A 115343-nucleotide genomic window follows, 5' to 3' on the forward strand; every position below is an offset into this window, starting at 1 on the left:
TTCTGCTGTAGGTCGCGTTCGGTCATGATGACCGTGACATGCGGCCTCACTCCGCCTTCAGCGGGCAGTCGGCCTTCGTCCAACGAGTGGGAGCAGATTTCGGCGAGTGCGTCGGCTTGGCGTTGGGGCAGGGTCTTGCGCTCATCTGCTTCTGGCAGGAGTGTGGCGAGGACGGCGCGTTTGATTTCTTCGAAGGATCCGGCGTCGAGGGTGCCTTTGATCCAGCCCCCACCGTCGGGGTTCGGGGTGAGCCACAGTTCGTTGAGCAGCTCGTCGCATCCGTCTTCGCCGGGTTCGGGTCCGTCTTGGTCGAGGTGGCTGATCAGCCAGTGCGCTTCGACGGCGAGTTGGTGGGGTGAGAGTGTGCGTGCCCATTCGGAGAATGTCTGCTCAATGCTGGTCCAGGCGCCGGGGTCCAATCGTCCGGCGGCGCGGCTGTTCAACACGATGTCGATGACTAGCCCATGGGCGGGGTCGATCTCATAGTCGGCCAACGCCGAGGCGGTACACGGCAGCTTCGGTGCAAGGGTTTCACCGGTCAATGTCACGGTGGGGAACACGTGCCTGGCCAGCCGGGTCACCTTGTACGCCTCTGCCGGTTTGATCTGCAGAATGTCGGCCACGGCGGCTTTGGCGACTACTCCGCGTTCGGCGAACTCGCCTTCGGCGTCTAGCCGGGAGATGAGGTACAGCTCGTTGTAGCGGGAGCGGCGTTGGATGTGGTGGCGTTCGTATTGCAGTCGGTCGATCAGTTCCTGACCCGCGCACGCGCTCAACGCCGACATCCCGTTTGGGGTGGCGGTGTGGAGCACGGTTTCGGTCATGACCCTATGGTCTCAGGGGGGTCTGACAGTTTTGCAGCAAAATCCGGGGTTCGAGCGAAAAAGTTTTAGAGAAGTTGAAGCCCCGAAGGTTGCGTCGCCGACGTACCCGACTACGGTCCCCGACCCGCGAGCCCAAAGGCGCAGGCTGCGAGCCTGCTAACTGGCTGTTGTCTCTGTTTAAAGATTGTTACTGCAAACAAATTTCCTCGCGAGCAGTCGCAGGTGTGGGACCAGTCGTGTTGTGTGTTCGCCGCATACTCCACCCTTGCTCCGCGATCCTGGCCTGCTTCTTGGTGTGGCCTGTCGTTGTCAATCCTTTACTTCGACCCTGCTGCATGTGCACCGGGTGGCTGCGTCGAAGCGCGAAGCGGGATTGACAACGACCGGCCACACCAAGAACGATTGATGGCCAGCGGGGGAAACAATTCAGCTGGCGAGAAAGTTGACCACCGACGGACTGGCGACATCCCGCCGCTCCTCGAAATACGCGTGCCGCGCCCCGGGGATCAGCTCAACCCGGCAGCGAGGGATCCGCGACGCCAGCAGCGGGGCGTTGGCGGACGGATTGAACCGGTCCGCATCCCCGTGCAGGATGAGCGTCGGCGCGGCGATACGGGGCAGCGCGTCCCAGGCGTCGTGCTCGGCGCTGGCCCGGAAATGCAGCTTCCGGGATCGGGCCGACATGTGCGGATCACCCAGCGTCCAGTATGGCCCGGGGTGGTCCGCCAGCCAGGCGGGCGAGTACATGAGCTCCAGCAGGAACTGGCGGCTCACCGCCGGGTCGGCGAGCTTGGCGCGGACCTCCGCGTCGCGCTCCAGTCCGTGCGTGCCGCCGGGTGACGTGCAGCCCAGCACCAGCGACCGCACCCGCCGGGGATGGTCCGCCGCGACCCATTGTGCGACCCGCCCGCCCATCGACGTGCCGTACACGTCGGCTCGGTCGATCCCCAGCTCGTCCAGCACCTCGATCGTGTCCCGGGCGAAACCCCGGGTGCTGTAGTGCTCGTCGGGTGCGTCGCTGTCGCCGGTACCCCGGTAGTCGAGGGTGATCGTCGTCCGGTACGGGGCGAAGTCCGCGCGCACGCCGTTCCACCAGTGGTGCGAGTTTGCCTGGCCGGCGAGCAGGAGCAGTGGTGCTCCCTCCCCGCTGGTCTGGTAGGCGATCCGGGCGCCGTCGGGGGCGAGCGCGAAGGACAACTCAGACCTCCGGGTAGCGGATGAAGAAGCCCTCGGCGACCGTGGCGGCGAATCGGATGATGCGGTCCGGCGGATAGTCCGACGAGTCTTCCAGCACCAGCCTGCCCGCCTCGCCCAGCAGACGCAGCAGCAGCCGGGCGAGCAGCTCGACGTCCACCTCGTCGGTGTGCTCGCGTCCCTGCAGGAAGAACCGGATGATCTCGGCGAACCGCACCGTGATCGTCTCCTCGGCCTGCTGCAGGTAGGTGTGCACCGGATCCGGGACCTCACCGATGGGCAGCAGGATCGCGCGCCACGTCGAGGGGCGTTCCGCTACGGCGGCGACCACCGCGCGGGTCCCCTCGACGAACCAGCGCACCGGGTCGACCGCGCCGGTCGGGATCGGGGTGGCCGACATGATCTGGTCGAGCGCGCACCTCGTCTCCCGGTCCAGCAGCGTGCGCAGCAGGTGCTGCGTGTCGGTGAACTGCGTGTAGAAGACCGGACGGGTGACCCCGCACAGCCGCGACACCGCATCGACCGAGACGGCGGCGACGCCCTGGCTGTTGATGATCTGCAGGGCGGCGTCGAGCAACTGCGTGCGCCGTTCGGCCGGCGGCATACGGCGTGCATACGAACGTTTTGCGGCCGGGGTCACCAGCGGAGCGTATCCCTCAACCCGACCTCACTCGTCAGCAAAGCTGCATTGATGTAGGAATCTTTACCCGTCAGCCTGTCGTGGCGAACGCGTCGAGGCCGGTCAGCTCGGCGGACAGCCGCCACAACCGGGCCGCCTGCTCCGGGTCGACCGCGTAGTCGAACACCCCGATGCTCGAACCGGCGACCACCGGACCAGCCGAGTCGGCGTGCGGCGCGGCGATGTCGCAGTCCTCGCAGTACACCCCACCCATGCCGTCCAGCCGGGGAGACGTCGCCGCCCACAGCTGGGTCGCCGCGCCCTGCTCGACGCTCTTGAACTGGATGAGCGCAGTGCCGTCCGCGTCGATCCAGCCCGAGTCGATCATCTCCTGGCGGGGCAGGTGGCGTTGCAGCGGCGTCATGATCCCGCCGGGATGCAGCGCGAACGCGCGAACTCCGCTGTCGCGCCCGAGCCTGTCGAGATGGACCGCGAACAGCACGTTGGCGGTCTTCGCCTGACCGTAGGCCTGCCACTTGTCGTAGCCGTGCTCGAAAGCCATGTCGTCCCAGCGGATGCCGCTGTGGCGGTGACCGGCAGAGGAGACCGCCACGACCCGCGCACCGCCGTCGACGATGGCCGGCCAGAGCCGGTTGACCAGGGCGAAGTGGCCGAGGTGGTTGGTGGCGAACTGAGCCTCCCAACTGGGGCCGACCCTGGTCTCGGGGCAGGCCATGATCGCGGCGCTGTTGATGACGATGTCGATACCGCGGCCGGTGGCGAGGAAGCCGTCGGCGAAGGCCCGCACGCTCTCCAGATCACCGAGGTCCAGCTCGGCGATCTCCACGTCAGCGATGCCGTCGAGCGCTTCCTTGGCCTGGTCGGGACGCCGGGCCGGTACGACGACGTGTGCGCCGGCAGCGACGAGCGCACGGGTCGTCTCGAGGCCGATGCCCGAGTAACCGCCGGTCACCAGCGCCAGCTTGCCGCTCAGGTCGATCCCGTCGAGCACGTCCCCGGAGGTGCTCCGCGCGTCGAATCCGGATCCGATCGGACGTTGTTGTGTAGTCACGGATTCGACGCTATGACTTTGAGTGCACTCACAGTCAAGGCGCGTGTGTGATCGCGGACTCGACGCAGCGCGCGATCACCCGATCGGCATTAATGTCCCACCGGGATCTGCTGAGGGGTGACCGTGCTGAAGTGGTTGACGACCAGTCCGTCCGTCGAGGACGAGGTGGCACCCCGGCTCGACGGGCCGGTGCCGCGCACGCTGGGCCTTCTGGATCAGGGCGCGTTCTGGGTCAACCTGGGGGTGAGCCTGCTCGGCTTCGCGGGCGCGCTCGCGGTGCTGCAACCGGCGGGCTCACCCGCCCTGACCATCGCGGCGGCCGTGCTCGCCACGGTGGTCGGGACGGTCATCGGCAGTGCGATGGTCGGGCTCTCCGCGATCCCCGGAGCCCAGACCGGCGCACCGGCGATGGTGCTGCTGCGCGGTCTGTTCGGCGCGCGGCTGTCCTCCGTGCCGACCGCGCTCAACGTCGTCCAGCTGATCGGCTGGGGGACCTTCGAGCTGGTGGTGATCGCGCAGGCCGGGCTGACGGCGTTCCCGTCGACGCCGAGGTGGGCGTGGGTCGTCGGCGCGGGGGTGCTGACCACGGTGCTGACCCTGCGCCCGCTCGGCATGTTGCGGCTGCTGCGCAGGGTCGTCACGATCGCGGTCGCCATCTCGGTCGCGTACCTGGCGTGGCACCTGTTCCGGCAGTCGCCGCCCGCCGGCGCGCTCGGCCAGGGCAGCTGGGCGGGCTTCTGGCGGGGTGCCGACGCGGCCATCGCGGTGGCCGTGTCCTGGATTCCGGTGGCCTCGGACTACTCGCGGCACGCACGCAAGACCGGTGCGGCGTTCACCGCCGCGACCGTCGGTTACGCGATCGCCCAGATCCTCACCTACCTGATCGGGCTCGCCGCGCTGGCGATGGTGGCGGGCGACGGGGACGCCGTGTTCGCGCCGATGCTCGCCGCGCCGTTCGGCCTGATCGCGTTCCTGGTGCTGGTGGTGCGTGAGACCGACCAGTCCTTCGCCAACGTGTACTCGACCGCGGTCTCGGTGCAGAACCTCGCGCCGCGCGCGGACCGGCGCGGACTGTGCCTGGGCATCGGTGCGCTGGTGACGGTGCTCGCGCTGCTGGTCGACATCAACTCCTACGCGGGCTTCCTGAGCGTCATCGGCTCGGTGTTCGTTCCGCTGCTGGGCGTCGGTGTGGGTGACGCCCTGGTGCGACGCGCGCTGCCTGCAGACCTCACGGTCACCGCACCGTCCCGCCCACTGATGTTGCTGGCCTGGCTGATCGGGCTGTGCGTCTACCAGCTGCTCAACCCCGGTGGCCTCGCAGGCTGGTCGGACCTGTGGCTGGGAATCCAGAACGGCATCGGCCTGGTCCCGCCGTCCTGGCTGTCCGCGTCGCTGACGTCCTTCGTCTGCGCGGCACTCGCGGCGGCAGCCCTCGCAACCCTGGAACGCAAAGGCTCGTGAGTGTTGAGTACGGCTATAGCCATACTCAACACTCACGAGGTCAGAGCACGTTCTCGGTACTGCTTCGGGCTGACTCCCCGGACCCGTTTGAACGCGGTGCTCAGCGCGAACGGGCCGCTGTAGCCGACCTGGTGGGCGACCGCGCCGACCGTCGCCTCCGGCTCACGCAGCAGGTCGGCGGCCATGGCGAGCCGCCAGCCGGTCAGGAAGCTCATCGGCGGCTCGCCGACCAGGTCGGTGAAGCGGCGGGCCAGTGCCGCTCGGGACACCCCGGTCTTCGCCGCCAGCGACGCGACCGTCCACTGGTACGCCGGATTGTGCTGCAGCAGCCGCAGCGCCCGCCCGACGACCGGGTCGGCGTGCGCGCGGTACCAGGCGGGCGCGTCCGCCTCGGGGCGGGCGAACCAGGTGCGCAGCACGCTGATCAGCAACAGGTCGAGCAGCCGGTCGAGGACAGCCTCCTGGCCGGGGTCGTCCTTCACGATCTCCTCGGCGAGCAGCGGCACCAGCGGTGACGACCACTCCTCGGCGCGCAGGATCACCACCGGCGGCAGCGCGCGCAGCAAGCTCCGGCCGATCTCGCCGTCGAGCTGGTAGGCGCCGATGAGCATCATGGTGCTGCCGTGTGCGCTGTTCCCCCAGGTCCGGGTACCGATGGCGAGCTCGTCGACCAGTTCGACGCCTTCGCTGGTGGTGCATACCTGACCGGGATGGATGACGATCTGCGGCGGCGTCGACGGATCGTCGCCGAAGACGTACGGGCCGTCCCACCGGGTCACCACGATGTCGCCCGCGTCCACCCGCCGAGGCTCGCCGCCCTCGGGCACTACCCAGACATGGCCGCTGGTCACCGCGGTCAGGCACAGCGGAGCCTCGTCCTTGATGTGCATCGACCACGGCGGTTCCATCACACAGCGCAGCAGGAACGCCCCGCGTGCGCGAGGTCCGTCGAGCAGCCCGGCCAGTGCGTCCATACTCTCGGCCCTTTCCGCGCGGAGTTTTTCTGTGACCACCCCCTCGGCTTCGCCGTCGGGGGTACTCCCAGAAAAACAAACCTCGTTCCTCGGTTGAGCGCGCGCTTGTTGTCGCCCTGGGAGCCGCCGTTCGGCTTGGGAGCGTGGGTGCGGACATTCACTGCCCGGCCTTCGCCGGAACTCCTTCGGAGACTCGCGGAGCCGACTTAGCTGTTGTTGCCCTTGCTGTTGTTGGCCTTGCTGTTGTTGGCCTTGCTGTTGTTGGCCTTGCTGTTGTTGGGTTGGGGGCAGTGTAGACGAACAGACATGTTTCTGGGTTGCTCAGCGATGTTTTGTCTCGTTTGTTGGCGGTTGACTCTAGGCATGACACAGAACGAACTGACCCTGGTAGTCGGCGGAACCGGCAAGACCGGCCGTCGGGTGGCACAGCGACTGACCGAGCGCGGGGTACCGATCCGGCTCGCCGCGCGGTCGACCGAACCGCGCTTCGACTGGGACGACGAGAGCACCTGGGCTCCGGTGCTGGACGGCGTCACGTCGATCTACCTGACCTACGCTCCGGACGCGGGCTTCCCTGGCGCGGCCGAGCTCATCGGTGCGTTCGCGCGGCGTGCGGTCGACGCCGGTGCTCGCCGGATCGTTCTGCTCACCGGCAGGGGAGAGGCGGGCGCGGAACGCAGCGAGGCGGCGGTGGCCGCGACCGGTGCCGACCTGACGATCCTGCGCGCCAGCTTCTTCGCCCAGAACTTCAGCGAGGACATGCTCATCGACCAGGTGCTCGCCGGCCAGGTCGCGTTCCCCGCCGACCAGGTCCGCGAGCCGTTCGTCGACCTGGACGACCTCGCCGACGTCGCGGTCGCCACGCTCACCGAGCCCGGCCACATCGGTCGCACCTACGACGTGACCGGCCCCGAGCTGCTCACTTTCGCCGAGGCCGTCGCCGAGATCGCCGCCGCCACGGGCAAGGACATCCACTACCACCCGATCAGCGGGCAGGAGATGCAGGCGGGCCTGACGGAGGCGGGCCTGCCCGCCGACTTCGCAGCACGGCTCGTCGAACTGTTCGCCGAGGTCCTCGACGGCCGCAACGCAACACTCGGCGACGGCGTGCACCAGGTTCTGAACCGCACCCCCCGCACCTTCAGCACGTTCGCCAAGACCACCTTCACGCCCTGACCCACCGGCACGAATGTGGCTTTAGGGACGTTCAATGTCCCTAAAGCCACATTCGTGCCGCCTGGTGGTGGTGAGGGGCGGGGTCAGACGGTGGTGGTGCGGATCGCCTGGAGGATGTCGGCGGGTTCCGTGCGGGTGCCGTAGTCGGGGTGGACGTCGATCCAGCGGATCGTGCCCTCGGCGTCCACCAGCACGACCGTCGGCATCGGCAGTGTCCAGGTGCCGTCCGCGTTGACCTCCGCGAGGTTCATGCCGAGGCCTTCCTGGGCGGCCTTGGCATCGGGCGTCGGGGCATTGAGGATGCCCAGCCCGGCGCCGAGCTGGTTGCCGGGGTCGGACAGGACCGCGAAGCTCAGCTCGTTCGACTCGGCGACGGTCAGCGAGCCGTCCGGCTTCTGCGGGCTGACCGCGATCAGCGTGATGCCCAGCCTGTCCAGCTCAGGGACGAGTTCCTGCTGGTAGGCACGCAGCGCGACGTTGCAGTACGGGCACCACGCGCCCCGGTAGAAGACCAGCACGGACGGGCGGCCACCCGCGGTCTCGGCCACGGTGGTCGGTGCGCCGTGAACGTCAAGCAGGTCGGCCGAGGGCAGCGGTGAACCGGGCTTCGACACACCGGCGGGCACCCCTCCCCGGGTGAGGAGCGCGCGGTTCTCATCGAACGCGGCCAGCGCCTCGGCGGGCAGTGCGGGTCCGAGCTGGGCCTCCATCGCGGCCACCTGCTCGGCGAGCGACGTCGGTTCGGTGCCTGCGGTCATCGAGATGCCTCCACCAAATTTTTGGATTAAACGATCCACTCATCCTCTGTGCAACGTTCTGGATTGTCAACTCCAGAAACTGGGTAAACTGACAGGGTGAGTGACACCGCGATCGCCGCCGAACCGCCGGGGCTGACCCGCAAGGGCCGGGCCACGCGGGCGAGGATCGTCGAGGCGGCCGCGCGGCTGATGTTCGAGAATGGTGTGACCAGGACCAGCATCGACGACGTCCGGCAGGCGGCCGGCGTGAGCAGCTCGCAGCTGTACCACTACTTCGCCGACAAGCAGGAGCTCGTGCGTGCCGTCGTCAGGCACCAGGCCGACGAGGTGCTCGCCGCGCAACAACCGCTGCTGAGCAACCTGGACAGCTTCGAGTCGCTGCGGATCTGGCGGGACGCGATCGTCGACCTGCAGCGCAACCGGAACTGCGCGGGCGGCTGCCCGATCGGCTCCCTGCTCCCGGAGGTCGCCGAGGTGGACGCCGTGGCGCGAGACGGCCTCGCGGACGGCTTCAGCCGGTGGGAACACGCCATCTCCCGGGGCATCGCCGCCATGCGCGACCGGGGCGAGCTGCGTGCCGATGCCGATCCCGAACGGCTGGGCCTCGGCGTCCTCGCCGCGCTGCAGGGCGGCCTGCTCCTCACCCAGGCCCGTCGCGACACCGAGGCGCTCTCCGCCGCGCTCGACCTCGCTCTGGATCACCTGCGGACCTACGCGACGGATGGAGTGGCCGGCGCATGAGGGCTCCCCGGAACCATCGCGTGTCAGCCACTCTAGGGTTGATCGGATGAGGGTCGAGAGCGGCGACGGTGCGCGGCTGGGCTTGCGCGAGCGCAAGAAGCTGATGACCCGGCGCGCGATCCTGGATGCGGCGGAGTCGATGTTCGCCGAGCGCGGGTACGACAACGTCACGGTCGTCGAGATCGCCGACGCGGTGAACATCGCGCCGAAGACGGTCTTCGTGTACTTCCCGTCGAAGGAGGACCTGGTCTTCGACGGCGAGGACGACATGAGGGCGCGGGTGGTCGCCCGGATCCGCGACCGCGCTCCCTCGGAGACACCGCTGCAGGCGATGGCCGGACTGCTGCGTCAGATGATGTCCGAGTCGGGGTCGCAGGCCGTCGAGAAGATGGCCCGGATGCGGCGCACGGTGCGCGGCAGCGCGGGGCTGCAGGCGCGCATGTGGCTCATGTGGGAGCACATCGAACAGGAGCTCGCGGTCGCGCTCGCCAGGGAGTGCGGGGAGGACGAGCACGCCCCGTGCTCGCGGGTGGTCGCCGCGCAGCTCGTGCTGATCTTCCGGCTGCTCGCCTCCGACGAGGTGCTCGGCTACGTCCGCTCCCGTCCGCAGTCCGAGCAGCGTGCGGCCCTGGAAGAGTGGCTGGAGACGTCGATCGAGATGGTCGGCGGCGGGATCAGCAGCTACCCGTCCTGAGCTAGTGTCCTGAGTCGCAAGTTCGTGTGCTGAGTCCGGTGATCCAGATGTCGTCTGGCAAGGCGCCGGAGGCAGCTCGTACCGGGGTACTTGCAACGACGGCGCCGCCGCCAGGCGGCATCTGGGCGCCGGAATCAGTGCGCGAACTTCCGACTCGGGACACTAGCCCCAGCCCAGCTCGTGCAGGCGGTCGTCGTCGAGGCCGAAGTGGTGGGCGATCTCGTGTACGACGGTGATCAGCACCTCCTCGACGAGCTCCGGTTCGTCGGCGCACATCGCCATGAGCGGCTCGCGGTAGACGGTGATGCGGTCCGGTAGTGCGCCGCCGTAGTCGCTGGTGCGCTCGGTGAGCGGGATTCCGTCGTACAGACCGAGCAGATCAGGGTCCTCGGGGTGGGCGTCCTCGGTCAGCACGGCCACGTTGTTCATCGCCTCGGCCAGTCCTTCGGGGACCTGGTCCAACGCCTCGGCGACCAGCTCGTCGAAGCGCTCGGCGGACACGACGACACCACTGTTCTCACTGTTGATGCGGCGAATCTATACCTGTTCGCGCTGCTTGCGACGCGCGCGGGAGGCACGCAGGTTGGCGGCGTTCCCGCACACGTGCACGTCGTGCCAGACCCCGCTGTTGTTGCGGGACCGATCGAAGAACACCGTGCCGCACGTGCCGTTGCGGCAGCTCTTGAGCCGACGCCAGGTGTCGTGCTGGTGCGCGAGATAGATCTCGCCGAGCACCGCGGAGACGACCCACGCGGCGCCGTCACCGTCCGGCGACGAGGTGAGCCGGCCGTCGCCGCTGAGGGCCAGTCGTAGCGCGCCGTGCGCGGCGGGCGCCTCGACGTCCGGCTCGCCTGCGACGATCCGCTTCAGCTGGGAGCGCAGGACGCGTAGCGCGTCGAGGTCGTCGCGGCCGAGCGGGATTCGGGTCGGTTCGGTGCCGGTCTGCTCGGCCCACAGTGCGACGGCCTGGTCCAGCCAGTTCTGCGCGGTCGGCGGTTCGTCGAGCAGGTCGGGGGACGACACGACCGGGACCGTGTTGAGCAGCTCCTGGACCAGTACCAGGCCCGCGGGGGCAGGAGCGATCCCGAAGCGGGCGCTCGCCAAATCGGACATACCCATAGCGTACTCGCTTATGTCGCACGACACAGTGTGCAGACAGAAGTAAAAGCGCTACGGTTATGTCATGACGACTTCTGGAACCGCACTCATCACCGGCGCCTCCTCAGGGATCGGCGCCGTGTACGCCGACCGACTCGCCCGCCGCGGCTACGACCTGGTCCTGGTCGCGCGCAATCAGGAACGGCTCGACGCGCTCGCCGCGAAGCTGGCCGAGCAGACCGGTCGCACGGTCGACGTACTGGTCGCCGACCTCGGCAAGCCCGAGGGCGTGGCGGCCGTCGAGCAGGAGCTGCGCACCAACTCCGCGCTGACCCTGCTGGTCAACAACGCCGGCATCGGCGCGCTCGGCCCGCTGCTGGAGACCGACGTCGACCTCGCGCAGCGGATCATCGAACTGAACGTCACGGCTCTGACCAGGCTCAACTACGCGGTGGCGCCTCAGTTCGTGGCGCGCGGCGCCGGCGCGGTCATCAACATCGCCTCGGTCGTCGGCGTCGTGCCGGAGATGCTGAACGGTGTGTACGGCGCGTCGAAGTCCTACGTGCTGGCACTGACCCAGTCGATGCACAAGGAGCTCGCCGACCAGGGCGTGCAGGTGCAGGCCGTTCTGCCCGGCGCGACCGCCACCGACTTCTGGGCGATCGCCGGTAACCCGGTGGAGAACCTGCCGGAGACCATGGTGATGTCGGCGCAGGACATGGTCGACGCCGCACTGGCCGGCTTCGACCAGGGTGAGCTCGTGACGATCCCCGCGCTGCAGGACGTCACCCAGTGGGAGGCGCTGGAGTCGGCACGCCAGACCCTGGCGCCCAACCTGTCCGTCACCACCCCCGCCGCCCGCTACCGCACCCCGGTCACCGCGAGCTGACCCCGCCGCGCTCGGCTGCGTCCTCGCAGAGCCTCATGTCGCGTCGCAGACACTGCAGTGTCTGCGACGCGACACGACGCTCTGCGACGCGATGTGGACGGTGGGGTCGTGCGGGGCGCGGAGCTACCTGTTGTCGGGCTTCTGGTGCTGGTGCTCGTCCTGGGTGTGGTTCTGGTCCTGGTTGTGGTGCTGGTTCTGGGGTGCGCCGTGGTGGGACGGGGCGGTGGTCACCGTGGTCGGCACCGTGACGGTGGTGGTCGTGGAGGTGGACCCGCTGCCCGAGTCGGTGTCGCCGCTCGAGGTCGTATCCGGAGCCGGTGTCGGGGCCGGCGTCGCCGAAGCGGTCGGTGACGCGGATTCGGACGAGGTGTCCGCCGGGGTCGACGAACTGTTGTTGCAGCCGGCCAGGAGCGCGAGCAGCCCACCGGCGAGGAGCAGCGACGCTGTGTGATGTCTCATGCCCCGCCCAACGCCCGGCCGGGACAATGGGCGCGGTCGCGCACCGCCCCCGGCCTAAGCATCGCCTCAATATTGGCAGGGTTCTCTCAGCTGCCCCGGCGAAGCCCGCTCCAGCTACTTCTTCTGGCGGCGACTACCGCCGTGCCAGTCCTGGGAGACGCCGACCTCGTCCTGGGAGACCCCGAGCGCGGGCAGCTGCGGCAGCTCGCGCAGGCTGCGCTTCAGCTCGGCGAACCCGGGGAACCGGGCCAGCCCGATGACGTGGTCCCACAGCACGGCCGCCTGCTCGTCGGACGGCAGCCTGCTGATCACCGGACCGAAGAACGCGACGCCCTCGGGCGGCTGGAAGTGCAGGATCGGTGTGCCGACGTCCTTGCCGGTCAGCGACAGCGCCTCGTCGGTCGAGGCCTGGATGGTCGGGTCCCATGACGAGTCGTCGAGTGCGTCGGCGAGCCCGATGGGCAGATCGACCGAGGTCAGGATCGGTTCGACGAACTCCCGCGTGCCGCGCGAACCGGCGCTGCCCTGCTCGTCCTTGGGCGTCTCGAAGATGTGCGCGCCGTAGGCCTCGTACAACGCGGCGACGGCGTCGGCGCCTTGCTCGGCGGAGGTCCGTGCCGCGACCCGCAGCAGCCGCAGCCCGGCGGTGTGGCCCGCCTCGTACTCCGGCGGGAAATGCGTGTCGTAGTCGATGTGCGCGTTGAGCTGGCGCAGCGAGATGAACCGCCAGTCGACCGTGTAGTCGCGCTGCGCCTGCACCTGGCGGACCCACTTGCTGGTCATCCAGGCGAACGGGCACACCGGATCGAAGTAGAAGTTGATGTCCGCATCGGCCATGGTTTCAGGCTAGGCCGTAAACGTCAGTCCTGCCCGGGAGCCGTGAGTGGCGAGTGGTCCTCGGAGACCACTCGCCACTCACGGCGTCAGATCTCGTCCCAGCCGTCGACCTCGGAGGGACGGCGCGGGCCGGGGCCGATGTACTGCGCGGACGGCCGGACCAACTTCGCCTCGCGCTTCTGCTCCATGATGTGCGCCGACCAGCCGGCCGTACGGGCACTGGTGAACATCGCGGGCATCATGTGCGGCGGGACCTCGGCGAAGTCGAGGATGACCGCCGCCCAGAACTCGACGTTCGTCTCGATGGGGTGGTCGGGACGACGTTCCCGCAGCTCCTTCAACGCGGCCTGCTCGAGCGCCACCGCCACCTCGTAGCGCGGTGCCTTGAGCTCCTCGCAGGTGCGGCGCAGCACGCGGGCACGCGGGTCCTCAGCCCGGTACACCCGGTGCCCGAAGCCCATGAGCTTCTCCTTGCGGTCCAGGATGCCCTTGACCAGCGCGGTCGGGTCGTCGCTCTTCTCCGTCTCGGCGATCATCGGCAGGACCCGCGCCGGCGCGCCGCCGTGCAGCGGTCCGGACATCGCGCCGATCGCGCCGGACAGCGACGCCGCGACGTCCGCGCCGGTGGAGGCGATGACCCGCGCGGTGAACGTCGAGGCGTTCATGCCGTGCTCGGCGGCCGACACCCAGTAGGCGTCGATGGCCTTGACGTGCGCCGGGTCCGGCTCGCCGCGCCACCGCACCATGAACCGCTCGGTGATCGTCTTGGCCTGGTCGATCCGGGACTGCGGAACGGCCGGGATGCCGATGCCGCGCGCGGACTGGGCCACGTAGGACAGCGCCATGACCGAGGCCCGGGCCAGCTGTTCGCGGGCGTCGGAGTCGCTGATGTCGAGCACCGGCCGGTAGCCCCAGTACGGGGCCAGCATGGCCAGCGCGGCCTGCACGTCGACCCGCACGTCACCGGTGTGCACCGGGATCGGGAACGGGTCGGCCGGCGGCAGGCCCGGACCGAACCTGCCGTCCACCAGCAACGCCCATACGTTGCCGAAGGTCACCTTGCCGACCAGATCCTCGATGTCGACGCCTCGGTAACGCAGGGCGCCGCCGTCCTTGTCCGGTTCGGCGATCTCGGTGCGGAAGGCGACGTGGCCCTCCAGCCCGGATTTGAAGCCCGGCGGCGGAGGGGGTACCTCCGAGCCAGTTGCTGACGATTGTGACAACCCGGCCGTTCCGTTCGTGGCGGAGCCGGCGCTGGCTGCGTTGGTCACGGGGTCCTCCTCGTAGGTCCCTACACCGGTGCGGGGACCGTTGTGCACACCTGCACTGGTAGGTCGTCTGGTGAGGCCGAGACTAGGCCGCAATCGCGTCGATGGCAGAGCAAAACGCGTCACACTCCGGTGAAAGGCCAGCTCGCGCCAGGTGAACGCACACTAACCAAGGTTAAGGATCACTAACAAGACGTGCGCGGAGCAGGTACACGTTGTAGGGACCCCACTGCGACATGGCGAAGTAGATGTCGTCGCCGTCCAGCGCGCCGGGGTGCAGGTAGCCGCCGTACAGTGCGGGGTAGTCCTGCCCGGAGACCAACGTCTCACCGTCGCTCCACGGACCGGTGACCTCGCGGGCGGCGCGCAGCACGATCCGGCCGGCGCGGTCGTCCAGGTGCACCATGAGCCACAGGCCCAGACCCCGGTGGAACGCGACGGACAGCTCGCCGCACGGCCCCGCCGCGACCGGCACCGCGCGCCGCACCCGGGTGCCCCAGCCCTGCCCGGTCCAGTACTCGTAGCGCTTCGGCTCGCCGACCTGCGTCGGCTCGACCCTGGCCAGGTGGACGTCGCCGAACCGGCCGTTGCGGGTACCGAACAGGTAGACCCAGCGATCATCGCGGGTGAACGCGCCCATCTGGAACGGGTTGCGTCCCAGCAGCGTGTTGCGCCAGCGCGCCGAGCGCCGTTTCGTCCAGGTCTCGCCGCCGTCCACGGAGTGCGCGATGCCGCCGTAGTTGGTGCGCCACCCGCCGGGAACGCCCCACATCATCACCGACATGTAGTGGAGGTACTGGACGCCGTCGACCGCGATGCCCGCCGTCGGGATGACGGTCGACTCGATCCAGCGGCGCCGGTCCTTGGGCAGGATCTCGGCGGCGTGCCCCGGCCGGTCGCAGATCGCCGACTCCAGCACCAGCCCGTCCTCCGGACGGTCGCCGCTGCACCGGACCAACACGTTGCGCCGGTGGTCGGCGGTGCGCAGGCCGGCGCCCGGACCGCACCAGCCCTCGCCGTAGGTGTCCCCGAACACGGCGAACAGGCCGCCCTCGCCGTCGTCCCACAGAATCCCTAGGTCGGTGGCGAGGAAACCGAAGCGGCTGCCGGTGCGGTTGGGCGAGTCCTCACCGGTGATCGCCGCGATCAGCTCGGGCCGGCTCGGGCGCACGATGGGCGCGGTGGTCATGTGCTGTCGATATCACATTCGTGCTGTGTAAACGAACGCTAGCGCGCGGGGCCCTTCCACACCTACGGTCAGTAACCCGGGGCGGAGAGGTGGCACAACCATGTCGGTTGATCGGATGGAGAGTCGCGCGGTGGCGGCCGAGACGTCGTTCGACGCGGGGGATCTGGCGGCGACCTGGCACGAGCAGCTGCACAACTGGCTGGCCGATGCGGTCGAGGCGCAGCTGCCGGAACCGAACGCGATGGTGCTGGCCACCGCGGACCTGGACGGCGCGCCGTCCAGCCGCAGCGTCCTGTGCAAGACGATCGATCAGCGCGGCATCGTGTTCTTCACCAACTACACCTCGGCCAAGAGCCGCGACCTGCGCTCCAACCAGCGCGCGGCGGTGACCTTCCCCTGGTACGGGCTGCACCGTCAGGTCAACCTGCGCGGCACGGTCACCGAGGTACGCCAGTCCGAGTCGGAGGCGTACTGGGCGACCCGCCCACGCGGTTCGCAGCTCGGTGCGTGGGCGTCACCGCAGTCGGTGATCATGTCCAGCCGCAAGGCGCTGGACGACTCCCTCGACGCCGTGACGCATCGCTACGCCGACGCCGAGCAGATTCCGCTGCCCCGGCACTGGGGCGGCTGGCTGATCCGTCCGGAGCGGGTCGAGTTCTGGCAGGGCCGCCCCAACCGCATGCACGACCGCCTCGCCTACGACCGAACCGCCCACAACAACTCCTGGACCATTCACCGCCTGGCCCCCTGACCCCCTCGCCCACCCCACCTCACCCGCGAGTCGGTCCCCTCAGCACACCGAGTCGGGCGTTTCGGCACCGCGAGTCGGGCGTTTCGGCACCGCGAGTCGGGCGTTTCGGCACCGCGAGTCGGGGGATTGGGCACCGCGAGTCGGGGGATTCCGCGCCCACAGCTACCGCGCCGAGTTGGTCCAGAGCTCCACGAGGTGCGTCCGGGGCGGCAGATCGGAACCGGCCGGGTTGGTCCGCGCGGACACTCGCACGTGGTACGGCTTGCCGGGCTCGATCGACAGCCGGGGGAACCCGGGAAGCTTGCCCTCTTGCGGGAACACCGTCACGTGCATGCCGGTGGCGATGAGCTTCGCGTCCTCGACCTGGTCCCACTCGCCGCGATCGGCGGGCCCGGGAGGAGCGCCGAGCACCCGCACGGTGACGCCGACCGGCCCCGAGCTGACACCGGTCGGGATCAGCGCGCCACCGTCCGAGCTGGGAATGATCATCCGGCCGGGCTCGACGTGCGACGGCGGCAGCCCCGAGCTGCCGTCCTCGCACAGGCAGTAGAAGCCGTTCTCCAGGGTCAGCGTCGCGTCGTGCTCGGCGGTGACGTTGCTCGGCCAGCTCAGCCGCCGGGTCTGTTCCAGGTCGGCGAACGGAAGCGGGAACCGCAGCGAGCCGCGCAGCACGATCGGCGGCGGCGCGGACACGTCGACGAGCGTGCCGGGGGGCGAGCTCCAGTACGCGAGCAGCGCGGCACGCTCGATCGACGTCATGGCGTGCGTCTCGCTCGTGACGAGCGTGTACGCCGTCGAAGGGCTCGACGGATCGGGCAGCAGCGCGACCAGCGCCGCGCCACATGCCGCCGCGGTGACGATGGCCCGTGCCGAATGCATACCTCTCCCGAAACGCGTGTCTGAACGGATCAACGCGCGACGGGCCGGGATGATGCGCAGCCGGTAGTGGCTATGAGAAGTGCCACCGAGCGATGGCTCAGCGAGGTGGGTCGAACGGGCACCAGGGCTGGGTCCGAGGGTCATGCGCGGGACCGCAGTAGCTTTTCGTCGTCGATTGGACCTCGCCACCGCGGACCTGAAGGACCAGGATCTGCTTGTCCCTCGGCACCCGTCGCTCGTTCTCGCCACCGAAGTCGATGTAGCCCGAGGCACCGCGAATCCCGCGAGGAGCGGTGATCGACGAGATCTGGCGCCACACCGCGGTAGGTGAGATCGGGATGCTCTGCCGACCGGATCGCAGGTGCTGTACCGAGGTGATGAACGTTTCCGCCGCGTCGAAGGCCAGCGCCGCATACCCGTCGAGCGACCGATCGGCCGGATTGTCGGTCGGGAACATCCGTCCGTAGCTGTTGTAGAAGTCCAGTTCGGGGCTTGCTGAGGCCTGGCTCGGCGTGGTCACCGCGAACGCCACGTAGTCGAACGGAACCGACGGGTACTGCCTCCGCGCCACAGGATTGGCCGCGTGGCGTGTCGTGTCGTCGTCGGCGAGAATCCGCGGTGTCGTGAGGCAGTTCCTCGCGGATGCCAGGAACTGGCCGAAGTCCGGCGCCGGCCTTCCCGCGTAGAACACCAAACCGGGATGACCGCATGAGTCGGTGCCCGCCTGGTTCGCGTTGGCCACATGCCGATCCGCATCGGTGAGCGAACCCGGTGAATCGCTGCCGTCCGGGGTGAACGACACACGCTCCACACTGAACCCGTGTCCGCTGAACGCCTCGGAAGCGTCAGCCGCCAGATTTCTGCTGTAGAGATCCGCGCTGTTGTCGGAGAAGTAGATGCGCACCGAACGGGCCGGCACATCCCCCGGTGGCGTGTGCGCATCGGCATAGGCCGCGGCGACTGCTGCTTCGCGTCTGTTCTGCGGCGCGATCTGGTAGTACATCAGCATCTCGTCGGCGAAGCTGTCGGTGGAGATGGTGACGGCGATGGTCGGAACACCGTGATTCGCGAGTGCATCGACCGTGTCCGAGGTGGCCTGGTAGCTCTGGTTGAGACCGACGACGCCGACCAGTGTCGGGTCGGCCGAGGCGACCGATCCGATCCATGCGGCGACCTGCACACCGTTGGCCATGCGCTGGCCCGCGTTGGCGAAGATGACCTTCACCAGCGGCTCGGTGCTCGCAGTGGCGTCCAGCTGACGGCGCTGTGCCACCGCCATGCCCTTGAGCCCCTCGCTCTCGGCGGCCAGAGCGCCGGTGTTCGGTCCGGTCACGCTGAGCGCGCCCAGGTACACCAGTGTGACGATCGGCCGGGCGGGTTGCTGGTCGTGCCGGTCGTCCACCTCGTCGTTGAGGGCATGGACCAGCTGGTTGAGGCTCCGTGCCGAGTCGTCGAGCGGGCTGAACAGCACGGTCAGGTCATCGGACACCCCGACGCATTCGTCATTCGCCCAGGCCACTGTTGGACTCAGCCCTGGCCAGCTCAATCCATTGCCGCAATGTGTCTGGCTCCACCAGAGGTAGCTGAACGCGCCCGCCGCGACCAGGAGCCCGGCCGTCCCGAGGCGGGCGGTCTTGCGGAGGTGGGGTTCATGCGGGGCGACGATCGCCGGTGTCGCGGCGAGACGTTGCCGCAGCGGGTGTCGTTGTTCGGGGGTCTGAGGTGGCGGCGGGACCTTCAACGGCAGGAACCACGCGGCTTGACCTTGCTCACGCAACGCTTGATCCAGCGTATTCGTCCAGGCCTGGTACGCGACATCGGCGGCCGCGACCGAATCGACGGTGGCAGGCATCGTCGCGAACGGGGGCACGCGGAGGCTCTCGGTGATCACCAGCAGGGGATCGGCGAGCTGCGTGCGGTTGCGTACCTCGTTGATCGCCCGCAACAGCTGGTAGCCGCCGTTGCGGCGGGTGATGTTGCTGATCGCGAGCAGACAGCAGGTTGTCCTGCGCACGCCGAGGAACCGTTTGACTGGGCTGCGGTAGGCGGCCCGGAGGTCCTCCATGAACGAGTTGACCAGGAACAGCAGTGTGGTCTCCGGCTTGTGCGGCCAGTCGTCCCTGGTGAGTTCCAGCATGACGCCCAGAGCGTTCCCCGCGCGCCGAGGAGCGATCGCTTGCGGGCGCATGACCCACCGGTAGTAGCCGCTGAGCAGCGGAATCCTGCCGCCGACCCGGGCCCGGTAGAGCAGCGCCATGAGCGGGATGGTGGCCGCCCGCAGCCAGGCCGGGATCGCCAGGTCGTTCGGAATCTCGGGGAGCCGATAGCGATCGCGGGTGCGCAGCGAGGATCGCAGTGCCCGTTCGCGAGCCGACTGATCCACGTGTGCCGGCGTGATCTGCTGGTCCATCAACCAGCTCAGCAGCGCGAACCTGCGGAACCGGTGAACGCGCTGCCGTCGATCGTTCGTCCCGCCGAGCTGTTTGGCCAGAGCCGTGAGCACCTTTCTGACCTGTGTGACGTCGTCGACCGTGACCTCCATCGGCCGCTCCTGTGACGGAGGGTTCCTGAGGTCGAGGCTCAGCACCTTGTTCACCTCGAGGCCGGAGGCGATGCGGGCACGGATCGAGGGCAGCAGCTCGGGTTCGTGGTCATCGCGGATGAGGCAGATCAGCGGCCGGTTCGGCTCGCCCTTGGCCGGTATCGGATAGAGCTGTGCCAGCAGCTTCATCAGCGCCGCGTTGCCCTCGAACAGCAGTGCGTCGTCGTCGGACGCCGTCATGTCGCCCCGCTCTGAACCTCGATGGGAGATGCCCGACTCCTTCGTCACCAGACCGTCACTCAGAGTGATGTTATCATCGTGAGTGATATACATCTCGCCTAACGGGTGGATCTGTTACCGAATGATCGCCACGGCCCTTATGAGCAGCGCCACCGACCTTGCCGGTGAAATAGGTAGTTCGGCGTGCTAAGTCTTGTCGCGTGACAGAGCCAGAGCCGGAACCCGAGCCCTCACCCCAGTCGAACCGCCCGCCGGTGTCGCGCGGCAGGCTCGCGGTGATGGCGTCGAGGGCCCGCGACGCGCTCGCCGACACCACCCCGCTGCGGACCCTGGAGTTCCGCAGGCTGTGGCTTGCGGGTGTGGTCACCACGATCGGCGCGCAGATGACCGTGGTCGCGGTCCCGCTGCAGATCTACAACCTCACCGGCACCTCGGCCTACGTCGGGCTCACCGGCCTGTTCGGGCTGGTACCGCTCATCGTGTTCGGCCTGTGGGGCGGCGCGATCGCGGACGCGATGGACCGCAGGACGTTGCTGCTGATCACCGGCGCGGGCATCTCGGTGACGTCGTTCGCGCTGTGGGCGCTCGCGGTCACCGGCGTCGGGTCGGTGTGGGTGCTGCTGATCCTGTTCGCCGTCCAGCAGGGCATGCTCGCGGTCAACCAGCCGACGCGCAGCGCCGTGCTTCCCCGGCTGCTGCCCGCGCCGCAGCTGCCGGCGGCGAACGCGCTGAACATGACGGTGTTCCAGTTCGGCGCGATCGTCGGCCCGGTCCTGGCGGGTGCGTTGATCCCGTTCATCGGGCTGTCCACGCTGTACCTGATCGACTCGATCGCGCTGCTGGCCAGCCTGTGGGCGACGTGGCTGCTGCCGAAGCTGCCGCCGACGCCGGGGGAGGACGGTCTGCGTCGGACGGCCGGCCTGCGCGACGTGATCGCGGGCTTCAAGTACGTCGCGACGCAGAAGATCCTGCTGGTGTCGTTCCTGGTCGACATCGTGGCGATGGCGTTCGGCATGCCGCGCGCGGTGTTCCCGGAGATGGCCGAGCGGACGTTCCACGACCCGCCCGGCGGCGGCATCGCACTGGGTTTGCTGTACGCGTCGATCGGCATCGGTGCGGTTGCGGGCGGGCTGTTCTCCGGGTGGCTGCACCGGGTTCGGCGCCAAGGCGTCGCGGTGACGATCGCGATCTGCGTCTGGGGCATCGGGGTGGCCGCGTTCGGGATGCTGCACGCGCTCTGGCTCGCCGTGCTGTGTCTGGCGGTCGGTGGCGCGGCGGACCTGGTGAGCGCGGTGTTCCGCTCGACGATGCTGCAGGTGGTGGCCACCGACGAGATGCGCGGCCGGATGCAGGGTGTGTTCATGGTGGTCGTCGCGGGTGGGCCTCGGCTCGCGGACATCTGGCACGGCTACGCGGCGGACGCCGTCGGCCCCGGGCCCGCCTCGGCCGCCGGGGGTGTGGCGGTGGTGGTCGGCACGATCATCGTGGTCGCGCTGCTGCCGGCGTTCTGGCGGTATCGGGCTCCTGTGAGTGGGTCCTGAGGGGGCTGGGTTCCTCCGTCCCCGGCTCCAAGGCATCTCGGCTTCGCCGTCGACTCGTGAGTGGCAAGGGCGCCTATAGGCGCCCGGATCACTCACGACGAAAAGCGTGTCGTGAGTGCTCCGAGCGCCTACGCTTCGCGCCGCTTCGCGGTAGACACCCTTGCCACTCACGAAAGGTTGCTGAGAACATCTCAGGATGGGTGATCAGGCGGTTGTGGAGCCGGAGAGCAAACCGGAGCTGAAACGGGCCATCGGCCCGAAGCTGCTGCTGTTCTTCGTGGTGGGGGACATCCTCGGTACCGGCATCTACGCGTTGACCGGTGACGTCGCCGCGCGGATCGGCGGTGCACTGTGGGTGCCGTTCCTCGCCGCGTTCGTGGTGGCGTTCCTGACCGCGTTCAGCTATCTGGAGCTGGTCGGCAAGTACCCCGGCGCGGGCGGCGCCGCGCTGTTCACGCACAAGGCGTTCGGCGTCCAGTTCCTGACGTTCATGGTGACGTTCACCGTGATGAGCTCGGGTGTGACCTCGGCGGCGTCGGCGGCCAAGGCGTTCGGCGACACCTACCTGAAGCAGTTCGCCACGCTGCCGCTGTGGCTGGTGGCGTTCGTCTTCGTGGTCGGTCTCGCGCTGATCAACTTCCGGGGCGTCGGCGAGTCGGTCAAGGCCAACGTGGTGCTCACCTTCATCGAGCTCGGCGGCCTGATGATCATCATCGTGGCCGGGCTGTGGGCGATCGGCAGCGGTCAGGGCGACGCGAGCCGGCTGGTCGAGGTCGACACCTCGGACACCGGTGTGCTGCTGTCGATCACGGCGGCGACGTCGCTGGCGTTCTTCGCGATGGTCGGTTTCGAGGACTCGGTCAACATGGCGGAGGAGACCAAGGACCCGGTCAAGATCTTCCCGAGGGCGATGCTGGTCGGCATGGGTATCGCCGCCGCCGTCTACGTGCTGGTCGCGATCGTGTCCTCGATGCTGGTGCCCGCGCGTGAGCTGGCCGCCGCGAAGAGCGGCGCGCTGCTGCACGTGCTGCAGGTCAGCGCACCCGGCTTCCCACTGCAGCTGTTCGGGGCGATCGGTCTGCTCGCGGTCATCAACTCGGCGCTGATCAACATGCTGATGGCCAGCCGGTTGCTGTACGGCATGGCGAACGAACGCATCCTGCCCAACTTCTTCGGCACGGTGCACCCGACGCGGCGCACGCCGTGGGTCTCGATCCTGTTCACCAGCGTCATCGCCTACATCCTGGTGATCAGCGTGGACCTGAGTGTGCTCGGCGGCACGACCGCGTTGCTGCTGCTCGCGGTGTTCACCCTGGTCAACGTCGCGGTGCTGGTGCTGCGCAAGGACAAGGTCGAGCACCGGCACTTCCGTGCACCGACCTGGGCGCCGATCCTGGGTATCGGACTGTGCGGATTCCTCGCGACGCCGCTGTCCGGTCGTCCGGCGAGTCAGTTCCTGATTGCCGGCATCCTGCTGGGAATCGGTGTACTGCTCTGGTTTGTCAACTACCTTGTTGTAGGGCGTATCAATTTCAATCCGGAGCACGTGGGCAAAGAATGACCCGGGCGAGTGGTCGCCCGGGTCATCATTCAGTGCGGAGCTGCCCTAGATCAGCACACTGTTTTGGTCTTGCGCCATTCCCCCGGGCCATCGCCTCTGGAATCGATTCGCGCACCGTTACGCCATTCCGACAACACACGCAGACAGCCGACCGAGTCGAGCTCCCGTGCGGTCACCGCGACGGAACCGTGTGGCCAGTCGCTCGATCGCGTGCGAGCATGGCTCTCGGCTGTGCTGCGCTCAGCGGACAGGATTTCGATCTCGCCGACCTGACCCCATGCCTGAGTGTGTACCCCGTAGATAACCATGTCTTGAACTCCCCCGAGTCTTAAGAGACAGTAAACCCAGGGTAGCAGGATCTTGGCAATACAACAGAATAGTTCAGCCCACTCAGCGAAAGTTCGCTTCGTACCGGAACTCGTACCGATCGGCAACACCGAGCGCTTCACGCACTTCGATCGCGGTACCGGTGGTGTCGTATCCGGTGCGGAGTAATCGGGATACCGGTAAACTGCGCGGGATTCCGAGTTTCGCTGCTTCTCTCTCGGTGGGCAACCGGGAGGTGATCTCGTCGACCGAACGCTCCATGGTGCGGCGGATCGGGCCGTCCGGGTCCTCGATGAGCGCGAGAATGCCGCCCGGGACCGGCTGGGCCTCGGCGATGGCCGTGCCCTCGGCGATCGCCAGTGGGAAGTAGCGGTCGCTGGTGCCCATCAGATCGCCGTTGACCACCAGCAGTTCTCCGCGCAGGACGACGTCGGCGTGCGGCTCGATGTCGAGCCGTTCCGCCACGTAGTCGGGCGCCTTCACCACGCTGACTGCGTCGAGCACCAACTCGGGATGGTGGCCCTGCTCCTCGAGCTGTTCGATTAGCCCGGGACGGCCCGAGCGACGCCGGTCGCCGCGCAGGTGCATGCCGCCCATGCTCAGGTGCACCGGAGGCAGGGACCGGACGAACGAGCCCTGGCCCTGCCGGGTGACGACCAGTCCCTCCGACTTCAGTACGGCCAGCGCTCTGCGGACCGTCGGGCGGCTCGTGTCGTACTTGCTGGCGAGGCTCCACTCCGAGTGGATCCGCGAGCCGGGCGCGAGGTTCCCGCTGAGGATCTCCGAGCGCAGATCATCGACGATGCGGTGGTAGGGGAACCCCGGGTCTGGTCGCGGTGGCACGCGGTGACCGTAGTACTCGCGAGTATGTTTTGCCGTCCTTGACTCGCCAATAGTGGTGGCCGCAACTATCAACGCTGGTATGCGCAACTATTCGCGCAATCGTCCGTACGGCTCTCGACTTGGTCACGCTCGGTTGTCAGACTCCGATCATGTCGAGTACCCGAGTGGGCCCGTGATCGTCGTCGGCGGCGAGGCGCTCGTCGATCTGGTGCCGGGCCCGGACAGCCATGACCCGAGCGGTCCGCTGCTGCCGCGCTGGGGTGGCGGTCCGTACAACGTGGCGATCGCGCTGGGCAGGCTCGGCGTGCCGGTGCGCTTCCTGTCCAGGGTGTCGACCGACCCGTTCGGCAGCGCGATGCTCGAGCGTGCCGAGCGCTCCGGCGTCGACATCTCGCTGGTGCAGCGCGGCGACGAGCCGTCGACGCTCGCGGTCGTCGGGCTCGAACCGTCCGGTTCGGCGCGGTACGGCTTCTACACCGAGGGCACGGCGGACCGGCTGATCGTCGACCCGGGCCCGCTGCCCTCGGACACGCGAGCGGTCGCGCTCGGGACGTTGTCGATGGTGCTGGAGCCCGGCGCCTCGGTGTACGCGAAGGTGCTGCGCCGGGAGGCCGACGCGGGCCGGGTGATCAGTCTCGATCCGAACATCCGTCCCGACCTGATCACCGACCCGGACGCCTACCGGGAGCGGTTCCGGTCCTGGCTGCCGTCGGTGAGCCTGCTGAAGGTGTCCGACGAGGACGCGGAATGGCTTCACATGGCTCACCCGAAAGAGTGGCTGGACGCCGGCGTCACAGCGATCATTATCACTCGCGGAAGCGAAGGGCTGAGCGTCGTGACGGCGGCCGGCAAGATCGACGTTCCGGGCGTCCCCACAGTGGTTGTCGACACAATCGGTGCTGGTGACACGGCTCACGCCGCGCTCCTGGCCAGGATTTATGCCCATGGTGCGCTGAGTAGGGACGGGCTCGCGGCACTGTCCGAGGAGGCGTGGCACGACGTCGCGGGGTTCGCCGCGAAGGCCGCCGCGCACACCGTTTCAAGGGCCGGGGCGGAGCCTCCGACGGCCGCCGAGCTCGACGCCGCGAAGCTGTGAGTGAAGCAGACCCGGGGATCCAGGCACTAGTTTGTCGCTGAAACCAAGCGTCATCCGAGTGTGAGAGGGAACCTCCACATGTCTTCTTCCGAGGGCGACACCGCCCGCGAGACCGCCGTACTGCAGTACCCGGGCGGCGAGCACGAAATGAGCGTGGCGAAGGCCACCGAGGGGTCCTCCGCCGTCGAACTGGGCAAGCTGCTGGCCAATACCGGCCTGGTGACCCTGGACAACGGCTTCGGCAATACCGCCGCCTGCTCGTCGGAGATCACCTACATCGACGGCGACGCCGGCATTCTCCGCTACCGCGGCTATCCGATCGAGCAACTCGCTGAGCACTCGACGTTCGCCGAGACCAGCTATCTGTTGATCTACGGCGAGCTGCCGACGGCCGCCGAGCTCGAATCCTTCAAGACCAAGATCAGCCGGCACACCCTGCTGCACGAGGACCTCAAGCGGTTCTTCGACGGCTTCCCGCGCGACGCGCACCCGATGCCGGTGCTGTCCAGTGCCGTCTCCGCGTTGTCGACCTTCTACCAGGACGCACTGGATCCGTTCGACGAGGACGCGGTCGAGCTGTCCACCATCCGGCTGCTGGCCAAGGTCCCGACGATCGCGGCGTACGCGTACAAGAAGTCGATCGGCCAGCCGTTCCTGTACCCGGACAACTCGCTCGGCGCCGTGGAGAACTTCCTGCGCATGACGTTCGGCTTCCCCGCCGAGCCGTACGAGGTGGACCCGGAGCTGGCCAGGGCGCTCGACGTCCTGTTCATCCTGCACGCCGATCACGAGCAGAACTGTTCGACCTCGACGGTGCGGATGGTCGGCTCGTCGCAGGCCAACCTGTTCGCCTCCATCTCGGCGGGCATCAACGCGCTGTTCGGGCCGCTGCACGGTGGCGCCAACCAGTCCGTCCTGGAGATGCTGACCCGCATCAAGGAGGTCGAGGAAGGCGACATCGACAAGTTCATCGCCCGGGTCAAGGACAAGGAGAAGGGCGCCCGCCTGATGGGCTTCGGGCACCGGGTCTACAAGAACTACGACCCGCGCGCGAAGATCGTCAAGCAGAGTGCAGACGAGGTGCTCAAGAAGCTGGGTGTGTCCGACCCGCTGCTGGACATCGCCAAGTCCCTGGAGGAGCGCGCGCTCGCCGACGACTACTTCATCGAGCGCAAGCTGTACCCGAACGTCGACTTCTACACCGGGTTGATCTACCGGGCGATGGGCTTCCCGACGAAGTTCTTCACCGTGCTGTTCGCCCTCGGCCGGATGCCGGGCTGGATCGCGCACTGGCGCGAGATGATGGCCGACCCGCAGACGAAGATCGGCCGTCCGCGCCAGCTCTACACCGGTGCCGCCGAGCGCGACTACCTGGCCATGGAGAAGCGCTGACACCCCCTGTGAGCGGCAGGTGGTTCTACCGCGAAGCGGCGCCGTAGGCGTAGCAACCCTGAGCACTCACGACACGCTTTTCGTCGTGAGTGCTCAGGGTTGCTATAGGACCACTTGCCACTCACAGGAGCTCTTATGGACACCGCTGTTGTCTGGTTCCGCCGCGATCTGCGGCTGAACGACCACGCCGCGCTGCTCGCGGCGGCGGACGCCGCCGGGTCCGCGCTCGCGCTGTTCGTGCTCGACGAGCACCTGCTCGGGCCGTCCGGCGCGCCCCGTACGGCGTTCCTGGCCGGCTGCCTGCGTGCGCTGGACGAGTCCCTGGACGGGCGGCTGCTGGTCCGCCGGGGCGATCCGGTGACCGTCGTGCCGGAGGTCGCGCGGGAGATCGGCGCCCGGACCGTGCACATCAGCGCGGACGCCGGTCCGTACGGCCGCGAACGTGACGCCCGGGTGGCGAAGCAGCTGCGTTCGCACGACGTCGAGCTGGTCACCACAGGTTCGCCGTACGCGGTCACCCCCGGACGGGTGCGCAAGGCCGACGGCGAGCCGTACCGGGTGTTCACACCGTTCAAGCGCGCGTGGCTGGAGCACGGCTGGCGCGCGCCGGCCGATACCTCCGCCGACACCCTGACGTGGCTCTCACCGCCCTCCGGGGGCCGCGCGGAGCTGCCCTCGGTCGACTGCGCGATGGAGCTGCCGGAGCCCGGCGAGCAGGCCGCTCAGGCCGCCTGGCGGCGGTTCACCGGCAACGCACTGGCCGACTACGACCATGCGAGGGACCGCCCCGGGATCGACGGCACCTCCCGGCTGTCCGCCTACCTGCACTTCGGCTGCCTGCATCCGCGAACCCTGCTGGCCGACCTCCCCGAGGGCGTCTCGGCGGAGACGTTCCGCTCGGAGCTGGCCTGGCGCGACTTCTACGCCGACGTCCTCTGGCACCGCCCCCGCACCGCGAGGTACAACGCGGACCGCCGGTTCGACCAGATGCCCTGGGACTCCGGCGACGAAGCCGACGCGCTGTTCGACGCCTGGTGCGCGGGCCGCACCGGCTACCCGATCGTCGACGCCGGAATGCGCCAGCTGCTCGCCGAGGGTTGGATGCACAACCGGGTGCGGATGATCGTGGCCAGCTTCCTGGTCAAGGACCTGCACCTGCCGTGGTGGCGCGGTGCGCGGCACTTCATGCGCAACCTCGTCGACGGCGACCTGGCGTCGAACCAGCACGGCTGGCAGTGGACGGCCGGCTCGGGCACGGATGCCGCGCCGTACTTCCGGATCTTCAACCCGACCAGCCAGGGCGAACGCTTCGACCCGGACGGCGAGTACGTGCGCCGCTACGTCCCCGAGCTGCGCGAGGTGTCCGGCCGAGCGGTCCATCAGCCGTGGAAGCTACGCACGAGCGTCGAGGGCTACCCGGAGCCGATCGTGGACCACGCGGCGGAACGCAAGGAGTCGCTGGCGCGCTACGAGTTCGTCAAGACCGGTTCGGCCTGACGTTCCCTGGCCCGCCACATCCGGTCGATCACCACACCCGCGACGATCCCGATGAGCCCACCGAGCGCGTTGGCCAGGAAGTCGGTCGTCGAACACTGTCGGCCGGGGACCACCGTCGCCTGGCTGATCTCGATCGCGGCCGGCAGCAGGACGACCAGCAGCGCCGGCCAGACAGCGCGCCTGCTGGCCACCACGAGCGCACAGCCGAGGGGGAACAGCATGCCGACGTTGAGCAGGCTCTCCATGCTCCCGCCGACCTTGGACGCGGAGTCGGCGACGTCGCCGAGGGTGCTCGGCAGGCACTGCTCGAGGGTCTTGTAGTTGCCGTACCAGCCGCGCGGCGACAGCGTCATCGCCGAGGCACCGGCGAGCGACAGCAGCGCGATCAGGGTCGGGAACGAACGCCACCCCAGCGATCTGGCGAGCGGCCGCCAGATCAACAGGGCCACCACCAGCCCCACCAGCAGGAAGATCGGAGTCCATTTACTGATCGGAACAACCCGCCGCAGATGATGCGCGGCCTCGAAAATGGTGACCATCGTGGCTCCATTTTCCCGGCCGGCCGCTGAGACCGCCTCAGTGGGGGCCGTCCCAAGATGAGACACCCGGCCGGCCGTGGCGGCGCGATCATCGCCAGCGTGGACACCTCGAACGAGAGCTACAACCCGTGGACCGTCGTGAACCTGGTGTTCCACCATCTCGCCGACGCGGGCCTGCACCCGACGTTCAGCGAAGCGGGCGACCCCGGCGCGCACGCGGCAGAACTGTTGCGCGCGCTCGGCATCGAACCGGCCGCCGAGGGCAACCGTCAGGACTTCGAGCGCAAGACCGACGAGCTGGCCCGCATCCGGGCCGCGATGTTCGGTGAGTCCTGACTCGCCGGTAGCCGGTCGACGACGCATACTCGTTGGTGAGCTGAGAAGATCTCTATATTATAGAGCGGCTCACCTGATGGGGTGATGGTTTCCGAAAGGGACTGTCTGGCGGGGCTTGCCGCGGCAGTTTGCGAGGGATGCGCATTGAGGGGGACACGTCGATGAGCAGCGCGACGGCGGTGTGCGCGCTGCACGACTGCGACAATCCGATCCCCGACGACGCGGCCGGTTCGGCCCGTCGGTACTGCTGCGCGGCACACCGCAAGATCGCTCGCAAACACCGCAGAGACCTGGAGGCGCTCGCCGAGGCGCTCCCGGCGCAGCAACCGGCCGGCGGTGTCCCACACGATCCGCCGACCGAGCCGATCCCGATCGGGTCGTCCGAGGCAGACGCGTCGGCGCGACGGGTCGTGCCCGCGCCCAAGCCCCGGTGGTTCCGCCGGGGCACCCAGCCGTTCGCCGCGCGAGGGGTCAAGCAGAGCCGCCTCCGCCCGTCGCCACCACCGTTGCCCACCCAGCCCGAGTGGTTGCGCCCCGCCGAGGAGGCCGAGGCCGAGCTGCCCGCCGCGCTCGCCCCGCCGCGGGCAGCCGCTCCGCCGCCCGCGCCGCCGAAGCCCCGCCCGTCCAGGGCCGAGCCGGCGGCGTCCCCGTGCTCGCCGTCGCCGTCACCTGTCACGAAGCCGGAACCGGTTGACCGGCAGGCGCCGGTGGCCGAGCCGATCGATGCCGAGCCCGAGCCGCCTGTCGGCGAGCCGGAGGCAATCGAATCGGCTGAGGCGCTCGGGGTACCCGAGGTCGTCGAGCAGGCGCCCGTCGAGGAAACTGCGGCACCCGACATCGCCGAGTCCCCGGGATCTCCCGAGCATGAGCCGGAGGTCGTTCCGGAGCAGATCGAGGTCGAGCAGCCTGAGTCGGCCGACGTGGCAAGAAATGCTGAACCGACGGCTCAGGTGGAGCAGCAGCGAGTCGATCCCCGGCAGGGACAGTGGACGGCGCCTTCCGTCGGGTTTCTCGAGGAGCTGACCGCGCAGCCCGCCCCGGCGCCCCGTCGCACGAAGAAGGCGGTCAAGGCCGCGAAGCGAGAGAAGCTGGAGCAGCGCGCCGAGGCGAAGAAGAAGCTGGAGAAGCCGGACACGCCGACGTACGTGGCGAAGCCTGTCGCTCAGAAGCTGCCGCAGGCAGTCGTTCAATTTGCCTGGTTGATGCAGATGCGGGAAGCGCTGCTTGCCGCGCTGCACAGTCTCTCCAGTAACCGGCTGCGGTCGGTATTGACCACGATCGGCATCATTGCCGGTGTCGCCTCGGTGATTGTCCTCGTCGCGATGGGAGACGGGATGACCAAGGGGTTCAACGACCAGTGGAGCCGGTTCGCCACTCAGATCACGATTAAACCAATTACCGGTCCCGTGGCGACCAGCAAGGCACCGCAGCATCTCACCGATGCGGACTTGAAGGCACTCCAGAACCGTCGCAAGGCGCCGGACGTCGTCATGCTGTCACCCGCTGTGGCCAGCAACTTGGTCATGGTGTCGTACGGTCAGCAGAAGGCTAGCGACCAGCTGTTCGGCATCGTCGGCAACTACCTCGAATTGGCGAACCGGCACATGATCGCTGGCACCTGGTTCACCGACAAACAGATGAATGCCACTGTTCGCCAAGCGGTCATCGGGCCGGAAGTAGTCAACCAACTGTGGGGCCCGAGTACCGATCCCAACTCGCTGATCGGCCTGCCGTTGCGAGTCGGGCACAGTACATTCCAGATCCAGGGCGTGGTCAACTCCGACGGCCAGAGTGACAACGTAATCATGGTTCCGCTCGAAGCGGCTCGGGCCTACGTTGTCGGCAACAACGGCGACAAGCTGGATGTCATCATCGCCAGAGCTAGCAGCACCGAGACGGTGAAGACCGCTGAGTCCCAGATTTACCAGATTCTCGATGAGCAGCACCATGTACGGGAGAGCACCGACCGGGACTACGCCGTCAATGATTTCACTAGTATCCTGCAACAGCAGATGTCGTCGATCAAGTTCATGTCGTTGTTCATCATCGCGGTCGCTGCTATTTCGTTGTTCGTCGGCGGTGTCGGCGTCGCCAACATCATGTTGGTGGCGGTGACCGAGCGGACCAGGGAGATCGGTATCCGCAAGGCAATCGGTGCGCCTCGTCGAGCGATTATGCGCCAGTTCCTGAGCGAAGCGGTGATGCTGACGTCCTTGGGCGGTGTGGTCGGTGTCGTGCTCGGCGTCGTGTTGTGCAAGGTCGGCGAGGTGGTCATACCGAAGCTCTGGCCTCCTGATCCGGCTTCGCTCACTCCTACCCCACTTCCGTTGCTGAGCTTGGAGCCGGTCCTGATCGCATTTGCGGTCAGTGTGGTGATCGGTCTGCTTGCCGGTGGCTACCCGGCATACCGGGCATCTCGTCTGCGCCCAATCGAGGCTCTGCGCTTTGAGTAGTACAGCTCGTCACATCTTTTCGACGACGATAAGAGATTTTAACAGGGCATGTGCTGGTGTATAACGTATGATCGTCTCGCTCAGTGATGAACATTTCATCGATCTCGTCGATCAAAGGAGGCAGTTATATGCTCCGTCGCACTGTGATTGGGCTGGTCGCCATTGCGTTTAGCCTGATTATTCTCAGTGGCACGGCTTCAGCGGCGACATCCAGCCATCTAGCTGGTGTGGTTCCTACGCCTCACGGTACATGTGACAAGCCGGAAGGTTCATCTTGTCCGGAGGGAACCCAGCGGCCTCACAACAACACTTACGATCACAAGAGCGGTCAGGTCAACCCCGACGATCCGGACTACGATAAGAGAAACAACGATAATTGACAAAAATGGACTGTAGCTGGATTGAATTCGACGAAGCTACAGTCCATTTTCGTAGAGTCGACAGTGTGTCAGCTGCCGTTTCCACTATCTCCACAGTTTCCGTTTCCGTCGGCTCCGCAGCCTTGCCGTCCACCCGGGCTTCCGCCCGGGCCAGAACCGTTGTTTCCAGTGCCGTCATCGCCGTACGAACCGCCGGGACCATCGGCGGGGCCGTCCTTTACTGGCCCGGCCACAACCATGCTCGTGCTGCCGGCAGTCAGGGTGGGGCTATGGGCAGCGATCGAGGCTGATCCGGAGCAGGTGAACGCAACGATCGCTCCCGCGGCGACAGTTGCTCTGGCGATGGGGAACATGCATTTCCTCCTGAAGCTGAACAACGGTTTGGTGTAGGCTGATCCTACATCGGGTCCGCGTGCTGCCAGGTGGTTTCAGGTGAATTGGCCAGCCTCGTCTGCACAATGAGGAAGATTCTGTAGTCGCGGATCCGGCAGAAGGTGGTTGCCCGTACACCCGCGAGGAGTTGGGTGCTTCTGCATCGATGGTTAGGAGAGCTGTTCGCCGCCATGATCGAAGTCAAGGTGCCTCCCTTTCGCACGGCGGCGATCTTATTCGACGAGCCAAAGGCGAGATATCCCATCTCGAAGTGGCTTCACGCCTCTTGCGCCGCGACTCCGGAGGCTCCCGAGAGCTCGACCGCCCGGTATCTCGTCGAGGTTCAGCGCTTTTTCGGTGGAGCTGCCCCAAGGGCGATGATAGGTGGTGTCTTCCAGGTCGACAGTGGAGATGGTGTCCGATATCGAGTCGGTATTGGCGATCCCGTCTTCGTCGCGGATGAGGCTCGGCGTTCTTGTCCCAGTGGGCTGTGGAGTCAATCTTTCGCGCCAGGGTTACCGGCAGAGTACGCGCAAGCGGTGTGTGATGGCATAGTAGGACATGAGGGTCGGCTTCTTCCCACAGGTGAATTAATCGTGGACCGAGCTGGCTTCGACGTCGCTGAGTCGTCTAGCATGGTATTTCGACAAGCTGCCGAATTGCTAAGAGTGGCCGTAGCTTCTTCGTTGCAAGGTGCTGATGTCAAAGCTGAGGTGCGAGCGTCTATGGAAAATTGGTGAGAGTTACAGGAGTGGCTCAGCGAGGGGCTGACTGTGAGGGGCGTGGCTCAGAAGCCATCGCCCTATGTTTGGTTGGAGAAGCGAGGTGGATTGGCCTACGGATCTGACGGTCGACGGCCCGTGCGATGACGTTAGTTACATTCACTCTGGCCAATTGAGCCCGAATGGATGAAATGCACTGGCGATGGTCCAGGCGGTGGGATGATGATTCCGTAGTCGCGGATCTTGCGGTATATGGTTGCATCGCAGCACTGCGTTTCGAATGAGTACGTGCCCGTGTCACAGGGGGAGTGGTGTCGGTGAGTAAACGGTGTGCCGGTGTGGCGGCCAAGCTCGCTGTGCTGGTGGTGTCGCTGGCGACCGCGGTGCAGGGACCTGTGTCGATCGGACACGCGACTGACCCGGGGTCGGTTCGGGTCCAGCTGGTCGCGTCGCTGGCTCCTGCCGCTCCCGGGGATGGCCCCGGCGCCAATGGCGGACAGGCCGATCCGGTGCCGAAGCCCAAGGGAGGCTCCGCGTCGGACGCGAAATCGTCCTCCGGGCCGGAGGTGAAGAAGGACGAGCCGAAAACAACTCCGGCGACGGACAAGGACCCCGGAAGCGGCAACGTAGGCACTCAACCGGAGGGCGCGAACCCGCCGAAGACGGAGCCCACCCAGAACACGGGCGGCACACGACCCACGCAGGCGCCGGCAGCGGTCCCGAGTACCGCGCCTCAGTCTGGGGCGCCGCCCCCGAACTCCGCGCCCACCAGCAACGTCGCCCATGCACCGCAGCCTCCGCCGCAGTCAGCGCCATCCGCTGCGTCGGTCGCGCCGCCGCCACAGGAACCGAATGCGACACCGACCGGCACGGTCCCCGGCCAGCCCTCGACCGATCCGCTGGTGGCGAAGGCCGGGCAGCGACTGCCCGACGGACAGCAGGTACTGGGAGTCTCTCCGAAGCCTCTGGATCCGGAAACGGCCAAGGTACTGAGTGGGCTGCCCAAGGACCGGCCCACGGACCTGTCGTCCACGAAGGTCGACGGGCCAGCCCGCAACGCCTTGGTACTTGCCGAGGACGGGAACGTCGGCAAGGTCAACTCGATGATCGACAAGCTCGGCGGGCCCAACGCCGAGGTACGCCAGACGCCGCTGGTGCTGCAGGACAAGGACGGCAACACCGGCTCGGCCACGCTGTTCACCCTCAAGGGCGCCGACGGCAAGGACTACATCGTCGACGGCCAGGGCGCGAAGTACTCCGGGATGCAGGACTACCTGGAGAACAACCAGCTCTCCGAAGACTGGACCATGGTCCGTCCGGCGAACCCGGGTGCCGACGGTCCGCAGGACCTGGTGACGGGCGCGGCCCACGTGGTGTCCGACGGCGAGAAGACCGCGAGGGCGATCGATGGGGTCGCCGGTCCGCTGGCCGCCGCCGGTGACGGGCTGGTGCTCGGCGCCGGCGCGGTGACGGCACTCAGCGGCGGCACTGCCGCTCCCGGGACAGTTCCCGCCGCGGCCGTGGGCGAGACCATGTCCATCATCGGTGGCGGCTGGTCGAGCGCTCGCGTCCTGAACCAGATGGTCAACGACGTGGAGCACGGTCGCGACGTCGACCCAGAACAGCTCATGGACCTCGTCAGCTCCGCCGCGGTACCAGGTGCCGGAAAGCGACTGCTGCGACATACCGAAAGTAGCGCGCCTGACTTGCCCAAGGGGCCACTCGCGCATGATCCAAAGTCTGCGGCGCCGTCGAGTCAACAGACACCTGTTACGGCCGCGCCAAACCCGTCTGCTAGCAGACTGAACACAGGCGCGGGCGGCGTGCCACCCGCTGGAGTCAAGCCTGGCTGGCAATCACGACCAGCGGATAATGGTAAAGGGACCGTCTATCAAGATCCTGCTCGTGCTGGAGTGGACAATGGAAATCAGGTCCGTGTGATGGACCCAGGTGCTGACCGACGCTATCCTGATGGATACGTTCGTTTCTACAATAAGAATAATCAGCCAGTGGGTCTTGATGGAAAGCCGGGAAATAACGCGCACACTCATATCCCGCAGAGGTCTGACGGTTCTTACGATCTCCCGCAGGGGTGGTAGTCGTGGAGATAGAACTGCGTGGCGAGTCCATTAGTAAGGTTCAGGCGGACTACACCCTGTACCTGTACGTCACTGGGGGTTTTGGCATATCAATTGAGTCTGAGTTCGTGTTAGTGGGCAGTGAAGAGAAATTCAGTTTAGCCCCAGGCAACTTCGAAGCTGGAGGGCATATATCAAGCCTGGTGGGAGTTCCAATAGCTGCTTGTTCAGTCGACGAAGTGCGTGGGGGTCTGTGTGTCGAGTTTGTGAACGGCAGTACCATCGTCGTAGCGGCTGACGACGAGTACGAGTCCTGGAACTTGACTGGGCCACAGGGGCTACGGATCGTCTGCATGCCGGGAGGTGAACTCGCATTCTGGTCTTCCACCGCTTAAATGGAAGCCGCTGTGCGAGATTCCAAGTATAGAGTTTTACCGCGATAGCTTCCCAATAGATTCGGAGTGGCTCGATGAGCTTGTACGAGGTCAAGAGCAAGCGGGGTGTTCTGCTGTCCGTTCTGCTCGTCCTCCTGGCGATCGTTCAGGCCTGGGTGATCTACCGGGGTCTGGTCGTGTGGAACCTGCTCGTCAGCCACGGCAGAGATGGCTGGGTACTCCCGCTGGTCGGCGCAGCCCTCGCCGCGCTCGCCCTCGTCGCGATTGTCGGTGTCTGGTTCTGGCGACGCTGGGCCGTGTACCTCTTGGCCGTGGTTGTGGTGATCGGGGTCGTGTCCGACGCGTGGTTCGGACTCGCTTCGTTCGCCTTGTTGATCAGGCTGGTCCTGCTCGGTCTTCTCGCCTGGCTGATTCGCTCGCGATGGCGGTCATTTCGGTAGCTGTGACTCCGGGTGAGACTCATCTGGACTGGAAGAAACCGGTATTCCCTGACGGCGGTTCAATCATTGCTGGAGCGCTGTTCACTTCGACGGCGGGACGACGATTCCGTAGTCGCGGATCTTGCGGTAGATGGTTGCTCGGGACATGCCCAGGTGGCGGGCCGCCTCGGCGCGGTTGCCGTCCGTGCCCTTGAGGCACGAGATGATCGCGTCGCACTCGATGGATTCCAGCGGGGTCAGGACTCGGCGGGCGGTGGCCTGGACCTCGGCTGGCAGGTCGGCGAGGGTGATGGTGCCGGTTCGGCGGAGGGCGACGATTTTGCGGATGATGCGGTAGAGCTGTTCGACGTTGCCGGGCCAGCGGTTGCGCATCAGGACACGCATCGCGTCGGGGCCGCAGCGCAGGCTTGCGCCTCGGGTGAGGCGGGAGATCAGCTGGGGGACCAGCTCGCGGACGTCGTCGAGGTGGTGGCGCAGCGGCGGGACCACCACCGAGCCGGGGAACCTGCTGACCAGAGCTTCCAACGCGCCGTGGACGGGGCCGGTGCCGGTTCTGATGGCGACGACCCATTGGTTGCTGTTCGGGCCGAACAGGGACAGCAGGTCGGCCAGGTCGGTGAGGACCTGCTCCGGCAGCTGGTCCACGTGGCGCAGGATGATCGTGCCCTCGCCGGCGGTCAGCTCCTCGCTCACCGACTCTAGCCACGACGCGGGGTCTTCCATCGTTGCGGCGTCGAACAGGCGCAGGTGTGCCGCGGGGGTGTTCGCCAGGTGCGTCGCGCGGGCCACCGCGAGCTTGCCGACGCCGGGTTCGCCCTCCAGCAGCAGCCACTCCTTGGACCGGAAATGTGTCTGTACCTCCTGGCAGCATCTGGTCCACAGCGCGCCGCTGCCCACGATTCCGGGCAGTGGGGCCGCCGCGGTCAGCAACGGCACCGCGGGTGACCCAGCCGTGGGAGGCGCGAACAGGTAGACCTGCAGCACACCACCGATGACCGAGCCGTCCGACCAGCTCGGTTTGCAGTGCACGCGTGCCGCCGCGCCGGTCGGTAGCGGCACGCTGAACTGGACGGGCTTGCCGGAGCTGAGCGCGTCCGAGGCCATGCCGAGCAGCGTCGTCTGGTCGCGTGGGTCGATGAGCTGGCGCGCGGCGTCGTTCATCATCACCAGGTCGTTGCTGATCGCCAGCACGGGGCCCCGGTTGCGTTGGCACGTCGCCAGGTAGTCCTGCAGCAGGGCCAGCTCGCGGCGACCGGTGTGCTCAAGCAGTGCTTCCTCGATGCGCCTGGCGATCGTCGAGACCGCCGCGACCATCATGTGGTTGGCGTCCGCGCGCCAGCACGTCAGGTCGACGACGCCGAGGACCTTTCCGCTGGTCGGATGGTGGATCGGGGCGCCGGCGCAGGCCAGCTCCTCCAGGTTCTCCACATAGTGCTCGTGCCCGAACACCTGGGCCGGGCCGCGGCCCTCCAGCGCGGTGCCGATGCCGTTCGTGCCGACGAACTCCTCCGCGTAGGAGAACCCGGGCGCCAGCGACACCCGGTCCAGGTGGTGGCGCAGGCGGGAGTCGTGTGTGCGCCGGTCCAGGACCACACCCTCGGCGTCGGTGAGGATCAACGACACGGGCTCGCCGGAGAACTGGTTGTCGGTCTCGGCGAGGATCGAACCGGCACTGTGGGTCAGCGATGACGAGCGTTCCGGATTGGGCGCGAACGGCAGCTCGAAGTGGTCCGCCGAGACACGGTAGTCCCGGGACCGGACCCAGGACGCCAGGATCGGTTCACGCACGATGCCGGGCTCGACGTCGGAGAAGTTCAGGAAACACTCGCGAGCATGCGCCAGCGCCCTGCTGTGCGCCGGTCGTGCGGTCGGTCGGTATCCGGGCCGTGGTGGTGTGGACGCGTCTGCCAAGCCGGGTTGCCTCCTCGCCAGCTTCGTCGGTGACGTGATGAACGCGCTTGAGTTCACGTCGAGGGCAACCAGCTCGACGCTACTCCGGCGATGTGACCAACGGTAGAGGTCAGAAGCAGCCTCTCAGTGTCTCATGTTGAGACCACGAGCCTCCCCGTCGCCCGGTGTGATCCGTAGCACGGCAACAAAAACGGGTGAGGAGTGACCATGAGTCGCCAGAGCGTGGCAAAGGCTCACCAGAAGATTCAGGAGCTCTCCTGGGAACCGATGTACCACACCCCGTACCAGAAGTACGGGACCGATTACACGTTCCAGAAGGCCCAGAAGAAGGACCCGCTCAAGCAGGTCCTTCGATCCTATTTCCCCATGCAGGAGGAAAAGGATCACCGGGTCTACGGTGCGCAGGACGGCGCCATCCGGGGAAACATGTTCCGGCAGGTGCAGGAACGGTGGTTGGAATGGCAGAAGCTGTTCCTCTCGATCATTCCTTTGCCTGAAATTTCAGCTGCGCGTTCGATGCCGATGCTCTTCCACACGGTGCCGAACCCGGAGCTGCACAACGGGCAAGCCATCCAGATGATCGACGAGGTCCGGCACAGCACCATCCAGCAGAACCTCAAGCGCCTGTACATGAACAACTACATCGACCCGGCAGGCTTCAACTCCAGCCTGCGCAACTTCCACAACGACTACTGCGGCACCATCGGCAGGCAGTTCGCGGAAGGCTTCATCACCGGTGACGCGATCACCGCGGCCAGCATCTACCTGACGATCGTGGCCGAGACCGCGTTCACCAACACGCTCTTCGTCGCCATGCCGGCGGAGGCGGCCGCGAACGGTGACTATCTGCTTCCGACGGTGTTCCACTCGGTGCAGTCCGACGAGTCGCGGCACATCTCCAACGGTTACGCGACGCTGCTGATGGCATTGTCCGACGAGGGCAACCACCAGCTGCTGGAACGCGATCTCCGGTACGCCTGGTGGAACAACCACGCCGTGGTCGACGCCGCTATCGGAACGTTCATCGAGTACGGCACGAAGGACCGCCGCAAGGAACGCGAGTCCTATGCGGAGATGTGGCGTCGGTGGATTTACGACGACTACTACCGCAGCTACCTGGTGCCCCTGGAGAAGTACGGTCTGGTCATTCCGCACGATTTGATCGAGGAAGCCTGGAACCGTATCTGGAACAAGGGCTACGTGCACGAGGTCGCGCAGTTCTTCGCCACCGGCTGGCTCGCCAACTACTGGCGGATCGACGCGATGACCGACGAAGACTTCGAATGGTTCGAATACAAGTATCCGGGCTGGTACGACAAGTACGGCGCATGGTGGGAGAACTACAGCCGCCTCGCCACGCCGAACGGGCATCACCCGATCGTCGCGGAGAACGTCGACTACGTGTACCCGAACCGGTGCTGGACCTGCATGGTTCCCTGCCTGATCCGGGAGGACATCGCGACCGCCGAGGTCGACGGTGTGCACCGGACCTACTGCAGCGAGCCGTGCAAGTGGACCGACGTCACCGCGTTCCGGCCGACCTACCAGGGCCGGGAGACGCCGAACATGGGCAGGCTCGTCGGGCAGCGTGAGTGGGAGACGCTGTACCACGGCTGGAACTGGGCCGACGTCGTCGAGGACATGGGATTCGTGCGGGACGACGGCAAGACGATGGTCGCCCAGCCGCACCTGAACCTCGACCCGAAGAAGATGTGGACCACCGACCACCTGCGTCGCATGGGTCCGCTGCAGAGCCCGAACGTCCTCTTCAACGAGATGACCGACGAGCAACGCACCGCCTTCATCGACGACTACCGCCGCCAAGGCCCAGCCGGCCGTCCGGCCCCGGCCACCCCGTGAGTGATGAGTGGTTCCACCGCGAAGCGGCGCCGAAGGCGTAGCTCTCCTTGCCACTCACGACACGCTTTTCGTCGTGAGTGGCAAGGAGAGCTATGGGACCACTCAGCACTCACGAGCCCGACGACGAAGGAGGAGGGCAGATGAAGCACGTGGTCAGGTTCGAGCCGGTCGGCGTGGAGATCGAGGTCGATGAAGATCAGACGATCCTGCGGGGCGCCGCCGAGCAGGGCGTCATGCTCATGCACGGCTGCAAGGAAGGGCAGTGCGCCGCGTGCAAGTCGTTTGTCCTCGACGGCGAGCTCGACGACATCGATCACGACAAGTACTCGACCTTCGCGCTGCCGGACTACGAGAAGGACGAGGGCTACACGCTGCTCTGCCGGGCACACGCCTACGCGGACCTGACGATCGAGCTGCTCAACTACGACGAGGAGATGATCAGGTCAGGGTTGCCGATCGTGGATGCCACCGCCGAAGTGGTGTCCAACGACGCGGTGACGCACGACATGCGTCATCTGGTGCTGCGCCTGAAGGAGCCCACCGAGGTCAAGTTCTTCCCGGGGCAGTACGTCGACATCGTGGTACCCGGCACCGAGGAACACCGCTCGTTCTCGATGGCCAACACCTCCAGCAGGGAGAGCGGGCTGCTGGAGTTCGTCATCAAGATCTATCCGGACGGGCTGTTCTCCCAGTTCATGCAGGACAAGCTCAAGGTCGGTGACGAGCTGGCGCTGAGCGGGCCGTTCGGGGTGTTCACGCTGCGGGAGAGCCACGACAGCCCGCTGGTGTTCGTCGGCGGCGGGGCGGGGATGGCACCGATCCTGTCGCTGCTGCGGTCGATGGCGGAACGCGGCATCACCCGCAGGGCCCGGTTCTATTACGGCGCTCGGACCAGGGCCGACCTGTGCTTCGAAGAGGAGCTTCGCGGACTCGAAGCACAGCTGGCGGACTTCCGGTACGTGCCGGCCCTGTCCGAACCCACGGATGCCTGCGCGTGGGAGGGCGAGACCGGGCTGATCACCGACGTGGTCAAACGGCTGGAGAGCGACTGCACCGGGCGGGACGCCTACGTCTGCGGGCCGCCGCCGATGGTGGAGGCGGCGATGCCGCTGCTCGCCGGGCTCGGCGTCGACGAAGCACGGATCTACTTCGACAAGTTCACCACCACCGGCGAGACCGGGCAGTGACAACTCAGGTAGCGAGGAGAACGGACAGATGACCACCACGGAGGAACCTGCCGTCACACGCAGTGTGCCGAAGGTCCAGCACACCGACGCCGAGGCGGGCGCGAAGGAGTTCCCGGACTCGAACGCGCGCCGGTACAACTACTTCTCGCCGCAGAAGCGCAAGCAGACGCACTACGAGGACGTCACCGTCGAGGTCCAGCCGGACCCGAGGCACTACCTGTCCCAGGGCTGGATCTACGGATTCGCCGACGGCTCCCGGGGCTACCCGCTGACCTGGACGAAGCTCAAGGCGTGGGGCGTCGACGAGCCGGAGCCGGTGCGCGGCATCGGCACCGGTGGCGGCGGCAAGGACCTGGTGTGGCCCGCGCACGGCTGGCACGAGTTCCGCGATCCCAACGAAGAGTGGGAGATGACCTTCTACCGGTACGGCGCGAACGTCGTCCGGCAGGTCAACCAGAACATCGAGAACGCGAAGCAGGCCAAGGCGTTCGAGCAGTGGAACCCGAACTGGATCCGGTTCGTGGAGAGCCACGTCGGCGCGTGGATGCACGTCGAGCACGTCCTCGGGTTGTACGTGTTCAGCCACGCCAACCGCTCCGGCCCGACGAACATGCACAACACCGCGATCGCGGTGAACGGCATGCACAAGATCCGGTTCGCCCAGGACCTCGCGCTGTACAACCTGACGCTGACCGAGGAGATCGACGGGTTCGACGGTGCCGCGCACCTGGAGGCGTGGAACGCCGACCCGACCTGGCAGGCCACCCGCAAGGTCGTCGAGGCGCTGACCGCGATCGAGGACGACTGGGGCGAGTCGATGTTCGCCGCGAACATCGTGTTCGAGCCGCTGGTCGGTGAGCTGTTCCGCAGCGGGCTGGTCCAGCAGGCCGCTGCGGGCAACGGCGACTTCATCACCCCGACCGTGGTGGGCGCGGGTGAGTACGACTACTCGCAGCGTGACCTGCGGATGAGCATCGCGATGTTCGCGCCGAGGGTCAGCGACAAGGAGTTCGCCGGGCACAACACGGAGATCATGAACGGCTGGCTCGCCAAGTGGGTGCCGCTGTGCCTGGACGCGGCCCGCACAATGCAGCCGCTGTGGTCGCTCACCGACTTCAAACCGCCCCGGTTCGAGGACGCGCTCGACCGGGCCAAGAACCGGTTCACCGGAATCCTGTCCGAGCTGGGCCTCGACGCACCGAAGGAGCTGGCGCAGTGACCGCGTTCAAGACAGACAGAACAGCATCGAACATGTGCGGCTTCACCCTGATGAACAACCAGGTGGGAGCGGTCATCGCGGAGGTGCTGCGGCCGCTGGAGAACGTCACGGTGAGCCCGCTGCCCTCGATGATCCGGGTGGACGCCACGGGCCGGTTCGACCTGGTCTACGCCGAGGTCGACGAGGCGGCAGGCGAGGAGGAGGGCTGGTTCGACGCGGCCGAGTTCGAGGAGAACATGTCGACCCACTACGGGCGCATGATCCACGAGGACGACCGCACGATCATGTTCGCCAACCCGGAGGACGCGGCCGAGTACATCGGCTTCGACCTGCAGGCCCGCTGACTCCCGTGAGTGGCAATGGGCCCTACCCCGAAGGGGCGCCGAAGGCGTAGCAACCCTCGGCACTCACGACACGCTTTTCGTCGTGAGTGCCGAGGGTTGCTATAGGACCCATTGCCACTCACGGGTACTAGACGCAACCACAGGGAGGAGCGCCAGTTGAAGGCCGTAAGGCTGCACGCATACCACGAGCCGCCACGGATCGAGGACGTCGAGGAACCCACGATCGAGGGTCCGCTCGACGTGATCGTGAAGATCGGCGGGGCCGGCGTGTGCCGCACCGACCTGCACATCATCGAGGGCCAGTGGGCCGACGCGATGGGGCCACGGCTGCCTTACACGATCGGCCACGAGAACGCGGGCTGGGTGCACGAGGTCGGTCCTGGCGTGACCAACGTGGCGCCCGGCGACACGGTGATCCTGCATCCGCAGCCGAGCTGCGGGCTGTGCCTCGCCTGCCGGTCGGGCCGGGACATGCAGTGCGCCGACGCGTTCTTCCCCGGCCTGTCCGACAACGACGGCGGAATGGCCGAGTACCTGCGCACCAGCGCGCGAGCGTGCGTCAAGCTCGACCCGAGCACGAAGCCAGCGGACGTCGCAGCGCTCGCGGACGCCGGAATCACGGCCTATCACGCGGTCCGCAAAGCGGTCCCGCAGCTGTATCCGGGCACCACCGCGGTCGTGCAGGGCGCGGGCGGGCTCGGCCACATCGGCATCCAGACCCTCGCCGCACTGACTGCGACGAAGATCGTCGTGGTCGACCGCAACCCCGAGGCGCTGGCGCTGGCGAAGGAGATCGGCGCCGACGAGACGGTACTGGCCGACGGCACCCACATCGACGCCGTCAAGGACCTGACCGGCGGAGACGGCGCGAACGTTGTGTTCGACTTCGTCGCCGAGCAGGGCGCGGAGAACGACGCGTGGGCGATGACCGCGCCCGCCGGCTACCAGTACGTCATCGGCTACGGCGGCGAGTTCCGGGCGCCGACGCTCGACTTCGTCGCGGGCGAGAAGAACGTCATCGGCAACATCGTCGGCACCTACAACGACCTCGTCGAGCTCATGGTCCTCGCGCAAGCAGGCAAGGTCACGCTGCACACGAAGCAGTACCCGCTGGACAGCGCACTGGAAGCGCTGAACGACCTAGACAACGGCCGGGTCCGCGGCCGAGCGATCCTCGTCCCGTAGGGGGAGACACACATGGCCAAGGAACTCCGTTTCGACGAAGAAGCCCGTGTCCTGCTGCAGGCCGGTGTCGACAAACTGGCTGACGCGGTCAAGTCCACGCTCGGCCCGAAGGGCCGCAACGTCATCCTGGAGAAGATCACCGGGAGCCCGGTGGTCACCAACGACGGTGTGACGATCGCGCGCGAGATCCACCTGAAGGATCCGTTCGAGAACATGGGCGCGCAGCTGGTCAAGGAAGCGGCGATCAAGACCAACGACGTCGTCGGTGACGGCACCACGACGGCCACGGTCATCGCGCAGGCGATCATCCGCGAAGGCATGAAGGCGATCGGGACCGGCGGCAACCCGGTGCTGGTCAAGCGGGGTATCGACCTCGCGGTGGGCACGCTCGTGCGGCGGCTGCAGGAGGTCGCCCACGAGGTTGCGACCGAGGAGGACTTCGCGCACGTCGCGGGCATCTCGGCGAACGACGACCCGATGGTCGGCACGGTCATCGCCCGCGCGCTGCACACCGTCGGCGAGACCGGGATCGTGACCGTCGAGGAGTCCGCGCAGCACGGCATGAGTGTCGACTTCGTCGAGGGCTTCGAGTTCGACAACGGCTTCATCTCGCCCTACCTGGTGACCGACCCCGGCAGGCTCGAAGCGGTCCTGGAGGACCCGTACATCCTGCTGACCAACGAGAAGATCACCCAGGTCCAGCAGCTGATGCCGGTGCTCGACAAGATCATGCGCGACCCGAGGCCGCTGCTGATCATCGCGGAGAACGTCGAGGGAACCGCGCTGAGCATGCTGGTGCACAACCACGTGAACCGGACGTTCCAGGCGTGCGCGGTGCGCGCGCCCGGCTTCGGTGACCGGCGGCTGCACAAGCTGGAGGACATCGCGGCGATCACCGGTGGCAAGGTGCTGAGCAAGCACGCCAGCTTCACACTGCAGACGATGACGCTGGAACACCTCGGCCGCGCGGAACGGGTTCTGGTGACCGACAACAGCACCGCGATCGTCGGCGGCGCCGGTTCGACCGACGACCTGGCGTTCCGGGTCACCCAGCTGAACTCCGAGCGCAACCGTGCGCAGTACGGCATCGACGAGGACGTGCTCGCCGAACGGATCGGCGCGCTGACCGGCAAGATCGCGGTCATCCGGGTCGGGGCGCCGACGCCGGCCGAGCTGAAGGAGCTGCAGCACCGGGTGGAGGACGCGCTGTCCGCGTGCCGCGCCGCCATGGCGGAGGGCATCGTCGCCGGTGGCGGGGCCGCGTTGGTCCACGCCGAACAGGCTCTGGATGCGCTGGAGCTGACCGGGGACTACGCGATCGGCGCGGACATCGTCCGCAGGGCGCTCACCGAACCGGCGTACCTGATCGCCACCAACGCCGGCTACTCCGGTCAGGAAGTGGTGGCGAAGATGCAGGCCATGGACGTCGACGAGGGATTCGACGCCCTCGAAGGCCGCTACGGCAACATGCTGGAGATGGGCATCATCGACCCGCTGCGGGTGGCCCGCTCCGCACTGCAGAACGGCGCCTCGGTCGCCGGCCTGCTGCTCACGACGAACTCGCTGATCGCGGAGGAACAAACCCCCTGGGGTGGCAGCGCGTCCCTGATGACCGAGTTCGGCCCGCTGGACGAGGGCCTGAAGCAACCCTCACCCGACTCCAGCACCCCGCAGTCCCTCGGCCTCGGCCCAGCCGTCGGCTGATCCCCTTACCCACCTCCCGCGGTGGCACGAATGTGGCTTTAGGGACGTTCAACGTCCCTAAAGCCACATTCGTGCCGTTGGGGGTGCGGGGTGGGCGGCGTCTGCGCCTGCGCATGGGGGGACGGCGAGCTGCGGCGCCGACGCCGAACCGCCGTGGCCCGCGGTCCTTGGTGGCACCAGCAGTCACACTGGCAGCGCCTCGCAGAGCCTGATGTTGCGTCGCAGACACTGCAGCGTCTGCGACGCGACATCACGCTCTGCGAAGTGGTGTCAGTGGCGGTCAGCGGTGGCGAGGAAGGTCTGCCACTGGGTGGCGGTGAAGGTCAGGATCGGGCTGGTGTCGCCGATCTTGCTGTCGCGCAGGAGCACCGTGCCGTCCGGTCGGACCGCCACCTCGACGCAGGCCTCGTTGTCGTCGCTGTGGCTGCTCTTGAACCAGGTCAGCAAGGGACCGGCCTCCTCGGCGCATCGTCATGAGACCGCCTTGGCGGCCTCCATGATGATACGTCGGGAATCCTCCGGGCTGGCTGCTGCCGCACGCAAGCGGTCGAACGCGACCAGCGCGCGTCGCTGGTCTCGGGGCTCTTCCACCTCGTGGACCGAGCTGATCCCGCCGCTGAACACCAGCGGGTCGCCCGCTTCGAAGTGCAGGATCATGAAGGTAGTACCCATCGGCGGGCGCTCCGTGGCCGTGAACGGCAGGATCTGCACGTCGATGTTCGGACGCTCGGACTGATCGACCAGGTGCAGCAGCTGGGCCTGCATGATGTCGGGGCTGCCTACCTGACGGAGTAGCGCGCCCTCGCTCAGCACGGTCCAGAGCCTGAGCGGCTTGTCTCCTCGGCGGAGCGCGGCCTGGCGTTGCTGGCGCAGCTCGACTCGCTGTTCGAGCTGGTCCTCGGTGTCCTCGCGGGCCGACTGGCGCATGATCGCCCTGGTGTACGGCGGGGTCTGGAGCAGGCCGCAGATCAGTTCCAGCTGGAACTCGTGTACCTCGGTGGCGGAGGCCTCGAACGGGATGTAGTTGTTGCCGAGGACGTTGCGGTAGGGCTCCCACCAGCCCGGGGTCCTGGCCTGTCTCACCAGTTCCACCAGCGCATCGGCCACTCCCGGTTCGGCATCGAGCATGTCGCAGAGAAAACGCACGTCCCGGCCGAGGATGGGGCCCTCGCCGTTCTCCACCCGGCTCAGCTTCGCGATCGACCACTCCATCGCGGTCGCGACATCGGACAGGGTGCGGCCGGCCTCGGAACGCAGCCGACGTAGCTCCAGGCCGACCCGGCGCTGGGCCACGGAGTTCTTCAGTGGTGGTGGCATCGCGGGCAAGCATGCCCGAGAACCTCTAGATCACACAAATAATCGTTCACAATCGCACACGTTTTGGAATTTGCGGATCTTGTGCAACTCTATATCAAGCCGTCGAAGGGACGGCCTGGTCACTGGGGGGATCCATGAGCACGCCGGCCGAGATTCAGCGTGGTGTCGCGGAGTTGCTGGCCGAGCACCATCCGGACACCTGGCGGTATCTGTTGGCCAAGCACATGCCGGATGAGACGGGACACTGTCAGGGATGTCGGACGTCGTCCCGGGGTGCGCCGCTGTCGCCGTGCAACCTCTGGGTCGTCGCGGAGATGGCCCAGTGGATCGCCTCCGGCGCTCGGGTGAGGCCTTTCGACTGATCACTTGCCCTCGTTGGGCGTGACGTTGGTGAACCTCGCATCGATTCGATCCGGTGTTCGCCTAGGCTGAGCTGTGTGAAATCCGAGTCCGAACAGCGGTACTCGGCGGCGATCGAGGACTATCTCAAGGTGATCTACGCGTTCGAGGAACGCGAAGACGGTGAGATCACCACCTCCCGGCTGGCCGAGCGAATGGGCGTGTCCGCGTCCTCGGTGTCGGGCATGGTGCGCAAACTGTGCGAGCTGGAGCTCCTCGAACACCCCAAGTACGGCAACATCGCGTTCACCGACACCGGGCGCGGCGTCGCTCTGGGCGTGGTGCGGCGGCACCGGCTGATCGAGCTGTACCTGGTCTCGGCGCTGGGCTACGGCTGGGACGAGGTGCACGACGAGGCCGAGGTACTCGAACACGCCGTCTCCGACCGCATGCTGGACCGCATCTCGGAGCGGCTCGGCAACCCCCGGGTCGACCCGCACGGCGACCCGATCCCGAGCAAGGACGGCAGGCTCGAACCCTGGGACGCGCAGCGGCTGTCGACCGTCGAGCCCGGTCTCGGCGGGCAGTTCGTCAGGGTCGACGACGTCGATCCCGGCATGCTGCGGCACCTGACCTCGGAGGACATCAGCCTCGGTGAGCGTCTCGAGGTTCTGGAGCGCGCGCCGTACGGTGGCTCGTTCGTCGTGCGGGTCGGCATCGAGCCGCACTGCCGGACCCGGCAGCTCGGGCCGGAGCTGGTCGAGGCGATGTGGGTCCGTATCGATGCCTGAGTGGCCCACCTAACCTTGTTGTTCGCCGCTCCGCATCTTAAAGTTAGGCATGGCGAAACCGGCGATCGACGCGGAGCCGAGTGCACTGACCCAGATTCGTGCGCGCGGTCGCGTACGCGGGCCCGTGGCACTGCTCGGCCCGGCGTTCGTCGCGGCCGTCGCCTACGTCGACCCCGGCAACTTCGCCACCAACTTCACCGCCGGCGCCCAGTTCGGCTACACCCTGGTCTGGGTCATCGTGCTGGCCAACCTGATGGCGATGCTGGTGCAGTACCTGTCCGCGAAGACCGGCGTCGCCACCGGTAAGGACCTGCCCGAGCTGTGCCGCGAACACTTCCCCCGCCCGGTGTCCCGGGGCCTGTGGGTGCAGGCGGAGCTCATCGCGATGGCCACCGACCTCGCCGAGTTCGTCGGCGCCGCGGTCGGGCTGAACCTGCTGTTCGGCGTGCCGCTCTTCCCCGCCGGGCTGATCACCGCCGTCGTCGCGTTCGCCATCCTGGCCCTCGAACAGCGTGGCTACCGGCGCTTCGAGCTGGCGATCGTCGCGCTGCTCGCGCTCGTGTTCTTCGGTTTCCTGTATGACCTGCTGACGGTCGGCACCTCGGTCAGCGGCGTCGTGTCCGGCCTGGTGCCGAGCTTCTCCGGCAGTCAGAGCGTCGTGCTGGCCGCCGGGATCATCGGCGCCACGGTCATGCCGCACGTCGTCTACCTGCACTCGGCGCTCACGAAGAACCGGGTGGCCACGCGCAACGATGCCGAACGCCGCGAGGTGATGCGCTACCAGCGGTTCGACGTGTTCGTCGGGCTCGGCATGGCCGGCCTGATCAACCTGTCGATGCTGGCCATCGCCGCGTCGCTGTTCCACGCCGGCGGGCACACCGAGGTCGACTCGATCGAAGCCGCGCACGCCGGCCTCGGTCAGCTCATCGGCGGCGGTGCCGCACTGGCGTTCGCGATCGCGCTGCTGGCCAGCGGGCTCTCCTCGTCGAGCGTCGGGACCTACGCGGGCCAGGTCGTCATGCAGGGCTTCATCCGCCGCCGCATCCCGCTCTACCTGCGCCGCGGGCTGACGATGCTGCCCGCGCTCGTCGTGCTCGGCCTCGGGCTGCCGACCACCGACAGCCTGATCGTGTCGCAGGTCGTGCTGTCGTTCGGCATCCCGTTCGCGCTGGTGCCGATGGTCCTGCTGACCCGTCGCCGCGACGTCATGGGCGCACTGGTCAACCGTCCGATCACGACGTTCGCGGCATGGGTGATCGCGGCGCTCATCATCGCGCTGAACGTCTACCTGATCGGCGACACGATCTTCGGCTGAGCTCGGCGCCTCTTCGGATTCCCGGGCGTGACGAAACGCTTGCGCAACGTTGTCGACAATCAGCGGTGTCGATTGTTTACAATGTTCTCACTTAGCGAGAACCTGCAGGTAGCGGCCCCATTTACCCTGTTCACGTGCATGGTCAGCGGTTGCGGTCACCCGTTCGAGGCCCTACCGTCCCCGGGAAACAGGGGAGAGGGACCACAACATGAGCACACCAGAGGCGGCGGGCACGGCGACGGAAGTCGACGAAGCCACAGTACGTAAGGCGGTCGGTGCGGCCGCGATGGGAAATCTCGTCGAGTGGTTCGACTACGGGATTTACAGCTATGTGGCGGTGTACATCGCCAGCCAGTTCTTCCCGGGTGGCGACCCTGAAAAGAACCTGGTGCTGTCGCTCGCGCTGTTCGCGGTGGCGTACCTGGTGCGGCCGATCGGCGGCACGATCCTCGGTCCGCTCGGCGACCGGATCGGTCGCAAGAAGGTCCTGTCGCTGACGATCATCGTGATGTCCGGCGCCAGCTTCCTGATGGGCCTGCTGCCGAACTTCCCGACGGTCGGCTGGCTCGCACCGATCCTGCTGGTGGTCCTGCGCCTGGTGCAGGGCTTCGCCACGGGCGGCGAGTACGGCGGCGCCGCCGCGTTCATCGCCGAGTACGCGCCGGACAAGCGGCGCGGCTTCTACTGCAGCTTCCTCGAGCTCGGCACCACCGGCGGGTTCGTGCTCGCGGCCGGCCTGGTCACCGCGATGCAGGTCGTGCTGCCGCACGACGACATGAACTCCTGGGGCTGGCGCATCCCGTTCCTGATCGCCGGGCCGCTCGGCCTCATCGGCCTGTACCTGCGGAACAAGCTGGAGGACACCCCGGCCTTCCAGCAGCTGGAGCAGGAAGCGCACGTCGCCGAGTCGCCGCTGAAGGAGCTGCTGGTCAAGCACTGGCGCCCGATCGTCCGGTGCTTCATCCTGGTGCTCTTCTACAACGTCGCCGTGTATGCGGTCATGTTCTACATGCCGTCCTACCTGGAGGTGACGCTCAAGATCCCGGCGACCCAGGCGCTGCTGTACATCCTGGCGATGATGGTGGCGATCATGATCGTGATCATCCCGGTGGGTGCCCTGTCCGACCGGATCGGCCGGAAGCCGATCATCGTGACCGGCTGCGTCGGGTTCATCCTGCTGTCCTACCCCGCCTACCTGCTCATGGGCCAGGGAACGTTCGGTGGCACGGTCGGCGGTCTGGTGATCCTGGCGGCGCTGCTGGTGATGCTGCTCGGCACCATGTCGGCGACGCTGCCCGCGCTGTTCGACACCGACGTCCGGTACGGCGGGTTCTCGATCGGCTACAACCTCTCGACGTCGATCTTCGGTGGCACCGCGCCGGCGATCATGTCGGGTCTGGTGGTCAGCCTGAACTCGCCCGCGCTGCCCGGCGTCTACATCGCCGTGGCCGCGGTGATCTCGCTGCTCGGCGTGCTGTCGATCAAGGAGAGCGCCGGTAAGCCGCTCCCGGGGTCCTCGGCGAACGTGCTGAAGGAGAAGTCCGCGGCGGCCTGAGCCGCACGACCTGCTCCGGGCCTCGTCGATCCTGTCGGCGGGGCCCGGAGTCGTTTTCGTCAGCGGTCCGGTTCGTCGGTGAGCAGGCCGTCGGAGTCCGCCGGTTCGCCGCGCAGCTCACGCGCGGTGAGCTGGTCGACGTCCGTGCAGCGGACCGGGACACCGTCGACCAGCAGGGGCAGACGGATCGAGGTCTGCCCGAGGTAGGTGTGCGGGCGGTCGACCACTGCGCCATCCTCGGTTCGCACCGTGCCGGAGCGCAGCCGGGCCAGGCGGTAGCGGATACCCCGGCCCTCGCAGCGGTCGAGCACCGCGAGCTGGTCCGGGGTCGCCAGCCAGAGGGAATGCCGTTCCCTGGTGCCGGGCATGGCGGCGAGTGTGGCCGGGCGTTGACCGTCGCGGACCCGAAAACCCGAAGCCCAGACCGCCGCCACGTCCTCGACGACGACGGTCAGCACCACCACCGGACCGGACAGCCCGAGGGACTCCCGCAGCCAGGTGATCTTCGAGGGGCAGCGGTTCGAACCGTAGGCCAGCACCGGCAGCCGCCCGGCCACGGGAACGGCGTCGCGGGCGGCGAGCCACTCGTCGAGACCGTCCGGCCCGGTGCGCCAGCCCGACTCGCGGTGCCGCAGCGGATACCCGACTCCGTCGAGGTGGACGAACGAACAGTCCGGCACCGCGCCCGGGTACGGATCCGCGGGAAACGTGGCATCGGGGAAGGGGCGCACCCGGATAACGTAGGCAAACGATGACTGGACTGCGGAGTGCACCGTTCCGACTGATGCTCGGGTTGTCCGTGCTGGCCTTCGGGGGGTACTCGTTACTGCTGTCCGTCGTCCCGCTGTGGGCCGCGCGCGGCGGGGCGGGCGCGGCGGGTTCCGGCGCGAGCACCGGCGTGTTCATGCTGCTCACCGTGCTGACCCAGCTGGTCGTGCCGTGGTTGCTGAACCGGGTGGGACACGGCTGGGTGCTGGTCGTCGGCATGGTGCTGATGGGTGCGCCGACGCCGGGGCTCGCGTTGTCGCCCGAGCTGGTGCCGGTGCTGCTCATCTCGGCGGTGCGGGGGATCGGGTTCGGGTTGCTCACCGTGTCCGGCAGTGCGCTGGTCGCCGAGCTCGTGACGCCGGCCGAGCACGGCCGCGCGTCGGCGCGCTACGGGCTGGCGATCGGGTTGCCGCAGCTGTTCCTGCTGCCGGTCGGGGTGGCGCTGGTCGAGCGGGTCGGGTTCAGCGCGGTGCTGATCGCCGGTGCGTCGCCGCTGCTCGGGCTGCTGGTGATGCCGTTCCTGCGGGTGCCCGCGCCGTCGGCGACCGCGCCGGTCCTCGCGCCCGACGAGCTCGTCCCGGCCGGGTCGTGGGTGCGCGCGGCCGTGCCTCCCGTGCTGGCGCTGACCAGCTGTTCGCTCGCGCAGGGCGGGGTGGTCACGTTCGTTCCGCTGGCGGCGGCCGGACCGGGGGTCGCGGTGCCGATCGCGCTGTTCGGCATGTCCGGCGGTGCCGTACTGGGTCGGTTGCTGTGCGGTGAGCTGGTCGATCGGCGTGGGCTGGGCGGTCGGCTGCTGCGGCCGGGGGTGCTGTGTGTGCTGGCGGGCATGCTCGTGGTGATGTTCGCCGCCGGGCAGCCGGGTGGGCTCGCCGGGACGGCGCAGGCGCTGGGCGCGGTGCTGGTCGGCGTGGGTTTCGGTCTGGTGCAGAACGACTCGATGGTCACCCTGTTCGCGGCCGCCGGTCGTCGCCGGTACGGCACCGCGAGCGCCTGGTGGAACATCGCCTACGACGGCGGTACCGGCATCGGCGCGGTGGGCCTGGGTGTGGTGGCGGAGCTGGCCGGCTACCGTGCGGCCTTCGGCACCTCGGCGCTGATCCTGCTGCTGACCGCAACCCTGGCCCTGCGCCCCCGCCGTCCCCAATCCTGACCCCGCGCACCGCGTCGCCCGCACCCCGCGCACCTCGCGCCCACGCCGCGCACCTCGCGTGCACGCCGCGCACCGTGCACACCGCGCGGTGTGGACGCGGGGTGCGCGGTCACGCGCGCGCGGGTTCACGCACCGCGTCGCACGCACCCCGCGCACCTCGCGCCCACGCCGCGCACCTCCCGCACGCCGCGCACCTCCCCCGCTCACGCCGCGCATCTCGCGTGCACGCCGCGCACCGTGCACACCGCGCGGTGTGGACGCGGGGTGCGCGGTCACACGCGCGCGGGCTCACGCACCGCGTCGCCCGCGGTGCGGTGCAGGCGCAGGATGTTCAGCAGGGCGGCCAGCACCAGCAGGGCGAGCAGGGCGAAGTCGACGCGGAACGCATCCGACGGCGTACCGCTGAGCAGCGTGCCGATCCGCAGGCCCACCGCCGCCACCGCGACGCCGAGCCCCATCGCGGTCTGGGTCAGTGCCGACGCGAGCGTGTTCGCGTGCCGCATCATCGAGTTCGGGATCTCGGAGAGCGTCAGGATCGCGACACTGCCCAGCCCGACCGAACGGGCCACCCCGCTGACGAACACCAGCGCGGCGATGACGACGAGCGGTGTCGTCGCGCTCAGCGCCGCGCAACCGGCCATGGTGAGGGCGAACAGCACCGAGGACGCGATCAGCAACCGCCGCAGCCCGAACCGGTTGACCAGCGGGTTGACCAGCGGTTTGATCGCCACGTTGCCGATGAACACGAACAGCACCACGGCACCGGAGAACACCGGGCTCCAGCCGAAGACCTCCTGGAAAAGCAGCGGCAGCAGAAACGGAACTGCCATGACGACCATGAAGATCAGCGATCCGCCGAGCGCCGCGACCCGGAACGTGGGCACCCGCAGCGGGCTCAGGTCGATCAGCGGGTACGCGGTGCGCCGCAGGTGGGCCACCGCGGCGACAAGCAGGACGAGTGAGCCGACGCCGACACCGGTCGTGACCGGGGCTGATGCACCGTCGTCCGCGATCAGGTGGCCCGCGTAGCTGAGCCCGCCCAGGCCGAGGCCGGTGAGCAGCAGCCCGATCCAGTCCAGCGGCGCGCGTTCGGCGGCGACGGTGTCGGCGAGGTTGAGCCGCCATGCCGCGACGAACGCGAGCACGCCCAGCGGGATGTTGATCCCGAACATCCATCGCCAGCTCGCGTACGTGGTGATCAGGCCGCCGACCAGCGGCGCAATCACCGGCGCGATCAGCCCCGGCCACAGCACGAAGGACATGATCTTCGGGATGTCCTTCTTCGCGGCGCCCGACATCACCACGATGCGGCCGACCGGCACCATCATCGCGCCGCCGACGCCCTGCAGCACCCGCGTTGCGACGAGCTGGGTGAGGTTCGTGCTCACCGCGCAGCCCAGCGACGCGACGGTGAACACGGTGATCGCGGCCATGAAGATCCGGCGCGCACCGAACCGGCTGGTCAGCCACCCGCCGAGCGGGATGAACATGGCCAGCGCGAGCAGGTAGGCGGTGAGCACCATGCTGGTCGCGACGGGCGTGACGTGCAGTGATGCGGCCAGTGCTGGCGCCGAGGTGGCCACGATCGTCGTGTCGATGTTTTCCATGAAGAAGCAGCCCGCGACGAGCAGCGCGGTGCGACGGAGATGCGTATCTATCACGTCATTCAGGTTCCGTCAGCCAAATGATGCGCACAAGTTCCGTGTTGTTCTGTCAGACTTGCGTCTGATGCAACTCCCAGACATGAACCTGCTGCCCGCGCTCGACGCGTTGCTGCGCACCGGCAGCGTGTCCGGGGCCTCGGCCGAGCTGATGGTGTCCGCGTCCGCGATGAGCCGCACACTCGGCAGGTTGCGCCGGGTCACCGGCGACCAGCTGCTGGTTCCGTCCGGGCGCGGGTTGACCTTGACCCCGCGCGCCCGTGAGCTGCAGCCCCGCGTCACCGCTGCGCTGGCCGAGGCACTCGCGACGCTGCGGCCGCCGGAGCCCGCCGACATCGCGTCGGTGCGGCGGGAGTTCGTCGTCCGGTCCAACGACGGGTTCACCCTGCTCGCCGGGTCCGCGCTGACCGCGAAGATCGCCCGAGAGGCACCGGGCATCCGGTTGCGCGTCGTGCCCGAGGGCGACGAGGAGCCCGCCGACCTGCGCGAACGCATCGATCTGGATGTCGGCGCGATGCCCGAGCTCCCGCCCGACGTCCGCTCCACGTTCCTGCACGAGCACCACTACGTCGCGCTGGCCCGCCGCGACGCCCCCTATGCGCGTGAGCCGCTGACGGTCCAACGGTTCGCCGCGCTGCCGCACCTCACGGTGTCCCGCCGGGGCCGGGCGTTCAGCGTGGTCGACGACCGGCTCGCCGAGCTGGGACTGTCCCGGACCGTGCTGGCCACCGTGCCGACGCTGAGCTCGGCCTGCTTCATGGCGCTGGAGTCCGACGTGCTCGCGCTGCTACCCGGCGAGTTCGCCGCCCAGATCAGCAGGCACCTGCCGCTGACGATCCTGGAGATCCCGCTGAAGCTGCCCGCCGTGCGGATGGAGATGGCCTGGCACCTGCGAGTGGACGCCGACCCCGCCCACCGCTGGCTGCGCGAGAGCCTCGTCGAGATCATGACCGGGGCCGTCAGGTAGCCCTCAAGCATGATCACCACGGGCTCATGGCTGTTTTTCGGCCGAGAATTAGCCATGAGCCCGTGGTGATCTTGGATATCGTCGGACGTGAACTTGGCTGCTTCGGCGAGCATCCCGCGTTCGGGCAGGTAGTTTGGTCCGCATGATCGACCGCAAAGACGCCGGAGATGTCGCCGTACTCAGCCTGGTGAACGGGCAGGTGAACATCATGGACACCGCCCTGCTGCGGGAGATCACCCAGGTGTTCACCGACCTCGCCGCCGACCGGCCGGCCGCGGTGGTGCTCACCGGGTCCGGGCGCGCGTTCTCGGCGGGCGTCGACCTGCGGAGCTTCCTGGACGGCGGGGCCGCGTACACCAAGGAGTTCCTGCCGGCGCTGAGCGAGGCGCTGCTGACCGTGTTCACCGCCGACTTCCCAGTGGTCACGGCCGTCAACGGGCACGCGATCGCCGGTGGCGCTGTGCTCGCCGCCTGTGCCGACGCCCGGGTGATGGCCGAGGGCAAGGGGCGGATCGGCATCCCGGAGGCGATCGTCGGAGTGGCGTTCCCCCGCGTGGCGCTGGACGTCATGGTGCACGCGGTCGGCCCCCAGGTGGCCAACCGGCTCGTCTTCGGCGCCGACCTGCTCGCCCCGGCCCAGGCGCTCGCGCTGGGGCTCGTCGACGAGGTCGTCGACGCCGACACGCTGCTGGACCGGTCCGTCGAGGTGGCCACCCGGCTCGCCACCGCGATCCCGGCCGACACGTTCACCCTCACCAAGCGGCAGCTGCGCCGTGACACGGTGGACCGCATCGCGCGCTACCGCGTCGACGAGGACGTCGAGGTGGAGCAGCTGTGGAACGTGCGCAGCCAGGACGGCTGGACCGCGTCCTACCTGGAACGGGCCACCAAGAAGTAGGTCAGAAGAGCGGATCCGGTTCGCCGAGTGCGTTCCTGATCAGGTCTGGAATCTCGCGCTTCGTGTGTTCCTTCGCGTGCACCACGACGTAGACGGTGCGCCCGTTGGTGCACACCTCGGCGCCCGGCTCGGCGCTGCGCCGGACCTGGAAGTCGAGCACGAAGCTGGTGCGCCCGAACCGGGATGCCGACACGTTCACCACGATCGGGTCACCCCAGCGGACACCGGCCTTGTAGTCGATCTCCGAGCGGACCAGCTGGACATCGAAACCGGCGTCCAGCATGGCCTGGTACGGCAGCCCGCCATGGTTGAAGAAGCCCGCCATGGCTTCGTCGAAATAGGTCAGGTACCAGCCGTTGAACACGACGCCCTGGGCGTCGACCTCCATGTACCGCACGGTCACCGGGAAGCTGAACACATCGTCAACCCTATGCGGCGAGCTACACCAGCACCGCTTCGCAGAGCTTCGTGTCGTGTCGCAGATGTCGCGACATCTGCGACACGACATCAAGGTCTGCGAGGTCGTACGGCAGGCCTTTGCGCGACCCGCCCGGGTGGGTCAGGGACGTTCGGCGAAGCGTTCGCGGATGTTGCGGTTCACCGCGCGGCCGAACGCCGTCATGACGCCCTGCACGGTCAGCGGCTTGATCCGGAGGAGCATCTCGCGCATCCTGGTCCGCTCGGACGCCGGTTTGCCCCGGTCGCGGTAGGGCTGCAGGACCTCCTCCTGGAACAGCTCCATCAGTCCGTCGGCCAATGCACTGGTGTGCTTGGTGATCAGCTCGTGTGAGCGGCGCAGCGTCTCCGGCGGGTAGCCGAGATCGAGCAGCGCCAAGGTGGGGGTCAGGGTTGCGGCACCGTGCAGGATCACCGTGTCGTCGCGACGCTCGATCGTGCCGAGCACCTCGAGTGAGGTCACCTCGTCGTCGGACAGGATTCGCCCGGCGCGTTCGTGCAGCTCATCGAGGGTGATCTCGTCGAGTGACTCCGGAATCCACGGTGTCAGCAGCGCTCGCTGCAGCATGAGCGTCTCCGCGCCGACCGACTCGGGCAGCCGCGCCAGGTATCCCTCGATCGCGGCAAGGGTGAACCCCAGCCCGGACAGTTCCGCAACCAGCTCGAGGCGGGCAAGATGGTCCGGGCCGTACAGGCCGACCCTGCCGCGCAGCATCGGCGGCGGGAGCAGTCCCTTACCCGCGTAGAAGCGAATCGTGCGCACGCTGACCCCGGTGCGGCCGGCCAGTTGGTCGACGGTCAGCAGCGGGTCCGCGTTAGGCGCTTCGGTTGAGGCATGGGTCACGTTGAGGCAGCCTAGCTGGTGCTTGACCTATATGACAGCGTTACTGTAACAAAGAAGTCGAATGCAGAGTCGCACCCGAACCGGGAGAGATTTCCAATGAGTGGTTCCGCTGGGGGCATCCCCGAGGCGTACATCTACGACGCGATTCGTACCCCGCGCGGCCGGGGCAAGGCCTCCGGTTCGCTGCACGAGGTCAAGCCGATCTCGCTGGTCGTGGGGCTGATCGACGAGATTCGGCGACGCTTCCCCGAGCTCGACACGAACACGATCGACGACCTGGTGCTCGGCGTCGTCTCGCCGATCGGCGACCAGGGTGGCGACATCGCCAAGACCGCCGCGATCGCGGCCGGCCTGCCCGACACGGTGGCCGGCGTACAGCTCAACCGGTTCTGCGCATCCGGCCTGGAGGCCGTCAACACCGCCGCGCTGAAGGTCCGCTCCGGCATGGAGGACCTGGTGCTCGCCGGCGGCGTCGAGTCGATGTCCCGCGTCCCGATGGGTTCCGACGGCGGCGCCTGGGCGATGGACCCGGACACCTCCTACGAGACCGGCTTCGTGCCCCAAGGCATCGGCGCCGACCTGATCGCGACCCTCGAGGGGTGGTCGCGTGAGGACGTCGACACGTTCGCGGTGGAGTCGCAGACCCGCGCCGCCAAGGCATGGGCGAACGGCTACTTCGCCCGTTCCGTCGTGCCGGTGAAGGACCGCAACGGCATCACCGTGCTGGACCGCGACGAGCAGGTCCGCGCGAACGCCACCCTGGAGACGATGGGCTCGCTCCAGCCGTCCTTCGCGATGATGGGCGAGCAGGGCGGTTTCGACGCCGTCGCGCTGCAGCGCTACCACTGGGTCGAGAAGATCAACCACGTGCACCACGCCGGCAACTCGTCGGGCATCGTGGACGGCGCGTCGCTGGTCCTGATCGGCAACGAGGCCGCTGGCAAGGCCGCCGGGATCACCCCGAGGGCCCGCATCCTGGCCACCGCGGTGTCCGGTGCCGACCCGACGATCATGCTGACCGGCCCCGCGCCGGCGAGCCGCAAGGCGCTGGCCAAGGCCGGTCTGACGGTCGACGACATCGACCTGTTCGAGATCAACGAGGCGTTCGCCGCCGTCGCGCTGCGCTTCATCAGGGACATGGGCATCTCCCACGAGCAGACCAACGTCAACGGTGGCGCCATCGCCATGGGCCACCCGCTCGGTGCCACCGGCGCGATGATCGTCGGCACCCTGCTCGACGAGCTGGAGCGCCGCGACCAGCGTCGCGGCCTCGCCACGCTGTGCGTCGGCGGCGGCATGGGTATCGCCACCATCATCGAGAGGGTCTGAAGGTAATGAGCGAGAAGGCCGTGCGCTGGGAAAAAGGCGCCGACAACATCGTCGTGGTGACCCTGGACGACCCGGGCCGCAGCGCGAACACCATGAACGACCGCTACAAAGAGGCGATGGGTGAGTGCATCGACGCACTCGTCGCCGACAAGGACAACATCACCGGCGTCATCCTCACCTCGGCGAAGAAGACCTTCTTCGCCGGTGGTGACCTGGAGAGCCTGGTCAAGGCCACTCCTGCGGACGCCCCCGAGGTGCTGACGAACGTCACCGAGGTCAAGGCTCAGCTGCGCAGGCTGGAGACCCTCGGTCGCCCGGTCGTCGCCGCGATGAACGGCACCGCGCTCGGCGGTGGCCTGGAGATCGGCCTTGCCTGCCACCACCGCATCGGGCTCGACGCGCCCGGCGTGATCTACGGTCTGCCCGAGGTCACGCTCGGCCTGCTGCCCGGTGGCGGTGGCGTCGTGCGCATCACCCGCCTGCTGGGCATCGCCAACGGCTTCATGAACGTCCTGGCCCAGGGCCAGCGGCACAAGCCGGCCAAGGCACTCGAGGTCGGCATCATCGATGAGCTGGCCTCGTCGAAGGAAGAGATGCTGGAGAAGGCCAAGGCCTGGATCGCGGCGAACCCCGAGGCGGCACAGCCGTGGGACAAGCCGGGCTACAAGATCCCCGGCGGCGCGCCGTCCAACCCGAAGCTCGCGTCGATCCTGCCCGCGTTCCCGGCGAACCTGCGCAAGCAGCTCAAGGGTGCGCCCATGCCGGCGCCGCGCAACATCCTCGCGGCCGCCGTCGAAGGCGCGCAGGTCGACTTCGACACCGCCATCAAGATCGAGGGCCGCTACTTCGTCGAGCTGGTCACCGGCCAGGTCTCGACGAACATGACCAAGGCGTTCTTCTTCGACCTGCAGGCGATCAACAACGGCAAGTCCCGCCCGGACGGTCACGACAAGTGGCAGCCCACCAAGGTCGCGGTGCTCGGCGCCGGGATGATGGGTGCGGGCATCGCGTACGTGTGCGCGCTGTCCGGCTGGGAGGTCGTACTCAAGGACGTCTCCCTCGAAGCGGCCGAGAAGGGCAAGGAGTACTCCGAGAGCCTGGTCGCCAAGGGCGTCAAGCGCGGCAAGACCTCGCTGGAGAAGGGTGAGGCGCTGCTGCAGCGGATCACCCCGACCGACGACTACAACGACCTCGCCGGCGCCGACGTGATCATCGAGGCGGTCTTCGAGTCGGTCGCGCTCAAGCAGGAGGTGTTCCGGGAGGCGATGAAGGTCGTCGAGCCGGACGCGCTGCTGTGCTCGAACACCTCGACGCTGCCGATCACCGAGCTGGCTGCCGGCCTGGACCGTCAGGGCGACTTCATCGGCCTGCACTTCTTCTCCCCGGTCGACAAGATGCCGCTGGTGGAGATCATCCGGGGTGAGAAGACCTCGGACGCGGCGCTGGCCAAGGCGTTCGACCTGACGATCGGCATCAAGAAGACGCCGATCGTGGTCAACGACAGCCGGGGCTTCTTCACCAGCCGGGTCATCGGCACCTTCATCAGCGAGGGCGTCGCCATGCTCGCCGAGGGCATCGACCCGCAGACCATCGAGCAGGCATCCTCGCAGGCCGGCTACCCGGCCCCGGTGCTGCAGCTCATGGACGAGCTGACCCTGACCCTGCCGCAGAAGATCCGCAAGGAGACGCGCGCGGCGGTCGAGGCGGCCGGTCAGAAGTGGAACGAGCACCCGTCCGAGGAGATCATCGACCGGATGGTCGACGAGTTCGGGCGCAAGGGCAAGAGCACCGGCTCCGGGTTCTACGAGTACGCCGACGGCAAGCGGGCCGGCCTCTGGTCGGGTCTGCGGGAGAAGTTCGGGGCGACGAACCACGACGTCGACCTCAAGGAGCTCTCCGAGCGGATGCTCATCATCGAGTCCCTGGAGACCTGGCGCTGCGTCGACGAGGGAGTGCTGACGACGGTGCCGGACGCCAACATCGGGTCCATCTTCGGCATCGGCTTCCCGCCCTGGACCGGTGGTGTGCTGCAGTACATCGACGGCTACCCGGGCGGTAAGGCCGGTTTCGTGGCCCGCGCCGACGAGTTCGCCACGAAGTACGGCGAGCGCTTCGCCGTGCCGGACTCGCTGCGCAAGGCGGCTTCCGAGTCAGCCGCGGCCTGATCGAAGCCGTGAGTGGCGAGTGGTCCCATAGGACCACTCGCCACTCACGGGGTTTTTTCGCGGTCCGTGGGGAGGGCGCGCTGTTCCGGCAGTTCGGCGGTGCCCGGCTCGGGTAACTCGCCGTGGCCGTTCTCCGACGCTCGGTGCTCGGTGTTCTTCCAGCTCAGGCCGACGACCTCGATGGCAACGGCCGCGACCGAGCTTTCCCGGCGTCTCGCCTGGTCCCGCAGCATGCGGTAGGCGGCGTCCAGATCGATGTGATGGCGCTCCGCGAGCAGCCCCTTGGCCTGCTCGATCGGACGCTGTGAGTCCAGCGCGGCGGACAGCTGACTGACCATCGTCGCGGAGTAACGGTAGGCCTCGGCGTCGTGCAGTGCCGCGCCGAGAACGTCGGCGAGCGGTCGCAGCTCGCGGAGCAGCTCGTCGGACAGCGATTCGAGGTCCGCGCCGAACAGCTGCAGACAACCGACGAGCTCGCCGACGGCACGCAGCCCCACGGCGGCGGTGACCGGTAAGCCGACCCGTCCGGCGGCTTCGGCGAGCACGGTGCGTGCCTCGGTCAGATCCACCGCGGCCGCCGGTCGCCCTGAACGCAGCGCGGTCAGGCCGGCGTCCTCCCCGAGCTGGTGGACCAGCCGGGTCAGCTGCTCGGCCTCCGGGTGCGAACCGGCGACCTCACGCACCACACCGGTGGAACTGTCCAGGATCAGCGCGCCACACCCGACCAGTCCGCACAGCTCGGTCAGCTCGATGCAGATCTGGCGCAGGAGAACAGCCGTGTCGCACTCGGTCGCCGGGGTCCGCGCCACATCGAGGACCAGCTCGGTGAGCCCGGCGCGGATGTGCCTTGGCTCGGGCCGGGCCGAGGCGGTGGCCGGCGACGGGGGCGTCGGCTGGGCGGGCATCCGAGTGTCCTTTCCGGCGCCGGGGAAGTCGGCTCTGTGCAGACGTCTGCTCGAAAGCGAACCCCAATAATGACGGACGGTAAAGGCCTGACTGCACGGCGCGCGACGCGATCGAGCAATATCACCCGCTCGGGCCAATCAGTCTCACAGTCAGGTTAAGGACGTTCTCAGGGAGCGCGGATCCCGTTAAGCTCCCGTGCCCACCGACGGCGGCGAGGTCCGTACCTGGCTGGCCAAGGCGAACAGGCGCATCGTGGCGCTCTCACACAGGTCGATGTGGCACTGGGTCGCCGCGGAAGCCTCGACCGGATCGCCGATCCGGTACGCGGTGACCAGCGGCCGGTGGATGTCCTCCAGCATGAACTCCAGCGGCTGCCCGGCGAGGAGGTTCATCGCGTGCCTGACCCGCTGGCCGAACTCCCACCAGAGCGGACCGATCGTCCGCAGATCCCAGTCGTTCGCGGCGGGAGCGATCAGGTCACGCAGGAACTCGTATTGGGCCTGGTAGGCATCGTCCGCGCTGACCGGTCGACCGTGGAAGCGGACGATCAGCGCCTCGATGCGATCGAGGCTGTCGGGTGTGTGCATCCGGCACGCGCGGGCCGCGAGCGGTGGTTCGATGAGCCGACGTAAGCGGAACACCCCGTGCGACTCGGCGCAGATCCTCGGGTCGACGGAGCCGCCGAGGCTGGCACCGTGGATCACTCTGAGGGCAGGGTTCGCCATGTGCGCACTCCGCTCGTCGTTTCTGGAGGCCGGGTGCGCTGGGGGAATCAGCGCACCCTAAGTTGACGTTATTTTCCGTCACGCCTGTCGATAATCCTGAGTTAGGATATAGCGCTATGTCAAGTTCATCGGGTCGAGGGCCTGGCAGGCCGAGGAAGATTCCGGCCGATGAAGTTCATGAGCTGGTCCTGAACACGGCGCGAAGGGTGTTCGGCGACGTGGGGTTCTCCGCCGCGACGATCGACGGCATAGCGAGAGCTGCCGGTGTGAGCCGGCAGGCGATCTACGAACACTTCAGTTCCAAGGAGGCGCTGTTCGACGCGGCGGTGCGGGATTCGTTCGCCTTCGGTGCCGAGGTGCTGGCCGCCGCCGACCGTGAGCTCGATCCGACCGCGCGGGACTGGCCATTGCGTCGTTACGCGGTCCTGGTCGAGTTCAGTCTGGCGAATCCGGAGCACGTGCGGTTGATGCGGGAAGCCGGGCGGGTCGGACATCCGGGGATGGCGAAAGCCCTCCAGGCGGAAGTCGAGAGCAATGCGGCCGGACTGCGGGCGTACTGGCGCAGTCAGGGCATCGAGCTCGACTCGGGGCACTCTCCGCAGCTGATCGCCAGACTTGCGGGAGCGCTGGCCCGCGCAATGCTCGACCAACGATGGGAAGGCCCGCAGCCGAGCGCCGCGGTCGTGGCGGAGATGGTGACCGTGTTCACCTCGGGCGGGATCGACACGCTGCTCAAGCACGGCTCGGCGGCACTACGTGCGCTCGGTTGAGCTGCTGTGACGGTCCGCGACTGTGCGTGATGTCGACCGAGGAGGACGATACGCTGCGGTTAAGGTGGTGCGGTGTCGAGTTCGCCGCGTCGCGGACCGGGGCGTCCTCGCAAGCTGCCGTCCGAGGAGCTTCGGGTCGTCGTGTTGGACGCGGCACGGGGCGAGTTCGCGCGGACAGGTCTGTTAGCGACCACGATCGAGCAGGTCGCGGCGACCGCGGGAGTCACCAGACAGTCGGTCTATGAGCAGTTCGACGACAAGCAGGCTCTGTTCGACGCCGCACTGGCCAGCACGATCGGTGCCGCACGGGTGATCGTGGAGCGCCTCGAGTCCGCTCACGACAGCCGGGCGAAGAACTGGGCACTACATCGCTACACCAGCAAGTTCCAGTTCGAGCTGGGTTACCCCGAACATGCGCGGCTGATCCGCGAGGGTGGGCGGATGCGACATCCCGCGGTGATCGAGTACCGACGGTGGGAATATGAGCGAGACGCCGAGGCATTGCGCCGGTACTGGGCGCACCGAGGCGATGACATGGCCGAGGGGCGGATGCCGGAGATCCTGGCTTCGGTTGCCCCCTCGTTGGTGCGGGCGATGCTCGAGATGCAGTGGGAGACCGAGCGTCCGGACCCTGAGACGATGGCCGAACTGCTCGCGTTGTTCAGCGCTGGCGGGGTACGCAGCCTGGTCAGGCATGCGCCGAATGTGATCACCGCCCTCAGCTGAGCGCGGTCCAGCGTGGCGGCCTTCTTGACGCGACGCATGCCTGGGGTCTACAAACATACTGTCGGTATGACCGTGATTCCTGGCCTGCAGCGACGAAGGTGAGGGCCCGATGTCGAGCTCAGCAACCGAGCCGTACGTGTTCAACCCGTTCGCGCCCGGATACGCCGAAGACCCGTACCCGCACTTCGCCCAGCTGCGCACCGTCGACCCGGTGCACGAACACCCGCTCGGCTTCTGGATCCTCGGTCGCTACGCCGACGTCAACGCGCTGCTGCGCTCGAAGCACTCGGTCGAGGACCGCAACGCGGGCGACAGCCTGCTGAACGAGGCACGCAAGGCCGCCGCCGGCGAGGAGTACGGCCGCAGCTTCTCGCGGTCGATGCTGGACCGCGACCCGCCGAGCCACACCCGGTTGCGCAGGCTGGTGTCGAAGGCGTTCACCCCGAGGGCCATCGACGCGCTGGAGCCCCGGGTGGTCGAGCTGGTGGACGCCGCGCTGGACCGGATCGAGCGGGGCATCGCCGAGGCCGGCCAGGCCGATCTGGTCGAGGAGCTCGCCTACCCGCTGCCGTTCACGGTCATCTGCGACATGCTCGGCATGCCCGACACCGACCACGCCCGGCTGCGTGAGCTGGCCGGCACGCTGGTCCGTTCGCTGGAGCCGGTGACCGACCCCGACCTGCTGGCCGCGATCGCCGCCGCGGGCCGGGAGCTGGACGAGCGGATCGCCCAGGTGATCGTCGACAAGCGCCGCTCGCGGGGAGACGACCTGCTGACCGCCCTGATCCGGGCCGAGGACGACGGCGACACACTGACCGACGACGAGCTGGTGGCCCAGGTGGTGCTGCTCTACGTCGCCGGTCACGAGACGACGGTCAACCTGATCTCGAACGGCACGATAGCCCTGCTGCGCAACCCCGCCCAGTTCGCGCTGCTCGCCGGCCGGCCGGACCTGGACGCAGGTGCCGTCGAGGAACTGCTGCGCTACGACAGTCCGGTGCAGCAGTCGAGGCGGATCATGCTCGCGCCGTACGAGGTCGGTGACAAGGTCATCCCGGCCGGCGCGTTCGTCCTCGCCGGGCTGGCCTCGGCCAACCGGGACCAGGACTTCTTCGGACCGGACGCGGACGAGCTGAAGCTGGACCGGGCCAACGCGCGGTCCCACCTGTCCTTCGGCGGCGGCCCGCACCACTGTCTCGGCGCGTCGCTCGCCCGCCTCGAAGGCCGCGTGGCGCTCGGTCGCCTGGTGCGCCGCTTCCCGAAGCTGGAACTGGCGGACGACATCACCTGGAACGGCAGGGTCAACCTGCGAGGCCCCAACGCCGTCCCTCTCACCACTCGCTAGCCGCCCGCCGCATCCCCGCGAGTCGGGGTTCTCGGCACATCGAGTCGGCCGTTTCAGCACACGGACCTTCCCGGTGGGAAGAAGGTCGGAAGTAGTTCGGAAGCGGCCCGGTGTGTTGTTTCTGAGATGGCGACCACCGGCTTGCGACCGATCACCGATCAGTACCCGCCGCGCCGTTTCGAATGCATCTCGCTCAATGCGGTAATCGATTTCTCCGGCAGGGCGGAACGAGCCGGAAGCGGCGGGCCGACTCGCGGTATCAGTGTCAGGTATGAGTTATGTATGAGTTCATCTACGGTCAAAGTGCCTAGTTGAACTCTTTAAAGTATCCTGAAACCGCTGATTGAGCGGGTGTAGATCGCGCCCGACGTGCTGCCGACCGTCCATTACGTTGACACCTGGGTGAATTCTGTCCCGGGTCGCCTGAGCGGTGGGCATTCGTTGTGCACAAGCTGTGAACTGTCTGTGCGGCAGTTGTTTTCCGCTGTGTCCAGAACTTTATCCCGGGGAGAATTGACATGTCTGACCAGCGTGTGTCGGTGGCGCCTGCCCACGACCCGGAGCAGGGTGTGGCGGCCGTCGTCGCCCCCTATTCCGCGGGGGCCTTCTACGTCACCGAGTTCGCCCGTCGCGGCTGGACGTGCGTGGCCGTCGTCGAGCCGGACGACGTCATCCCGCCGCTGTACCGAGGCGCGTTACGAGCGGAGGCATTCGAGTCCGTCGTCGTGCATGCCGGTGACGTCGCCGCGACGGCGGCCCGGTTGCGCGAGCTGGGAGTCGGGGCGGTCGTGGCGGGCACCGAGATCGGCGTGCCGCTCGGTGACGCCCTGTCCGCGGCGCTCGACCTGCCCGGGAACGACCCGGCCCACAGCGACTCGAGACGCGACAAGGGCGCGATGGTGGAGGCGCTGCGCGCCGCGGGGGTGCCGGCGATCCCGACGCTGCGCACCAGCGGGCTCGCTGAGGCCCTCGACTGGGCACACGACATCGGGACCAGGGGATACGTCGTCAAACCGGCGGACAGCGCCGGCAGCGACGGGGTGGCGTTCTGCCGGAGCCGGGCCGAGCTGGAGGCCGCCTGGCACGCGATCCACGGCCGGGCGAACGCGATGGGCGGCAGCAACGACGCCCTCGTCGTGCAGCGGCAGGTGCACGGCATGCAGTACATCGTCAACACGGTCAGCGCGGCCGGGCAACACATGGTCGCCGAGATCTGGGCCGACCATCGCATCCAGACCCCCGACGGTCACGGCGTGTACGACCGCACCGCGTGGCTGTCACCGGAAGAGGACCCGGAGCTCCACACGCTGCTCGCGTCCTACGTGCGCGAGGCCATCACCGCGGTCGGCGTCCGGTTCGGACCCGCACACAGCGAGGTCATGCTCACCGAGACCGGGCCGATCCTGATCGAGACGGGCGTCCGGCCGGAAGGACCGGTCAACCCGGACGCCGTGACGCTGGCCACCGGCACGCACCACGTGCGCGCGGCCGTCGACGCCGTCGTCTCCGGGCGGGTGGTCCCCGATCAGGAGCCGAGGACTCTGCGTCACGCGTGTCGGGTGACGTTGTGCGCGCCGTACGACGGAACCATCGACAGCGCCGCGTGGGCGAAGGTCCTCGACCTGCCCGCCGTCGCGGGCACACTCGACCATGTCACCGGTGGCAGCCCGGTACGCACCACCGTCGACCTGCTGACCAGCCCGGACTCGATCTACCTCGTCGGCGATCGGGACGTGATCGAGGACAGCTACCAGGCGATCCGGGAGCTGGAACGCAACGGCTCGCTCTACCGGCCGGCGGCGGGCTCGTGACGACCACCGCGCGGTCCATGCCCCCGGCGATCTGGGTTCTCGTCGGCGGACAGATGCTGATCCGCGCCGCCGGCTTCGCCTACCCGTTCATGACCTACCTGCTCGACGGCCGCGGCTACGACGCCGACACAACCGGATGGGTGCTGGCGACGTTCGGCGCCGGCTGGGTGGTCGGGCAGGTGCTGTGCGGCTGGCTGGCCGACCACATCGGCAGGCGCACCACACTGCTCGCCGCGATGTCGTTGTCCGTCGTCGTGCTGCCGGTGCTGGGCATGGCCGAGGGACTGCCGGTGTTGCTCGTCGGAGCGTTCCTCGCCGGGGTGATCTACGACGCGGCGCGGCCGGTGATCAGCGCGGCCGTCGCGGCGATGGTGCCGGACGACGAGGGCCGCGCGTGGATCAACGGATGGCGCCACTTCGCGCTGAACGTCGGTGTGGCGGTCGCGGGGGCGGCCGGAGGCCTGCTCGCCGGACCGTTCGGCGTGCCGACGCTGTACCTGGTCAACGCCGCTGCCTGCGCGGTGTTCGGGCTGATCGTCCTGCGGTTCGTCGAGGCGGACGTGCCCGGCAGGATGTCGCGCGACAGCCGGGGCGCCGGTCCGAGGGCGTTCGCGGACGTACGGCTCTGGTTGGTGCTGCTCGGCTCGGTCGGGGCGCTCGTGCCGGTGACCGGGATGTTCTCCGCCCTGCCACTGCTGATGACCGCCGACCACCTGCCGTCGGTGGACTTCGGCGCCGTGCAGGTGGCCAACGCGGTGACGGTCCTCGTCCTCACCCCGTTGATCAACCCGTGGCTGAGCAGGCGGGCCACGTCCGCGCGGCCGATGGTGTGGGAGGCGGCGGCGGGGTCGCTCGTCATGGGCACCGCCATGGGCGCGGTCGGGCTCGCCGACAGCACCCCCGGGTACGTGCTGGCGGTGGTGCTCAGCATCCCGGGCGAGGTGGTGTGGTTCGTAGCCATCTCCGACGTCCTCAACCGCATCGCGCCTGAACGCCTGCGCGGTCTCTACAACGGCCTGTGGGGGATGACGCTCGCGTGGGCCGGAGTGCTGACCCCGCTCATGGCGGCGTGGGCGTTCGACCACGGCGGCAAGGCGATGGTCGGCGCGTCCATCGTGGCCGCGGGCGTGGTCGGTGCCGTCTGTTGCCTGCCCCTGGCCCGCCCGCCACGTTCTTCTTCCTCCGCCTCCGGGGCGGAGAAACAGGCGCATCCCACCCAGCCCCGCGAGTCGGGCGTCTCAGCACACTGAGTTGCGCGCCCGAGCACACGCCCGCTGACGAATCCCCCGACTCGTCCTGCCAAATCCCCCGACTCGCGGTGGGGTACGGCGGTGCGCGAGTCGGGGGTCTCAGCACACTGAGTTGCGCCTCCCGACACATGGCCGCTCACGCGACCTGCAGCTCGCGGGATGGAAGCCAGCGGCTCCTGGTGCTGGGGGGCGCGACTCGCGGTGCTTGGGGGCCGACTCGCGCTGACGGAATCGGCGACTCGCGGGGTGGAAGTCAGCGGCTCATGGAGCTGCGGGGCGGGACTCGCGGTGCTTGGGGGCCCGACTCGCGGGGCGGAATCTAGCGACTCGCGGAGCGAAATCTAGCGACTCGCGGGGTGGAAGCCAGCGGCTCATGGTGCTGCGGGGCGCGACTCGCGGTGCTTGGGGGCCCAACTCGCGGAGCGAAATCTAGCGGCTCGCGGGGCGGAATGTAGCGACTCGCGGGGCTGAGGGGAGCGACTCGGGGTGCTGGGAGGACCGACTCGCGGGTGGGGGCGTGGTTAGGATCGTGGCGGTGGAGCCAAGCGCGCGTCGGCCTAGCCCGGGGTCACCCGCCTCGTTGAAGGAGGCGAACCACGCTCGGCTGATCGAGGCGCTCCAGTTCGCCGGGACCATGACCCAAGCCGACCTGTCCCGCTTCACCGGGCTCGCGCCGTCGACGGTGTCGAACATCGTCCGCGAGCTCAGCGCCTCCGGGCTGCTGCGTGTCTCCCCGACGGTCAGCCGGGGCCGTACCGCGCAGGCGGTCCGCCTGTCCCGGGGCGCGGGCGTCCTGGTCGCGGCGGACTTCGGGCACCGGCACCTGACCGTCGCCGTCGCCGACCTGGCCTATGAGGTGCTCGCCGAGCACCGGATGGAGCTGGACTGGGATCACCGGGTCGACGACGGCCTCGACGCGGTGCAACGCATCCTGTCGCGACTGTTGACCGAGCTGGAGATCGACCGTGAGCTGGTGGTCGGCCTCGGCATCGGGCTGCCCGCGCCGATCGACTCGCGCACCGGGCAGGTCGGCGCGCCGTCCCAGCTGCCCGGCTGGGTCGGGGTGGACGCCGCCGCGGCCGCCACCGAACAGCTCGGCGTACCGGCCAGGGTGGACAACGACGCCAACCTCGGCGCGCTGGCCGAGGACCGGTGGGGCGCGGGTCGCGGCGCGGAGAACGTCGCGTACGTCAAGCTGTCCGACGGTGTCGGCGCCGGGCTGGTCATCCGGGGCGAGCTGTACCAGGGCTCGATCGGGACGGCCGGCGAGATCGGGCACGTCACGATGAACGAGTACGGCGCGCTGTGCCGCTGCGGCAACCGGGGCTGCCTGGAGATGCTGGTCGGTACCTCGGCGCTGCTGGCGCAGCTGGCGCCGAACTACGGCACCGACCTGACGATCGCCGACGTGGTGCGGATGGCACGCGACGGCAACGTCGCCTGTCATCGAATTCTTGAAGACGCAGGCCACCATATCGGGGTTGCTGTCGCCAACCTGTGCAATGTGTTCAACCCCGACCGGGTCATCATCGGCGGCGAGCTGGCGCAGGCCGACGATCTTGTGCTCGGTTCGCTGCGCCGTACTCTCAACCGGCAGGGCATCCCGAGCGCCGCGCAGGCCGTCGACCTGGTGCTCGCCGAGCTGGGCGCGCGTTCACACCTGCTCGGCGCCTTGGTCATCGCCTCAGCCGGTGCCTCCCCCTCGGTGCTGGCCGCCGGGAAGCTCGCCGGCCGGTCGCCCGATGGGGTCGTCGGGGTGCCGACACCGTAGGTCTGTGTTCGACTTCTGTCGGTTTCACTCGAATGCAGTTACAGTTCGACCGCCTCTTAGCGTTCAAGTCTTGTTTTCAAGGTGTGATGGCAACCACACTGAAGGGTGAGCGCGTCGGGCTAGATCAAGGAGGATCGTGATGGCCACGGTTTCGGACGGCGGAACGCAGCAGACCGGGGAGGGGATGCCGCACGTCGGCCGCGTCATCCTGGTCACCGGCACCGCCGCGTTGGGTGGCTTCCTCTTCGGTTACGACACCGCGGTGATCAACGGTGCGGTGAAGGCGGTCGGCGACTTCTTCCACGCGAGCGCCTTCATGCTCGGCCTCGCCGTCGCCATCGCGCTGATCGGCGCGGCGATCGGCGCCTGGTTCGCCGGCGGGCTGGCCGACCGGTTCGGCCGCATCCCGGTCATGCTGGTCGCCGCCGCGATGTTCCTGGTCAGCGCGCTGGGCTCGGGATTCGCGTTCACCATCTACGACCTGGCGTTCTGGCGGTTGATCGGTGGGGCGGGCGTCGGTGCCGCGTCGGTCATCGCTCCCGCCTACATCGCCGAGATCTCTCCGGCGCGGCTGCGCGGGCGCCTCGGCTCGCTGCAGCAGTTCGCCATCGTGATCGGCATCTTCGCCTCGCTGCTCGTCGACTACGCGCTGGTCCTCGGCTCGGGTTCGGCGGCGGCGCCGCTGTGGTTCGGGTTGGAGACCTGGCGCTGGATGTTCTTCTCCCTCGGCGTCCCGGCGCTGCTCTACGGCGGTATGGCGCTGACCATCCCGGAGTCGCCGCGCTACCTGGTCGCCAAGCAGCAGCTCGGCAAGGCCGGTGAGGTCCTGCGCCGCTACGTCGGCGGCAACACCGAGGCGAAGATCGCCGAGATCGGTCGGAGCCTGGAGGGCAAGCAGCAGCACGCCGGGTTCTCGGTGTTGCGCAAGGCGGGCGGTGGGCTGATGCCGATCGTCTGGGTCGGCATCCTGCTGTCGGTGTTCCAGCAGTTCACCGGCATCAACGTGATCTTCTACTACTCCAACGTGCTGTGGCAGGCGGTCGGGTTCACCGAGCAGGACGCGATGTTCACCAGCGTCATCACCTCGGTCACCAACATCCTGACCACGATCATCGCGATCGCGCTGGTGGACCGCGTCGGCCGCAAGCCGCTGCTGCTGGTCGGCGCCGCGGGCCAAGGGCTTTGCCTGCTGATCATGGCGATCACCTTCGGCATCGCCCCGGTGGTCGACGGGGTCCCGCAGCTCGGCGGGTCCGGGATCGTCGCGGTGCTGGCCGCCAACCTGTACGTGGTGTTCTTCGGCTGCTCGTGGGGCCCGGTGGTCTGGGTGATGCTCGGCGAGATGTTCAACAACAAGATCCGGGCGATGGCACTGGCCGTCGCGGCGTCCGCGCAGTGGGTGGCCAACTTCGTCGTGTCGACCACGTTCCCGCCGCTGTCGAGCGTCGGCCTCGGACTCGCCTACGGGATTTACACACTGTTCGCTGTACTGGCCACGCTGTTCGTGATCAGGTTCGTGCAGGAGACCAAGGGCAAGGAACTCGAGGAGATGGTCTGAGTCATGGGTCTGGTCATCGGGGTCGACATCGGGGGAACGAAGGTCGCGGCGGCTGTCGTCGACGAGAACGGCGCGATGATCGAGAAGATGCGGGTGGACACCCCCGGGCAGACCGCGGGCTCGGTGAACGACGCGATCGCCGAGCTGGTGTGGAAGCTGCGCGAGCGCCACGAGGTGGAGGCCGTCGGCATGGGCGCGCCGGGCTTCGTCTCGGCGGACCGGTCCACCGTGCTGTTCACCCCGAACCTGCCGTGGCGCGAGGAGCCACTCGGCGCGGAGATGACCGAGCGGCTCAAGCTGCCGACGATCGTGGAGAACGACGCGAACTGCGCGGCGTGGGCGGAGACCCGGTTCGGCGCCGCGCAGGGCAGCGACGACGTAGTGCTGCTGACCATCGGCACCGGGATCGGCGGCGGCATCGTGCTCGGCGGGCAGCTGCTGCGCGGCGGGTTCGGCATCGCGGCGGAGATCGGCCACATGAACGTGGTGATCGAGGGCGGGCTGCGCTGCGGCTGCGGCAACAAGGGCTGCTGGGAGCAGTACGGCAGCGGCAGCGCACTGATCCGGGACGCCCGCGACTTCGCACGGCACTCGCCGTCGATGGCCCTGCGGATGCTGGAGCTGGCCGGCGGCGACCCGGACAAGATCACCGGCCCCGAGGTGACCCAGGCGGCCCAGGAGGGCGACGCGGCCGCGCTGGAGCTGTACCGGGTTCTCGCCGGCTCGATCGGCTACGGCATGGCCGACCTGGCCGCCGTCCTGGACCCCTCGGTGTTCGTCATCGGCGGCGGGGTCGCCGATGCGGGTGAGCTGCTGCGTGAGCCGGTGGAGAAGGCCTTCCTGGAACGTCTCACCGGACGCGGCAGACGCCCGCTGCCGAAGGTGGTCATTGCGCAACTCGGCGGCGAAGCGGGCATCGTCGGAGCCGCCGACCTGGCACGCTTACCGAGCTGAGTTTTTCTACGGCTGGAGTGATCGAGATATGGCTGTTGACCCTCGCGCCGGAACGCCGGCACGACCGGAGGATCTTGTCGACCTCGACGAGCTGAACGCCGCCTACTACGACCTTCGACCCGATCCGGCGATCGCCGAGCAGCGGGTCGCCTTCGGTACCTCCGGCCATCGCGGGTCGTCGCTGGCCACGACGTTCAACGACGACCACATCGCCGCGACCAGCCAGGCGATCTGCGAGTACCGGGCCAGGGTCGGCACGACCGGGCCGCTGTTCCTCGGCCGCGACACCCACGCGCTGTCCGAACCGGCGTGGCGGACCGCGGTCGAGGTGTTCACCGCGAACGACGTCACCGTGCTGGTCGACTCGGCGGACGGGTTCACCCCGACCCCGGCGGTCTCGCACGCGATCCTGCGGCACAACAGCTCCGGCCCGTCGGCGCGCGCGGACGGTGTCGTGGTCACGCCGTCGCACAATCCGCCGCGCGACGGCGGGTTCAAGTACAACCCGCCCAACGGCGGCCCGGCCGACACCGACGCCACCGGCTGGATCGCCGACCGGGCGAACGAGCTGCTCAGCGCCAAGCTCGCCGGTGTCCGCCGGATCTCGATCGAGCGGGCCCGCGCCTCGGACGACCTGGTCGGCTACGACTTCCTCGGTCACTACGTCGACGACCTGCCGGCGATGGTCAACCTGGACGCGATCCGCTCCGAAGGTGTCCGGATCGGGGCCGACCCGCTGGGTGGCGCCTCGGTCGCCTACTGGTCGGCGATCGCCGAGCGCTACAAGCTCGAGCTGACCGTGGTGAACCCGGCCGTGGACCCACAGTTCGGGTTCATGACGCTGGACTGGGACGGCAAGATCCGGATGGACTGCTCGTCGCCGTACGCGATGGCCTCGCTGGTGTCGCGGCGCTCGGAGTTCCAGATCGCCACCGGCAATGACGCGGACTCCGACCGGCACGGCATCGTCACCGCCGACGCCGGCCTGATGAACCCGAACCACTTCCTCGCCGTGGCGATCGACTACCTGTACCGCAACCGCGAGGGTTGGTCACCCACGGCGGGCGTCGGCAAGACGGCGGTCAGCTCGTCGATGATCGACCGGGTCGCCGCTGACCTGGGCAGGCGGCTGGTCGAGGTCCCGGTCGGGTTCAAGTGGTTCGTGCCGGGGCTGATCAGCGGCGACATCGGGTTCGGCGGTGAGGAGAGCGCGGGCGCGTCCTACCTGCGCTCGGACGGCTCGGTGTGGACCACCGACAAGGACGGCATCATCCTGGCGCTGCTCGCCTCGGAGATCCAGGCCGTCACCGGACGCAGCCCGTCGCAGCACTACGCGACGCTGACCGAACGGTTCGGCGAACCGGCCTACGCGCGCATCGATGTGGCGACCACCCGGGAGGCGAAGGCGCGGCTGGGCAAGCTGTCCGGCAAGGACGTCACCGCGACCGAGCTGGCCGGCGAGCCGATCACCCAGCGGCTCACCGAGGCACCCGGCAACGGCGCGGCGCTCGGCGGGCTCAAGGTGGTCACCGACTCGGGCTGGTTCGCCGCCAGACCGTCGGGCACGGAGGACGTGTACAAGGTGTACGCGGAGAGCTTCAAGGGCCCGGACCATCTGGCCCAGATCCAGACCGAGGCGCAGCAGGTCGTCACGGCCGCGCTGGGCGGCTCTTCATGAGGGCGGTCACCGTAGCGTTGGGTGGGTATTCATGAAAATTGGCCTGTTGACCAGGGAGTATCCGCCCAACGTCTACGGCGGCGCCGGGGTGCACGTCGACTTCCTGGCACGTGAGCTGCGCCCGCTCGTCGATCTCACCGTGCAGTGCTGGGGCGAGACGCGGGAGGGCGCGCACGGGCACTCGCCGAGCTCGGCGATGGCCGGGGCGAACCCGGCGTTGGCGACCCTGTCGATCGACCTGTCGATGACCGCCGCCGTCGCCGACCGGGAGCTGGTGCACAGCCACACCTGGTACGCGAACATGGCCGGCTACCTGGCGAAACTGCTGTACGGCATCCCACACGTGGTCACCACGCACTCGCTGGAGCCGCTGCGGCCGTGGAAGGTCGAGCAGCTCGGCGGTGGCTACGCGCTGTCCTGCTGGGCGGAGAAGACCGCGATCGAGAACGCCGACTCGATCATCGCGGTGAGCCACGGGATGCGCTCGGACATCCTCACCACCTATCCCACGGTCGATCCGGGCAAGGTCCACATCGTGCCCAACGGCATCGACTCGACCCTGTACGCCTACACCGACAACCGCGACGCGTGGACGAAGCACGGGCTGGACCCGGACCGCCCGACGGTGCTGTTCGTCGGGCGGGTGACCAGGCAGAAGGGCGTTCCGCACCTGGTGCGGGCGGCCGCGTCGTTCCGTCCGGAGGCGCAGCTGGTGCTGTGCGCGGGTGAGCCGGACACCCCCGAGCTGGGTAAGGAGTTCCGCGGTCTGGTCAGTGACCTGCAGGCCAGCAGGGACGGCGTGCACTGGATCCAGGAGATGCTGCCGCGCGACGAGGTGATCCAGCTGCTGTCCGGCGCGACCGTGTTCGCCTGCCCGTCGGTGTACGAGCCGCAGGGCATCGTGAACCTGGAGGCGATGGGCTGCGAGACGGCGGTCGTGGCCAGCGACGTCGGCGGCATCCCGGACGTCGTCCGCAACGGCGTGACGGGGCTGCTGGTGCCCTACACCGAGTCCGATCCGCGTGGTTTCGAGGCGACGTTCGCAGAGCGGGTCAACGACCTGCTGGACAACCCCGAGGTGGCCCGCGCGATGGGTCAGGCGGGGCGGCGGCGCGCGGTCAAGGAGTACGGCTGGGACGCGATCGCGGCCCGCACCGTGGCGATCTACGACAGTCTCGCACTGGGAAGCTCAGAAGGGGGAAGCTGATGCCGTCTCGGCCTCGCGTACTGGGGATCGTGCTCGCGGGCGGGGAGGGCAAACGGCTGATGCCGCTGACCCTGGACCGGGCCAAGCCCGCCGTCCCGTTCGGCGGCGTCCACCGGATGATCGACTTCGTGCTGTCCAACTTGATCAACGGCGGCATCCACAAGATCGCTGTGCTGACCCAGTACAAGTCGCACTCGCTGGACCGGCACATCTCCACCGCGTGGCGGCTCGCGTCGCTGACCGGTGGGTACGTGACGCCGGTCCCGGCGCAGCAGCGGCGGGGCCCGCACTGGTACCTGGGCAGCGCCGACGCGATCTACCAGTCGATGAACCTGATCAAGGACGAGTCGCCGGACATCGTCGCGGTGTTCGGCGCGGACAACGTGTACCGCATGGACCCGTCCCAGATGATCGACCAGCACATCATGTCCGGCGCCGGGGTGACGGTCGCCGGGATCCGGGTGCCGCGCGCCGAGGCCAGTGCGTTCGGCGTGATCCACACCGACGACGGGACGGTCATCTCGTCGTTCCTGGAGAAGCCCGCCGACCCGCCCGGGCTGCCGGACGCGCCGGACGAGTCGTTCGTGTCGATGGGCAACTACGTGTTCTCCGCCGACGCGCTGCGTGAAGCGCTCGAGCTGGACGCGGGTGACTCGGAGTCGCGTCACGACATGGGCGGCAACATCGTTCCGCAGCTGGTCACCCGGGGTGAGGCCGGCGTCTACGACTTCAGCTCCAACGTCGTGCCCGGTGAGACGCCGCGTGACCACGGCTACTGGCGTGACGTGGGGACGATCGACGCCTACTACGAGGCGCACCAGGACCTGATCTCCACGCACCCGATCTTCAACCTGTACAACGCCGACTGGCCGATCTTCGCCCTGCCCGCGCAGCGTCCGCCGGCGAAGTTCGTCAACGGTGGCACGGCGCAGGAGTCGATGGTCAGCGCCGGCTGCATCGTGTCCGGTTCGCAGGTGGTCAACTCGGTGCTGTCACCCGGCGTCTACGTCGAGCAGGGCGCGGTGGTGCAGGACTCGGTGTTGGCCGACGGTGTGCGGGTCGGCGCAGGAGCGGTGGTCCGCAGAGCGATCCTGGACAAGAACGTCGTGGTCCCCCCAGGCGCCCACATAGGCGTAGACCTGGGCAGAGACCGAAACGCCTACCACGTGAGCGAAGGCGGAATCGTGGTCCTGGGCAAGGGAGCAACAGCCGTCCGATAACCCACGTGAGTGGCAAGGGCGTCTACCGCGAAGCGGCGCCGAAGGCGTAGACGCTCGGAGCACTCACGACAGCTTTTCCGTCGTGAGTGATCCGGGCGCCTATAGGCGCCCTTGCCACTCACGAGTCGACGGCGAAGCCGAGATGCCTTGGAGCCGGGTACGGGCTAAGCCGGGTACGGGCGAAGTCGGGTACGGGCGAAGTCGGGTACGAGGCCGAAGGAACAGGTAAGTGAGCGCAGAAAGTGTGTCAGTAACCGCTTGAGGGTGCTTTTATAATGTCGCGGACGTAAACTGGCTGGTGTGACGTGTGCGGGTGGCAGTCCTCTTGGCTTGCGTGAGCGTAAGAAGCTCATGACCAGGCAAGCCATTCTGGACGCCGCGCACGAGATGTTCGATGCACGTGGCTTCGACAACGTGACCGTCGCCGAGATCGCCGATGCGGCGAACATCTCGGCGAAGACCGTGTTCGCCCACTTCCCGTCCAAGGAGGACCTCGTCTTCGACGACGAGGAGGAGCTGCGCGACTCGGTCCTGTGCTCGTTGCGTCAGCGCGCGCCGGGGCAGTCGCCGTTGCAGGCGCTGGTCACGCTGCTGTCGGAGATGGTGCCCGAGACGGTGTCCGAGACGATCACCCACCTGAGCCGCCTGCTCGGACCGGTCGCCAGCAGCACGACCCTGAAGTCGCGGCTGCGGTTGTTCTGGGACCAGCTGGAGCACGACGTGGCCGAGCAGCTCGCCGAGGAGCTCGGGGAGCGGGCTGACTCGCCGCGTCCCCGGATCGCTGCTGCTCAGCTGGTGCTGGTCTTCCGGATGCTCGCCTCCGAGGAGCACCTCGGCTATCTGCGCGCGAACCCTCGGCAGAGCTCACGGGACGTGTGGCTGGAGGCGATGGTCGACCTGGTCGGCGGCGGGATCGCGGACTATCCGGCGAGCAGGCCGTCGATGAGGGCGTGTAGGCCGACCGGATAGGTGTCCCTGCTGGTCAGGCGGGCCCAGTCGCTGCCGAGCGCCGCCAGGGTGGGGAACGCTTCGGCGTCGAGGTCGGCGAAGAGTCGGTCCCGGTACGTCGTGGTGTTCTCGGCCTCGCGACGGCGGGTGGCGCTGGCCCGGACGATGATCTCGCCCGCGGTGAAGTACCAGATGCCACGGTAGGTGGCGACGGCTCGTTCGGCGTCGAAGCCGAGGTCGAGACAGGCCCGGACGATGTGCTCGGAGTACCACAGCCCTGACCTGGCGACCAGGTCGTCGGCGACCAGCACCTCGACGATCCACGGACACTCGGCGAGCGCGTCGTGCATCGCCCGCGCGACGACGAGGATCCGTTCGCGCGGCGCCTCCGGCAGTGCGGGCCGGGGTATCGCGTCCGCGTAGTCGTCCAGCAGGAGCAGCAGCAGCTCGTCCTTGTTCCGCACGTGGTGGTAGAGCGCCATCGGGGTCGTGCCGACCTCCGTGGCGACCTTGCGCATGGTCAGCCCGGACACCCCGTCCCGCTCGAGGATCGCGCGGGCCGCCGCGAGGATCCCGGCCGCCGAGATCCTGGCCGGGCGACCGGTCTTCGCGGCTGAACGTGGCATGTCGCCATCATGCCTTGCGTTCGGGCGTCGCCATGACCTACTTTCTATACATGTACAAAAACAAAGCGATAGACCTGCTGTCGGCCGGCATCCAGCTGCACGCCGACGGGCGGATCGAGACCGGTGAACGCCGCATGGGCGGCGGCACCGACGGCTGGACGGTGGCCGCCTTCCACGTCGAGACCGACGCCGACGTGCACGGCGACCACTGGGAGATGCACCCGAACGCCGACGAGCTGGTCGGCGTCGTCGACGGCCACGCCCGGCTGTGTTTCGAAGCCGCGCAGGGGGAGGCCGAGGAGATCGTGGACCTGCGCTCCGGTGCCGCGGTGGTCGTGCCACGCGGGCGGTGGCACCGCGTCGAACTGCGCGGACCGACCGACATGTTCTCGATCACCCTGCGAGCGGGCACCGGTCTGCGGCGGCGGGAGGTCGGGGCCCCGTCGTAGGCTGCGGTGCATGAGTGAGCTGGGATTCGGCATCGACATCGGTGGCAGCGGCATCAAGGGCGCGCCGGTCGACCTGCACCACGGCGAGCTGGCCGAGGAACGGTTCCGGGTGCCGACGCCGCAACCGGCCACGCCGGACGCCGTCGCCGAGGTCGTGCGCGAGGTCCTGGACCATTTCGACTGGGACGGCCGGTTCGGCTGCACGTTCCCGGCCGTGGTGCAGCACGGCGTGGTGCGCACGGCGGCCAACGTCGACCAGTCCTGGATCGGCACCGACGGGCACGCGCTGCTGAACAAGGTCACCGAACGCAAGTCGCTGCTGGTCAACGACGCCGATGCGGCCGGTGTCGCCGAGGTGCGGTTCGGGGCGGCGAAGGACCGCGACGGTGTGGTCCTGCTGACCACGCTCGGCACCGGGATCGGTTCGGCGCTGGTCGTGGACGGTGTGCTGGTCCCGAACACGGAGCTGGGCCACGTCGAGCTGGACGGACACGACGCCGAGTCGCGTGCCGCCGACTCGGCGCGGGACCGCGAGGAACTGTCCTGGGAGGACTGGGCGCAGCGGCTGACCCGCTATTACGGGCACCTGGAGAACCTGTTCTGGCCGGACCTGATCGTCGTCGGCGGCGGCGTCAGCAAGAAGGCCGACAAATGGCTGCACCTGGTGGAGACGCGCTGCGAGATCGTGCCGGCGGTGCTACGCAACAACGCGGGGATCGTCGGCGCGGCCCTCCAGGCCGCCCACCACCATCACAAGCACCACTGACCGGTCAGCCTCGGGACAGCGGTCCGGTCGCGCTGACCGAACCGTCGGGGTACAGCCACTGGGACCGCAGGACGAGCGCGGACCTGCCTCTCGGAATCCGGAACGCGACCCAGCCGGTGGCGTCGTGGCCCGGTTCGACCCGTTCGGGGAGCGGCTCGTGGCCCGCCGCACGCATCGCGGACATGACCTGCCAGTCGCCGAGCGGGCACTGCTGGGTCCAGGTCGTTCCGACGCTCTGCGACCGTGGCGAGCGGTTGGCGTCCTGGAACGCGAAGAGCGTGAGTGACCGGTCGCGCTCCCATCCGCCGGGGGCGGCCGCGTGCACGGTGAAGGACAGCAGCGCGATCGCCTGGTCCGGGGAGTGCGGCACATCGGTGAAGTCGAAGATCGCCTGGTGCCCCTGGATGGTGTCCTCGGCGCTGCCGGAATAGGTGTTCAGCGGGACCGGACCGGAGCCGAGCACCGAGCTGTACCACTCGGCTCCCGGCGGGCCCGGCGCCGCCTCGTCCTTCGCCACGCAGGGTGGCCCGCTCGGAGCCGGTGGCTCGGCGGCCTGCGCGCAGCCGGCGAGCGTTGTCAGAACGACGGCGACCCCGCACACGGCCGACGCACGTGCGGAAGACATACCCCCACGATATAGCGAGACGGTTGATAGCGATCACGGCACGGGCAGGCGGGCCGTGATCCAGGCGCAGGCGTACTGGGCCGCCGCTTCGATCGGCACCTCGGTCGTGTCGAACAGATCCACCGCCGGTGTCATGGTGGCGGCCTCGGCGCGCAGCCACTCGTTGAACTCGAGCATCTCGGCGATGCGCGGCTCGTCCCACTCCCGCCACCGTGGGCGCCGGCGCAGGCGCGCCGCGAGCGCGGCCGAGTCGCTGACCAACGCCAGGTAGTGGATGTCGGAGAACAACACGCGCTCCGGCCGGTGCTCGAACTCGGCGGGCACGACCGTTCCGCACAGGACGACGGGCCGGCCGCTCTGGTGGATCATCGCGGCCATCCGCAGCCAGGCGGAGCGGAACACGGGATGGCCGTCGACGTCGTCGCGCAGCCCCGCCGTCCACAGGACGTCCTGCTCGACCGTCACGACCCGGTCGTCGAGCAGCTCCGCGAGCCTCGGTCCGACGGTCGACTTGCCCGCGCCGCTCGGCCCGGTCAGCGCGAACAACGGCAGCCTGCGGAACGGCCACCGGCAGCCGCAGTGCGCGCAGGCCAGCTCCCTGTCGGCCACGATCGGCGCGGCCGCCTTGTCGCCGCAGCCGGGACAGATCAAGAGGTCCAGCACGTCGGCGCGGTCCGTCCTCCAGGTCGTGAGTGTTGAGTGTTGCTATAGCCACACTCAACACTCACGAGGGGTCAGTCGAAGAGATTCTCCAGGAAGCCGCGCTTGCGGCGCTTGTCGTGACCGTACGGTCTCGGCGAGTCCGAGTGGCCCCGGTAGCCCTTCGGGGAGTCCGGATGACCGCCCCGGTAACCGCGCGGCGAGTCGGCGTGGCCGCCCCGGTAGCCGCGTGGCGAGTCGGGGTGACCGCCCCGGTAGCCGCGTGGCGAGTCGGCGTGGCCGCCTCGGAACGGCTTCGGCGAGTCGTTGTGCCCGCCCCGGTAACCGCCGTAGTAGGAGCTCTCGGCGCCGGCGATCTGCTCCAGCTCGCCTCGGTCGAGGAAGATTCCTCGGCATCCTTCGCACTGCTCGATGTGGATGCCGTTCTTGTTGACGGTCATCATCCGGTTCTGGCACTTGGGACAGATCACGACATAAGCATTAGCACATCTGAGAACTTCTCAGTTAGGGCGCGACGCGTCGGATCGGCTCGTCGGCCAGCGGTACGCCCTGCTCCAGGCGTGCGAACACGGTGTCCATGATGTCGACGTAGGGGCGGTCCGGGTGCTGGTCGGCCAGCGCCTGGGCGGCGAGGCGGACGCCGACCAGAATCCCGGCGAACAGGGTCACGTCCAGATCGGTCGGCGCGCGGCCGGTGGTGGCGGCGACCGTGGCGGCGATCTGCTCGACGCTGAACTGGTTGCGCTCGCGAATGGCGTTGCGTAGTTCGGGCACGGTGCGTCCCAGCTGCATGCGCACCTCCTCGAGGGCCCGCTTCTCCGGTTCGAGCTGGTCGAACGCGTCGCGCAGTGCTCTGCGCATGCTGCTCAGCAGCGGTGCGCCCTCGGGTTGGGCGGCGAACGCCTCGACCATCACCGGATCGATGTCGTCGTACAGCACGACGTCTTCCTTGCTGGGGAAGTACCGGAAGAACGTTGCGCGCGACACGTCGGCGGCCGAGGCGATCTGGTCGACCGTGGTCGCGGCGTATCCCTGGGCGCGGAACAGGCGTAGCGCGTGGCGCTGGAGCTCGGCGCGCGTCTGCGCCTTCTTCCGCTCTCGTAACCCAGCCACATCGGCAGTATGACAGTCAAGCAAATTTGCTACTGAGTCTTATTTGAGACTGAGTCGCAAATTCTGCTAGGGTCGATCTCATGACAACCGATGTGGACGTGCTGGTGGTGGGTGCGGGGCCGACGGGGCTGGCGACGGCCGGTTTCCTGGCGCAGTGGGGAGTGCGAGTCCGGGTCGTGGATGCCGCCGAGCATCCCTTCGTCGGATCGCGGGGCAAGGGGCTGCAGCCGAGGTCGCTGGAGATCCTGGAGGGCCTCGGGGTCACCGGTCGGCTGGTCTCCGCCGGCCGGTCCCGGATGCCGATCCGGCACTACGCCGAGGACGGTACGTACTTCGACACCGATCTCAGTGCCGGCGAGGCGCCGAGCCCGGACAGCCCGTACGCGCGCACCCTGCTGATCCCGCAGTGGCGGGTCGAGGAGACGCTGCGCAACCGGCTCGCCGAGCTCGGCGTGGCCGTCGACTGGAGCACCGGGCTGGTCGGCTTCGAACAGGGGCCGGACCGGGTCACCGCGACGCTCGTCGACGGGTCACGGGTCTCGGCGCGCTACCTGATCGGCTGCGACGGCGGTTCGAGCACCGTGCGCCGGCTGCTGGGCGTCACGTTCCTCGGCGAGACGAACGAGGCCGTCCGGATGCTCATCGCGGACGTCCAGCTCGACGGCGTCGACCGCGACCACTGGCACATCTGGCAGAACGTGCTGCCGCGCGGTGTCGCGCTGTGCCCGCTGCCCGGGACCGACACCTTCCAGCTGCAGGCGCCGGACAACGGTTCGGATGCGTCGCTGGAGACCTGCCAGGCGATCGTGGACGACGTCGTGGGCGGCGGGGTGCGGCTGCGGAAGGCGACCTGGCTGTCCAAGTGGCGCATGAACGTGCGGATGGTGGACCGCTACCGCGTCGGCCGGGTGTTCCTCGCCGGGGACGCCGCGCACGTGCACTCGCCAGCCGGTGGCCAGGGCATGAACACCGGCATCCAGGACGCGGCGAACCTGAGCTGGAAGCTGGCCCACGTGCTGGCCGGTGCCGACGAGGGGTTGCTGGACACCTACGAGGCCGAACGACTGCCGGTCGCGGCCGCCGTACTGGGGTTGTCCACCCGGTTGACCAGCGCGCCACCAGGGCTGCGCGGCGAGGAGGGCAGGGGGACCAACCAGCTCGGCATCAGCTACCGGGGCGGACCGCTCGCTCCGGACAGCGGCGCGGTCTCCGGGCCGGTCGCGGGTGACCGTGCTCCTGACGCGCCGTGCCGGGACGGCCGGGGGCGGCGGGTGCGGCTGTTCGAGCTGCTGCACGGTCCGCGCTGGACCGTGCTCGCCTTCGGCGCCGACCCGGCCGGTCTGCCCGATCACGTGCGGATCGTCCGGATCGGTGGCGAGCACGGCCTCGCCGACGTCGACGGCCACGCCGCGCGGGCGTACGCGGCCACCGAGGGTGACCTGGTCCTGATCCGCCCGGACGGCTACCTGGCCACCCGCACCCGCGCATCCATCGACATCACCACCTACCTGTCACCGCTCACCAGCACCCCCGTCCCGTCCTGACCCCCCCCACCACCCGCCCGGACGGCACGAATGTGGCTTTAGGGACGTTCAACGTCCCTAAAGCCACATTCGTGCCGCTAGGGGCGGGAAGGTAGTGAACGGGGAGTTATTAGTGGAGGGAGGGTAGGCCTAGGCAGGCCTGGGCTGTTGATGCCAGGAGGGCGGCCAGGTGGGTTTCTTCAAGGCCGGGGTCGAAGAACAGGGTGGACTGGATCGCGCCGACCGCGGCGTGCACCGTGACCCTGGCCTCGGGGTCGGACAGCTCGGGGCGCAGCGAGGTGAGCAGGTGCACCCACTCCTCCAGGTACAGCCGCTGTGCCCTGCGCAGGCGCCGACGGTCCCGCTCGGGCAGGGTGTGGGCCTCGCGGTGGTACACCGCGAGTACCGCCCGATCCTCGATCGCCACCGCGATGTGGTCCTTGACCAGCTCGGACAGGGCTGTTCGGTCGTCCGCCGCCTGGGCGACGATCCGGTCGGAACCTTCCCGCAGCCGGTTCATCACGGTGTCCAGCAGGGCGACCAGGATGGCGGTCTTGCTCTCGAAGTGCCGGTAGACACCGGAGCCGACGATGCCGGCCTCCGCGCCGATGTCGGCCATCGCGATGGTGTGGAAGCCGCGACGGGCGGCCAGCTCGGCCGCCGCGGACAGGATTCGGTCCTTGCGGCGAGGATCGCGTTGCCGACGCGGTCGCCCGTTTTCCATCTGGTGAGTATGGCATCGGGTGCGGTACGTTCCACAAGTGAATGGGCAATCACATGGGAGCGGCTGATGCCTGTACTCACCTCTGTCCTCGACACCCAGGGCGAGGCATACCGCGCGAACCGCGCCGCCCAGCTGCGGTTGCTCGACCGGCTGGCCGAGCAGCTCGAGCTCGCGGCAGCCGGTGGCGGTGAGCGCTACGCCGCGCGGCACCGGGACCGTGGCCGCCTCCTGGTCCGGGAGCGCATCGAGCTGCTGGTGGATCCGGACAGCCCGTTCCTCGAGCTGTCCAGCCTCGCGGCCTGGGGTACCGAGTTCACCGTCGGGGCCAGCGTCGTCACCGGGATCGGTGTCGTCTCCGGCGTCGAATGCGTGATCATCGGTCACGATCCGACCGTGCGCGGCGGCGCGATGAACCCGTACTCCCTGCGCAAGACGTTGCGCGCGCTGGAGATCGCCAGGCTCAACCGGCTGCCGGTGGTCAACCTGGTCGAGTCCGGCGGAGCCGATCTGCCCACCCAGGCCGACCTGTTCGTGCCGGCCGGGCGGATCTTCCACGAGCTGACCGCGCTGTCGGCGGCTGCGGTGCCCACGGTCGCGCTGGTGTTCGGCAACTCGACGGCCGGCGGTGCGTACGTCCCCGGGATGTGTGACTACGCGGTGCTGGTCGACCTTCAGGCGAAGGTGTTCCTCGGCGGCCCGCCGCTGGTCAAGATGGCCACCGGCGAGGTCGCGGACGACGAGGAGCTCGGTGGCGCCGAGATGCACTCCCGGGTGTCCGGGCTCGCCGACCACTTCGCCGCCGACGAGTACGACGCCATCCGCATCGGCCGGATGATCATGTCGCAGCTGAACTGGCGCAAGCTCGGCCCCGCGCCGGACCTGCATCCGGCGCCGCCCCGGTACGACCCGGAGGAGATCCTCGGGCTCGTCCCGCCGGACGCCAAGGTGCCGTTCGACCCGAGGGAGATCCTCGCCAGGACCGTCGACGGTTCGGAGTTCGGCGAGTACAAGCCGCGCTACGGCACCGCGCTGGTGTGCGGCTGGGCGCGCATCCACGGCTATCCGGTCGGCGTGCTCGCCAACCACCGGGGCGTGCTGTTCAGCGAGGAGTCGAAGAAGGCGTCCGAGTTCATCCTGCTCGCCAACCAGACCGACACACCGCTGGTCTTCCTGCAGAACACGACCGGCTACATGGTCGGCACGAGCTACGAGCAGGGCGGGATCGTCAAGGACGGCGCGAAGATGATCAACGCGGTGGCGAACAGCACCGTGCCGCACCTGACGATCAACATGGCGTCCTCCTACGGTGCCGGGAACTACGGCATGTCCGGCCGGTCCTACGATCCCCGTCTGATGTTCGCCTGGCCCGGCGCGAAGCTCGCGGTGATGGGCGCGGCGCAGCTGGCCGGGGTCATGTCGATCGTCGGTCGGGCGTCCGCCGCGTCGTCCGGCCGTGAGTTCGACGAGGCCGCCGACGCCAAGCGGACCGCGGCGATCGAGGCGCAGATCGAGTCCGAGTCGGACTCCTTCTACGTGACCGCCCGGCTCTACGACGACGGCATCATCGACCCGCGCGACACCCGAACCGTGCTCGGCATGGGCCTGTCCGCCGTCCACTCGACCACCGTCGCCGGCCGTCGCGGCTTCGGCGTCTTCCGGATGTGATCGCGTGCCCCGACCTTCGCAGGCACCTGTCGTGAGTGGTACGGGCGCCTATAGGCGCCCGTACCACTCACGAGTCGTATCGCCGGCGCATGAGCCTCAGGAGCGGGACACATGATCACCAAGCTGCTGGTCGCCAATCGGGGCGAGATCGCCGCGCGGGTCATGCGCACAGCGCACGGGCTGGGCATCGGGACCGTCGCGGTCTTCTCCGACGCCGATGCGGACTCCCCGTTCGTGCGGCTGGCCGACGAGGCGGTCCGTCTGCCGGGGGTGACGCCGTCGGACACCTACCTGCGTGCCGACCTGGTGGTCGCGGCCGCCGTGGAGACCGGCGCGGACGCGTTGCACCCCGGCTACGGGTTCCTGTCCGAGAACGCCGCGTTCGCCCGCGCGGTCGCCGACGCCGGGCTGACGTTCGTCGGGCCGTCGCCGGAGGCGATCGCGTCGATGGGGGACAAGGTCGCGGCGAAGGCGCTCATGGAGGCGGCCGGCGTGCCGGTGCTGCCCGGCGCGGTCTTCGCGGCCGACCACGAGCCGTCCGATGCCGAACTGGGCGCCGCCGGGGAGCGCGTCGGGTACCCGCTGCTGGTCAAGGCCGCGTTCGGCGGAGGTGGGCGGGGCATGCGGGTCGTCGAACGCGAGGCCGGCCTGGTGGAGGCGGTGCACGGCGCCCGGCGCGAGGCGGCGTCCGCGTTCGGCGACGGCACGGTGTTCCTGGAGCGCTACCTGGCCGATCCCCGGCACATCGAGGTGCAGATCCTCGGCGACGGCCGGGGCGGCGTGGTGCACCTGTTCGAGCGCGAGTGCTCGATCCAGCGGCGCTACCAGAAGATCGTCGAGGAGTCGCCGTCCACAGCGGTGAGCAGCGAGCTGCGCGCCGAGCTCGGTGCGGCGGCGGTCGCGGCGGGCAAGGCGATCGGGTACACCGGCGCGGGCACCGTGGAGTTCGTGCTCGCCGGGACCGGTGAGTTCTATTTCCTGGAGGTCAACACCCGGCTGCAGGTCGAGCACCCGGTGACCGAGCTGGTCACCGGGCTGGACCTGGTCGAGCTGCAGCTGCGGATCGCCGAGGGTGAGCCGCTGCCGTCCGAGGTCCTCGACGCCCGGATCGACGGGCACGCGATCGAGGTGCGGCTCTACGCCGAGGACGTCCCGGCCGGTTACCTGCCCGCGACCGGGACGCTGCACGACTGGCACATCCCGGACGTGCCGGGTATCCGGGTCGACGCCGGTGTCGAGCCGGGCAGCGTGATCGGTCCGCACTACGACCCGATGCTGGCCAAGGTCATCGCGCACGGCCGGACCCGCACCGACGCCGCGCGACGCCTGGCCAGGGCACTCACCGGCGCCCGCATCCACGGCGTGACCACCAACCGCGACCTGCTCGCCGCGATCCTGCGTGACCCCGAGTTCCTGGCCGGCAACACGACCACGAGCTATCTCACCAGGTCAGAGGCCGTGAGTGGCGAGTGGTCCCAGAGGACCACTCGCCACTCACGGGTGGTGGCCGTGGCTGCGCTGGCACGGCAGGCGGGGAACCGGGCGGCGGCGGGGGTGCTGCGGACCCTGCCGTCCGGGTGGCGGAACGCCGGCGGGGTGGGTCAGCGGGTCGGGTACGCGGTGGGCGAGGAGACGTTCGAGGTCACCTACCGCCTTGGCCGGGATGGACTGGACGTGCGGGTCGACGGCGAGCGGCTCGGGGAGAACGTCCGGCTCGGCGGCGCGACCGAGCACGCCGTCGTGCTGGAGATCGACGGGGTGCGGCGCGAGTGCACCGTGCAGCGGGTGGGCGACCAGACCTATGTGGACGGACCTGACGGCTCCGCGACGCTCACCGAGCTGCCGCGCTTCCCCGATCCGGCGGACGCGGTGCACGCCGGTTCGCTGCTCGCGCCGATGCCCGGCACGGTCGTGCGACGGCAGGCCGAGGTGGGCGACGAGGTCGAGGCCGGGCAGCTGCTGATCGTGCTGGAGGCGATGAAGATGGAGCACAGCATCGCCGCCCCGATGGCCGGCACGGTGACCGAGCTGGCGGTCCGGCAGGGCGACCAGGTGGACACCGGGCAGGTGCTCGCCGTCGTCACACCGAACGAACCGGAGTAATCTACCTAGTTGTGCTAACTATCGAGTTCGACCGGTGACGGCGGCAGGCGACCGGTACAAGTGGGTTGCGCTGTCCAACACGACGCTCGGTGTGCTGATGAGCACGATGGACGGCTCGATCGTCATCATCGCGCTGCCGGCCATCTTCCGGGGCATCGGGCTCGATCCGCTCGCGCCGGGCAACATCGGCTACCTGCTCTGGATGATCCTCGGATACCTGCTGGTCCAGGCGGTACTGGTGGTCGCGCTCGGGCGGCTGGGCGACATGTTCGGCCGAGTGAAGATGTACAACCGGGGCTTCATGATCTTCAGCTTCGCCTCGATCGCGCTGTCCTTCGACCCGTTCCACGGCGGACACGGCGCGTTGTGGCTAATCGGGTGGCGGGTCGTCCAGGCGTTCGGCGGCGCGATGCTGACCGCCAACTCGGCGGCCATCCTGACCGACGCCTTCCCCGGCGAACAACGGGGCATGGCACTCGGCGTCAACCAGATCAGTGCGCTCGCCGGTCAGTTCCTCGGCCTGGTCGCGGGCGGTCTGCTCGCCGAGATCGACTGGCGCGCGGTGTTCTGGATCAGCGTCCCGTTCGGCCTGCTGGGCACCATCTGGTCCTACCGCAGCCTGCGCGAGGTCGGCAGCCCGCGCCGGGCGCGCATCGACTGGGCCGGCAACGTGACCTTCGCGCTCGGCGCCGGAATCGTCCTCGCCGCGATCACGTACGGCATCCAGCCCTACGGCGGCCACGCGACCGGCTGGACGAACCCGTGGGTGCGCGGCGGCATCGCAGTCGGAGCGCTGCTGCTGGTGATCTTCGCGGTCATCGAGACCAGGGTCGCGGAGCCGATGTTCCGGCTCGCCCTGTTCACCGTGCGGGCCTTCGCGGCGGGCAACCTCGCCGCGCTGCTCACCGCCATCGCGCGCGGCGGCCTGCAGTTCATGCTGATCATCTGGCTGCAGGGCGTCTGGCTGCCGCTGCACGGATACGACTTCTCCGACACGCCGCTGTGGGCCGGCATCTACCTGCTGCCGCTGACCGCGGGATTCCTGGTCGCCGGCCCGACCTCGGGCACCCTGTCCGACCGGTTCGGACCGCGCATCCTGGCCACCACCGGGCTGCTGCTGATGGCAGGCGCATTCGTCGGCTTCCTGCTGATCCCGGTGAACTTCAGCTACCCGGTGTTCGCGCTGCTGCTCGCGGTCAGCGGCATCGGCCAGGGCATGTTCTCCGCGCCGAACACCTCCGGGGTGATGAGCAGCGTCGCGCCCGGCGAACGGGGTGTCGCCTCGGGCATGCGTTCGACGTTCCAGAACTCCGGGACCGCGCTGTCCATCGGGGTGTTCTTCTCGCTCATGGTCGCCGGACTGGCGACCTCGTTGCCCGGCACGCTGTCCGCCGGGCTGCGCGCGCAGGGTGTCGCCGCGCCGGTGGCCGACCAGGTCGCCGGGCTTCCGCCGGTCAGCACGCTGTTCGCGGCGTTCCTCGGGGTCAACCCGATCGCCCACCTGCTGGGTCCCACCGGCGCACTCGACGCCGTGCCAGCGGCCAACCGGGACACGCTGACCGGCACCCGATTCTTCCCTGAGCTGATCTCAGGGCCGTTCCACCACGGTCTGGTTACCGTGTTCACGGCGGCGGCCGTGATGGCCGTGGTGGCCGCGCTCGCCTCCCTGTTGCGTGGGAGTGTGGCCACGCCCGACCAACCGATGCGTTCCCCGGAGAGGACCTCAGCATGAGCACGATCAGCCCGGACGCGATCCAGGCGGAGACGATCACGATCAGCGGCCACGGCGGCGACGAGATCGAGGCCTACCAGGCGCGACCGCTCGCGCCCGGCTCCCGGGGCGGTGTGGTGCTGATCCACCACATGCCCGGCTACGACCGGGAGTCGAAGGAGAAGGTGCGCCGTCTCGCGGCCGAGGGTTTCAACGCGATCTGCCCCAACCTGTACTCCCGTGAGGCCCCCGGTGCGGACCCGGACGACGCGGCGGCCGCCGTGCGCGCGGCGGGTGGTGTGCCGGACGAACGACTGGTCGGCGACGTCGCGGGTGCCTCGGACCAGTTGAAGAAGCTCGACGGTGCGAACGGCAAGATCGGCGTCATCGGTTACTGCTCGGGCGGCAGGCACAGCTTCCTCGCCGCGTGCTCGCTGCCGCTCGACGCCGCGGTCGACTGTTACGGCGCGTTCGTCGTGGAGGCGGCGCCGGAGGGCATGCCCAAGGTCATGCAGCCGATCCTGCACCTGGCCCCGAACCTGAGCGCGCCGCTGCTCGGGCTGTTCGGTGCCGAGGACAAGTTCCCCGCGCCGCCCGAGGTGGCGAAGCTCGACGCCGAGCTGACCAGGCTGGACAAGCCGCACGAGTTCCACACGTTCGAGAACGCCGGTCACTCGTTCTTCTCGGTCGACCGCCCCGCGTACCGCCCCGAGGCCGCGGTCGAGGGATGGCGCCTGGTCGGTGAATTCTTCGGCAAGCACCTGTCCTGAGCTCGGTCGCGAAAGGAGACTGTGATGTGTACTTATCTCACCGAGAAAATTTCCGTTGACGGCAGTGGTAAAGGTGCACGCGGCTGGTTCGGGGCCAGTGAAGCAATAGTGTATGTCGACCATCCGGTGCACGCGCAGTACGGCCACACGGTGAACATCGACGTACTCAATCCCGCGCTTGGTCCGTCCGCCCGGGTCGCGCTGGAACTCACCGAGGAGACGGCACTGGCTCTGGCGGACGCCATTCACCAGGCGATCGGTTCCGCGCCGGCCAAGCTGGCTTCTAAAGATCAATAAATTATGGGACTACTGGGACAGGTGTGATTAATGGTGTAGAAGTAATTGCTGATGCGACATTCCGACGATACTTAGTCTGCCCTTACTTAAGTATTCGTTGAGTGATTGTTATCTGGACTGCCGACCATCAGCTGACTTCTGCCATTGGTCTCGACGATTTCCATTCCTGTTCGTATTCTGCGACATATGGCCGTCGTCACCGGTCCCTTCAGCGACACCACCGCGATCGTCTACGGACATCGCCGCGGTGTGGAGCTGCGCACGACCGGGCTCGGCACCTGGTACCTCGTGCCGGACAACGGTCAGGTCGTCGCCGGGGTGCTCGCCATCCACGGCCGGCACGACCTCGGTGGGCTCGTGCGGCTCACCCGCAGGCTCGCGGAGTTACAGCTGCCCGGCGTCGCCCCGGTCTACGACCTGGTGGGCGAGGCCGGGCACAACTGGCTGCTGGTCCGCTCCGCGCCCGGCCCGACGCTCGCCGAGCTGACCGCGGGCGGCGCGATCGATCCGGACAGCGTCCTGACCGTCGCGCGGGACACCGGCGCCGCGCTGCTGGCCATGCACCGGCACGGGCTGGCGCACGGCAACATCAGCGAGCACTCGGTCATCGTCGACGTGCGCGGTGTCGCGCTGCTGCTGGACTGGACGGTCTACGACCAATCGCCGCACACCCCCAGGCACACCACGGCCGACGACGTGCGCGACTGGGCGCAGCTTCTCTGGACGCTGGCATGTGACTGGTGCCGCGACGACTTCCTGCTGGGTATCGGCCTGGCCAGGGTCGCGGGCATGGCCATCGGCATGGCCGGTCTGCCCGCCGCGCTGGAAGAGCTCGACCGGATGCTGTCCCAGCCGCCCCGGGCCTGGCTGGCGGAGCAGTCCACGCTGTGGCTGTCCTGGTGGTCCGCGATGGCGGAACAGGACCCCGCGGCCAGGGCCGACACCGACGTTCCCTGGCCGACCGCCGCGGCCCACTCGCTGCTGTCCGCGTCCGATCCGGTGGAGGACCAGTCCGCGAACGGCCGACGCGGCCGCCCGGTACCGCTCTCGGCCGACCTGCGCCTGCGCGACGAGATAGACCTGGCCCGCCTGACGGCCCGGGCGGCCCGCCCCCGCAGGCGCCGCTACCGCACGCTCCTGTGGTCCCTGATCGCCGCCGCCGGGCTGGCCTCTGCCGGCTACCTGGCGCTGACCGTCGTGCAACCGCCCAAGTTCGCGGTCAAGTCGGTGTCCGTGCACCTGGAACGGGTCGGCAACGAGTGCACCGTGGTGGGCACGGTCGTCACGAACGGCCTGCCGGGCACCCTCGCCTACCGCTGGTCCGGCGACACCCCACCCCTGCCGGCGCAGACCCAGACCCTCGCCGAGAACCAGAGTGCGATCCAGCTGCGCCAACGCTGGGCCGAGGTCAGGGCGGCCTCCGACTCCTCCGACGTGGTGGCGGCCCTGGAACTGCTGGAGCCGGTCCCGAGGCGAGCGTTCATCGAGCTGAGCCCCGACTGCCAGTAGCCCTAGGCGGTGGCGGTGGACAGGCAGATCACGTGGTCGTCCGGGTCGGTCAGCACCGCAAGGCGCTCGCCCCACGGCTGGTCCGTGGGCTGGTCGATGATCGTGCATCCGAGCTTCTGAGCCGCCTCACACATCGCGTCGACGTCGTCGACCCGGATGCTCATCGCGACCCCGGCCATGCTCGGCCGGGCGATCCGCTGATGCAGCATCAACTCGACCTCCCCGGCACCCGACCCCATCTTCAACACGGCGAACCCCGGCGGCGCGGACCGGCGATGAAGCCCGAGCAACCCCTCGTAGAAGGCGAGCGAACGGTCCAGCTGGGCCACCGAGACGATCACCCGGTTCAGTGAGGGAGCGGTCATGCGCGTCATTTTGCCTCGGCGGGGCCCCGGGAGTAACGGCATTGCGCGAACTCTCAGCCTCCCGGCCCAGCAAACCTCGTGAGTGTTGAGTGTGGCTATAGCCACACTCAACACTCACGAGGTGTTCAGCAGCGTTCTGTGGATCGCGGCGGCCATGACCTCGCCGAGCAGGACCGGGACCGCGTTGCCGAGCTGGCGCATCTGCTCGCCGCGCGGGCCGGCCAGCCGCCACTCGTCGGGGAACGTCATGATCCTGGCGACCTCGCGGACCGTCAGGTAGCGCAGTGAGCCGTCGTCGCGGCGCAGCACCGACTCACCGCCGGGGACGCCGTGAACACCCGCCTTGACCGTCTTGGCCGGGCGGTCCAGCTCGTTCGGGGTGTGGCCCTTGTAGCTGCGGGCACCCGGCCAGCCGTAGTGGTGCAGCCAGCCGGGGTGCTCGGCGCGGTCCGGCAGCGGTTCCGGCAGGTCGGCGATCGCGTCGCGCAGCGTGCGCCACGGCTGGAGCCCGTCCGGTGTGCGGTTCGACTCGACGACAGGGGGCCGTGGGGTCAGCCCGTGGCGGTCCCAGTACTCGCCGGAGACCTGGGCGGCCGCGAGCGCGGTCTCGGAGTGCGTCGGGGTGGGTGGCTGCCAGTCACCGAAGCCGAGATCGTGGCGGAACGCGACCACGAAGACCCGGCGACGGACCTGCGGCACTCCGTGGTCGGCGGCGTTGACCGGGAGGCGGAACACGTCGTAGCGCTCGGTGTCGTCGCCGAGGCGAGGTGCCGAGAGCGCCTTGATGAGGCGTTTGTCGTGGTCCCGCCAGTCCTCGCCGTCCACCCGGCGCTCGAACGGCAGCGCCAGCTCGCGCAGGATGTAGGAGTAGTACGGCTCGAACGAAGGCCGCAGCAGGCCCCGGACGTTCTCCGCCAGCACCGCTTTCGGCCGGGTCTCGCGGACGCAGCGGAACAGCTCCGGCCACAGGTTGCGCGCGTCGTCGGGGCCTTTGTGCGCGCCGCCGAGACTCCATGGCTGACACGGCACACCGCCGGCCACCACGTCGACCGTGCCCTCCAGCGCGGTGAAGTCGACCGCGCGCACGTCGCCGTCGACCAGCGGCCCGACCGAGTTCGCGCGCAGCGTCTCGCACGCCCGCCGCTCCAGCTCGTTCACCAGCAGGTGTCGAAACCCGGAGCGGTGCATCGCGGACGCCAGCCCGCCGCCACCGCTGAACAGCTCCACGCTGCTCAACACCTGCCCACCCACCGGCCGAGCCTATCGCCAGCCCGTCCCGTCCCCGGCCCACCTTCCCGCGACTCGCTGAGCGGAATCCAGCGACTCGCGGGGTGGGGGCGGGCCTGTGCGGTGGCCGAGTGGGTGGGGCCACATCATGATGTGGGGATGAGCGTTGAACCACTGCCGCGAGGCGCCGCACCGTTCGACACCTCCGGGGTGTGGCGTGACGACAACGGTGTCGCGCAGTACCCGGACCTGCCGGGCTCGCTGGTCGAGCTGCTGCGGATCAGTGTCGAGCGGGACCCCGAGCACGAGGCGCTGGTCGAGGTCGGCGGGGAGCGGCTGACCTACCGGCAGCTCTGGGACCGCGGTGCGCGCGTGGCCGGCGGGCTGGCCGAGGCCGGTGTCCGTCCCGGCGACCGGGTGGCGAACCTGCTGCCGGCGGGCGTCGACTGGGTGCTCGGCTTCTTCGGCACCCAGCTCGCCGGAGCGGTCGCGGTCCCGGTCAACACCCGGTTCGCCCAGCCGGAGATCGACTACGTGCTCGACGACAGCGGTGCGGCCGCGGTGCTGCGCCCCGGCGAGCCGCTGCCCGACGGCCCGCCCCGCTCGGCAGACGACCTCGGCCTCGACGACCTGGCCGCGATCTTCTACACGAGCGGCACCACCGGGTTCCCCAAGGGTGCGATGACAACCCATCGCAACTTCCTGTCCAACGTCGAGACGGCGATCCGGGTCACCAACATCAACCGCGCCACCGGAGCCGAGCAGCGCGGCCTGATCTCGGTCCCGCTGTTCCACGTCACCGGCTGCAACAGCCAGCTGCTCGTCTACCTGACGCTCGGCGCGGCGACCGTGGTGCTGCCGAAGTTCGACGTGCAGGCCTTCCTGCGCACCATCGTCGACGAGCGGATCAACCAGCTGACCAGCGTGCCGGCGATCTACGCGATGGCCATGGCGCAGCACAACTTCCGTGACTTCGACGTCTCGGCGGTCACCAAGCTGTCCTACGGCGGCGCTCCGATCGCGCCCGCGTTGGTCGAACGGATCACCACGATGTTCCCGAACGCGCGGCTGGGCAACGGCTTCGGGCTGACCGAGACCGCGTCGATCTCCACCTACCTGCCCCATGAATGGGCCGCCGACCACCCAGACTCGGTCGGTTTCGCCGCCCCCGTCGTGGACCTGGCGATCGACGCGCTGGACGAGACCGGCGTGGGTGAGCTGCTCATCCGAGGTCCGAACGTGGTGGCCGGCTACTGGAACAAGCCGGAGGCGACCGAAGCGGCCTTCGTGGACGGTTGGCTGCACAGCGGCGACCTGGCCAGGGTCGACGAGAACGGCCTGACCTACGTCGTCGACCGGGCCAAGGACATGATCAACCGGGGCGGTGAGAACGTCTATTCGGTCGAGGTGGAGAACGCGCTCGCGGGCGCGCCAGGCGTCGCCGAGGCCGCCGTGGTCGGCGTGCCGGACGACGTGATGGGGGAGAAGGTCGGCGCCGTGCTGGTCGCGGTACCGGGCACCGAGATCGACCCGATGGCGGTGCTGGACTACCTGAAGGAGCGCCTGGCCGACTTCAAGGTGCCGCAGTTCGTCTCGGTACGCACCGACCCGCTGCCGCGCAACCCCGGCGGCAAGATCCTCAAGCGCACCCTGCGCGACGACACCACCTGGGGCGCACCCCTGCGCGGCCGCTGAACACCCGTGAGTGTTGTGGGCTGCCATAGCAGCCCACAACACTCACGGGTCCTGATCAGGCGGGGGTGGCCTCGATGAGGGAGAAACCGCTCGGACCGGGCAGTAGACGCAGGTCGGACAGGGTGAAGCCGGCGCGGGCGCACAGCAGGTCGAAGTCGACCAGCGTCCGTTCCCGGCCACCGACGTTGACCAGCATGTTCAGATCGGACAGGTACAGCCCGGGACGCACCGAGCCGTCGACCTTCTCCGGCAGCACCGGCTCGATGATCAGCAGGCGGCCGTTGTCCGGGATCACCCGCCGGCAGTGCCCGAGGATCGTGTTGACCTGGTCGTCGTTCCAGTCGTGCACGATGCTCTTGATCAGGTACAGGTCCGCGCCGCCGGGAACCGAGGTGAAGAAGTCACCGGTCGTCGTGGTGCACCGGTCGGCAAGACCTGTCTGCTGGAACGTGGCCCCGGCCTGGGCGAGGCCAGAGGCGGTGTCGTAGACGACGCCACGCAGCCCCGGGTGCGCGCCCAGCACCGCGGTGAGCAGCGTGCCGTCACCGCCGCCGATGTCCAGGACCGTGTGGAAGCGGCCGAAGTGGTAGCTGGCCGGGAGCGCCGAGGCGACCAGCTGCGTGGCCTGCCGCATGGACGTGTTGAACCGCGCGGACAGCTCGGGGTTCGCCGCGAGATGGTCGAAGAAGCTGACGCCGAAGACCTGGTCGAACGTCGTGTGCCCGGTACGGACGGCGCTGCCCAGCTCGCGCCAGGCGGCCAGCATCGCGGGGTCGGAGAACATCCGGACGAACTCCAGCAGGGAGTCCGGGCCGTCGCTGCGCAGCAGCGTGCCCATGCCGGTCAACGCGAAGCTGTCCGGTGTCGTCTCGGTGAGCAGCCCCAGCGCGGCGAGCGCGCGCAGCAGCCTGGTCACCGCGCCCGGATCGGCGTCGATCTTGCCGGCCAGCTCGGTGCCGCTGCGCTCGCCGTCGCCGATCAGGTCGGCAAGACCGAGGTCGGCGGCGGTGGCCACCACCTGGCCCGCCATCTGCCCGAACACCAGCTGGGTCAGCCGACCTCGGTCCTCGTTGATCGCCATAGTACTTAGGCTACCCTAAGTACTAGGTCAGCCCGACTGAATAACCGCGTCCAGCTTGTCGAGCACACCGTTGTAGATGCGGCTCAGTCCCTTGGGCGCGAACGTGCGCTCGAAGAACCCGCCGATGCCACCCGCGCCGTTCCACACGGTGTGGATGTCGACCGCGCTCTGCCCGTTGTCGGCTGGCCGCACCGACCATGTGGTGACCATGCTCGAGTTGCGGTCGGACTCGATGAGCGTGCCGTCCGCCTCGGTGACGTCGATGTGCTGGTCGCGGATGCGCTTCTCGGTCGCGGCCAGCTTCCAGCTCACCTGGGTACCGGCGCCGTGCCCGCCCACGATCACCCGGTAGTCGCTGTAGTTGTCGGTCAGAATCTTGGGGCGCGTCGTCTGGTAGTCGGCGAGCGCGGCACGAACCTGGTCGACCGATCCGTGCACGGTCCGCTGCACGGAAACTTTTACCTGAGCCATGCGCCCATCCTGCCGTGAGTGTTGCGACCGCCTCCGGGCGGCCGCAACACTCACGGGTATGGCTGATCAGCGTGTCGTGCTCATCCGCAATGCGGCGGTTCTCGATCCGACGGCGGACGAACCGCACCCCGATCGGACGATCGTCGTGGAGGGAGACGAGATCGTCGACGTCGGTGGTCCCGAGCTGCGCAGCGCGGACGCCCAGGTGATCGACGCCGGGGGTCGGATCGTGATGCCGGGCCTGATCGACGCGCACGTGCACACGCTCGCCTACAGCGCGGACCTGCCGGGCGCCGCCGAGCAGTCGCCGTACTACGTCGCGGCCCGCGCGGGCGCGATCCTCGCCGGCATGCTCGACCGGGGATTCACCACGGTCCGGGATGCGGCAGGCGCGGACTACGGGCTGGCCCAAGCCGTCGCGGAGGGCTGGTTCACCGGGCCCAGGGTGATGTTCGGTGGCAAGGCGCTGTCCCAGACCGGCGGACACGGCGACGGTCGCCCGCGCGGCCGGGAGGTGCACGACGACCATTACTGCGCGCCGAGCCACTGTCGCATCGTGGACGGGGTCGACGAGGTCCGCAGAGCGGCACGCGACGAGCTGCGTCGCGGCGCCGAGCACCTCAAGCTCATGCTGGGCGGCGGGGTCGCGTCACCGACCGACCGGATCGACAGCACCCAGTTCTCCGTCGAGGAGATTCGCGCGGCGGTCGAGGAGGCGGAGGCCGCGAACCGGTACGTGCTCGGCCACGCCTACACACCGCGCGCGATCAACCGGGGCCTCGAAGCGGGTGTGCGGTCGATCGAGCACGGCAACCTGATGGACGACAGCAGCGTCGCGCTGTTCCTGGAACACGACGCGTTCTACGTCCCGACGCTGGCGACCTACAGCGCGCTCGCCGAGGAGGGGCTCGCCGCCGGGCTGCCCAAGGCCAGCCACGACAAGGTCTTCGAGGTGCTCGACGCCGGGCTGCACGCGCTGGAGCTGGCCCACCGGGGCGGCGTCAAGATCGTGTACGGCACCGACCTGCTCGGCGACATGCACTACCGGCAGCTCACCGAGTTCAGCCTGCGCGCCCAGGTCCAGCCTGCCGCCGACATCATCAGGGCCGCGACCAGCACGGCCGCCGAGCTGCTGGGCCAGTCCGGCCGCATCGGAACGCTGGCTCCCGGTGCGTACGCCGACCTGCTGATCGTCGAGGGCAACCCGCTCGACGACGTCACGGTACTGACGAAACCCGAGGACACCCTCCGCCTGATCATGCACGCGGGCCGCATCCGCAGGAACACCCTCGCCAGGTAGCCCGTGAGTGTTGCGGCCGCCCATAGGCGGCCGCAACACTCACGGGACCTGAGCCGGGAGGACGTGCGATGACGGTCGATCCGGTGCGCGAGGACGAGCTGCTGGCCCGGATCGAACGGCTGCCGATGTCGCGGCCGCACTACAGCCTGCTGTGGCAGGGCGGGCTCGGCTACACCTTCGACGGCATGGACGGCGCGATCGTCGCGTTCATCCTGCCGGTGGCGGCGGCGGTGTTCGCGCTGTCGCACGCCGAGCAGGGCGTTCTCGCCAGCTCGACGCTCATCGGTTTCCTGTTCGGCGCGCTCGCCGCCGGTCTGCTCGGCGACCGGATCGGCCGCCGCGGGGTCATGATGTATGCGCTGGCGCTGTACGCGGCGGCCTCGCTGGTCGCCGCGCTGGCGCCGAACTGGCCGGTGCTGCTGGGTTTCCGGATCCTGGCCGGCGTCGGTACCGGGGCCGAGTCGGCGATCATCGCGCCGTTCCTGTCCGAGTTCGTGCCCGGCAGGCTGCGTGGCCGGTTCATCGGGTCGCTCGCCGGGTTCTTCGCGTTCGGGTTCGTCGGCGCCGCGCTGCTCGGCTACTTCCTGGTGCCGACGTTCGCCGACGGCTGGCGGATCGTGCAGGTCATCACGGCGCTGCCGATCCTGATGCTGCTGTGGTGGCGCCGCGCGCTGCCGGAGTCCCCGCGCTACCTGCTGTCCAGAGGCCGGACCGCCGAGGCCGAGGCGGTCGTCGAACGCATGGAGGACCGGGTCCGCGTCGCGACCGGGGCGCAGCTGCCGCCAGTGTCACCGACGATTGCCGCCGCGCCGGTCGAGCCGCCCACCTCGTCGGCGCTGCTCGCGCTGTGGCGCGGCGCGCTCGCCCGGCAGACCGCGACCACCTGGGCGCTGTGGTTCTCCATCACGTTCGCCTACTACGGCTTCTTCACCTTCATCCCGTCGCTGCTGATCCAGGAGGGACTGACGATCAGCAAGAGCTTCGGCTACTCGATCGCGATCTACCTGGCGCAGGTCCCCGGCTACTACTCGGCGGCGTTCGTCTCGGAACGTCTCGACCGCAAGCGGACGATCGCCGGCTATCTGACCGGCGGCGCGCTGTCCGCGATCGGGCTGGCCACAGCGGTGGGCAACACCCAGCTGCTGATCTTCGGGATGCTGCTGTCCTTCTTCATGAACGGCACCTACGCGTGCCTGTACAGCTACACCCCCGAGGTCTACCCGACGGCGATCCGCGCGACCGGCATGGGCGCGGCGTCCGCGTTCGGCCGCATCGGCGGCATCCTGTCGCCGATCATCATCGGCAGCGCCTACACGACGCTCGGGTTCTTCGGTGTCTTCGTGCTGACCTGCGCCGTACTGGCCGTCGGGGTGCTGGCGGTTCTGCTGCTCGGTGTCTCCACGAAGGGCCGGACGCTGGAGGACATCGCGGCCGAGACCAGCTCAGGACACTAGTGCCCCGAGTCACACATTCGCACCGTAATTCCGGCGCCCAGATGCCGCCTGGCCGCGCCGCCGTCGTTGCGAGTACCACGTACGAGCTGCCTCCGGCGACGCAGCCAGACGACATCTGGATCACCGGACTCATGGCACGAATGTGCAACTCAGGACACTAGAACCGGCTGCTCACAGCCGCAGCTGCGGCGGTGCTCCAGGGACGCGGGCAGCCGGACGATCTCGCGGGACGCCAGCGGGTCGGCGAGACGCCGGGACAGCAGCTGCACGGCGCGCGCGCCCATCGCGTGGAAGGGCTGCGCCGCGGCGGTCAGCGGCGGGGTCATCGCCTCGCCCCACTCCAGGTCGTCGAACGCGACCAGCGCCAGGTCCTTGCCCACCACGATGCCCTCTTCACGCAGCGCAAGCAGCGCGCCGATCGTCATGGCGTTGTTCGCGGAGAACAGGGCGGTCATGCCGCCCTGGCGCAGCAGCTGCAGCGTGGCGCGGCGCCCGCCCGCGACCGAGGACTCCCCGTCGCGCAGCAGCTCCGGCCGGATCGGGACACCAGCTGTCTGGTGCGCGCGCCGATAGCCGCGCAGCCGCTCGACGCTGGTGGACAGGCCACGTAGCCCGACGAGCATGCCGATCCGGGTGTGCCGGTGTTTGAGCAGGTGTTCGACGAGCTGGCTGGCGGCGCTCTCGCTGTCCGTGCCGACCTGGTCGCACGGCGCCTCGGCGAACCGGTCCACCAGCACGTACGGGGTGTGCTGGCGACGAAGCAGCGGCAGGGTGTGCTGCTGCCACGCCTCGGTCGGCGCCAGGATGATCCCGTCGACCCGCCGCGACAGCAGCAGCGCGATCGCGTCGCGCTCGGTGCGTGCGTCGTCGTGGGTGTCGCAGAACAACATGGCGTAGCCGGCCCTGCGGGCCTCGGACTCGACGCCGAGGATCAGCTCGGACAGGTACGGGTTGGAGGCCCCGGTGAGCGCGAGGCCGAGCGTCGGGCCGACCGGGGACTCGCGCCGGTTGCGGATCAGGTAGCCGAGTGACGTGGCTGCCTGTTCCACCCGGGTACGGGTCTCCTCGGCGACGAAGCGGGTGCCGTTGAGGACGTGTGAGACGGTGCTGACGGAGACGTCGGCCAGCTCGGCCACGTCCGCCATTCGAATTCGCTTCGCTGCGCTCATCCTGCTCGTTCAGGCTGTTCGGGTTGTTGTCTCCGATAACTTGTCGTGCTTGATCGGTCTAGCGTTACGCCTGGGGTTAACCCGGGATGAACCCCAGCGCCGAGGTGAGGACGGCACGGGTGTCCGCCGGGTCGATCACGTCGTCGATGTCGAACACCGTCGCGGTGCTCAGCGCCTTGCCGTGTTCGTACGCCCGGGCGACCAGCTCCTGGTAGCGAGCCTCACGGGCGTCCGGATCGTCGATCGCGCCCAACTCAGCACGGTAACCGAGCTGGACCGAACCCTCCAGTCCCATCCCGCCGAACTCCCCGGTCGGCCAGGCGACGGTGAGCAGGCTGGAGCGCAGTCCGCCGCCCGCCATGGCCATCGCGCCCAGCCCGTAGCCCTTGCGCAGCACGACCATGACCAGCGGGGTCGGCAGGTGCGCGCCGGCGACGAACATCGCGCCGAAGCGCCGCACGGTCGCGGTGCGTTCGGCGTCCGGGCCGACCATGAACCCCGGGGTATCGCACAGCGAGATCACCGGGAGCCGGTAGGTGCCGCAGACGCCGAGGAACCGGGCGGCCTTGTCGGAGGCCTCGGCGTCGATCGCGCCGCCCAGGTGCATCGGGTTGTTCGCGATGACCCCGACCGGGTTCCCGGCGAGGCGGGCGAAGGCGGTGACGACGCCGATCCCGAACTCGGGTCGCAGCTCCAGCACGCTGCCGGTGTCGAACAGGGCGTCGAGCACCGGGCGGACCTGGTAGCTGCGCACCCGGTTCTCCGGGATCAGGTGACGCAGCAGCCGCTGGTCAGGGGCTTCCCAGTCGGCTCGCGGCCCGGACACGTAGGACAGGTACTGCTTCGCCACGTCCACCGCCGCGAAGTCGTCCGGCACCAGGACGTCGACCACGCCGTTGGGCACCTGCACCGACATCGGGCCGACGTCGCCGGGCGCCACGTCGCCCAGGCCGCCGCCGGAGATCATCGCCGGGCCGCCCATGCCGATGCTGGAGCCCTCCTGTGCGATCAGTACGTCGCACACGCCGGCGAGTGCCGCGTTGCCTGCGAAGCAGTACCCGCCGAGCACCGCGACCGTGGGCACCTCGGTGGCCAGCTCGGCCGCGAGCCGGAAGGTCGGCACGTCGAGGCCGGTGTAGCCGGGCTGGTCGGTGTCACCGGGACGACCACCGCCGCCCTCCACGAACATCACCACCGGGATCCGCTCGCGCTTGGCCAGCTCGAGCAGCCGGTCGGTCTTGCGGTGGTTCTGCACACCTTGGGTGCCGGCGAGCACGGTGTAGTCGTAGACGAGGACCGCGCAGCGCAAGCCGTTGATCCGGGCCGTTCCGGTGATCATGCCGTCGGCGGGGGTGCGTGCGATCAGGTCGGCCATGGTGCGTCGGCGGCGCTGCGCGGCCACGGCGAGTGCGCCGTACTCGACGAATGTGTCCGGGTCGCACAGCCGCGCGAGGCATTCCCGCGCGGTGCGTCTGCCCTTGTCGCGCCGCTTCGCCACGGCCTCAGGGCGGGCCTCGTCGAGCCCGGTGCGGTGGCGTTCGATCGACTCGGCGAGGTCCGGCCGGATGTGGTCGAGGTCGAGGTCGTCGACGCCCGCATGGTCGTCCTCGGCGGATTCCGCCGGGTCCACGAGCAGCAGCGGCGTCCCCTCGACGACCGTGTCACCGATCGCGACGAGCACCTCCCGCACCTGGACCGGACCGGGCGCCGGGACGACGTGCTCCATCTTCATCGCTTCCAGCACGGCCATCGCGGCACCTTCGGCACGGTGCTCGCCCACGGCGGCCGGAAGCTCGACGACCACCCCGGCCCTCGGCGCGACCACCGCATCCCCTCGTGAGCGTTGAGTGTGGCCATAACCAGACTCAACACTCACGAGGGGTTCGGCCTCCAGGAGCTGGGCGAGGTGGTCATCGACGTAACCGGTGTGCGGCGGCTCGTCGGGGACCGTGCGCAGCAGCGCGCGGAGCAGACCGATGTTGGTGGCGCTGCCCTCGACCCGGAACTCGCTCAGTGCCCGATCGGTCGCGGCGTTCGCCCTGGCCAGGTCGGTGCCGGTGACGATCACCTTGGCGATCAGCGAGTCGTAGCGGGGGCTGACCTCGACGTTCGCCGCGCAGTGCGTGTCCACCCGGACGCCGCGGCCGGTCGGTGGGTCGAAACGGGTCAGCAGCCCGCCCGCCGGGCGCACGTCGCCCGAGGCGTCCATGGTCTCGGCGTTCACTCGCGCCTGTACCGCCACTCCGCGCGGTTCGGGGGTGTCGGTCAGCCCCAGCTGGTCGAGCGTGGCGCCGCCCGCGAGACGCAGCTGCAGCTCGATCAGGTCGAGGCCGGTGACCTCCTCGGTGACCGTGTGCTCGACCTGGATCCGCGGGTTGACCTCGAGGAACGCGATGTCGTCTCCGGCGACCAGGAACTCGACGGTCGCCAGTCCCAGCCGGTCGACCGAGGCGCCCAGCGCGGTCGCGGCCTTGCGCAGCCGGTCCCGCAGATGGTCGGACAACCCGGGTGCCGGTGCGACCTCGATGAGCTTCTGGCGGCGGCGCTGCAGGCTGCAGTCCCGATCGCCCAGCGCCACGACCGCGCCGGTGTGGTCGCCGGCCAGCTGGACCTCGATGTGTCGCGCGTTCGTCAGCAGCTTCTCCAGGTAGAGATCGCCGTTGCCGAACGCGTTCCGTGCCTCGGACCGGCAGCGGCGCAGCACCTCGTCCAGCTGCGCCGCGTCGGTGACCGGCCGGATGCCGCGGCCGCCGCCCCCGGCGACGGCCTTCACCATCACCGCGCCTGCCGAGGCGAAGAAGTCGTGGGCCGGGGCGAAGTCGTCGGTGAGGACCGGGGACGCGTCCGGGGCGGCGATGTCCAGCTCGACCGCGCGGACCCGTGCGGCGATCTTGTCGCCGAACAGCCGTAGCGCATCGGGTGAGGGTCCGACGAACGTCAGCCCGGCGACCTCACAGGCCTGGGCGAAGTCGGCGCGCTCGGAGAGGAACCCGTAACCGGGGTGCACCGCGTCGCACCCGGTCTGCCGCGCGACCCCGACCAGGGCCTCGACGTCCAGGTAGGCGGCCGGGCCCGTGCCGTCCAGCGCGATCGACTCGTCGGCTCGTCCGCTGTCGGCGTCGTCCTCCGCGAAGACCCCGACGGTCGAGATCCCGAGAGCGGCGGCGGTGTGCAGAATCCGGACGGCGATCTCGCCCCGGTTGGCGACCAGCAGACGGGTGACAGGCACCAGCCGACCCTAATCGCTGCCGCGCAGGTCAGCACCCGTGAGTGAGTTGGGCTGCCCCGGCAGCCCAACTCACTCACGGGGTGGGTGGGTGCAGGCCCAGGCGGCGCAGTTCGAGCGCGGCGAGCTGACGGAGCGCCTCGGGGTCGCCGGTGCGCCAGGCGTTCGCCGGATGATCGCCGACGATGCGCAGCTCGGCGGGCGGCAGCGTGGTGAGCGCGCGCAGGGCGAGCAGGTCCAGCGCGTGCGCATCCTCACGGGCCAGGGCAGCGGCGCCGGCCGCCTTGGCGTAGCGCAGCCGGGACGGCAACCAGAGCAGCAGCGGCGGTAGGAGGCCGATGAGCATGACCAGCAGCGCGGTGCCGGTGGCCAGCGCGGACACCGCGTCGTCCTGCTGCTGACCGACGCCGCGCAACGCCTCACCCGCGGCCTGGCCCTGCTGCAGCGCGGCCGACAGGGCACTGCCGAAGAACGGCAGCTGCGCGGCGGCGGCCGCGCCCTCGGCGAACATCGCGGCGATGTTGGCGCCGGTGTTGATCAGCGCCGTCGTCGGCGTCCGCAGTGCGGACACCAGGTCGTTCGCATGCACCGCGAGCAGCAGGAACACGAGCAGCCAGACCACCACGAGCCCGTCGAGCATCAGCTGACGGCCGCGTACCGAGGCGATCTCCGCGTAGGGCTTCATGCCGGACCACCCAGCTCGGGTGCACCGACACTGTGCCGCGCGGCCAGCTCGCGGTACAAGGCCGGGTTGGTCTTCACCCACCAGCCGGCCGACTCGGTCAACGGCCCTTTGATCTTGGCGGGTGCGCCGAGCACCAGCTGGTCGTCCGGGATCACCATGTTCGGTGTGACCAGCGACCCGGCGCCGATCATGCAGTGGTCACCGATCCGCGCGCCGTCCTGCACGGTGGCACCGTTGCCGATGATCGACTCCGCGCCGATGACGCAGTTGTGGATGACGCACAGGTGCCCGACCGTCGTGCCGGGGCCGACGATCAGCGGGTCCGCGCCGCCGTGCAGCACCGAGTTGTCCTGCACGTTCGCCCCGGCCCGGATGATGATCGGTCCGAAGTCCGCGCGCAGCACCGCGCCGTACCAGACGGACGCCTCCGCCTCGACTCGAACGTCCCCGATCAGCGCCGCGGTCGGGGCGATCCACGCGGTCTCGTGCACGGTCGGTTCAGCGCCCTCGAACGCAAACAGCGGCATCCCCGCACTCTAGAGACACCCCTCGTGAGTGTTGAGTGTGGCTATAGCCGCACTCAACACTCACGACCTACACCGGGTCGGTGCTGATCCGCCAGAGCGACGACACCGGGCCGTGGCCCGAGCCCAGTGCGTACGAGTGGCGGACGGCCTGGACGATGTAGCGCTTGCCGAACGCGACCGCGTCCGGCACCGAGTCACCCAGCGCGAGGCGTGAGGTGATGGCCGAGGCCATCGTGTCGCCGCCACCGTGGGTGTTGCCGGTCTCGAAGCGCGGACCGGGCAGCTCGACGAAGTCGCTGCCGTCGTACAGCAGGTCGATGCACACGTCGGTGTCCTCGCGCAGGTGACCGCCCTTGACCAGTACGTACCTCGGCCCCAGACCGTGCAGGATCTTCGCAGCGTCGTACTGCGCCGCCCGGTCGTGCACGTCCACTCCGATGAGCAGCCGCACCTCGTCGAGGTTCGGCGTGATGAGCGTGGCGCGCGGGAACAGCAGCGTGCGGAACGCCTCCAGCGCGGAGTCCGCCAGCAGCTGGTCACCGTGCATCGACGCGGCCACCGGGTCGATCACCAGTGGGCTACGCTTGCCCGCCCCGATGCCGGCCTCGTCGCACGCACCGGCGACGGCCTCGATGATCTCGGACCCGGCCAGCATCCCGGTCTTGGCCGCGTCGATGCCGATGTCACCGGCCACCGACAGGATCTGGTCCGCGACGGTCTCCGGCGGAATCCGGTGGAACCCGGAGACACCGATCGAGTTCTGCACCGTCACCGCGCACACCGCGAGGCAGCCGTGCACGCCGCAGGCCGCGAACGTGCGCAGGTCGGCCGCGATGCCGGCACCACCGCCCGAGTCGGTGCCGGCGATCGTCATCGCGCGGGGTGGGGTCACCCCGACGGGAATCTCTGTCATGTACTCATTCTCCGGCAATCGGCAGATAGACCCGGTTGCCCGTCTCGCCGAACTCGCCCGACTTCTCCGCCATCCCGGCCTCGATCGCCTCGACGCTGGTCAGGCCGTGTTTCTCGGCGTAGTCACGGACATCCTGGGTGATCTTCATCGAGCAGAACTTCGGACCGCACATCGAGCAGAAGTGCGCGGTCTTCGCCGGCTCGGCTGGCAGCGTCTCGTCGTGGTAGCTGCGCGCGGTGTCCGGGTCGAGCGACAGGTTGAACTGGTCTTCCCAGCGGAACTCGAACCGGGCCTGGGACAGCGCGTCGTCGCGGTTCTGCGCGTGCGGGTGCTCCTTCGCCAGGTCGGCGGAATGCGCCGCGATCTTGTAGGTGATCACGCCGGTCTTGACGTCGTCCCGGTTGGGCAGTCCCAGGTGCTCCTTCGGCGTGACGTAGCACAGCATCGCCGTGCCGTGCTGGGCGATGATCGACGCGCCGATCGCCGAGGTGATGTGGTCGTAGGCCGGTGCGATGTCGGTGGCCAGCGGGCCGAGTGTGTAGAACGGCGCCTCGCCGCACCACTCCTCCTCGAGCCGGACGTTCTCCGCGATCTTGTGCATCGGCACGTGCCCGGGACCCTCGATCATCACCTGGACGTCGCGTGCCCGCGCGATGTGCGTCAGCTCGCCCAGCGTCTTGAGCTCGGCGAGCTGCGCGGTGTCGTTGGCGTCCGCGATCGAGCCCGGGCGCAGGCCGTCACCCAGGGAGAACGTGACGTCGTAGGTGCGCAGGATGTCGCACAGCTCATCGTAGTGCGTGTAGAGGAACGACTCCCGATGGTGCGCGAGACACCATGCGGCCATGATCGAACCGCCCCGGGACACGATCCCGGTGACCCGCTTCGCGGTGAGCGGTACGTAGCGCAGCAGCACGCCCGCGTGCACCGTCATGTAGTCGACGCCCTGCTCGCACTGCTCGTAGATGGTGTCCCGGTAGACCTCCCAGGACAGCTTCGCCGGGTCGCCGTTGACCTTCTCCAGTGCCTGGTAGATCGGCACCGTCCCGATCGGGACCGGCGAGTTCCGGATGATCCACTCGCGGGTCTCGTGGATCTTCTTGCCGGTGGACAGGTCCATCACGTTGTCCGCGCCCCACCGGGTCGCCCAGACCATCTTGTCCACCTCCTCCTCGATGGAGGAGGTCACCGCGCTGTTGCCGATGTTGGCGTTGATCTTGACAAGGAACTTCTTGCCGATGATCATCGGCTCGGACTCGGGATGTTTGTGGTTGGCCGGGATCACCGCCCGCCCGCGCGCGACCTCGGAGCGCACGAGCTCGACGTCGACGCCCTCGCGGATCGCGATGAACCGCATCTCCGGCGTCACGATGCCGGCTTTCGCCCAGGCCAGCTGGGTCGCCGCGCCGTCGACCGGCTCGCGCGCGTCGATCCAGGGTTGACGGTTCTTGGCAAGACCGGCCCGGACGTCGATCTCCGCGTCGACGTCGGTGTACGGGCCGGAGGTGTCGTACAGGTCGAAGTGCTCGCCGTTCGTCAGATCCACACGGCGCACCGGCACCCGGATGTCGTCCGGACCCTCGACGTACACCTTCCGCGAGCCCTGGATCGGGCCGGTGGTGACGGTGGGGCTGACGGTGCGATCGTCAAGAGCTGTCATGGCGATTCCTCCCTACGCCGGCATTACCCGGACAGGTTCGTGCGGTCGGCGGCACCAAGCCGCCCTCTCAGCCCGTTGATTACGAGCTCCCGCGATCTGTAGTTGTGTCCTGACCGTAACCCGCCGATCGCCGTCCCGCCAGAGCCTCCCGTTTTCGTCGGTGCCCCATGCCACACTTGAACCATGACCGCAGCACCCCTCGAATGGCCTCCCGAATGGCACCGCAGGCCGCTCACCGTGGCCGATTACCTGGCGCTCGGGGAGACGGATGTACGCGTCGAGTTGGTCGAAGGAAAGGTGGTCATGGCTCCGAGTCCGTCGCCGGCCCACATGGAGGCCACGTTCGAACTCGGAGTGGCGCTGCGTGGCGCCGTGCCCTCGGGGTTCAGGGTCGTGCCGGAGATAGACCTCGACCTTCAGCTGGCTCCGGCTGAGCTGCCGGGTTTCGTGCGCTCGCCAGATCTTGCGGTAGTCCGTTCGACTGCGTTGCGGCGCGTGAAAGAGCAGGGGGGTGTCATACGGGCAGCGGACACGCTGCTGGTGGTCGAGGTCATCTCGCCGAGCTCGAAGCGCACTGACCGGGTCGACAAGCGCGGGGAGTACGCCGAGGCAGGTATTCCGTACTACTGGATTCTCGATCTCACTGAGCCTGTGTCGTTGTTGGTCTGTCACCAGACGGGTGAGTTCCGATACGCGGACAGCGGCGAGTTCACCGGCAAGGTGAGCCTGGTTGATCCGTTCCCGTTCGAGCTGAATCTGGCCAACCTGGTCTTTTGAGTTGTGCGCGAGGCTTTCGGTCGATGCACGGCGGGGTCTGACACCCTGGGCGGGTGACCGCTCTGCCGATCGACCAGCCGTCTCCACCGCCGCGTCGACTGCTGTCGGTCACCGAGTACACCGAGCTGGCCGATCCCGGTTCGGAGCTGGTCGAGGGCCGGCTACTGCTGACGCCGAGTCCCACCCCGGACGACAACTACGCGTCCTTCCAGCTGCGCGTCGCGCTCGGCGGTAACTGCCCAGACGACCTCGACGTGCTGACGGCGGTAGACGTCGACCTGGAGCTGGCCGGGCCGGACGAGCCCGGTTTCGTCCGCAGGCCCGACCTGGTGGTGGTGCGGGCAGAGGCGCGCGGCAAGGCCTACCGGCCGGGCGTTCTGCTGTGCGCCTCCGATGTGGTGCTGGCTATCGAGATCTGCTCGCCCGAGTCCCGGCGGACCGATCATCTGGTCAAGCGCGCCGAGTACGCCGACGCCGGCATCCCGCGCTACTGGATCGTCGACATCGGTGACCAGGTCTCGATCACCGCCTGCCACCACCCGGGCAGCTTCGGCTACGCCGACAGCGGCCTCACGGTGGGAACGTTCGCCACCACGGACCCGTTCGACCTACAGCTGGACCTGGCGAGACTCGTCTAGTGGCCGGTCAGCTCGGCCGGGATTGCGACGACGTCGACCATCGCGCCGTTGCGCAGCACGGTGACCGGCAGCGACGTACCGATCGACTCGGCGAACAGCATCCGCTGGATACCCTGCGCGTCCTGCACCGGCTGACGCCCCACGGACAACACCAGATCACCCCGCCGAAGCCCGGCGAGCGCGGCGGGGCTGCCCGGCACGACCTCGGCGAGCCGCAGTCCCTTGCGGCGCTGGTAGTGCTCGGCGATCTCGGTGGGGACCGGCGCGGGCGCACCGACCAGACCGAGGTAGCCCCTGCGCACCCGGCCCTCGGCCAGCAGTGTGTCGATGATCCGCCGCGTCGTGCTGTTGACCGGCACCGCGAGCCCGAGCCCGGTACCCGCCACCGCGGTGTTGATCCCGACGACCTCCCCGCGCCCGTTGGCGAGTGCGCCGCCGGAGTTGCCCGGGTTGAGCGCCGCATCGGTCTGGATGACGTCCTCGATCACCCTGGTCGCCCGGCCGGTGCTCGTCGGCAACGACCGGCCGAGCGCGCTGACCACCCCGGCGGTGACCGACGCGGCCAGCCCGAGAGGGTGCCCGACGGCGACCACCAGCTGGCCAACGACGAGCTGGTCGGCGTCACCGAGCACAGCGGTTCCGGACACGGCGGAGTCGGCGCGCAGCACGGCGAGATCGGACAGCGGGTCCACACCGACCACGTCGAACGCGGTCTCGCGGCCGTCGCTGAACTCAGCGGTCCCGTGCCGGCCCTTGCCCACGACGTGCGCGTTGGTCAGTAATAAGCCGTCGGAGCTGAACAGCACACCGGAACCGGTGCCGGTCTCCCTGCCGCGCGCGATGCGCAGGCTGGCGACATGCGGGGTGACCGCTTCGGCAACCGTGCTGACCGTGAGTGAATAGGCATCGAGCTCGTCCATGCCGCTGCTTCCGCCGTAACTGCCCTGAACCGCGCCATTACAGCAGGTGAACGTGCGACGGCAGGAACCGGTTCCGGTTTCCCGGATCAGACGTCGACGGCCTCGGTGGCCGAGGGGTCCCAGGCCAGCCCTGGGACCCCCCAGCCGTGCCGCTTCAACGCCTTCAACGCTGCCCGCGAGTGCCGTCCGACCAGCCGATCCACATAGATCGTGCCGTCCAGATGGTCCGTCTCGTGCTGTAGGCAGCGGGCGATGAAACCGTGACCGGAGACCTCGACCGGGGAGCCATCGAGGTCTACACCTGTCACCTTTGCCGATACCGCGCGCCCGGTCGGATACTGCTCACCGGGCACCGACAGACACCCTTCCCAGTCGTCGTCCGGGTCCGGCATGGTCTCCGGCAGCTCGGACGTCTCCAGGACGGGGTTGACCACCACGCCCCTCAGGTTGTCGCCGGTCTCGTCGTCGGGGCAGTCGTAGACGAAGACCCGCAGGTCGACGCCTACCTGGTTCGCCGCGAGACCCACTCCGTTGGCCGCCGCCATCGTGTCGAACATGTCCGCGACCAGTGTGCGCAGTTCATCGTTGAACTCGGTCACCGGCCGGGTCGCCTTGTGCAGCACCGGATCGCCGATGATGCGTATTGGACGGACTGCCATGCTCGGACCTTATCGGTGCGCTGAACGGGTGTCTGAGGGTGCGTCGCAACCACGGGTTGTCGGTGTCCCGTGATCTAATGGCCGTCGAATCACATGCATGTACTTTACGAGGTGCCGATGGATTCCGTCGAGATATTGCCGAGCAAACTATCGCCAGAAGGTCAACTGGAGCGCAGGGATCACGAGATTCTCGCGTTCGAGCGGCAATGGTGGAAGTACGCGGGCGCCAAGGAACAGGCGGTTCGTGAGTTGTTCGGCCTCTCGGCCACCAGGTACTACCAAGTGCTGAATGCCCTGGTCGACAAGCCGGCCGCACTGGCTGCCGACCCGATGGTGGTCAAGCGGATTCACCGGGAACGGGTCGTGCGCCGCCGCGCCCGCGCCGCGGAACAACTCGGAATCGAAGCCCGCTGAGCGACACGCCGACACTCACCCGATCGTGACCCCCGACACCACCGAACTACGACCGTCGACCACCCCGGAGGACCTGGTGACCGAGCCCAACCCGCCGAGCGGATCACCGCTGCGTGTCGGCGGGTTCGTCCTGCTCGGTGTCGCCGCCGTCGCCGCGGTCGTCGGTCTGGTCTCGCTCGCCGGTGGGGGAGACGCGGCGAAGCCCACGACGCCCGTGCCCTCCGCGGCCGCCGCGCCGTCCTCCAGCACCGCTCCTCCCGCTCAGCCCGGTCCGCCGCTCGCGGCGGCGTCCACGCAGCCGGGCGTTCCGCCGCCCGGCAAGCCCGGCCCGCCGCCGAACGCGCTGTCCCTGCCGCCGCCCGCTGGGCACCCCGCTCCGGCCGCGCCGCCGCCTCCCAGCGCGGCCCCGCCCGCTGCCGCCGCGCCCGCGTCGCCCGCGCCGAACGCGGCACCCCCGCCTCCGGCGCCGAACGCCGCACCGCCGCCACCGGCAGCGCCACCCGCGGCGGCCACTCCGTCGCCCGCTGCTCCGGTGCCGAACGCGGCGCCGGCTCCCGCCGCCACTCCCGCACCGCACACCGAGCCGGCGTTGCCCGGCGCGGGTCTGCCTCCGGCGAGTAGCTCCGAGAGCAGGTCGTCCGGTGGCGTCAAGAAGGCCGTGACCAAGGCACCGGTCCGGGTCTACAACAACAGCCTGGTCAAGGACCTCGCCCAACGTGCCGCCTCGGACTTCCGAACCTCGGGCTGGCACGTCGAGGAGGTGGGCAACTACGCCCAGGGCAACATCCCCACCAGCACCGTCTACTACCGCCCCGGTACCAGCGAGGAAGCGGCCGCCGAGTCACTCGCCAGCAACTTCGGGATGCGTGCGCTGCCCAGGTTCGCCGGGCTGAAGGACGCGACTCCCGGCCTTATCGTGATCGTCACCAAGGACTACCAGCGCCGCTGATCCACCTGGAGGCTCGGTCATGGTCGTGATGCGGGCCCGGGACGCCGCCGAGGAACATCGGGCGGCGACTCCGCTGGAGTTGTTCTTCGACCTGTGCTTCGTGGTCGCGGTGTCACTGGCGGCGGCACAACTGCACCATGCGCTCACCGAACAGCACGTCGGTGCGGGCCTGCTCGGCTACCTGATGGTGTTCTTCGCGATCTGGTGGGCCTGGATGAACTTCACCTGGTTCGCCTCCGCGTACGACACCGACGACGCGATGTACCGCGTCACGACGCTCGTGCAGATGGCCGGGGCGCTGGTGCTCGCCGCTGGTGTGCCGTCGGCCGCCGACCACCAGGACTACCTGGTCATCACCCTCGGCTACGTGATCATGCGCCTGGCCATGGTGGCGCAGTGGTTGCGCGCCGGTGCCGCCGACGCGGACCGCCGGTTCACCGCCCGCCGCTACGCGGCCGGGATCAGCGTCGTGCAGATCGGGTGGCTTCTGCGCCTGCTGTTGCCGCCGGCGTGGGGTCTCGCGGTGTTCTTCGTGCTGATGATCGCCGAGGTGGCGGTGCCGGCCTGGGCCGAGCGGTCCGTGCAGACCACCTGGCACCCCGGGCACATCGCGGAGCGCTACGGCTGCTTCACCCTGATCGTGCTGGGCGAGGTGGTGCTGGGCAGCACCGGGGCACTGCGTGAAGCAGCCGAGGAGGGCGGCCACCTCGGCGGGCTGCTGTCGCTGGCGCTCGCCGGTGTGGTGATCGTGTTCGCGATGTGGTGGCTGTACTTCGACCGGCCGGCGGAGGACCTGCTCACGTCACTGTCGATGTCGCTGCGCTGGGGATACGGCCACTACCTGGTGTTCGCCTCGATCGCGGCGGTCGGTGCGGGTCTCGAGGTGTCGGTCGACGTGGTGACCGGCCACAGCAGGCTCCCGGCGGTCGCGGCGGGCTGGACAGTGGCCGTCCCGGTGGCGGTGTTCCTGCTCGTCGTCTGGCTGTTGCACGTCCGCCCGAGACATGAGTCGGGTTGGCTCGCGTGGCTGTTTCCGCTGGTGGCGGTCCTGATCCTGGCCACGCCGTTCACGCACGCGGCCGTGTACCTGACGGCCGTGCTTCTGGCGGCCCTGGTAACTGCCAAGGTACTGCCACGCCGTTGACTTCTACCCGCATGGCTGGGGATTCTATGTGGGTAAACCTTGTCGAATCGCGGGAGACTCCGATGCGAATCCTCAACCCGGAAACCAGCTCTGATGACTTCGACGGCTGCGATCGGTTGATCGACCTCGGCGACGAGGATGTGTTGATCCAGCTACGACCGGCGTCGGCCGCCGACTGCGAAGCGATAAGGCCGAACTATGTCCCGGCGCCGGAGATCTTCGGTCGCTGTTCCAAGGCGGCGTTCCTCGAGGCTGCTCGCAGTCTTGGGCTGGCATGAAACGGATCGACGTCGACGAGCTCTATAGCCTCTACAACGGCGTCCGGGACAGGGCGGTGCGCTGGGAAGGTCTCCAGGTCTATCGGGTGCCCTGGGAGAAGGAGCGGATCGAAGCCTGGGAACGAGGAGAAACCGCTCCTGCCGATGATCGAAAGGATCGCTCGACGAGGTCCATGCGACGGATCTCCGAATCCGGCCGTCGCAGCATCCGCGTACGCGGACTGCGCAGGCCGGCTACCGACTACATCCGGCGGCAGTTTGCGACCGCGTATCCGAATAACGCCGCCGCTGGCGAGGACACCGTCGTCGTCGATCTCGATGAGCACCCTGAATTCGACGGTGTCGAAGATTTTGTGGTCTTCGATCGGAAGTCCGTGATGTGGTATCGCTACGACGACGAGTGCCGTTTGCTCGGCTACGACTTCAGCGATGATGCCGCTGACGTAGCGGACCGAGTCGCCCTGCTCGACCGAATGCTGGTCGCCGCGGTGCCGTACACGGAGGTCGTACTGTAGGGCGGTGACCAGCTTGTACGGCCGCTCTCAACGTCGGATTCGGCTCGGCGCCCTGCTGCGGGGCTTGCGCAAGAACGCCAAGCTCAGTGGTGAGGCGCTGGCGGACCAGCTCGCGGTTTCCCAGTCGCATCTGTCCCGAGTGGAGCTCGGCGATACCGCGCCGAGCCGCGAGCTCGTAGAGCGCTGGACCCGGATGTGTGGCGCGCCCGAGGACTCGATGCAGCAGGCGCTCGAGTTGGCCGAGGCCGTCGTTGTCGAGGTCACGGCGCGGCGAACCGTAAAGGGCCGCAGCTTGGTGGCTCTGCAGCGCGATGCGGAACAAGCGGTGGCCGCGGCAACGGTGATCAGTGGATGGGTGCCGCTATTGGTGCCCGGATTGCTGCAGACAGCTGGATACGCCCAGCATTTGGTCGCCGGCGACTTTCCGGACCGAGAGGACATCGCCGAGGCCGTTGCTGCTCGTATGCAACGTCAAACGGTCCTGTACGACCAGTCGAAGACACTGCGGTGGGTGATCAGTGAGGCAGGGCTGCGCTGGCGGGTTGCGCCTCCGGATGTGATGGCGGCGCAACTCGATCGGCTTTCGATGCTGGCTCTGGAGCCGCATCTCGATCTGAGGGTGCTTCCATTCGCCAATACCGGGCCCGTGTGGCACGACCACGGGTTCAACATTCTGGGCGGCCGCACGGACGGTCACGGTGATCTGGTCTCGGTGGGACTGCTCACCGGCCCGGCGAGGATTACTGAGCCTGCCGAGGTGGCCGAGTACAAGAAGGCGTACGAGCGGCTGGCCGAGTTGGCGTTGTCGGGTGCTGACGCCGTTGCGTTCATCCGGCAGGTCATGGCAGAGACACGGCAGAACTAGTTTTACCCAGGTACTTGCAAATCAGTCTGGGTAGAAGCCAAGATTCCTGGGTGAAGGTTTACGGGGTGTTGGTGACCGGTTACGACGGGGCGAGCGAGCTGGAGGGGATGTTCAGCACCGAGGCGGCGGCGTTCGTGTACGCGCAGGAACGCAGCGGGCAGGGGTATCGGACGAGCAGCAGCGTGACGTCCTGGGAGCTGGATCGGCCGGGTGAGCGGATGTGGCTGATGATCTACGAGGAAGGTCAGCAGCGGCACCGCAACCACCGCATCCGATGGCCGGGCTAGCGGTCCCGGCGGATCTTGCGCAGGCCGAGGCGGGCGCGGCCGCGTGGGCGTTCGCCGTTGGGTTCGCTCCGGCGGCGTCCGTTGAGCGCGCCGGCGCCGCGCAGCGCCACGCCGG

The 115343-nt window shown here is 68.5% G+C and carries 108 protein-coding genes and 1 riboswitch (1 of these 109 running past the window's edge); of the genes, 65 read left to right on the top strand and 43 right to left on the bottom strand.

The genetic code is table 11. The features are described from left to right. The 4 genes from G406_RS0113905 to G406_RS0113920 all read right to left on the bottom strand — a co-directional run. On the bottom strand, positions 1–824 hold an 824-nt coding region (locus tag G406_RS0113905; protein ID WP_028934319.1), incomplete at its 3' end, for a DUF222 domain-containing protein. A gap of 426 nt (positions 825–1250) precedes the next feature. Next, the gene (locus G406_RS0113910) at positions 1251–2021 is read right to left on the bottom strand and encodes an alpha/beta fold hydrolase (protein ID WP_028934320.1); all 771 of its coding nucleotides are present in this window, start codon (positions 2019–2021) and stop codon (positions 1251–1253) included. Between the two features lies 1 nt (position 2022). Continuing rightward, positions 2023–2658, bottom strand: coding sequence for a TetR/AcrR family transcriptional regulator (locus G406_RS0113915; protein ID WP_156934855.1), 636 nt, complete (start codon positions 2656–2658; stop codon positions 2023–2025). Positions 2659–2728: 70 nt separating this feature from the next. Continuing rightward, positions 2729–3709, bottom strand: a complete 981-nt coding sequence (locus G406_RS0113920) for an SDR family NAD(P)-dependent oxidoreductase (RefSeq protein WP_028934322.1) — start codon at positions 3707–3709, stop codon at positions 2729–2731. A gap of 123 nt (positions 3710–3832) precedes the next feature. On the opposite strand from G406_RS0113920, the gene G406_RS0113925 reads away from it, so the two are divergent. After that, positions 3833–5170, top strand: coding sequence for a purine-cytosine permease family protein (locus G406_RS0113925; protein ID WP_245607113.1), 1338 nt, complete (start codon positions 3833–3835; stop codon positions 5168–5170). Positions 5171–5202: 32 nt separating this feature from the next. On the opposite strand, the gene G406_RS0113930 is transcribed toward G406_RS0113925, so the two are convergent. Next, a complete protein-coding gene (locus G406_RS0113930; RefSeq protein WP_028934324.1) occupies positions 5203–6144 on the bottom strand; it encodes an AraC family transcriptional regulator in 942 nt (313 codons plus the stop codon). A 363-nt stretch (positions 6145–6507) separates the two neighbouring features. Here G406_RS0113930 and G406_RS0113940 point away from each other — a divergent pair, with 363 nt between their 5' ends. Then, positions 6508–7320: a Rossmann-fold NAD(P)-binding domain-containing protein gene (locus G406_RS0113940; RefSeq protein ID WP_028934325.1), complete on the top strand. Its 813-nt coding sequence runs from the start codon at positions 6508–6510 to the stop codon at positions 7318–7320. A gap of 83 nt (positions 7321–7403) precedes the next feature. On the opposite strand, the gene G406_RS0113945 is transcribed toward G406_RS0113940, so the two are convergent. Further along, positions 7404–8078 carry a peroxiredoxin-like family protein gene (locus G406_RS0113945; RefSeq protein WP_028934326.1) on the bottom strand — a complete coding sequence of 225 codons (675 nt, stop codon included), beginning with the start codon at positions 8076–8078 and terminating at the stop codon, positions 7404–7406. Positions 8079–8174: 96 nt separating this feature from the next. On the opposite strand from G406_RS0113945, the gene G406_RS0113950 reads away from it, so the two are divergent. Next, complete coding sequence (locus G406_RS0113950) at positions 8175–8819, top strand: TetR/AcrR family transcriptional regulator (protein ID WP_245607114.1); 645 nt, start codon at positions 8175–8177, stop codon at positions 8817–8819. Between the two features lie 46 nt (positions 8820–8865). Then, positions 8866–9513 (top strand): TetR/AcrR family transcriptional regulator, encoded by a 648-nt coding sequence (locus tag G406_RS46755; RefSeq protein WP_051342074.1) that lies wholly within the window; start codon positions 8866–8868, stop codon positions 9511–9513. A gap of 162 nt (positions 9514–9675) precedes the next feature. Here the strand turns inward: G406_RS46755 and G406_RS0113960 are convergent, their stop codons facing one another. Together G406_RS0113960 and G406_RS0113965 are read right to left on the bottom strand one after the other, a co-directional pair. Further along, complete coding sequence (locus G406_RS0113960) at positions 9676–10014, bottom strand: metallopeptidase family protein (RefSeq protein ID WP_028934328.1); 339 nt, start codon at positions 10012–10014, stop codon at positions 9676–9678. 36 nt (positions 10015–10050) lie between these two features. Continuing rightward, a complete protein-coding gene (locus G406_RS0113965) occupies positions 10051–10626 on the bottom strand; it encodes a CGNR zinc finger domain-containing protein (RefSeq protein ID WP_051342076.1) in 576 nt (191 codons plus the stop codon). A gap of 70 nt (positions 10627–10696) precedes the next feature. On the opposite strand from G406_RS0113965, the gene G406_RS0113970 reads away from it, so the two are divergent. After that, positions 10697–11500, top strand: coding sequence for an SDR family NAD(P)-dependent oxidoreductase (locus G406_RS0113970; protein WP_028934330.1), 804 nt, complete (start codon positions 10697–10699; stop codon positions 11498–11500). Between the two features lie 130 nt (positions 11501–11630). After that, positions 11631–11951 carry a hypothetical protein gene (locus G406_RS0113975; protein ID WP_156934857.1) on the top strand — a complete coding sequence of 107 codons (321 nt, stop codon included), beginning with the start codon at positions 11631–11633 and terminating at the stop codon, positions 11949–11951. Positions 11952–12073: 122 nt separating this feature from the next. Here G406_RS0113975 and G406_RS0113980 read toward each other — a convergent pair whose 3' ends face one another. The 3 genes from G406_RS0113980 to G406_RS0113990 all read right to left on the bottom strand — a co-directional run bounded on the left by G406_RS0113980 (position 12074) and on the right by G406_RS0113990 (position 15253). Continuing rightward, positions 12074–12796: a DsbA family protein gene (locus G406_RS0113980; RefSeq protein WP_028934332.1), complete on the bottom strand. Its 723-nt coding sequence runs from the start codon at positions 12794–12796 to the stop codon at positions 12074–12076. 86 nt (positions 12797–12882) lie between these two features. Further along, positions 12883–14019, bottom strand: coding sequence for a citrate synthase 2 (locus tag G406_RS0113985; protein WP_028934333.1), 1137 nt, complete (start codon positions 14017–14019; stop codon positions 12883–12885). Between the two features lie 220 nt (positions 14020–14239). Continuing rightward, on the bottom strand, positions 14240–15253 hold the full coding sequence (locus tag G406_RS0113990; protein WP_051342077.1) for a glycoside hydrolase family 183 protein: 1014 nt from the start codon (positions 15251–15253) through the stop codon (positions 14240–14242). A 100-nt stretch (positions 15254–15353) separates the two neighbouring features. Between G406_RS0113990 and pdxH the strand changes: the two genes are divergently transcribed. Further along, entirely contained in the window at positions 15354–16004 is a 651-nt protein-coding gene (gene pdxH / locus G406_RS0113995; protein ID WP_028934335.1) for a pyridoxamine 5'-phosphate oxidase, read from the top strand. A 162-nt stretch (positions 16005–16166) separates the two neighbouring features. On the opposite strand, the gene G406_RS0114000 is transcribed toward pdxH, so the two are convergent. Together G406_RS0114000 and G406_RS0114005 are read right to left on the bottom strand one after the other, a co-directional pair. Beyond that, positions 16167–16883 (bottom strand): hypothetical protein, encoded by a 717-nt coding sequence (locus G406_RS0114000; protein WP_028934336.1) that lies wholly within the window; start codon positions 16881–16883, stop codon positions 16167–16169. Positions 16884–16980: 97 nt separating this feature from the next. After that, the gene (locus G406_RS0114005; protein ID WP_156934858.1) at positions 16981–19713 is read right to left on the bottom strand and encodes a type 1 periplasmic-binding domain-containing protein; all 2733 of its coding nucleotides are present in this window, start codon (positions 19711–19713) and stop codon (positions 16981–16983) included. A gap of 230 nt (positions 19714–19943) precedes the next feature. On the opposite strand from G406_RS0114005, the gene G406_RS0114010 reads away from it, so the two are divergent. After that, positions 19944–21206 carry an MFS transporter gene (locus G406_RS0114010; protein ID WP_028934338.1) on the top strand — a complete coding sequence of 421 codons (1263 nt, stop codon included), beginning with the start codon at positions 19944–19946 and terminating at the stop codon, positions 21204–21206. A 196-nt stretch (positions 21207–21402) separates the two neighbouring features. Beyond that, positions 21403–22767: an APC family permease gene (locus G406_RS0114015; protein WP_028934339.1), complete on the top strand. Its 1365-nt coding sequence runs from the start codon at positions 21403–21405 to the stop codon at positions 22765–22767. 390 nt (positions 22768–23157) lie between these two features. Here G406_RS0114015 and G406_RS0114020 read toward each other — a convergent pair whose 3' ends face one another. Further along, positions 23158–23937 carry a GntR family transcriptional regulator gene (locus tag G406_RS0114020; protein ID WP_028934340.1) on the bottom strand — a complete coding sequence of 260 codons (780 nt, stop codon included), beginning with the start codon at positions 23935–23937 and terminating at the stop codon, positions 23158–23160. 172 nt (positions 23938–24109) lie between these two features. On the opposite strand from G406_RS0114020, the gene G406_RS0114025 reads away from it, so the two are divergent. From G406_RS0114025 to G406_RS0114035, 3 genes are all read left to right on the top strand, one after another. After that, the gene (locus tag G406_RS0114025; protein ID WP_028934341.1) at positions 24110–25033 is read left to right on the top strand and encodes a carbohydrate kinase family protein; all 924 of its coding nucleotides are present in this window, start codon (positions 24110–24112) and stop codon (positions 25031–25033) included. 78 nt (positions 25034–25111) lie between these two features. Further along, on the top strand, positions 25112–26425 hold the full coding sequence (locus G406_RS0114030) for a citrate synthase (RefSeq protein ID WP_028934342.1): 1314 nt from the start codon (positions 25112–25114) through the stop codon (positions 26423–26425). Positions 26426–26560: 135 nt separating this feature from the next. Then, positions 26561–27922, top strand: a complete 1362-nt coding sequence (locus tag G406_RS0114035) for a cryptochrome/photolyase family protein (protein ID WP_028934343.1) — start codon at positions 26561–26563, stop codon at positions 27920–27922. On the opposite strand, the gene G406_RS55615 is transcribed toward G406_RS0114035, so the two are convergent. Continuing rightward, positions 27892–28461 carry a VanZ family protein gene (locus G406_RS55615; RefSeq protein WP_037076561.1) on the bottom strand — a complete coding sequence of 190 codons (570 nt, stop codon included), beginning with the start codon at positions 28459–28461 and terminating at the stop codon, positions 27892–27894. The two genes, G406_RS0114035 and G406_RS55615, sit on opposite strands and share 31 nt — an antisense overlap. Positions 28462–28518: 57 nt before the next feature. Between G406_RS55615 and G406_RS56785 the strand changes: the two genes are divergently transcribed. The 5 genes from G406_RS56785 (at position 28519) to G406_RS0114070 (ending at position 35637) form a co-directional block, all read left to right on the top strand. After that, positions 28519–28797 (top strand): hypothetical protein, encoded by a 279-nt coding sequence (locus G406_RS56785; RefSeq protein ID WP_051342078.1) that lies wholly within the window; start codon positions 28519–28521, stop codon positions 28795–28797. Positions 28798–28976: 179 nt separating this feature from the next. Continuing rightward, the gene (locus tag G406_RS0114050) at positions 28977–31250 is read left to right on the top strand and encodes an ABC transporter permease (protein WP_169736689.1); all 2274 of its coding nucleotides are present in this window, start codon (positions 28977–28979) and stop codon (positions 31248–31250) included. Positions 31251–33062: 1812 nt separating this feature from the next. Continuing rightward, the gene (locus G406_RS56790; protein WP_156934861.1) at positions 33063–34823 is read left to right on the top strand and encodes a hypothetical protein; all 1761 of its coding nucleotides are present in this window, start codon (positions 33063–33065) and stop codon (positions 34821–34823) included. Positions 34824–34825: 2 nt separating this feature from the next. Beyond that, entirely contained in the window at positions 34826–35197 is a 372-nt protein-coding gene (locus G406_RS56795) for a DUF6188 family protein (protein ID WP_156934862.1), read from the top strand. Between the two features lie 74 nt (positions 35198–35271). Further along, complete coding sequence (locus G406_RS0114070) at positions 35272–35637, top strand: hypothetical protein (RefSeq protein ID WP_028934348.1); 366 nt, start codon at positions 35272–35274, stop codon at positions 35635–35637. 81 nt (positions 35638–35718) lie between these two features. Here the strand turns inward: G406_RS0114070 and G406_RS0114075 are convergent, their stop codons facing one another. Further along, entirely contained in the window at positions 35719–37548 is a 1830-nt protein-coding gene (locus G406_RS0114075) for a sigma-54-dependent Fis family transcriptional regulator (protein WP_051342096.1), read from the bottom strand. A 207-nt stretch (positions 37549–37755) separates the two neighbouring features. Here G406_RS0114075 and G406_RS0114080 point away from each other — a divergent pair, with 207 nt between their 5' ends. From G406_RS0114080 to groL, 6 genes are all read left to right on the top strand, one after another. Then, entirely contained in the window at positions 37756–39408 is a 1653-nt protein-coding gene (locus G406_RS0114080) for a ferritin family protein (protein WP_156934864.1), read from the top strand. 140 nt (positions 39409–39548) lie between these two features. After that, the gene (locus G406_RS0114085) at positions 39549–40595 is read left to right on the top strand and encodes an FAD-binding oxidoreductase (protein ID WP_028934351.1); all 1047 of its coding nucleotides are present in this window, start codon (positions 39549–39551) and stop codon (positions 40593–40595) included. A gap of 28 nt (positions 40596–40623) precedes the next feature. Next, positions 40624–41814 (top strand): ferritin family protein, encoded by a 1191-nt coding sequence (locus G406_RS0114090; RefSeq protein ID WP_028934352.1) that lies wholly within the window; start codon positions 40624–40626, stop codon positions 41812–41814. Next, positions 41811–42158 (top strand): propane 2-monooxygenase effector subunit MimD, encoded by a 348-nt coding sequence (mimD, locus tag G406_RS0114095; RefSeq protein WP_028934353.1) that lies wholly within the window; start codon positions 41811–41813, stop codon positions 42156–42158. The genes G406_RS0114090 and mimD overlap by 4 nt, the downstream gene beginning before the upstream one ends. A gap of 156 nt (positions 42159–42314) precedes the next feature. Continuing rightward, the gene (locus G406_RS0114100; protein WP_028934354.1) at positions 42315–43343 is read left to right on the top strand and encodes an NAD(P)-dependent alcohol dehydrogenase; all 1029 of its coding nucleotides are present in this window, start codon (positions 42315–42317) and stop codon (positions 43341–43343) included. Between the two features lie 12 nt (positions 43344–43355). Further along, a complete protein-coding gene (groL, locus tag G406_RS0114105; protein ID WP_028934355.1) occupies positions 43356–45047 on the top strand; it encodes a chaperonin GroEL in 1692 nt (563 codons plus the stop codon). Between the two features lie 270 nt (positions 45048–45317). On the opposite strand, the gene G406_RS55620 is transcribed toward groL, so the two are convergent. Both G406_RS55620 and G406_RS0114115 read right to left on the bottom strand, forming a co-directional pair. Next, positions 45318–45494: a DUF397 domain-containing protein gene (locus tag G406_RS55620; RefSeq protein WP_084216046.1), complete on the bottom strand. Its 177-nt coding sequence runs from the start codon at positions 45492–45494 to the stop codon at positions 45318–45320. 24 nt (positions 45495–45518) lie between these two features. After that, positions 45519–46364: a helix-turn-helix domain-containing protein gene (locus tag G406_RS0114115; RefSeq protein ID WP_037076566.1), complete on the bottom strand. Its 846-nt coding sequence runs from the start codon at positions 46362–46364 to the stop codon at positions 45519–45521. A 134-nt stretch (positions 46365–46498) separates the two neighbouring features. On the opposite strand from G406_RS0114115, the gene G406_RS0114120 reads away from it, so the two are divergent. The 4 genes from G406_RS0114120 (at position 46499) to G406_RS46765 (ending at position 50364) form a co-directional block, all read left to right on the top strand. Next, positions 46499–46726: a hypothetical protein gene (locus tag G406_RS0114120; protein WP_028934357.1), complete on the top strand. Its 228-nt coding sequence runs from the start codon at positions 46499–46501 to the stop codon at positions 46724–46726. A 75-nt stretch (positions 46727–46801) separates the two neighbouring features. Continuing rightward, entirely contained in the window at positions 46802–47494 is a 693-nt protein-coding gene (locus G406_RS0114125) for a metal-dependent transcriptional regulator (protein WP_028934358.1), read from the top strand. Positions 47495–47543: 49 nt separating this feature from the next. Continuing rightward, the gene (locus G406_RS0114130) at positions 47544–48809 is read left to right on the top strand and encodes an Nramp family divalent metal transporter (protein WP_037076568.1); all 1266 of its coding nucleotides are present in this window, start codon (positions 47544–47546) and stop codon (positions 48807–48809) included. A gap of 208 nt (positions 48810–49017) precedes the next feature. Beyond that, positions 49018–50364: an MFS transporter gene (locus G406_RS46765; RefSeq protein WP_051342079.1), complete on the top strand. Its 1347-nt coding sequence runs from the start codon at positions 49018–49020 to the stop codon at positions 50362–50364. A 59-nt stretch (positions 50365–50423) separates the two neighbouring features. Here the strand turns inward: G406_RS46765 and G406_RS0114140 are convergent, their stop codons facing one another. Next, positions 50424–51095 (bottom strand): hypothetical protein, encoded by a 672-nt coding sequence (locus G406_RS0114140; RefSeq protein WP_051342080.1) that lies wholly within the window; start codon positions 51093–51095, stop codon positions 50424–50426. A gap of 53 nt (positions 51096–51148) precedes the next feature. Between G406_RS0114140 and G406_RS0114145 the strand changes: the two genes are divergently transcribed. Further along, a complete protein-coding gene (locus G406_RS0114145; protein ID WP_245607115.1) occupies positions 51149–52282 on the top strand; it encodes an MFS transporter in 1134 nt (377 codons plus the stop codon). Positions 52283–52554: 272 nt separating this feature from the next. Here G406_RS0114145 and G406_RS0114150 read toward each other — a convergent pair whose 3' ends face one another. Continuing rightward, on the bottom strand, positions 52555–53943 hold the full coding sequence (locus G406_RS0114150) for an MFS transporter (RefSeq protein ID WP_028934362.1): 1389 nt from the start codon (positions 53941–53943) through the stop codon (positions 52555–52557). Between the two features lie 67 nt (positions 53944–54010). Between G406_RS0114150 and G406_RS0114155 the strand changes: the two genes are divergently transcribed. Both G406_RS0114155 and G406_RS0114160 read left to right on the top strand, forming a co-directional pair. After that, a complete protein-coding gene (locus G406_RS0114155) occupies positions 54011–54910 on the top strand; it encodes a LysR family transcriptional regulator (protein WP_028934363.1) in 900 nt (299 codons plus the stop codon). A 142-nt stretch (positions 54911–55052) separates the two neighbouring features. After that, a complete protein-coding gene (locus tag G406_RS0114160; protein WP_028934364.1) occupies positions 55053–55808 on the top strand; it encodes an enoyl-CoA hydratase/isomerase family protein in 756 nt (251 codons plus the stop codon). A 1-nt stretch (position 55809) separates the two neighbouring features. Here the strand turns inward: G406_RS0114160 and G406_RS0114165 are convergent, their stop codons facing one another. Further along, positions 55810–56226 carry an acyl-CoA thioesterase gene (locus tag G406_RS0114165; RefSeq protein ID WP_028934365.1) on the bottom strand — a complete coding sequence of 139 codons (417 nt, stop codon included), beginning with the start codon at positions 56224–56226 and terminating at the stop codon, positions 55810–55812. A 141-nt stretch (positions 56227–56367) separates the two neighbouring features. Further along, positions 56368–57108, bottom strand: coding sequence for a MerR family transcriptional regulator (locus G406_RS0114170; RefSeq protein WP_037076571.1), 741 nt, complete (start codon positions 57106–57108; stop codon positions 56368–56370). Between the two features lie 96 nt (positions 57109–57204). On the opposite strand from G406_RS0114170, the gene G406_RS0114175 reads away from it, so the two are divergent. Together G406_RS0114175 and G406_RS0114180 are read left to right on the top strand one after the other, a co-directional pair. Beyond that, a complete protein-coding gene (locus G406_RS0114175) occupies positions 57205–58437 on the top strand; it encodes an acetyl-CoA C-acetyltransferase (protein WP_037076573.1) in 1233 nt (410 codons plus the stop codon). Between the two features lie 5 nt (positions 58438–58442). After that, a complete protein-coding gene (locus G406_RS0114180; RefSeq protein ID WP_028934368.1) occupies positions 58443–60602 on the top strand; it encodes a 3-hydroxyacyl-CoA dehydrogenase NAD-binding domain-containing protein in 2160 nt (719 codons plus the stop codon). Positions 60603–60646: 44 nt separating this feature from the next. Here the strand turns inward: G406_RS0114180 and G406_RS0114185 are convergent, their stop codons facing one another. Together G406_RS0114185 and G406_RS53955 are read right to left on the bottom strand one after the other, a co-directional pair. Next, entirely contained in the window at positions 60647–61507 is an 861-nt protein-coding gene (locus tag G406_RS0114185; RefSeq protein WP_028934369.1) for a GAF and ANTAR domain-containing protein, read from the bottom strand. 186 nt (positions 61508–61693) lie between these two features. Then, positions 61694–62233, bottom strand: coding sequence for an FCD domain-containing protein (locus G406_RS53955; RefSeq protein ID WP_084216049.1), 540 nt, complete (start codon positions 62231–62233; stop codon positions 61694–61696). Positions 62234–62349: 116 nt separating this feature from the next. On the opposite strand from G406_RS53955, the gene G406_RS53960 reads away from it, so the two are divergent. The 12 genes from G406_RS53960 (at position 62350) to G406_RS53970 (ending at position 77492) form a co-directional block, all read left to right on the top strand. Further along, entirely contained in the window at positions 62350–63003 is a 654-nt protein-coding gene (locus tag G406_RS53960; protein ID WP_084216050.1) for a TetR/AcrR family transcriptional regulator, read from the top strand. 72 nt (positions 63004–63075) lie between these two features. Further along, positions 63076–63729, top strand: a complete 654-nt coding sequence (locus G406_RS53965) for a TetR/AcrR family transcriptional regulator (RefSeq protein ID WP_051342082.1) — start codon at positions 63076–63078, stop codon at positions 63727–63729. A gap of 109 nt (positions 63730–63838) precedes the next feature. Continuing rightward, positions 63839–65074 carry a cytochrome P450 gene (locus G406_RS0114205; RefSeq protein WP_028934371.1) on the top strand — a complete coding sequence of 412 codons (1236 nt, stop codon included), beginning with the start codon at positions 63839–63841 and terminating at the stop codon, positions 65072–65074. Between the two features lie 518 nt (positions 65075–65592). Then, the gene (locus G406_RS0114210) at positions 65593–66885 is read left to right on the top strand and encodes an ATP-grasp domain-containing protein (protein ID WP_084216051.1); all 1293 of its coding nucleotides are present in this window, start codon (positions 65593–65595) and stop codon (positions 66883–66885) included. Beyond that, on the top strand, positions 66882–68135 hold the full coding sequence (locus G406_RS46785; protein ID WP_051342084.1) for an MFS transporter: 1254 nt from the start codon (positions 66882–66884) through the stop codon (positions 68133–68135). Before G406_RS0114210 ends, G406_RS46785 begins: the two co-directional genes overlap by 4 nt. 580 nt (positions 68136–68715) lie before the next feature. Continuing rightward, entirely contained in the window at positions 68716–69906 is a 1191-nt protein-coding gene (locus G406_RS46790) for an ROK family transcriptional regulator (RefSeq protein ID WP_211241143.1), read from the top strand. Between the two features lie 139 nt (positions 69907–70045). Beyond that, a complete protein-coding gene (locus G406_RS0114225) occupies positions 70046–71464 on the top strand; it encodes a sugar porter family MFS transporter (protein ID WP_028934373.1) in 1419 nt (472 codons plus the stop codon). 3 nt (positions 71465–71467) lie between these two features. Next, a complete protein-coding gene (locus G406_RS0114230) occupies positions 71468–72418 on the top strand; it encodes an ROK family glucokinase (protein ID WP_028934374.1) in 951 nt (316 codons plus the stop codon). 28 nt (positions 72419–72446) lie between these two features. Next, positions 72447–74096 carry a phosphoglucomutase (alpha-D-glucose-1,6-bisphosphate-dependent) gene (pgm, locus tag G406_RS0114235; RefSeq protein ID WP_028934375.1) on the top strand — a complete coding sequence of 550 codons (1650 nt, stop codon included), beginning with the start codon at positions 72447–72449 and terminating at the stop codon, positions 74094–74096. A 31-nt stretch (positions 74097–74127) separates the two neighbouring features. Further along, complete coding sequence (gene glgA, locus G406_RS0114240; protein ID WP_037076579.1) at positions 74128–75303, top strand: glycogen synthase; 1176 nt, start codon at positions 74128–74130, stop codon at positions 75301–75303. Next, entirely contained in the window at positions 75303–76523 is a 1221-nt protein-coding gene (glgC, locus tag G406_RS0114245) for a glucose-1-phosphate adenylyltransferase (protein ID WP_028934377.1), read from the top strand. Before glgA ends, glgC begins: the two co-directional genes overlap by 1 nt. A gap of 351 nt (positions 76524–76874) precedes the next feature. After that, on the top strand, positions 76875–77492 hold the full coding sequence (locus tag G406_RS53970; protein ID WP_051342085.1) for a TetR/AcrR family transcriptional regulator: 618 nt from the start codon (positions 76875–76877) through the stop codon (positions 77490–77492). Here the strand turns inward: G406_RS53970 and G406_RS0114255 are convergent. Continuing rightward, positions 77444–78097 (bottom strand): TetR/AcrR family transcriptional regulator, encoded by a 654-nt coding sequence (locus G406_RS0114255; RefSeq protein WP_028934378.1) that lies wholly within the window; start codon positions 78095–78097, stop codon positions 77444–77446. The genes G406_RS53970 and G406_RS0114255 overlap by 49 nt on opposite strands. 50 nt (positions 78098–78147) lie before the next feature. Here G406_RS0114255 and G406_RS0114260 point away from each other — a divergent pair, with 50 nt between their 5' ends. Then, a complete protein-coding gene (locus tag G406_RS0114260; RefSeq protein WP_028934379.1) occupies positions 78148–78546 on the top strand; it encodes a cupin domain-containing protein in 399 nt (132 codons plus the stop codon). 10 nt (positions 78547–78556) lie between these two features. Beyond that, positions 78557–79312: a polyphosphate--glucose phosphotransferase gene (gene ppgK / locus G406_RS46800; protein WP_037076581.1), complete on the top strand. Its 756-nt coding sequence runs from the start codon at positions 78557–78559 to the stop codon at positions 79310–79312. Between the two features lie 4 nt (positions 79313–79316). Here ppgK and G406_RS0114270 read toward each other — a convergent pair whose 3' ends face one another. The 4 genes from G406_RS0114270 to G406_RS0114285 form a co-directional block, all read right to left on the bottom strand. After that, positions 79317–79937: a hypothetical protein gene (locus G406_RS0114270; RefSeq protein ID WP_156934865.1), complete on the bottom strand. Its 621-nt coding sequence runs from the start codon at positions 79935–79937 to the stop codon at positions 79317–79319. Positions 79938–79970: 33 nt separating this feature from the next. Beyond that, a complete protein-coding gene (locus tag G406_RS0114275) occupies positions 79971–80600 on the bottom strand; it encodes an AAA family ATPase (RefSeq protein ID WP_028934381.1) in 630 nt (209 codons plus the stop codon). 71 nt (positions 80601–80671) lie between these two features. Then, on the bottom strand, positions 80672–81067 hold the full coding sequence (locus G406_RS0114280; protein WP_084216052.1) for a TFIIB-type zinc ribbon-containing protein: 396 nt from the start codon (positions 81065–81067) through the stop codon (positions 80672–80674). 34 nt (positions 81068–81101) lie between these two features. Next, positions 81102–81710, bottom strand: coding sequence for an acyl-CoA-like ligand-binding transcription factor (locus G406_RS0114285; protein WP_037076584.1), 609 nt, complete (start codon positions 81708–81710; stop codon positions 81102–81104). 80 nt (positions 81711–81790) lie between these two features. Between G406_RS0114285 and G406_RS0114290 the strand changes: the two genes are divergently transcribed. Next, positions 81791–83254 (top strand): FAD-dependent monooxygenase, encoded by a 1464-nt coding sequence (locus G406_RS0114290; protein WP_028934384.1) that lies wholly within the window; start codon positions 81791–81793, stop codon positions 83252–83254. Between the two features lie 109 nt (positions 83255–83363). On the opposite strand, the gene G406_RS0114295 is transcribed toward G406_RS0114290, so the two are convergent. Beyond that, on the bottom strand, positions 83364–83957 hold the full coding sequence (locus G406_RS0114295; protein WP_028934385.1) for a TetR/AcrR family transcriptional regulator: 594 nt from the start codon (positions 83955–83957) through the stop codon (positions 83364–83366). Positions 83958–84023: 66 nt separating this feature from the next. Between G406_RS0114295 and G406_RS0114300 the strand changes: the two genes are divergently transcribed. From G406_RS0114300 to G406_RS0114325, 6 genes are all read left to right on the top strand, one after another. Beyond that, complete coding sequence (locus G406_RS0114300; RefSeq protein ID WP_028934386.1) at positions 84024–85622, top strand: acyl-CoA carboxylase subunit beta; 1599 nt, start codon at positions 84024–84026, stop codon at positions 85620–85622. Positions 85623–85733: 111 nt separating this feature from the next. Then, positions 85734–87725: an ATP-binding protein gene (locus G406_RS0114305; protein ID WP_028934387.1), complete on the top strand. Its 1992-nt coding sequence runs from the start codon at positions 85734–85736 to the stop codon at positions 87723–87725. Positions 87726–87759: 34 nt separating this feature from the next. Then, entirely contained in the window at positions 87760–89457 is a 1698-nt protein-coding gene (locus G406_RS46805; protein WP_037076587.1) for an MFS transporter, read from the top strand. Further along, the gene (locus G406_RS0114315; protein ID WP_028934388.1) at positions 89454–90206 is read left to right on the top strand and encodes a dienelactone hydrolase family protein; all 753 of its coding nucleotides are present in this window, start codon (positions 89454–89456) and stop codon (positions 90204–90206) included. Before G406_RS46805 ends, G406_RS0114315 begins: the two co-directional genes overlap by 4 nt. 24 nt (positions 90207–90230) lie before the next feature. Next, a complete protein-coding gene (locus G406_RS0114320; protein ID WP_028934389.1) occupies positions 90231–90503 on the top strand; it encodes a DUF6295 family protein in 273 nt (90 codons plus the stop codon). Positions 90504–90689: 186 nt separating this feature from the next. Further along, positions 90690–92012 (top strand): serine/threonine-protein kinase, encoded by a 1323-nt coding sequence (locus G406_RS0114325; RefSeq protein WP_028934390.1) that lies wholly within the window; start codon positions 90690–90692, stop codon positions 92010–92012. 2 nt (positions 92013–92014) lie between these two features. On the opposite strand, the gene G406_RS0114330 is transcribed toward G406_RS0114325, so the two are convergent. Then, positions 92015–92377 (bottom strand): VOC family protein, encoded by a 363-nt coding sequence (locus G406_RS0114330; protein WP_028934391.1) that lies wholly within the window; start codon positions 92375–92377, stop codon positions 92015–92017. Positions 92378–92491: 114 nt separating this feature from the next. Beyond that, entirely contained in the window at positions 92492–93628 is a 1137-nt protein-coding gene (locus tag G406_RS0114335) for a DNA cytosine methyltransferase (protein WP_028934392.1), read from the bottom strand. 135 nt (positions 93629–93763) lie between these two features. Here G406_RS0114335 and G406_RS0114340 point away from each other — a divergent pair, with 135 nt between their 5' ends. Continuing rightward, the gene (locus tag G406_RS0114340) at positions 93764–95299 is read left to right on the top strand and encodes a class I adenylate-forming enzyme family protein (RefSeq protein ID WP_028934393.1); all 1536 of its coding nucleotides are present in this window, start codon (positions 93764–93766) and stop codon (positions 95297–95299) included. Positions 95300–95354: 55 nt separating this feature from the next. Here the strand turns inward: G406_RS0114340 and G406_RS0114345 are convergent, their stop codons facing one another. Together G406_RS0114345 and G406_RS0114350 are read right to left on the bottom strand one after the other, a co-directional pair. Then, complete coding sequence (locus tag G406_RS0114345) at positions 95355–96380, bottom strand: methyltransferase (RefSeq protein ID WP_028934394.1); 1026 nt, start codon at positions 96378–96380, stop codon at positions 95355–95357. Positions 96381–96407: 27 nt separating this feature from the next. Beyond that, on the bottom strand, positions 96408–96851 hold the full coding sequence (locus tag G406_RS0114350; RefSeq protein ID WP_028934395.1) for an SRPBCC family protein: 444 nt from the start codon (positions 96849–96851) through the stop codon (positions 96408–96410). A 58-nt stretch (positions 96852–96909) separates the two neighbouring features. On the opposite strand from G406_RS0114350, the gene G406_RS0114355 reads away from it, so the two are divergent. Then, on the top strand, positions 96910–98151 hold the full coding sequence (locus G406_RS0114355; protein ID WP_028934396.1) for a metal-dependent hydrolase family protein: 1242 nt from the start codon (positions 96910–96912) through the stop codon (positions 98149–98151). A 68-nt stretch (positions 98152–98219) separates the two neighbouring features. Then, a complete protein-coding gene (locus G406_RS0114360; RefSeq protein WP_028934397.1) occupies positions 98220–99605 on the top strand; it encodes an MFS transporter in 1386 nt (461 codons plus the stop codon). Between the two features lie 149 nt (positions 99606–99754). On the opposite strand, the gene G406_RS0114365 is transcribed toward G406_RS0114360, so the two are convergent. The 6 genes from G406_RS0114365 to thiC form a co-directional block, all read right to left on the bottom strand. Further along, on the bottom strand, positions 99755–100774 hold the full coding sequence (locus G406_RS0114365) for a LacI family DNA-binding transcriptional regulator (RefSeq protein ID WP_028934398.1): 1020 nt from the start codon (positions 100772–100774) through the stop codon (positions 99755–99757). Positions 100775–100850: 76 nt separating this feature from the next. Further along, positions 100851–104003 (bottom strand): carboxyl transferase domain-containing protein, encoded by a 3153-nt coding sequence (locus G406_RS46810; RefSeq protein WP_037076594.1) that lies wholly within the window; start codon positions 104001–104003, stop codon positions 100851–100853. 73 nt (positions 104004–104076) lie between these two features. Then, on the bottom strand, positions 104077–104685 hold the full coding sequence (locus G406_RS0114375) for a hypothetical protein (protein ID WP_028934399.1): 609 nt from the start codon (positions 104683–104685) through the stop codon (positions 104077–104079). Continuing rightward, on the bottom strand, positions 104682–105212 hold the full coding sequence (locus tag G406_RS0114380; RefSeq protein WP_028934400.1) for a gamma carbonic anhydrase family protein: 531 nt from the start codon (positions 105210–105212) through the stop codon (positions 104682–104684). Before G406_RS0114380 ends, G406_RS0114375 begins: the two co-directional genes overlap by 4 nt. Positions 105213–105279: 67 nt before the next feature. After that, on the bottom strand, positions 105280–106125 hold the full coding sequence (thiD, locus tag G406_RS0114385; protein ID WP_037076596.1) for a bifunctional hydroxymethylpyrimidine kinase/phosphomethylpyrimidine kinase: 846 nt from the start codon (positions 106123–106125) through the stop codon (positions 105280–105282). Between the two features lie 4 nt (positions 106126–106129). Then, positions 106130–107782 carry a phosphomethylpyrimidine synthase ThiC gene (gene thiC, locus G406_RS0114390; RefSeq protein WP_028934402.1) on the bottom strand — a complete coding sequence of 551 codons (1653 nt, stop codon included), beginning with the start codon at positions 107780–107782 and terminating at the stop codon, positions 106130–106132. After that, a riboswitch (TPP riboswitch) is annotated at positions 107773–107885 on the bottom strand. (Overlaps the previous gene by 10 nt.) 80 nt (positions 107886–107965) lie before the next feature. Between thiC and G406_RS0114395 the strand changes: the two genes are divergently transcribed. Both G406_RS0114395 and G406_RS0114400 read left to right on the top strand, forming a co-directional pair. Then, positions 107966–108559 (top strand): Uma2 family endonuclease, encoded by a 594-nt coding sequence (locus G406_RS0114395; RefSeq protein ID WP_028934403.1) that lies wholly within the window; start codon positions 107966–107968, stop codon positions 108557–108559. A 53-nt stretch (positions 108560–108612) separates the two neighbouring features. Then, on the top strand, positions 108613–109197 hold the full coding sequence (locus tag G406_RS0114400; protein ID WP_037076600.1) for a Uma2 family endonuclease: 585 nt from the start codon (positions 108613–108615) through the stop codon (positions 109195–109197). Here G406_RS0114400 and G406_RS0114405 read toward each other — a convergent pair. Both G406_RS0114405 and G406_RS0114410 read right to left on the bottom strand, forming a co-directional pair. After that, positions 109194–110117, bottom strand: a complete 924-nt coding sequence (locus G406_RS0114405; protein WP_028934405.1) for a S1C family serine protease — start codon at positions 110115–110117, stop codon at positions 109194–109196. The two genes, G406_RS0114400 and G406_RS0114405, sit on opposite strands and share 4 nt — an antisense overlap. An 86-nt stretch (positions 110118–110203) precedes the next feature. Continuing rightward, positions 110204–110776 carry a peptide deformylase gene (locus G406_RS0114410; protein ID WP_028934406.1) on the bottom strand — a complete coding sequence of 191 codons (573 nt, stop codon included), beginning with the start codon at positions 110774–110776 and terminating at the stop codon, positions 110204–110206. A 117-nt stretch (positions 110777–110893) separates the two neighbouring features. Here G406_RS0114410 and G406_RS0114415 point away from each other — a divergent pair, with 117 nt between their 5' ends. The 7 genes from G406_RS0114415 (at position 110894) to G406_RS0114445 (ending at position 115228) form a co-directional block, all read left to right on the top strand. After that, positions 110894–111190: a DUF3263 domain-containing protein gene (locus G406_RS0114415; protein WP_211241144.1), complete on the top strand. Its 297-nt coding sequence runs from the start codon at positions 110894–110896 to the stop codon at positions 111188–111190. Between the two features lie 25 nt (positions 111191–111215). Then, positions 111216–112139 (top strand): LytR C-terminal domain-containing protein, encoded by a 924-nt coding sequence (locus G406_RS59360; protein WP_169736688.1) that lies wholly within the window; start codon positions 111216–111218, stop codon positions 112137–112139. 19 nt (positions 112140–112158) lie between these two features. Next, complete coding sequence (locus G406_RS0114425; protein ID WP_028934408.1) at positions 112159–113283, top strand: low temperature requirement protein A; 1125 nt, start codon at positions 112159–112161, stop codon at positions 113281–113283. A 62-nt stretch (positions 113284–113345) separates the two neighbouring features. Beyond that, positions 113346–113561, top strand: coding sequence for a hypothetical protein (locus tag G406_RS0114430; RefSeq protein WP_156934868.1), 216 nt, complete (start codon positions 113346–113348; stop codon positions 113559–113561). Beyond that, on the top strand, positions 113558–114076 hold the full coding sequence (locus tag G406_RS53975; RefSeq protein WP_051342088.1) for a DUF6879 family protein: 519 nt from the start codon (positions 113558–113560) through the stop codon (positions 114074–114076). The genes G406_RS0114430 and G406_RS53975 overlap by 4 nt, the downstream gene beginning before the upstream one ends. Positions 114077–114080: 4 nt before the next feature. Then, positions 114081–114941: a helix-turn-helix domain-containing protein gene (locus tag G406_RS0114440; RefSeq protein WP_028934410.1), complete on the top strand. Its 861-nt coding sequence runs from the start codon at positions 114081–114083 to the stop codon at positions 114939–114941. 50 nt (positions 114942–114991) lie between these two features. Further along, entirely contained in the window at positions 114992–115228 is a 237-nt protein-coding gene (locus G406_RS0114445; protein WP_156934869.1) for a hypothetical protein, read from the top strand. On the opposite strand, the gene pssA is transcribed toward G406_RS0114445, so the two are convergent. Then, on the bottom strand, positions 115225–115343 hold the 3' portion of the coding sequence (pssA, locus tag G406_RS0114450) for a CDP-diacylglycerol--serine O-phosphatidyltransferase (RefSeq protein WP_156934870.1). The gene runs 826 nt beyond the window's last position; only the last 119 of its 945 coding nucleotides appear in the window; its start codon lies off the right edge, out of view — the gene reads right to left on this strand; its stop codon occupies positions 115225–115227. The genes G406_RS0114445 and pssA overlap by 4 nt on opposite strands.

The sequence above is a fragment of the Actinospineispora spinosispora DSM 44797 genome (assembly GCF_000429025.1).
Lineage (GTDB): Bacteria > Actinomycetota > Actinomycetes > Mycobacteriales > Pseudonocardiaceae > Pseudonocardia > Pseudonocardia spinosispora.

Bases quoted from the DNA above. Each gene is read 5' to 3' on its own strand.
- G406_RS0114070 (WP_028934348.1), top strand. From the start codon at position 35,272: ATGAGCTTGTACGAGGTCAAGAGCAAGCGGGGTGTTCTGCTGTCCGTT.
- G406_RS0114010 (WP_028934338.1), top strand. From the start codon at position 19,944: ATGGCGTCGAGGGCCCGCGACGCGCTCGCCGACACCACCCCGCTGCGG.
- G406_RS0114350 (WP_028934395.1), bottom strand. From the start codon at position 96,851: ATGGCTCAGGTAAAAGTTTCCGTGCAGCGGACCGTGCACGGATCGGTC.
- G406_RS0114155 (WP_028934363.1), top strand. From the start codon at position 54,011: ATGCAACTCCCAGACATGAACCTGCTGCCCGCGCTCGACGCGTTGCTG.
- G406_RS0114360 (WP_028934397.1), top strand. From the start codon at position 98,220: ATGACGGTCGATCCGGTGCGCGAGGACGAGCTGCTGGCCCGGATCGAA.
- G406_RS0114430 (WP_156934868.1), top strand. From the start codon at position 113,346: ATGCGAATCCTCAACCCGGAAACCAGCTCTGATGACTTCGACGGCTGC.
- G406_RS0114315 (WP_028934388.1), top strand. From the start codon at position 89,454: ATGAGCACGATCAGCCCGGACGCGATCCAGGCGGAGACGATCACGATC.
- G406_RS53975 (WP_051342088.1), top strand. From the start codon at position 113,558: ATGAAACGGATCGACGTCGACGAGCTCTATAGCCTCTACAACGGCGTC.
- G406_RS0114080 (WP_156934864.1), top strand. From the start codon at position 37,756: ATGAGTCGCCAGAGCGTGGCAAAGGCTCACCAGAAGATTCAGGAGCTC.
- G406_RS0114410 (WP_028934406.1), bottom strand. From the start codon at position 110,776: ATGGCAGTCCGTCCAATACGCATCATCGGCGATCCGGTGCTGCACAAG.
- G406_RS0114090 (WP_028934352.1), top strand. From the start codon at position 40,624: ATGACCACCACGGAGGAACCTGCCGTCACACGCAGTGTGCCGAAGGTC.
- G406_RS0114255 (WP_028934378.1), bottom strand. From the start codon at position 78,097: ATGCCACGTTCAGCCGCGAAGACCGGTCGCCCGGCCAGGATCTCGGCG.
- ppgK (WP_037076581.1), top strand. From the start codon at position 78,557: ATGAGTGAGCTGGGATTCGGCATCGACATCGGTGGCAGCGGCATCAAG.
- G406_RS0114270 (WP_156934865.1), bottom strand. From the start codon at position 79,937: ATGTCTTCCGCACGTGCGTCGGCCGTGTGCGGGGTCGCCGTCGTTCTG.
- G406_RS0114035 (WP_028934343.1), top strand. From the start codon at position 26,561: ATGGACACCGCTGTTGTCTGGTTCCGCCGCGATCTGCGGCTGAACGAC.
- G406_RS53955 (WP_084216049.1), bottom strand. From the start codon at position 62,233: ATGGCGAACCCTGCCCTCAGAGTGATCCACGGTGCCAGCCTCGGCGGC.
- thiC (WP_028934402.1), bottom strand. From the start codon at position 107,782: ATGACAGCTCTTGACGATCGCACCGTCAGCCCCACCGTCACCACCGGC.
- G406_RS0114000 (WP_028934336.1), bottom strand. From the start codon at position 16,883: ATGCATTCGGCACGGGCCATCGTCACCGCGGCGGCATGTGGCGCGGCG.
- G406_RS0114210 (WP_084216051.1), top strand. From the start codon at position 65,593: ATGTCTGACCAGCGTGTGTCGGTGGCGCCTGCCCACGACCCGGAGCAG.
- G406_RS0113970 (WP_028934330.1), top strand. From the start codon at position 10,697: ATGACGACTTCTGGAACCGCACTCATCACCGGCGCCTCCTCAGGGATC.
- G406_RS0114260 (WP_028934379.1), top strand. From the start codon at position 78,148: ATGTACAAAAACAAAGCGATAGACCTGCTGTCGGCCGGCATCCAGCTG.
- G406_RS0114185 (WP_028934369.1), bottom strand. From the start codon at position 61,507: ATGCCCGCCCAGCCGACGCCCCCGTCGCCGGCCACCGCCTCGGCCCGG.
- G406_RS46755 (WP_051342074.1), top strand. From the start codon at position 8,866: ATGAGGGTCGAGAGCGGCGACGGTGCGCGGCTGGGCTTGCGCGAGCGC.
- G406_RS0114330 (WP_028934391.1), bottom strand. From the start codon at position 92,377: ATGACCGCTCCCTCACTGAACCGGGTGATCGTCTCGGTGGCCCAGCTG.
- G406_RS0113940 (WP_028934325.1), top strand. From the start codon at position 6,508: ATGACACAGAACGAACTGACCCTGGTAGTCGGCGGAACCGGCAAGACC.
- G406_RS0114115 (WP_037076566.1), bottom strand. From the start codon at position 46,364: ATGCCACCACCACTGAAGAACTCCGTGGCCCAGCGCCGGGTCGGCCTG.
- G406_RS0114325 (WP_028934390.1), top strand. From the start codon at position 90,690: ATGGCCGTCGTCACCGGTCCCTTCAGCGACACCACCGCGATCGTCTAC.
- G406_RS0113980 (WP_028934332.1), bottom strand. From the start codon at position 12,796: ATGGCCGATGCGGACATCAACTTCTACTTCGATCCGGTGTGCCCGTTC.
- G406_RS0113930 (WP_028934324.1), bottom strand. From the start codon at position 6,144: ATGGACGCACTGGCCGGGCTGCTCGACGGACCTCGCGCACGCGGGGCG.
- G406_RS0114405 (WP_028934405.1), bottom strand. From the start codon at position 110,117: ATGGACGAGCTCGATGCCTATTCACTCACGGTCAGCACGGTTGCCGAA.
- G406_RS0114030 (WP_028934342.1), top strand. From the start codon at position 25,112: ATGTCTTCTTCCGAGGGCGACACCGCCCGCGAGACCGCCGTACTGCAG.
- G406_RS0114160 (WP_028934364.1), top strand. From the start codon at position 55,053: ATGATCGACCGCAAAGACGCCGGAGATGTCGCCGTACTCAGCCTGGTG.
- G406_RS55615 (WP_037076561.1), bottom strand. From the start codon at position 28,461: ATGGTCACCATTTTCGAGGCCGCGCATCATCTGCGGCGGGTTGTTCCG.
- G406_RS46765 (WP_051342079.1), top strand. From the start codon at position 49,018: ATGAGCACACCAGAGGCGGCGGGCACGGCGACGGAAGTCGACGAAGCC.
- G406_RS0114085 (WP_028934351.1), top strand. From the start codon at position 39,549: ATGAAGCACGTGGTCAGGTTCGAGCCGGTCGGCGTGGAGATCGAGGTC.
- G406_RS0114015 (WP_028934339.1), top strand. From the start codon at position 21,403: ATGGGTGATCAGGCGGTTGTGGAGCCGGAGAGCAAACCGGAGCTGAAA.
- G406_RS0113965 (WP_051342076.1), bottom strand. From the start codon at position 10,626: ATGTCCGATTTGGCGAGCGCCCGCTTCGGGATCGCTCCTGCCCCCGCG.
- G406_RS0114395 (WP_028934403.1), top strand. From the start codon at position 107,966: ATGACCGCAGCACCCCTCGAATGGCCTCCCGAATGGCACCGCAGGCCG.
- G406_RS0114205 (WP_028934371.1), top strand. From the start codon at position 63,839: ATGTCGAGCTCAGCAACCGAGCCGTACGTGTTCAACCCGTTCGCGCCC.
- G406_RS0114340 (WP_028934393.1), top strand. From the start codon at position 93,764: ATGAGCGTTGAACCACTGCCGCGAGGCGCCGCACCGTTCGACACCTCC.
- G406_RS0114225 (WP_028934373.1), top strand. From the start codon at position 70,046: ATGGCCACGGTTTCGGACGGCGGAACGCAGCAGACCGGGGAGGGGATG.
- G406_RS53970 (WP_051342085.1), top strand. From the start codon at position 76,875: ATGACCAGGCAAGCCATTCTGGACGCCGCGCACGAGATGTTCGATGCA.
- G406_RS0114120 (WP_028934357.1), top strand. From the start codon at position 46,499: ATGAGCACGCCGGCCGAGATTCAGCGTGGTGTCGCGGAGTTGCTGGCC.
- groL (WP_028934355.1), top strand. From the start codon at position 43,356: ATGGCCAAGGAACTCCGTTTCGACGAAGAAGCCCGTGTCCTGCTGCAG.
- G406_RS0114175 (WP_037076573.1), top strand. From the start codon at position 57,205: ATGAGTGGTTCCGCTGGGGGCATCCCCGAGGCGTACATCTACGACGCG.
- G406_RS0114355 (WP_028934396.1), top strand. From the start codon at position 96,910: ATGGCTGATCAGCGTGTCGTGCTCATCCGCAATGCGGCGGTTCTCGAT.
- G406_RS53960 (WP_084216050.1), top strand. From the start codon at position 62,350: ATGTCAAGTTCATCGGGTCGAGGGCCTGGCAGGCCGAGGAAGATTCCG.
- pdxH (WP_028934335.1), top strand. From the start codon at position 15,354: ATGTCGGTTGATCGGATGGAGAGTCGCGCGGTGGCGGCCGAGACGTCG.
- G406_RS0114415 (WP_211241144.1), top strand. From the start codon at position 110,894: ATGGATTCCGTCGAGATATTGCCGAGCAAACTATCGCCAGAAGGTCAA.
- G406_RS0114180 (WP_028934368.1), top strand. From the start codon at position 58,443: ATGAGCGAGAAGGCCGTGCGCTGGGAAAAAGGCGCCGACAACATCGTC.
- glgA (WP_037076579.1), top strand. From the start codon at position 74,128: ATGAAAATTGGCCTGTTGACCAGGGAGTATCCGCCCAACGTCTACGGC.
- G406_RS0114365 (WP_028934398.1), bottom strand. From the start codon at position 100,774: ATGAGCGCAGCGAAGCGAATTCGAATGGCGGACGTGGCCGAGCTGGCC.
- G406_RS0114230 (WP_028934374.1), top strand. From the start codon at position 71,468: ATGGGTCTGGTCATCGGGGTCGACATCGGGGGAACGAAGGTCGCGGCG.
- G406_RS0114375 (WP_028934399.1), bottom strand. From the start codon at position 104,685: ATGAAGCCCTACGCGGAGATCGCCTCGGTACGCGGCCGTCAGCTGATG.
- G406_RS0114305 (WP_028934387.1), top strand. From the start codon at position 85,734: ATGATCACCAAGCTGCTGGTCGCCAATCGGGGCGAGATCGCCGCGCGG.
- G406_RS0114130 (WP_037076568.1), top strand. From the start codon at position 47,544: ATGGCGAAACCGGCGATCGACGCGGAGCCGAGTGCACTGACCCAGATT.
- G406_RS0114320 (WP_028934389.1), top strand. From the start codon at position 90,231: ATGTGTACTTATCTCACCGAGAAAATTTCCGTTGACGGCAGTGGTAAA.
- G406_RS0114345 (WP_028934394.1), bottom strand. From the start codon at position 96,380: ATGGCGATCAACGAGGACCGAGGTCGGCTGACCCAGCTGGTGTTCGGG.
- thiD (WP_037076596.1), bottom strand. From the start codon at position 106,125: ATGACAGAGATTCCCGTCGGGGTGACCCCACCCCGCGCGATGACGATC.
- G406_RS56785 (WP_051342078.1), top strand. From the start codon at position 28,519: ATGAGACACCCGGCCGGCCGTGGCGGCGCGATCATCGCCAGCGTGGAC.
- G406_RS0113945 (WP_028934326.1), bottom strand. From the start codon at position 8,078: ATGACCGCAGGCACCGAACCGACGTCGCTCGCCGAGCAGGTGGCCGCG.
- G406_RS0114300 (WP_028934386.1), top strand. From the start codon at position 84,024: ATGCCTGTACTCACCTCTGTCCTCGACACCCAGGGCGAGGCATACCGC.
- glgC (WP_028934377.1), top strand. From the start codon at position 75,303: ATGCCGTCTCGGCCTCGCGTACTGGGGATCGTGCTCGCGGGCGGGGAG.
- G406_RS0114145 (WP_245607115.1), top strand. From the start codon at position 51,149: ATGCTCGGGTTGTCCGTGCTGGCCTTCGGGGGGTACTCGTTACTGCTG.
- G406_RS0113990 (WP_051342077.1), bottom strand. From the start codon at position 15,253: ATGACCACCGCGCCCATCGTGCGCCCGAGCCGGCCCGAGCTGATCGCG.
- pgm (WP_028934375.1), top strand. From the start codon at position 72,447: ATGGCTGTTGACCCTCGCGCCGGAACGCCGGCACGACCGGAGGATCTT.
- G406_RS0114290 (WP_028934384.1), top strand. From the start codon at position 81,791: ATGACAACCGATGTGGACGTGCTGGTGGTGGGTGCGGGGCCGACGGGG.
- G406_RS0114425 (WP_028934408.1), top strand. From the start codon at position 112,159: ATGGTCGTGATGCGGGCCCGGGACGCCGCCGAGGAACATCGGGCGGCG.
- G406_RS0114295 (WP_028934385.1), bottom strand. From the start codon at position 83,957: ATGGAAAACGGGCGACCGCGTCGGCAACGCGATCCTCGCCGCAAGGAC.
- G406_RS0114380 (WP_028934400.1), bottom strand. From the start codon at position 105,212: ATGCCGCTGTTTGCGTTCGAGGGCGCTGAACCGACCGTGCACGAGACC.